Raw genomic sequence first — 112,985 nt, forward strand, 5'->3', positions numbered from 1 at the left:
GATACATCAAGGACACCAATTTCGGCCTGGATCCGGAAGCCGCGCGGCTGGTGCTGAACAGCGGCGCCGCTATCACGCTGGCGCCGCTGGACGTCACCACCCAGACCATGCTGACCCAGGCGGATCTGGCCGCACTGACGCAGCCGGATACGCCGCTGTGCCGCTATTTGCGCGCCACCACGCAGCCGTGGATCGATTATTCGCGCCATACGCGGCGCCTGCCGGGCTGCTGGATCCATGATGCGCTGGTGATCGCCTGGCTGCTGGCACCGCAGCTGGTCACGACCGAGATGTTCCATGTGGATGTGGCGCTGGAAGGGGCGCTGACGCGCGGCAGCTCACGCCGTTGGCGGCCGGACAGCCTGCGCCTGACGGTCGGCATGCCGCCGCCGCAGGGCAAGCCGGTGCGCATCATGCAGCAGGTCGATAACGCCCGTCTGCTGGCGTTGATTGGCGCAACGCTGGCCCGCGGATGAAAAAAGGTGCGCCAAAGCGCACCAATCATCGAGCCAGCATCGGCAGCGTCGGGTGTTACCCCTTGCCTTTTACGCTGCTGATAAACGTTTTACGCGCAGTGGTCGAGCCCAGTTTCTCGGCCTCATTCATCAGTTTCAGCGCCTTGTCGATATCGCCCGCCTTCACCGCCTGCTTGATGCCGTTATTGAAGTAGCTTTCGGTATCGTTGAGCATCGGCTCCGCCGGTTTCTCCGGCGTCGGTGCAGGCGCCGTCACGGCGGCCGGTGCGGTTGATCCCACCACCACCGGCGCCACGGTCGGCGCAGGCTGCAGCATGCCAATCATCACGTTGCCGGTGCCCTGTTCCGCGGTCACCTTGAGCTTCAGCGTGCCGGTCGTCGCGTGGCCGGCGATCGGATCCGGGATATCCGGCACTGCGTTGCCCACGCCCTGCGCGTAGGCCTTGGCCGGGTTAGTCAGCTGCGTGGTTTTCGCCAAATCCTGACGGGTGGTGTACACCAGCAGGTAAATCTGTTTTTGACCGAGCGCCGGCGTCAGTTTCAACGTGCCTTCGAGGCGATCGGAGGACATTGCTCCCGGCGGCTGATACGGGAAATAGCTGCTCGGGTAATACGCCGCCGGGCGCAGATGCTCGTCCAGCACCAGCACGCTCGGCGCGTACAGCGAATTGTTCTTGGCGAGGCTGCTCAGCGTCACCTCCAGCGAACCGCGATCGGCCGGCAGCGTATAGGCGGCGATCGCCCCCTGAATGTCGCCCTGATTGAGCTGCGGGCTAACGGCGTCGAGCTTCACTTCTTGCGACACCGGCGGTTGCAGCGGCTGCCACGGCAGGCTTTGCAGCGTGGCGGCGCTGATGGCCGGGGCGACGGAAACGTTGGCCGGCGTATCGGCGTTGGCCGCCAAAGGCGCGCCGACGGTCAGCGCCAGCGACAGGCAGAGTGACAGCAGATTCTTTTTCATCGTTATATCCTCTTTCAGCACCGCGGCGGATCAGGCAAGAGATCGGGCCGCGGCGAATGCGGTTGGGGGAGAGCCGGCGGCCCTCCCCGTCCTGTCGTTACCACCAAATTTCCATCTGGGCGCCGAAGGTGACTTCGTCATCCTTACCGCGGCTGAAGGTATGCATGCTGGTGTCGTTGTAAGCGGTGCCGGCGTTATACCCGGTGTCATCGCCGGTGGCGTAGCCCCACTTCTCGTCCCACTTGGCGTAGGTGGCGAACAGGCGGATGGCCGGACGTGACCAAATGCTGTTGCCCGCCTGCCATTGCTGCGCCAGGGTCACTTTATACTGGCCGTTGCGATCGCCGGTGCGCTGAGATTTGACATTGTCGTAGCCGGCTTCCAGCAGGGTGCTCATGATCGGCGTCCATTTGTACATCGGGCGCACGCCCACGGTGTACCAGGTGGTGCCGTTGTTGTTGTCGCGGTCGATGTCCTGGAACATGGCGACGTACATCAGCGCCCACTGATCGTTGAAGTCGATGGCGCCGTGATCCAGCACGCGGATCATCTTGCCGTTGTTATCGATGGTGGCGCCTTCGTTACGGCCGTTGTTCTGCGAGGTCATCGAGTCGGTGGCGTACTGCAGCACGAATTTGTTGTAACCGTTCAGGATGCTTTGCGTGTGTTCGGCGGTGAACATCCAGCCGTCTTTGCTGGCGCCGTCGGCCAGGCGGTAGTTATCCTGCGCATTGGCGCGGCCGTAGTCCACGCCCAGCTCCAGGGTGCCGCCCGGGTTCAGCTCCAGCCCGGCCAAGCGCACGTCGAAGGTATCGTTGACGGTCGGACGCTGTTTCCATTCGTTGTCCAGGTAGCCGTAAGAGCCGCCGGATTCCGAGTTGCGGGTCACGGCGGCGGACAGCTTGCCGAAGCCCAGATCGATGTTTTCCAGACCGGCGCCCGGGCCGGAGATATCCCAGTAGTAGAAGTCGATCATATGAACGTCATGACGCTGATAGAAACGCTTACCGGCCCACAGCGTGGAGCCCGGCAGCCACTCGATCAGGTTTTTACCCTGCACGTTCACTTCGCGGAAGCCCGGGGTCACGTCTTCCCAGTCAGAACGCTGCGAGACCGAATAGGCCAGGTTAGTGTCGAAATAGAAGCTCTTGTCGCCTTCTTTCCACACTTCCTGCCCGAGTTTCAGCTCGGCGTAGGTTTCGCACTCGTTGCCGAGACGGTATTTGCTCGCGGCGCCGGTGGCCTTGAAGCACTGTTGCTCACCGCCGCTGCCGGTCCAGCCGATGCCGGAACGGGCGTAACCGTGGAAATCCACGGCCAGCGCCTGAGTAGAGAGAACACCGGCGGCGACAGCCAGTGCCAGAGGAAGTTTGCGCAGAGTAGTCATCATTATTCTCCTGTTATACCGACTTTGATGCTTTAAACGCCCGGCTCCTGGTGCAGCCGTTTACATGCCGTACCGTCTTCACGGAACAGGTGGCAGCGGTGAGGCGGCAGGCCGATGGCGAATGTGGCACCTTCTTCTACCAGCACCACGTCATTCTGGCGGTACACCAGGTTTTGACGGATGGCCGGGATTTGGATATGGATTTGCGTCTCGTTGCCGAGCTGCTCCACCACCTGCACGTCGCCGGTAAGCCGCACTTCAGAGGCTTCGCCGGGCAGCAGATGTTCAGGGCGAATGCCCAATGACAGGTTGGCGCCGGCTTGGACGCCCGCGCCTTCCACCGGCAGCCAGACCAGCTGGCGGTTGGGCAGTTCGACCTGCACCTGTCGCGGCTCCGCCGCGGTGACCTTGACCGGCAGGAAGTTCATCTTCGGTGAGCCGATAAACCCGGCGACGAAGCGGTTGGCCGGGTAGTGGTACAGTTCCAGCGGCTTGCCGACCTGCGCCACGCGACCGGCGTCGAGCACCACGATCTTGTCGGCCAGCGTCATCGCTTCGACCTGATCGTGGGTGACGTAAATCATGGTGCGCTGCAGGCGCTTGTGCAGACGGGAGATCTCGATGCGCATCTGCACCCGCAGCGCGGCGTCGAGGTTGGACAGCGGCTCGTCGAGCAGGAACACGTCCGGCTCGGCCACCAGCGTGCGACCGATCGCCACGCGCTGACGCTGCCCGCCGGACAGCGCCTTCGGCCGCCGATCGAGCAGGTGCGCCAACTGCAGCACCTCGGAGACCTGGTTCACCCGTTGATTGATTTCCGCTTTCTTGGCGCCGGCCAGCTTCAGGCCGAACGACATGTTGTCCGCCACCGACAGGTGCGGATACAGCGCGTAAGACTGGAACACCATGCCGATGCCGCGCTCGGAAGGCGGCACTTCATTCATGCGTTTCTCGCCGATCAGCAGGTCGCCGGAGGTGATGTCCTCCAGCCCGGCGATCATGCGCAGCAGCGTCGATTTGCCGCAGCCCGACGGCCCGACAAACACCACAAACTCGCCGTCTTCGATGGTCAGATTGACGTCTTTGGAAATCACGGCCTCACCGAAGGCCTTATAAACGCTGCGCAGTGTCACGCTAGCCATGCGTTACTCCCCTGCTTTCGCAGTTAACATGTCGTGTGAAAATGGCGGAGGCAAAGCCCGCCAAAACCCATTGATGACCCTCTTGCTGCGCGCCGTGCTGCCATGCCAACGGCAAGGTCGCCTCAGACGGCGCGGCCGCCTGAGTATAAGGCTGCAGGTTTATCAGCGCTTCAAGGCATTGATCCTGATGGGTAATAAGTAAGCGCACCACGCCATCGCGCTGGCTGACCGCGCTCAGCTCGCCGCGCTGGAAAAGCGGCGAACGGCGCAGGGCCAGCAGCGTCTGGCAGTAACGCAAGGTGGAGTGGCTGTCGTGCTGTTGGCGACTGATGGCCAACGCGCGGTGTTCGATCGCCACCTGCTGATACCAGCTGACTTCGCCGGCGGTGACCTGTTCAGGCGCTTCATGCCACGGCATCGGCGTTTGCGCGCCGCGCGGATCCTGCAGGCCGGCGGCGTGCGGCAGCCCCAGCTCCTCGCCCTGGTACAGGCAGATCGGCGCCGGCAACATCGCCAGCAGCGTCAAAAAGGCGGCGGCGGAACGCAGGTCGCCCTGCCCCCAGCGGCTGACCACCCGAGGCTGATCGGCGTCGCCGGTGCTCCACAGGCTGTCCGCCAACGTGGCGCGGCGGGCGTGCAGCACCGCCACCAGCTTTTCCGCGCTGAACGGCATCACGTCGAGCGCCAGCGCGCCGTGGGCGAACCGCTGCACGTCGGCGGCATGACGAACGCGATGGGCTTCGTCGGCGTACCACAGCGTCAGCCCTTCGCCCGTCACCGCCGTTTCGGCCTCCGGCGCCAGCGTCTGCGGCAGCAACAGACCGTCGATCGACAGCGCTTTCAGGTACGGCAGTGCCGCCAGCATGCCGTGCGCGTCGCCCACGCCGTCCCCGTTTCCGTCACGGAAACTGGCCGGATGGATCCGGTACAGGGTGGGCTGAGTGGCGATAGGCATTGGCGACATAAATCCGGTATCCCTGCTGCGCGTGGCGTTGAAAATCGATGGGCCGATAGTGCGGGAGTCGCCGGAAAGGGTAATCATCCGTAACAGGATTTTTCATGGGGGAGGAGACGGGAGGATGAGAGAACGACCGCGGCGATGAGAAGTTCCGCGCTTAAGGCAAATCTGTGATCAAGCCGGCAAAAATCGCCCCCTATTTTGTGCCTGACGCCACAGAATAGAGCGCAACGTTAACTGGATCACACTCCTCATCTCAGGGGCGTAGAGGGGGGAGGATGAGAATATGTCGCGTTGTGACCCACTATGATCGCGAAACGTCTCTCCTTGATTTATGTGCCCACAAAAAGAAGGACTGGATTATGACTCGCAGCATTACCCTCGCCCGTACGCTGGCGCTCTCGGCACTGGCTACTCTGGTGCTCTCTTCTTCCGCCTTCGCCAAGATAGAGGAAGGCAAACTGGTTATCTGGATCAACGGCGACAAGGGCTATAACGGCCTGGCCGAAGTCGGCAAGAAATTCGAAAAAGACACCGGCATCAAAGTCACCGTCGAGCATCCCGACAAGCTGGAAGAGAAATATCCGCAGGTGGCCGCCACCGGCGACGGCCCGGACATCATCCTCTGGGCCCACGATCGCTTCGGCGGCTATGCGCAGTCCGGCCTGCTGGCCGAAGTCCACCCGTCCAAAGCCTTCCAGGATAAGCTGTTCCCGTTCACCTGGGACGCCGTGCGCTATGACGGCAAGCTGATCGGCTACCCGATCGCCGTCGAAGCGCTGTCGCTGATTTACAATAAAGACCTGGTCAAACAGCCGCCGAAGACCTGGGAAGAGATCCCGGCGCTGGACAAACAGCTGCGCGCCAGCGGCAAAAGCGCCATCATGTGGAACCTGCAGGAACCCTACTTCACCTGGCCTATCATCGCCGCCGACGGCGGTTATGCCTTCAAGTATGAGAACGGCAAATACAACATCAAGGATGTCGGCGTCGCCAACGCCGGTTCGCAGGCCGGCCTGCAGTTCATCGTCGATCTGGTGAAAAACAAACACATCAACGCCGATACCGATTACTCGATCGCCGAAGCCGCGTTCAACAAAGGCCAGACCGCGATGACCATCAACGGCCCGTGGGCCTGGAACAACATCGAGCAGAGCAAAATCAACTACGGCGTGACGCTGCTGCCGACCTTCAAAGGCAAACCGTCCAAACCGTTCGTCGGCGTGCTGACCGCCGGCATCAACGCCGCCAGCCCGAATAAAGAACTGGCGACCGAGTTCCTCGAGAACTATCTGCTGACCAACGAAGGGCTGGCGGACGTCAACAAAGACAAACCGCTGGGCGCGGTGGCGCTGAAGTCCTACCAGGAAACGCTGGCCAAAGATCCGAAGATCGCCGCCACCATGCAGAACTCGCAAAACGGGGAGATCATGCCGAACATTCCGCAGATGAGCGCTTTCTGGTACGCCGAACGCAGCGCGGTGCTCAACGCCGTCAGCGGCCGCCAAACGGTGAAAGCCGCGTTGGACGATGTGCAGACCCGTATCACCAAGTAATGTCGTCGTGCGGGGCACCGTGGCGCCCCGCCGTTGCTTCACAGAAAGGAACGCCCTATGCAATTCGCTCACGCCGGGACGCCTGCGCGTAAAAAATCGAAGTGGTGGCAAAGCGACGCGCTGAAATGGCTGGTGGTCGGCCTGTTCAGCCTGGTGACCTGCTACCTGATTGTGTTGATGTATGCACAGGGTGAATACCTGTTCGCCATCCTGACGCTGATCCTGGTCAGCGCCGGGCTTTACGTCTTCGCCAACCGCCGCGCCTACGCCTGGCGCTATGTGTATCCCGGCGTCGCCGGCATGGGATTGTTCGTCCTGTTCCCGCTGATCTGCACCATCGCCATCGCCTTTACCAACTACAGCAGCACCAACCAGCTGACGTTTGAGCGCGCGCAATCGGTATTGATGCAGCGTCAGTTCCAAAGCGGCAAAACGTTCACCTTCGGCCTCTACCCGGCGGAAAACCAGCAGTGGCGCCTGCAGCTGACCTCGCCGGACAGTGAACAGCCGCTGATTTCCGAGCCTTTCCGCCTCGACGCGACGCCGCCGCTCCCCCTGAAATTGACGGCCCAGAGCGCCGCGCCGCAGGGCGAACCCGCCACGCTGCGGGTGATCACCCAGAACCGGCAGGCGCTGAGCCAACTGGTGGCGCAGCTGCCGGACGGCGATGAATTGCGCATGAGCTCCCTGCGCCAGTTCTCCGGCACCCGCCCGCTGTATGCGCTGGACCAAGACGGCAGCACGCTGACCAATAACCAGACTCAGGTGCGCTACCGGCCGAACGGCGACATCGGCTTCTATCAGGCGATCAACGCCGACGGCGGCTGGGCGCAGGAAACCCTGAGCCCAGGCTATACCGTCACCACCGGCTGGAAAAACTTCCTGCGGGTGCTGCAGGACGAGGGCATCAAAAAACCGTTCGTGTCGATCTTCATCTGGACCCTCGTGTTCTCGGTGATGACGGTGATCCTTACCGTGGCGGTCGGCATGGTGCTGGCCTGCGTGGTGCAGTGGGAGGCGCTGAAAGGCAAGGCTATCTACCGCGTGCTGCTGATCCTGCCCTATGCGGTACCGTCGTTCATCTCGATCCTGATCTTCAAAGGCTTGTTCAACCAGAGCTTCGGCGAGATCAACATGATGCTCAGCCACCTGTTCGGCATCAAACCGGCCTGGTTCAGCGATCCGCTCACCGCCAAGAGCATGATCCTGATCGTCAACACCTGGCTCGGCTACCCGTACATGATGATCCTGTGCATGGGGCTGCTGAAGGCAATCCCGGACGACCTGTATGAGGCCTCGGCGATGGACGGCGCCAACCCGTGGCAAAACTTCTTCCGCATCACCTTCCCGCTGCTGATCAAGCCGCTGACGCCGCTGATGATCGCCAGCTTCGCCTTCAACTTTAACAACTTCGTGCTGATCCAGCTGCTGACCAACGGCGGCCCGGACATGATCGGCACCACCACGCCGGCCGGCTATACCGATCTGCTGGTCAGCTACACCTACCGCATCGCCTTCGAAGGCGGCGGCGGGCAAGACTTCGGGCTGGCGGCCGCCATCGCCACGCTGATCTTCCTGTTGGTGGGCGCGCTGGCGATCCTGAATTTGAAAGCCAGCAAGATGAACTTCGATTAGGGAGAATAACGATGGCCATGGTTCAACCCAAATCCCAGCGCCTGCGCCTGTGGATGACCCACATTTTGATGCTGTGCTTTATCGCCCTGATCATGTTCCCGCTGCTGATGGTGGTGGCCATCTCGCTGCGCGCCGGCAACTTCGCCACCGGCAGCCTGATACCGGAAACCCTCTCCTGGGATCACTGGCGGCTGGCGCTCGGCTTCAGCGTCACCCACGCCGACGGCAGCGTGACGCCGCCGCCGTTCCCGGTGCTGCTGTGGCTGTGGAACTCAGTCAAGATCGCGGCGATCACCGCCATCGGCATCGTGACGCTGTCCACCACCTGCGCCTACGCCTTCGCCCGCATGCGTTTTCGCGGCAAGAGCACGCTGCTGAAAAGCATGCTGATCTTCCAGATGTTTCCAGCGGTGCTGTCGCTGGTGGCGCTGTACGCCTTGTTCGATCGCCTGGGCCAGTACATTCCGTTTATCGGCCTCAACACCCACGGCGGCGTAATCTTCGCCTATATGGGCGGCATCGCGCTGCATGTCTGGACCATCAAGGGCTATTTCGAAACCATCGACAATTCGCTGGAAGAGGCGGCGGCGCTGGACGGCGCCACGCCGTGGCAGGCGTTCCGGCTGGTGCTCCTGCCGCTGTCGGTGCCGATTCTGGCGGTGGTGTTCATTCTGTCGTTTATCGCCGCCATCACCGAGGTGCCGGTGGCGTCGCTTCTGCTGCGCGATGTGAACAGTTACACGCTGGCGGTGGGCATGCAGCAATATCTCAACCCGCAGAACTACCTGTGGGGCGATTTCGCCGCCGCCGCGGTGCTGTCGGCGATACCGATTACCGCCGTGTTCCTGCTGGCGCAGCGCTGGTTGGTGGGCGGCCTGACGGCCGGCGGCGTGAAGGGGTAATTTGTGCCACTGCAGTGCGTTTGATGTTTTTCCTTATCTTTTACCCTATGGATTTCAAGTTACAGCCAGGCGACCAGCTCGCTAAGCCCAGGCGCTTACTTCAGTAAGTAACTGGGGTTAGCGAGTGCAGTCAACAACGCTGTCGCTTGAAAGACGACGGGTAATGATATCCTGTGTCTTTGGCGGCCTTTGGCCGCCATTTTTATCGCTACTCCCGTTTCAGCCGATCGGTGTTGGCCAGATAGAGCGTCACCACCAGCACCAATATCGCCGCCGCGTAGATCAGGGTGTCGATGGGATTTTTGTGATCCACGATAATCAAACGAATAATCGCGGTAATGCCGATATAAATAAAATAGCGCAGCGGGAAATGATAACCCGACTCAAAATACTTGACGATCAAGGCGATAAATTCAAAGTACAGAAAATAAATCACGATGCCTTCAATCAACAGGTAAGAGGACGACTCTTCACTGTTGATAAATAACACCTTCGCCAGATGGATGGTTTCCTTAACCAGAAACACCACCAGAATTGCCGCCAGCAGCAACAGGCCCACGTTCAGCACTCGCTGCAGCCCTTTCGCTATCATTATCGAACGCGACGTTTTTGCCATAAAACCTCTCTCTGAATACCGCTTATATGATTCAACCTTGCCAATATAGGCATTGTCCTAAAAATTACGCCCTTCGCGAAAGCACTTTAAACTCCATTTAATTCATAAAGTTATAATAAGATGTTTCTGGCTTATAGATTTGTAGCAAATCGAAATGTCAACTATCATGGGTCACAGAGATCTTTACATAAAACCAATAACCTCGAATTAACAAGGGAATTCTTTATGCGCGCTAAACTTAACGGACTGGTCGCTGCGGGCCTGTTTACCTGTGCATTGTCCGGCCACGCCGCCGGCCTGGTAGCCCCTGACAACGATCTGCGTAACGATCTCGCCTGGTTGTCTGACCGCGGCGTCATCAACGTCAGCCTGTCCACCTGGCCGCTGAGTCAGGAAGAGATCAGTTCCGTTATCGCGCAGGCCAAACCGGTCACCAATACCGAGAAAAACGTCATCGACCGCGTGCAACGCCGCGTTGACGCCCTCAAAGCCAACATCCGCGTCAGCGGTTACGCCTCGACCGATAAACCCGGCACCCCGCAGGGCTTCGGCCAAAACGAGTACGCCGACGATCGCCTGACCATCGGCGCCGGTGCCAACGGCGAGTTCTGGGACGTGCGTCTGCAGGGCTCGGTGGAAGGCGACCAGCGCGTCAGCGACGGCTCCAAATTCAATATGAACGGCTCCTACGGCGCGGTGAAAATCTGGAACCAATGGCTCTCCTTCGGCGAGGTCTCCCAGTGGTGGGGCCCGGGTTACGACGGCAGCCTGATCCGCTCCGACGCCGCGCGCCCGGTCGCCGGCTTTATGCTGCAGCGCGCCGACCAATCGCCGTTTGAAACGCCGTGGCTGTCGTGGATCGGCCGCTGGCAATACCAGTTGTCCGCCGGTCAGCTGTCGCAGTACGCTGCCGTGCCGGATACCAAACTGATCGGCGGTCGCCTGACCATGATGCCGACCGATTTCCTGGAGCTGGGCGCTTCGCGCGTCATGATGTGGGGCGGTGATGGCCGTCCGCACTCCTGGCGTTCCTTCTGGGATGGCGTAACCGGCAACGACAATACCGGCGATCCGAAAAACGATCCGGGCAACCAGTTGGGCGGTTTTGACTTCAAACTCAAACTGCAGCCGCTAGTCGGCATGCCGGTCAGCCTTTATGGCCAAATCACCGGCGAAGATGAAGCCGGCATGTTGCCTTCGCATAATGCCTATATGTTGGGGCTTGAAGGCCATCCGGAATGGGGTCCGACCACCATCAACTGGCATATCGAAGGTTCTGATACCCGTTCTAACGGCAACGCCAACAACGTGATGTACAACCACTACATCTATCGGGGCGGTTACTACCAGCAAGGTTACCCGCTGGGCCATGCGATGGGCGGCGACGGCCAGATGCTGTCCGGTCGCGTCGAGCTGGTGCTGGACGACAGCCAGCGTTGGAGCACCCGCTTGGTATACGCCAAGGTGAATCCGAACAACCAAACCATCAACCGGGCATTCCCGCGTTCCGATACGCTGAAAGGCATTCAGCTCGGCTGGGGTTACACCTTCCCGTCACAGGTTAAGTTCGACACCAGCCTGTGGTACACCGACAGCGATCACAGCACCGCCGATGACGTGGGCGCCGGCGTCAGCTTCGAAGTGCCGATCAACCTGTAACTTTTCGCAGACGTAAAAAAACCCGCCGCGGCGGGTTTTTTTATTGGCTCAGATCAGGCGATTAGCGCCATTCCTTGAAGCGGTTGATCAGCGCATTGGTCGAGCTGTCGTGGCTGCTGATTTTCTCGCTGCCCGCCAGTTCCGGCAGGATGCGGTTGGCCAGCTGTTTGCCCAACTCCACGCCCCACTGATCGAAGGTGAAGATGTTCAGGATTGCGCCCTGGGTGAAGATCTTGTGCTCGTACAACGCAATCAGGCTGCCCAGGCTGAACGGGGTGATTTCACGCAGCAGGATCGAGTTGGTCGGACGGTTGCCTTCAAACACTTTGAACGGCGCCACGTGTTTGACCTGCTCAGGGGTTTTACCCTGCGCCGCGAACTCGGCTTCCACCACTTCCAGCGACTTGCCGAACGCCAACGCTTCGGTCTGGGCAAAGAAGTTGGACAGCAGTTTGGCGTGGTGATCGCCCAGCGGGTTATGGCTGATGGCCGGCGCGATGAAATCGCACGGCACCAGCTTGGTGCCCTGGTGGATCAGTTGGTAGAACGCGTGCTGACCGTTAGTGCCCGGCTCGCCCCAGATGATCGGGCCGGTCTGGTAATCCACCGGATTGCCGTTGCGATCGACGTACTTGCCGTTGGATTCCATGTTGCCCTGCTGGAAGTAAGCGGCAAAACGGTGCATGTACTGATCGTACGGCAGAATGGCTTCGGTTTCGGCGCCGAAGAAGTTGTTGTACCAAATACCGATCAGCGCCAGCAGCACCGGCAGGTTTTTCTCCGCCGGCGTTTCGGCGAAGTGCTTATCCATGGCGTGCGCGCCGCTCAGCAGCTGCTCGAAGTTGTCGTAACCGATGGACAACGCGATCGACAGACCGATCGCCGACCACAGCGAGTAACGGCCGCCGACCCAGTCCCAGAATTCGAACATGTTGTCGGTATCGATGCCGAACTCGGCCACCGCTTTGCCGTTGGTGGACAACGCAGCGAAGTGCTTGGCCACGTGTTGTTGATCGACGGCGCTGCTCAGGAACCAGTCGCGCGCGCTGTGGGCGTTGGTCATGGTTTCCTGAGTGGTGAAGGTTTTGGACGCCACCAGGAACAGCGTGGTTTCCGGGTTCAGCGGCTGCAGCGTTTCGGCGATGTGGGTGCCGTCAACGTTGGAGACGAAGTGCATGTTCAGGTGGTTTTTATAAGGGCGCAGCGCTTCGGTCACCATGTAAGGGCCGAGATCCGAACCGCCGATGCCGATGTTCACCACGTCGGTGATCGGCTTGCCGGTGTAGCCTTTCCACTCGCCGCCGATGACGCGCGCGCAGAACTGTTTGATCTTGGCCAGCACCGCGTTCACTTCCGGCATCACGTCTTTGCCGTCGACCAGGATCGGGCTGTTGCTGCGGTTGCGCAGGGCAATGTGCAGCACCGCGCGATCTTCGGTGCGGTTGATCTTCTCACCGGCGAACATCGATTTGATGGCGCCTTGCAGATCGGTTTCTTTCGCCAACGCCTGCAGCTTCTCCAGGGTTTCCTGCGTGATGCGGTTCTTGGAATAGTCCACCAACATTTGATCGTTGAAGGTCGCGGAGAACCTGGAGAAACGATCGCTGTCCTCGGCGAACAGGTCGGCGATCCGTACGTCTTTCATCTGTGCATAATGTTGCTGCAGGGCTTGCCAAGCAGCGGTTTGACTAGGATTGATATTTTTCATAGCAACACTCTTAGGCTTGAGAATAAAAATGACGCGTTTGTCCGATTGTAGCCTGTTCGACTGTGATTATGATCGCTTTTCTTGCGATAGGCGCTAACTGTCAACGCATTGCCGCCTCGTTTCAGCTTTCACTCTATACTTTTGGCTAACGGCCTGTTATCGGGGTTGCCGAATTGTCATCAGGCTGTGTCATCGTCGCTTATTTCGTCATTTGAAAGGGATCTCGCTTATGGAATTATCCGCCCCACTCATGTTGGTGCTTATCGGCCTGGCGTCGCTGCTGGCGCAGTGGCTGGCCTGGCTGCTGCGCCTGCCGGCCATCTTGCCGCTGCTGCTGTTCGGCATCGTGCTCGGCCCGACGGTGCATCTGGTGCAGCCGGATCTGCTGTTTGGCGATCTGCTGTTTCCGCTGGTGTCGCTGTCGGTGGCGATCATCCTGTTCGAAGGGGCGCTGACGCTGCGTTTCGAGGAAATTCGCGGCCTTGGCGGCGTGGTGCGCAATCTGGTCACCGTCGGCATGCTGGTCACCTTTCTGGTCATCAGCCTCGCCAGCTGGTGGCTGCTGGATTTCCCGCCGGAGCTGGCGGCGTTGATCGGCGCGGTGACGGTGGTGACCGGGCCGACGGTGATCGCCCCGCTGATGCGCGTCGTGCGGCCGAACGCTAATATCAACCAGGTGCTGCGCTGGGAAGGGATCGTCATCGATCCGGTCGGCGCCATCTTCACCCTGCTGGTGTTCGAGTTCATCGTGCTGAAGCAGAATGCGGAATCCTATACCCACCTGTTTTGGACGCTGGGCGTGACCGCCGCCGTCGGCCTGATCGCCGGCGCGCTGTTCGGCTACCTGCTCGGCCTGGCGCTGCGCCGCGTCTGGCTGCCGCGCTACCTGCAGAACCTGGCGGTGCTGGCGATCATGCTGACCGCCTTCGGCGTTTCCAACGCCATCGCCGACGAATCCGGTTTGCTGACCGTCACGGTCATGGGTATCTGGCTGGCCAACATGCGCGACGTGGACACCAGCGATATTCTGGCGTTCAAAGAAGAGCTGTCGGCGATCCTGATCTCGGCGCTGTTTATCATTCTGGCGGCGCGGCTCGACATCCAGGCGCTGTGGAACATGGGCTGGCCGCTGCTGCTGCTGCTGCTGGCGGTGCAGTTCATCGCCAGGCCGCTGTGCATCGCGGTGTCGACCTGGCGCTCTTCCCTGCACTGGCGCGATCGGCTGCTGCTGTGCTGGATCGCCCCGCGCGGCATCGTCGCCGCGGCGGTCAGCTCGCTGTTCGCGCTGACGCTGCAGCGCAGTGGCTATCAGGGTGCCGACCGGCTGGTGACCGTGGTGTTCGCCATCATCATCGGCACCGTGGTGTTGCAAAGCCTGACCAGCGGCATGATGGCGCGCTGGCTGCGGGTGCAGCAGCAGAAACCGCGCGGCGTGCTGATCGTCGGCGCCAACAGCGTGGCGCGCATGCTGGCGCAGGCGCTGATCAAGCTGAACGTGCCGGTGATCGTCACCGACAGCAGCTGGGAATACTACCGTCAGGCGCGCATGGACGGCATTCCGGCCTACTATGGCCACGCCTACTCCGAACACGCCGAGAACTATCTCGATCTGAGCAATATCGCCCAGGTGCTGGCGCTGTCGCCCAATCGTCACCAAAACGCGCTGGCCGTCTATCACTTCGGCCACCTCTTCGGCGAGGATCACGTGTTCGCCATTCGTTCGGGGGCGCCGTTGAAAGGGCGCGGCGCCAGCGCGGAAAGTTCGCGTTTCCGCCGGCACGAAATTTTATTTAATCAGGAAGCCACCTACGGCCGTCTGAGCAGCCTGCTCGCCAGGGGGGCCACCATCAAAGCGACCAAATTGAACGAAAATTTCGGTTGGTTGGAGTATTTGGAAAAACATCAGGGCGTTATCCCGTTATTCAGCCAAAAGGAAGACGGTTCTCTGCAACCGATTGGCGCCGGTTCCACGCCTGCGATGCCCTGTACGCTTATCGCGCTGGTGCAAGATGAAAATCCCTCACCGTCTGTACGTTGACAGAATGACGATAACCGGCTATTCCTAACAGCCTACTTGCGCACCCGGTGCGCAAGCCAGAAGAGGCGCGTCGCCCAGGTAGAGTGTCAGAGGAGCCGTTTCTCCGTTGACGGCACCCGAGGGGGAGCGACGCCGAGGTAGGGTAATGGCCGGCCATTATCGTATCGACTACAGGGGCTGAATCCCCTGGGTTGTCACCAGGGGATCGCCCGCAGGGCGATCGACAAGGTGGGGCGCTTCTGGGTGTATCGTAGCCTGACCTCTACGCCTGCCCCCTGTTTACCGCTCTCCCCTTGTGCCAAGGCTATGGAATTACAGTGCCCCCAAACGGGCATCCCTGACACGAGGTTTCTACATGAACCAAGCAGTACCCCAGAATTCCACCGTGGTAGCCAAGTTCGGCGGCACCAGCGTCGCCGACTTTGAAGCCATGAACCGCAGCGCCGACGTCGTGCTGGCCAACCCGCAGGTCCGCCTGGTGGTGTTGTCCGCCTCGGCGGGCGTCACCAACCTGTTGGTCGCCCTGGCCGAAGGTTGCGAGGCCGAGAAGCGCAACTACCAGCTTGATGAAATTCGTCGCATCCAGTACGCCATCCTCGATCGCCTCGCGGCACCTGCGGTGATCCGCGACGAGATAGACCGCCTGCTGGAAAACATCGCCATGCTGTCGGAGGCCGCGTCGCTGGCCACCTCGACGGCGTTGACCGACGAGCTGGTCAGCCATGGGGAGCTGATGTCCACCCTGCTGTTCGTTGAAATCCTGCGCGCCCGCAACGTGCAGGCCGAATGGTTCGACGTGCGTAAAGTGATGCGCACCGACGATCACTTCGGCCGCGCCGTGCCGGACAGCGCCGCGCTCAGCGAACTGGCGCAGGCGCAGTTGCGGCCGCGTCTGCAGGAGGCGCTGGTGGTCACCCAGGGCTTTATCGGCAGCGAACCGAAAGGCCGCACCACCACGCTCGGCCGCGGCGGCAGCGACTATACCGCCGCGCTGCTCGGCGAGGCGCTCGGCGTCGGCCGGGTGGATATCTGGACCGACGTGCCGGGCATCTACACCACCGATCCGCGCGTGGTGCCGGCAGCCAAGCGCATCGATAAAATCGGTTTCGAAGAGGCGGCGGAAATGGCCACCTTCGGCGCCAAAGTGCTGCATCCGGCCACCCTGCTGCCGGCAGTGCGCAGCGACATTCCGGTGTTCGTCGGCTCCAGCAAGGATCCGGCGGCCGGCGGCACGCTGGTGTGCAACACCACCGAAAACCCGCCGCTGTTCCGCGCGCTGGCGCTGCGCCGCAAGCAAACGCTGCTGACGCTGCACAGCCTGAACATGCTGCACGCGCGCGGCTTCCTGGCCGAGGTGTTCAACATTCTGGCGCGCCACAATATCTCCGTCGATCTGATCACCACCTCGGAAGTCAGCATCGCGCTGACCATGGACACCACCGGCGCCACCTCCGTCGGCGGCAGCCTGCTGACCACCTCGCTGTTGACCGAGCTGTCGTCGCTGTGCCGGGTGGAAGTGGAAGAAAACCTGGCGCTGGTGGCGATCATCGGCAACCAGCTGTCACGGGCCTGCGGCGTGGGCAAAGAGGTGTTCGGCGTGCTCGATCCGTTCAACATCCGCCTGATCTGCTACGGCGCCAGCAGCTATAACCTGTGCTTCCTGGTGCCGGGCGAAGAAGCCGAGCAGGTGGTGCGCACCCTGCACCACAACCTGTTCGAATAAGTCATTATCCCTGATTGCGGGCGCAGCATGCTGCGCCCCTGCGTCTAAAAAATCCGTTCAAAACCGGCAGGGGTTCAGCTTGTTGAACCCGCAAAAAAACACAACCACACCCACCCTTCTCAATCTGGCTAAGGAAAACCTGCATGCTGGCAATACTCACGCGCTTATTCCCCCTCTGGGCGATACTGCTGTCCGTCGCCGCCTATTACACGCCGAGCACCTTTACCGGCATCGGCCCCTACGTCAGCCCGCTGCTGATGCTGATCATGTTCGCCATGGGCGTCACGCTGCGGCTCGACGACTTCAAACGCGTGCTGGCGCGCCCCGGCCCGGTGGCGGCAGGCATCTTCCTGCATTATCTGATCATGCCGCTGGCGGCCTGGATCCTGGCGATGCTGTTCCGCATGCCGCCGGATCTGTCCGCCGGCATGGTGCTGGTGGGCAGCGTGGCCAGCGGTACCGCGTCCAACGTAATGATCTACCTGGCCAAGGGGGACGTGGCGCTGTCGGTGACCATCTCGGCGGTCTCGACGCTGGTGGGGGTGTTCGCCACGCCGCTGTTGACCCGCCTGTACGTCGATGCCGAAATCAGCGTCGATATCATGGGCATGCTGCTCAGCATCCTGCAGATCGTGGTGATCCCGATCGGCCTGGGCCTGATCGTCCACCATACCCTGACCCAAACGGTGAAGCGCATTGAACCGCTGCTGCCGGCGCTGTCGATGGTGTGCATCCTGGCGATTATCAGCGCGGTGGTGGCGGGCAGCCAAAGCCACATCGCCTCGGTCGGCCTGGTGGTGATCGTCGCGGTGATCCTGCACAACGGCATCGGTCTGTTGAGCGGCTACTGGGGCGGCAAGCTGTTCGGCTTCGACGAATCCACCTGCCGCACGCTGGCGATTGAAGTCGGCATGCAGAACTCCGGGCTGGCGGCCACGCTGGGCAAAATCTACTTCTCGCCGCTGGCCGCGCTGCCGGGCGCGCTGTTCTCGGTTTGGCACAATCTCTCCGGTTCTCTGCTGGCGGGTTATTGGTCCGGACGCTCCATCAAGAAAAAATAAACCGCCTGCGGGGACGCAAACATTTGCGTCCCCGATCTTCTCTGCGAAATTTCGTATTTCCCACTGGTCGGATTGTCATAATTCCCCCCATCCTCTATCATCCGTGAAAAATAAAAATTCAGATTCTTCCTATCCATGCCGATAATGTTGGCAAGGGGGAGAGATGCTCCACTTTTTTTAATTAATTAAGTCACCAGGGTTGCCCGCCAAAAAAGAAGCAGCCTAATTATTATTTAGATCTATACCCACCGTCTTATTTGCTGCGGCAAATCGAGATACCTCGCAATGTGCATGTCGCTCATTATTTCGGGCCGGCCGTCGGTCGCCCGTGGTTAACCTCATGGATTGGGCTGGCTGCCCCGGCAGCCTCTCATAATGGATTACAATGATAAAAAAAATCACCGCCTTGATGCTGCTGGTCAGCACGGCCCTTTCCGCTGAAACCCTGCCGGATTCCCACATGATGCGGGATATGTCGATGGGGGAATCACGCCGCGCGCTGCAAGACAGCACGCGTGAAGTCAACCAGCTGATTGAACAGCGCCGCTATCAGCAACTGAAGCAACAGCGCCTGCTGGCGGAACCGGAACCGGCCGCGCCCGCCCTGCCGCAATCCGCGCAGTGCCTGCCGATCGCCGGCGTTTACCTGCAAGGCATTACCCTGCTCTCGCCGGCCGATTTGTCGGCCCTGAGCGCGCTGCCGGAAAACTGCATCAGCAGCAACGATATCAATCGCCTGACCCGCGAATTAACGCGCCTTTATGTGCAAAAAGGCTATATCACCGCGCGCGTGCAAATTGTTCGCCCTAATTCGCAGGGGGAATTGGGGCTGAGCGTGACCGAAGGATTTATCGAGAAAATAGAAGGCGGCGATCGCTGGGTCAACAGCCGATTATTATTTCCTGGGCTGGAAGGCAAGCCGCTGAAATTAACCGAACTCGATCAAGGATTGGATCAGGCCAATCGTTTGCAATCGAATACCACCAAGCTGGATATATTACCCGGCCGCCAGGTTGGCGGTTCGGTCATTCGTTTGCGCAATCAGCACGCCAAGCCCTGGCTGATTACCGCCGGCACGGATAATTACGGCCAGAAAAGCACCGGCCAGTGGCTGGCGCGCGCCACCGCCAAGCTGGACAGCCCGTTCGGCCTGTCGGACTTCGTCAGCCTGAACGCCAACAGCACGTTGGAAAACCCGGCTCACCGCTACAATCGCGCCTACACCCTGCTCTATTCGCTGCCGTACGGCGCGTTCACCTTCAGCGGGTTCGCCAGCTTCTCGTCCTATGAGAACCACCAGCAGCTGCCGCACAACGTGGTCAAACTGCACGGTCAGACTCAACAGTACGGGCTGCGCAGCGACTACGTGTTTTATCGCGACCACGATCAGATAGACAGCCTGAGCGGCCAGTTGACCTACAAGCGCATCGACAACTACTTCGAAAGCGTGCGTCTTGAGGTCAGCAGCCCAACGCTGACCCTGGCCGAGCTGAGCGCCAGCCACCTGCAAATTCTGCCCCATGGGGTATTCAGCGCCAACCTCAGCGTCGAGCAGGGCCTGCCCTGGCTGGGCGCCGATCGCCACCCGAGTTCGGTGCACCTCGACAGTCAATTCACCAAGGGCAAGCTGTTCGCCAACCTGAGCCAGCGCCTCAAGCTGGGTGACGCCACCTATCAGCTCAACAACCTGTTCTACGGCCAATACAGCCGCGACCCACTGCCCGGCGTGGAGTGGCTTAGCCTTACCGATCGCAGCGCCGTGCGCGGCTTCAGCCGCAGCACCCAGTCCGGCGACAACGGCTGGTATCTGCAGAACACGCTGTCGCGCAGCTTCAATTTAGGTGCCGCCACGCTGACGCCGCGCCTTGGCGCCGACGTCGGCCGCATTCTGCCACGTCAGGACAACTCGGGCTGGCGCAGCAGCGCCGGGGTGAGCAGCGGCGCCACGTTACGCTACCGGCAGGCGCTGGTCGATCTGGAGGTCAGCCGCGGCTGGATTTTGTCGAACCACGCCACGCCTGAAGATCCCGTTCAGGTGCTGGCGCGCTTTTCTTACACCTTTTAATCAGCAGTTTTGCAGGACCCCACGGCAATATACGGAGATACATGGATGAAAAATAATAACTTCAGACTTTCGGCGGCAGGCAAACTGGCCGCCGCGCTGGCGATAATTCTCGCCGCTTCCGCCGGCGCCTACGCCGGTGAGATCGTCGCGGCCAACGGCGCCAACGGCCCCGGCGTTTCCACCGCCGCCACCGGCGCCCAGGTGGTCGACATCGTCGCGCCGAACGGCAACGGGCTGTCGCATAACCAATATCAGGACTTCAACGTCAACCAGCCCGGCGCGGTGCTGAACAACTCCCGCGAGGCGGGGCTGTCGCAGTTGGCCGGCCAACTGGGCGCCAACCCCAATCTGGGCGGGCGCGAAGCCAGCGTGATCCTCAATGAAGTGATCGGCCGCAATCCGTCGCTGTTGCACGGCCAGCAAGAGATCTTCGGCATGGCGGCCGACTACGTGCTGGCCAACCCGAACGGCATCAGTTGCCAGGGCTGCGGGTTCATCAACACCAGCCGCTCCTCGCTGGTGGTCGGCAACCCGCTGGTGGAAAACGGCCTGCTGCAGGGTTACAGCACCCTGGGCAACCGCAACACCCTGAGCCTCAACGGCACCCTGAACGCCGGCGGCGTGCTGGATCTGATCGCGCCGAAGATAGACAGCCGCGGCGACGTCATCGTACAAGACTTCACCCACCGCAAAGGCAAAGTGACGCCGGCGGCGATCAACGCCATCAGCGGCCTTAACCGCGTGGCGCGCGACGGCAAGGTGCTGGCCAGCGAGCAACCGACGACCGCGCTGGACAGCTACTACCTCGGCAGCATGCAGGCCGGGCGCATCAACATCATCAACACCGCGCAAGGCAGCGGCGTGAAGCTGGCCGGCAAGCTGGCCGCCGGCGACGAGCTCAAGGTGAAGGCCTACGACATTCGCAGCGAAAGCCGCGTCGACGACGCCGGCAGCAACCGCAACGGCGGCGACAACTACCAGAACTACCGCGGCGGCATCTACGTCAACGATCGCAGCAGCAGCCAGAAGCTGACCCGCACCGAGCTGAAAGGCAAGAACATCAGCCTGGTGGCGGATAATCACGCGCACCTTACCGCCACCGATATTCGCGGCGAAGACATTACCCTGCAGGGCGGCAAGCTGACGCTCGACGGCCAACAGCTGAAGCAAACCCAAGGTCACACCGACAACCGCTGGTTCTACTCCTGGCAATACGACGTCACCCGCGAGCGCGAGCAGCAGCAGCAGGCGGGCAGCACCGTCGCCGCCAGCGGCAACGCCAAACTCGTCAGCACACGGGAGGACGTGACGCTGCTGGGCGCCAACGTCAGCGCCGACCGGGCGCTTAGCGTCAAAGCGGCGCGCGACGTGCACCTCGCCGGGCTGGTGGAGAAGGATAAGTCCAGCGAACGCGGCTACCAGCGCAACCACACCTCCAGCCTGCGCACCGGCAGTTGGAGCAGCAGCGACGAAAGCGAAAGCCTGAAGGCCAGCGAACTGCGCAGCCAGGGCGAACTGACGTTGAAAGCCGGCCGCAATGTCGCAACCCAGGGCGCCAGGGTTCACGCCCAGCGCGATCTGACGATCGACGCAGACAACCAGATCCAGATCGGGGTGCAGAAAACCGCCAACGCCAAAGCGGTGCGCGATGACAAAACCTCCTGGGGCGGCATCGGCGGCGGTGACAACAAGAACAACAGCAACCGCCGCGAAGTCAGCCACGCTTCCGAACTGACCAGCGGCGGCACGCTGCGCCTGAACGGCCAGCAGGGCGTCACCATCACCGGCAGCAAGGCTCGCGGCCAGAAAGGTGGCGAAGTCACCGCCACCCACGGCGGCCTGCGCATCGACAACGCGCTGAGCACTACCGTGGACAAAATCGACGCGCGCACCGGCACCGTGTTCAACATCACCAGCAGCTCGCACAAGGCCGACAACAGCTACCAGAGCAGTACCGCCAGCGAACTGAAGTCCGACACCAACCTGAAGCTGGTCAGCCGTAAGGATACCGACGTGATCGGCAGCCAGGTCGCCAGCGGCGGCGAACTGAACGTCACCTCACAGACCGGCAACATCAACGTCAAGGCCGCCGAGCAGCGGCAGAACATCGACGAGCAGAAGACCGCGCTTACCGTCAACGGCTACGCCAAAGAAGCCGGCGACAAGCAATACCGCGCCGGTGTACGCATCGAACACACCCGCGACAGCGAGAAAACTACCCGCACCGAGAACCGCGGCGCCACCCTCAGCGGCGGCAGCGTGAAGCTCGAAGCGGATAAGGACGTGACCTTCAGCGGCTCCAAATTGGTCGCCGACAAAGGCGACGCCAGCGTCAGCGGCAATAAGGTTTCGTTCCTGGCGGCCGACGACAAAACCACCTCGAACACCGAGCAGACCAAGGTCGGCGGCGGTTTCTACTACACCGGCGGCATCGACAAGCTCGGCAGCGGCGTAGAGGCCGGTTACGAGAACAGCAAAACGCAGGCGCAGAGCAGCAAGGCCGTCACCTCCGGCAGCGACGTCAAAGGCAACCTGACTGTCAACGCCCGTGACAAATTGACCCAGCAAGGCGCGCAACACAGCGTCGGCGGCGCCTATCAAGAAAACGCCGCAGGCGTCGATCATCTGGCCGCCGCCGACACTACCAGCAGCACCACCACTAAAACCGACGTCGGCGTGAACATCGGCGCCAACGTCGATTACAGCGCCGTCACTCGTCCGGTCGAGCGTGCGGTCGGCAAGGCGGCCAAGCTGGACGCCACCGGCGTCATCAACGACATCGGCGGCATCGGCGCGCCTAACGTCGGCCTGGATATCGGCGCACAGGGCGGCAGCAGCGAAAAACGCAGCAGCAGCTCGCAGGCGGTGGTCAGCTCGGTGAAAGCCGGCAGCATCGACATCAACGCCAAAGGCGAAGTGCGCGATCAGGGCACGCAATATCAAGCCAACAAAGGCGCGGTCACGCTGACAGCGGACAGCCACCGCAGCGAAGCCGCGGCGAACCGTCAGGACGAGCAGAGCCGCGACACCCGCGGCAGCGCCGGCGTGCGCGTCTACACCACCACCGGCAGCGATCTGACCGTGGACGCCAAGGGCGAAGGCGGCACTCAGCGCAGCAACAGCAGCGCGAGCCAGGCGGTGACCGGCTCGATCGACGCGGCCAACGGCATCAACGTCAACGTGAAAAAAGACGCGGTCTATCAGGGCACCGCGCTGAACGGGGGCAGCGGTAAAACCGCCGTCAACGCCGGCGGCGATATCCATCTTGATCAGGCCAGCGACAAACAGAGCGAAAGCCACAGCGGCTTTAACGTCAAAGCCTCCGCCAAGGGCGGTTTCACCGCCGACAGTAAAAACTTCGGCGCCGGGTTCGGCGGCGGCACCCACAACAGCGAAAGCAGCAGCAGCACCGCGCAGGTCGGCAACGTCAGCGGCCAACAGGGCGTTGAGCTGAAGGCGGGCCGCGATCTGACGCTGCAGGGCACCGACGTCAAGAGCCGGGGCGACGTCACTCTGAGCGCGGGCAACCAGGTCGCGCTGTGGGCGGCGGAATCGACCCAAACGCGTAAGGAGAGCAAGCTGTCCGGCAATATTGATCTGGGCGCCAGCAGCAGCGACAGCAAGGAAAAAACCGGCGGCAGCCTCTCCGCCGGCGGCGCATTCGACATCGCCAAGGTGAATGAGTCCGCGACAGAACGCCAGGGCGCCACTCTCGCCTCAGACGGCAAGGTCACCCTGTCCGCCAACGGCAAAGGTGATGACGCGCTGCATCTGCAGGGCGCCAAAGTCAGCGGCGGCAGCGCCGCGCTCGAGGCGAAAAACGGCGGCATCCTGCTGGAGTCCGCCAAAAACGAGCAGCATAAGGACAACTGGAATCTGGGCATCAAAGCCAACGCCAGAGGCGGCCAAACCTTCAATAAGGACGCCGGCGGCAAGATCGATCCGAACACCGGCAAAGACACCCATACGCTGGGGGCTGGTCTGAAGGTCGGCGTGGAACAGCAGGATAAAACCACCCACGCCAACGCCGGCATCACTGCGGGCGACGTGGCGATCAACAGCGGCAAGGACACCCGTCTCGCCGGGGCGCGCGTCGATGCCGACAGCGTCCACGGCAAGGTGGGCGGCGATCTGCGCATTGAAAGCCGCAAAGACGTTGAGAAAGGCGTGAAGGTGGATGTGGATGCCGGCCTGAGCCACAGCAACGATCCGGGCAGCAGCGTCACCTCCAAGCTGTCGAAGGTGGGCACGCCGCGCTACGCCGGTAAGGTGAAAGAGAAACTGGAGGCCGGGGTAAACAAAGTGGCCGACGCCACCACCGACAAGTACAACAGCGTGGCACGTCGCCTCGATCCGCAGCAGGACACCACCGGCACGGTCAGCTTCAGCAAGGCCGACGGCAAAGTCACGCTGCCGGCAACGCCGACCGGTGAAAAACCGCAAGGCCCGCTGTGGGATCGCGGCGCACGCACCGTCGGCGGCGCGGTGAAAGACAGCATCACCGGTCCGGCCGGTCGCCAGGGGCACCTCAAGGTCAATGCCGACGTGGTGAACAACAACGCGGTTGGCGAGCAGTCGGCGATTACCGGCAAGAACGGCGTGGCGCTGCAGGTCGGCGGCCAAACCCAACTGACCGGCGGCGAGATCCGCAGCCAGCAGGGCAAGGTGGAACTGGGCGGCGGCAAGGTCAGCCAGCAGGACGTCAGCGGCCAGCGCTATCAGGGCGGCGGCCGCGTCGATGCGGCCGCCACGATCGGCGGGCTGCTAGGCGGCGCGGCGAAGCAAAGCGTTGACGGCAACGTACCGTTCGCCAGCGGCCATGCTTCAACTCAGCAAGCGGACGCCAAAGCCGGGGTGTTCAGCGGCAAATAACACGCCCCCCAACGCAATGCCCCCGGTTAAAACCGGGGGCGTTTTTTTTACAGCGTGCTCGGGGTGTCTTCCCAGTCGCGATCGTCGTCCTTGGCATCCTGATCCAACACGTTGTAAGCCACGGCGCAGAACAGCGAGTTCAGGCGCTTCATGTCCCCCAACAATCCCAAATGCAACGAACTGGTCTCGATGCTCTGCACGTTTTGCTGGTGCAAACGATCGACGTGCGCGTGCGCGTAGCGGCGATCCAGAATGCGGAAACGGTGCTTGGAACGGCGCAGGCGCTTGGCGCTGGTGACGTCGCCGGACAGGAACACCGACAGCCCCAGGCGCAGATTGCCGATCAGCCGTTCGTGCAGCCCGTCCAGCTCCGCCAACCCTTCCGCCGAGAAGGCGCGGCGCGCGGCGTGCGACTTGGCGCCCACGTCGCCGGCCATGCGCTCGATGATGTCGCCCGCCTGTTCCAGGTTGAGCGCCATTTCGATGATCTCCGCCCAGCGGCGCGAGTCTTCCTCGCCCAGATCTTCCTTCTGGATCTGCGCCAGATACAGCTTGATGGCGGTGTACAGCACGTCGACGTCATCGTCGAGGCGCCGCACCTCTTTATCGACCCCCTGCTTACCGTGCAGCACCTCACGTTGCAGGATCATCATGTGTTCCACCACGTCGCCCATGCGCAGCGTTTCGCGCGCCGCGTTGGCCAACGCCAGCGTCGGCGTGTCCAGCGCGCTGGCGTCCAGATGGCGCGGCCGCATGCGCGGATCGTCGGCCGCTTCGTCGACGATCAGCCGTTCGCACAGCGTCGCCATCGGCCCGGCCAGCGGGATCATCACCAGGCAGCGGATCAGGTTGTAGAACACGTGGAAATAGATCACCAGCTCTTCGCTGCCGCCCGGCAGTTGGGCCATCAAATCCGCCAGATAGGAGACGAACGGCAGCACCAGTATGCAGCCCACCAGCTTGAACAGCAGGCTGCCGAGCGCCACGCGCCGCCCCGCGGCGTTCTGGCCGCTGGCGTTGATCATCGCCAGCAGGCCGCTGCCGAGGTTGGCGCCGATCACCAGACAGAGCGCCACCTTCAGCGAAATCACGCCGGATGCGGTCAGAGTGGCGGTCAGCAGTACCGCCGCCAGGCTGGAATAGCTGACGATAGCGAACAGCGCGCCGGTCAGGGCATCCAGCATCACGTCGCCGGTCAGCGACGAGAACAGCACTTTCACCCCGGCCGCCTGGGTGATCGGCGTGGCGGCGGCGACGATCAGCTCCAGCGCCAGCACGATCAGCCCAAGGCCGATCAGGACGCGTCCGATCTGGCCGATCCGCATCTGTTTGCGGCTGAGGAACAGGAAGACGCCGACCAGGATCAGCAGCGGCGACAGCCAGGAAAGATCGAAGGTCAGCACGCGCGCCATCAGCGCGGTGCCGACGTCGGCGCCCAGCATGATCACCAGCGCAGGCGCCAGCCCCACCAGCCCCTGCGCGACGAAAGAGGTCACCAGCAGCGCGGTGGCGTTGCTGCTTTGCACCAGCGCGGTCACGCCGATGCCGGAAACGAACGCCAGCGGTTTTTTCTCAACGCTGTCGCTCAACACGCGCCGCAGATTGGCGCCGTAAACCCGCATGATCCCGGTGCGCACGATGTGGGTGCCCCACACCAACAGCGCCACGGACGAAAGCAGGTGAAGAAGGGTCAGCACGGAAGATACGCTCCATTAACGCCCGGCCAAAGGAGGCTGATACCCGATGCTTGTCACGCGACGCAGAGAGGCGAGCCAAAGGATGACGGATACAGCGCGCGGTCCCGCCTGCCGGGCGTGGGTCTGGCAGGACAGCGGGCGGGCGGCAGACCGCAGAAGAGAAGGGTTAATGCGGCGGCGGGAAGGCCCCGGCGCCGCGCTGCGAAGTCATGCAACTTCCCGCAATACAACAGGTTCCAAGTGTAGCCCAATTTCCGCGCCGTCGGGCCGCAGGTCGGCCACCGAACGGTTGAGCACGTCAACCAGCAATTCTACCTCGCAAACCTGAATCCGATACCGTACCACATTCCCGAGCAAACTGTGACCCAGGATCACCCCGCCGATCCCCTGTCCGGCCGGCAACAGGCCGATCGACTCGGGGCGGATCGCCACCTTGCCGACATAGCTGCGCCCGGTCAAGCGGCCGGCCTGTTCGGCGCTCAGCAGGTTGTAGTTGCCGATAAACCCGGCGGCGAAGGCATCCGCCGGCTGGGTATACAGGGTTTCCGCATCGCCGCTCTGCACGATCTGCCCCTTGTTCATCAGCACGATGCGATCCGACAGGGTCAACGCCTCTTCCTGATCGTGGGTGACGAAGATCGCCGTCAGGTTCAGCTCGCGCTGAATGCGCCGGATCTGCTCGCGCAGGTGTTTGCGAATACGCGCATCCAGCGCCGACAGCGGTTCGTCGAGCAGCAGCAGACGCGGGCGAGTGACCAGCGATCGCGCCAACGCTACGCGCTGACACTGGCCGCCCGACAGCTGATGCGGATAGCGCTTCGCCAAATCGGTCAGCTCCACCAGCGCCAGCGCTTCCTGCACCCGCAGGCCGATCTGCCCGGCCGCCAGCTTCTGCATTTTCAGGCCGAAGGCCACGTTGCCTTCCACCGTCATATTGGGAAACAGCGCATAACTTTGAAACACCATGCCGATGCCGCGCTTTTGCGGCGCCAGCGGCACCAGATCCTGGCCCTGCAGCAAAATTTGCCCGCTGTCGACCGGGGTCAGGCCGGCCAGACAGCGCAGCAGCGTCGATTTGCCGCAGCCGCTAGGCCCCAGCAGGGTGACGAACTCCCCCTCTTCGGCGGTGAAATCGATATCCTGAAACACCTGGGTCTGGCCATAGTGTTTGTTCAGGCGGGTGACGTTGAGATAAGCCATCGGGTTAGCCCTTGTTTTTATTCAGCAGGTTCGCCAGCCAGGTGACGAGCAGCACCACGGCGAAATAGGAGATGACCAGCGCGCTGGTGAAGTGCCCGCTGCCGTTGCGCATATTGAACAGATAGACCTGCAGCGTTTCATACTGGCTGCCTACCAGCAGATTGGCGAACACGAACTCGCCGATCAGGAACGAAAACGACAGCAGCACGGCGATCGTTCCGCCCTTGCGCAGGTTCGGCAGCACCACCCACAGCGCCGCCTGCCAGGTGCTGGCGCCGAGCAGGTGCGCGGCGTCCATCAGATCGCGCAGGTTGATCGCCTGCATGTTGTTGCTGATGGCGCGGTAGATAAACGGCAGCGCGATGGTGAAATAGCAGCCCACCAAAATCCAGGGGGTGCCGAGCAGCGGCAGCGGATCGGCGGCGAACAGCTGCATCAGCCCCACCGCCGACACCACCGGCGGCACGGCAAACGGCAGCAGGATCAGCACGTTCATCACCGCGTCCAGCTTGGGGAAGTAGTAAGCGATCACAAACATCGCCGGCAGGATCACCACCACCGACAGCAGCAACGTGCCAAAGCAGATCAGCAGCGAGTGCCACAGCGCCAGCAAAAAGCGCGAATCGCTCCACAGCGCCGTCAGCCATTTCAGGGTAAAACCGTCCGGCAAAATGGTGGCGCCCCACTGGGTAGCCAGCGCGTAAACCAGCGTCGCCGCCAGCGGCAGCAGCAGAATCAACAGCAGCAGGCCGGTCACCGTGCGGTGGTACAGGCGTTCAACACGCGACATGAGCATTCTCCATCCGATTATGAGCGCGCATTGAGGTAACTCCTGCGCAGCATCCATTGGTGGATCACCGTGATAAACGCCATCATCGCCACCAGCAGCATCGCCAGCGCGCTGGCCAGGTTCGGATCGAGGGAGATGTCCCCCGCCACCAGCGCTGAGATGCGGATCGGGATCACGTTGAAGTTGCCGGTGGTCAGCGCGTACACCGTGGCGTAGGCGCCCAGCGCGTTGGCCAGCAGGATGACGAAGGTGCCCATCAGCGCCGGCGCCAACACCGGCAGGCCGATATGCCGCCAGTAGCGCCAGGGGCCGGCGCCGAGCAGCGCCGCCGACTCGCGCCAATCGGCGCGCAGCGCATCGAACGCCGGATACAGCAACAGCACGCCCAACGGGATCTGGAAGTAGGTATACAGCACGATCAGGCCGCTCTTGGAATAGAGGTTGAAGCTCTCCATCAAACCGTATTTGCGCAGCAGCAGCGTCAGGCAGCCGTTCAACCCCAACAGAATGACGAAGGCGAACGCCAGCGGCACCCCGGCGAAGTTGCTGGTCATGTTGGTGAACGACATCACGAAGTCATGAAAGCGGGTCTGGCCGAGCTGGCGAAGTGAGTAACTGCCCACTAATGCAATCAGCAAGCCGTAGACGCTCGACCACAGCGAGATTTCCAGCGAGAACTGAAAGGCCTGCAGGTAGAACGGCGACGTGAGGATATCGACATAGTTGCCCCATCCCCAGCCGCTGCTCTCGCTGAAAAAGCTGTGAACCGCGATCCACACCAGCGGGGCGATCTGAAACGCGCCGAACAGCACGATAAACGGCAGCAGGCACAGCGCGGCGATCCATTTGGTTTTGCTGTTCATCGCGCATCCTGCGCCAGCAGCGCCCGACAGCGCGGCTTGTCGTGCGGCGCCTGCAACAGATCGCAGATCGTGCCGCACAGCTCGGTTTGCTGCGGATCGGCGTCGTCCAGGCTGAAGCCCGCGCCGAACACGAACAGCGGCACCTGGCGCTCTTCCGGCAACACCCCGCCGTGGCTGCGATCGTCGTTCATGCCGTGGTCGGCGGTAACCAGCACCTGATAACCGGCCGCCAGCCACTCGGGCAGGTAGCGCGACAGCGAGCCGTCGGCGCGGCGCGCCGCGTTGCGGTACTGCGGCGAAGAGAGGCCGAAGCGGTGCCCGGCGTCGTCGATGTTCATCGGGTGGATCAGCAGAAAATCCGGCTGATGACGCTGGCGCAGGCTTTCGGCGTCGTCGAACAGATGGCTGTCGGGATAGCCGTCGTCGTAATAGAAATGGCCGTGCTGAATCGGCAGCTCGGGAGCGTCGGTGTGGCGGTCGCGCGCGGCGTCGAACGGCGTACGGTTATACAATTCGCTGAACCAATGATACGCGGCGGCGGCGGTGGTCAGCCCGGCGGCGCGCGCGTAATGAAACACGCTTTGTTGATGAGAAAGGCGCGAGACGTGGTTGTGCACCACGCCGCTCTCCACCGGCGTGACGCCGGTGAGGATGCATTCATACAGCGGCCGGGAGAGCGAGGGCAACTCGCTCTCCAGCAGGTACAACCGCCCGCGTCCCGCCGCGCATTCGGCCTGCAGATACCCCATGGCGTCGTGCGCCACCCGGTAGTTGAGGCCGTCCAGCAGCACGAGGATCGTTTTCATGGTGCGTTAACTCACTGCTGCATAAACATAATGACGTTTTCCTGCCACAGACGCGGCAGCGCTTTGGCGCTCTGTTCCCAGGCCGCTGGATCGGCGATCGGGTGCGCATTCTTGTACTGCTCGGCCGGCAGCAGCTTGGCCTTGACGTCGTCCGGCAGCGTCAGATGTTCGGCGCGGATCGGGCGGGCATAGCCGCGCGCCAGGTTGATCTGGCCGGCGTCGGAGAAGATGTATTCACGCGCCAGCTTGGCGGCGTTCGGGTGCTTGGCGTATTTATTGATGATGGTGGTGTAGCCGGAGGTGATCGAGCCGTCCGACGGGATCAGCACTTCAAAACGGGTTTTGTCGATCTGATCGCGGTAGTTCAGGCCGTTGAAGTCCCACACCACGCCAACCTGCACTTCCCCTTTCTCCAGTGATGCGATCACCGGGTTACTCAGGCTCAGGCGGCCGGCCTTGGCCAGCTTGCCGAAGAATTCCAGGCCCGGCTTGAGGTTTTTCTCGTTGCCGCCCATGGCGTAGGTGGCCGCCAGCACGCCGCTGGCCGCCTGCGACGCGGTACCGACGTCGCCGATGGTGACCTGATAGCTGCCCTTGAGCAGATCGGCCCAGCTGTGCGGGATGTCTTTCACCTGCTGCTTGTTGATGATGAAGGCGATGGTGCCGGTGTAAGCCAGCGCCCAGTGGCCGTCTTTGTCTTTCGCCCACTCCGGCACCTGATCCCAGGTAGACGGTTTGTACGGCTGCGTTACACCCTTCTGTACCGCCACCGGGCCGAAGGCCGCGCCGACGTCACCGATGTCCGCCGTGGCGTTGTTCTTTTCCGCATCGAATTTGGCGATCTCCTGCGCGGAGCTCATGTCGGTATCGACATGCTTCAGGCCGTACTTGCTCAACAGATCTTGCCAGGTGCCTTTCCAGTTGGCCCAGCTGTCCGGCATGCCGACGCTGTTGACTTCGCCTTCTTTCTTCGCGGCCTGCTCCAGCGCCGCCAGATCGGTATCCGCGGCCCAGCTCATCTGGCTGGATAACACGATGGCACTGGTTAACACAGAAGCGCACAAACGTTTCATAACTGATGCTCCAGGTGGTAGTGTGGGGATGGCTGGACTAGTCCAGCAAGGACCAAACCAATCTAACGGACGAATGTGATAATTATATGTCAGCTTAAAAAAGCGACAGTTTTATCACCCATTGCAACGGCGAAAACGCGACGCTGGTCTACCTTAAGGAAGGCCAAACGCACTGAAACGGGACACCCGCTGTATGAGTGAAGCACCGACGACCGTCGCCACCATCTGCCAAACGCTGAGCGCCCGCATCACCGCCGGCGAGTTCGCCGTGGACGGCAAGCTGCCCTCCGAACGCGCCCTGAGCGAGCAATTCGCCACCACCCGCATTACCTTGCAGGAGGCGCTCGGCCAGCTGGAGGCGCAGGGCGTCATCTACCGCCAGGTGCGGCGCGGCTGGTTCATCTCGCCGCCACGTTTGATCTACAACCCGCTGCAGCGCAGCCATTTTCACGCCATGGCGCAGCAGCAGGGGCGCGCCGCGCATACTGAAGCGATCGACAGCGCGGTCGTCACGCTCGACGCGCCGCTCGCCGGCCGCCTGGCGCTGCCTCCCGGCGCGCAGGCCTATCGCATTCGCCGACTGCGCTACATCGACGGACGCGCGGTGCTGTACTGCGAGCACTATCTCAATCCGGCCTATTTCCCCGGCATTCTGGACGAAGATCTCACCCAGTCGCTGACCGCGCTGTACGCCGCGCGCTACGGCATTCACTACGGCCGGGTGCGTTTCGACATGCTGCCCACCCTGCTGCCGCAGCAGGCCGCCGCCATGCTGAAAGTGACCTACGGCAGCCCGGCGCTGTTCATTACGCGGGTGAATCGCGATCAGCACGACAGGGTGATCGATTGCGACCTGGAGTATTGGCGGTACGACGCGCTACACATCGATGTGGAAGCGCTGTAAATGACAAGGGCGCATCGCTGCGCCCTTAAAGAGGAAAGTCAGTCGGCGTCGTAGCCGAGGTTTGGCGCCAGCCAGCGCTCGACCTCGCTCACGCTCATCCCTTTACGCGCCGCGTAGTCTTCCACCTGATCGCGCTGGATCTGCGCCACCGCGAAGTACTTGCTCTCGGGGTGGCTGAAGTACCAGCCGGATACCGCCGCCCCCGGCCACATGGCGAAGGACTCCGTCAGTTCCATACCGGTGTGGCGGTTGACGTCCAACAGCTGCCAGATGGTCGCTTTTTCGGTGTGCTCCGGGCAGGCCGGGTAGCCCGGCGCCGGCCGGATGCCCTGATAGTTTTCCCGGATCAGCTCCTCGTTGCTCAGGCTCTCGTCGGCGGCATAGCCCCAGTGCAGCTTGCGCACCTGTTCGTGCAGGTATTCGGCAAAAGCCTCCGCCAAACGATCCGCCAGCGCCTTGACCATGATTTTGTTGTAATCGTCGTGCTGCGCGTCGTACGCCGCCGCCAGCGCGTCTTCCTCCAGCCCGCCGGTCACCGCGAAGGCGCCGAAGTAGTCGGCTTTGCCGCTGCTTTTCGGCGCCACAAAGTCCGCCAGGCAGTAGTTCGGGAAGTCGGTTTTTTCCGTCTGTTGCCGCAGGTGGCGACTCACCGCCAGCACCTCGTCACGCCGTTCGTCGCGGTATACCTCCACGTCGTCGCCGACGCGGTTGGCCGGGAACAGGCCGTAAACGCCGCGCGGGTTGAGGCTGCGCTCGGCGGCCAACCGATCCAGCATCTGATTGGCGTCATGGAACAGGCGCTTGGCCTCTTCCCCCACCACCTCATCCTCGAGGATGCGTGGGTATTTGCCCGCCAGCGACCAGGTCATGAAGAACGGCGTCCAGTCGATATAGTGGCGCAGCGTCTCGATGCCGGCCGACACCGGAAACACGCCAAGCTGCCGCGGCGCCGGCGGCTGATAGTCGGCCCAGTTCAGCGCCATGGCGTTGGCGCGCGCCTTGTGCAAATCGACCGGCGGCGTGCGCGGCTTTTTGCGCGCGTGTTGAATGCGCACCGTTTCATACTCTTTGCGGGTGCGCGCCACGAACTCGTCGCGCTGGGTGGCGGACAGCAGCGCCGACACCACGCCCACGGTGCGCGAGGCGTTTTGCACGTAGGTGGTCGGGCCGCTGTAGTTCTGCTCGATTTTCACCGCGGTGTGCGCCTTGGAGGTGGTGGCGCCGCCGATCAGCAGCGGCAGCGTAAAGCCCTGGCGCTCCATCTCTTTGGCCACGTTGACCATCTCGTCGAGCGACGGCGTGATCAGCCCCGACAGGCCGATGATGTCGACATTCTCCTCGCGCGCGGTGCGCAGGATTTTCTCCGTCGGCACCATCACGCCAAGATCGACGATTTCATAGTTGTTGCACTGCAGCACCACGCCGACGATGTTCTTGCCGATGTCGTGCACGTCGCCTTTCACCGTCGCCAACAGGATTTTGCCCGCGGAGGTGCCCTGCTGCTTGCTGGCCTCGATGTACGGTTCCAGGTAGGCCACCGCTTGCTTCATCACGCGGGCGGATTTCACCACCTGCGGCAGGAACATCTTGCCCTCGCCGAACAGATCGCCGACCACGTTCATCCCGGCCATCAGCGGCCCTTCGATCACTTCGATCGGACGTTCGGCCTGCTGCCGCGCTTCTTCGGTGTCCAGTTCGATAAACTCGGTGATGCCCTTCACCAGCGAGTATTCCAGCCGCTTCTCCACCGGCCAGCCGCGCCATTCCGCCTGCTGCACCGCCGCTTCGCCGTCTTTGCTGCCGCGGTACTTTTCCGCCAGTTCCAGCAAGCGTTCGGTGCCGTCCTCGCGACGGTTGAGGATCACGTCTTCTACCGCCTCGCGCAGCTCGCCAGGCAGATCGTCGTAAATCGCCAGCTGCCCGGCGTTGACGATGCCCATGTCCATGCCGTTGCGAATGGCGTGATACAGGAATACCGCGTGGATCGCTTCACGCACCGGATCGTTGCCGCGGAACGAGAACGACACGTTGGACACCCCGCCGGAGATCATCGCGTGCGGCAGGTGGGTTTTGATGTCGGCGCAGGCTTCGATAAAGTCGACGGCGTAGTTGTTGTGCTCGTCGATGCCGGTGGCGACGGCGAAGATGTTCGGGTCGAAAATGATGTCTTCCGGCGGGAAACCGACGCGTTCGGTCAAAATTTTATAGGCGCGGCGACAGATCTCGAACTTGCGCTCGCGGGTGTCCGCCTGGCCCACTTCGTCGAACGCCATCACCACCACCGCGGCGCCATAGCGGCGCACCAGCCTGGCGTGGTGGATAAAGGCCTCTTCGCCCTCCTTCATCGAGATCGAGTTGACGATACCCTTGCCCTGAATGCACTTCAGGCCTTTCTCGATAACGGACCACTTGGAGGAGTCGATCATGATCGGCACCCGGGCGATATCCGGCTCGCCGGCGATCAGGTTGAGGAAGCGCACCATCGCCGCTTCGGCGTCGAGCATCCCCTCATCCATGTTGATGTCGATGATCTGCGCGCCGTTCTCGACCTGCTGACGCGCCACGTCGAGCGCCTCGTTGTATTTCTCTTCTTTGATCAAGCGTTTGAAACGCGCCGAACCGGTGACGTTGGTGCGCTCGCCGACGTTGACGAACAGGGTGTTGGCGTCGATGGTCAACGGCTCCAGACCGGCCAGGCGGCAGGCGACCGGGATATCCGGCAGCCGGCGCGGCGGCACGCCCTCGACCGCCTTGGCCATCGCGGCGATATGTTCCGGCGTGGTGCCGCAGCAGCCGCCGATAATATTGAGAAAGCCGGCCTGCGCCCACTCCCCGACCTGGCGCGCCATCTCGGCCGCATCCAGATCGTACTCGCCGAAGGCGTTCGGCAAACCGGCGTTCGGGTGTGCGGTGACGTAGGTCTCCGAGATGCGCGCCAGCTCCGCGACGTACTGACGCAGCTCATCCGGCCCCAGGGCGCAGTTCAGGCCGAAGGTCAGCGGCTTGACGTGGCGCAGCGAATTGTAAAACGCTTCGGTGGTCTGGCCGGACAGGGTGCGGCCGGAAGCGTCGGTGATGGTGCCGGAAATCATGATCGGCAGTTCCACCCCCAGCGCTTCGAATTCGGTTTCCACCGCAAAAGCGGCGGCCTTGGCGTTGAGGGTGTCGAAGATGGTTTCGATCATGATCAGATCGACGCCGCCTTCCACCAGCGCGCGGGTCGATTCGCGGTAAGCCGCCACCAGTTCATCGAACGAGATGTTGCGGAACGCCGGATCGTTGACGTTCGGCGAGATGGACGCGGTGCGGTTGGTCGGCCCCAACACCCCGGCGACGTAGCGCGGTTTTTCCGGCGTGCGCGCCGTCCATTCGTCGGCGCAGGCGCGCGCCAGGCAGGCGGCCTGATAGTTAATCTCGGCGGACAGCGACTCCATATGGTAGTCGGCCATGGCGATGGAGGTGGAGTTGAAGGTATTGGTCTCAAGGATATCGGCGCCCGCCTCGAGATAGGCGTAATGAATGGCGGTGATCACTTCCGGCTTGGTCAGCACCAGCAGATCGTTGTTGCCTTTCAGATCGCTGCGCCAGTCGGCGAAACGCTCACCGCGGAAATCGCGCTCATCCAGACGGTAGCTCTGGATCATGGTGCCCATGCCGCCGTCCAACACCAAAATGCGCTGCGCTAACTGGCGGCGCAGTTGTTCTACTCGATTCGTCACTGTAACCCCTTCCATTGCCATCCAGCCCATTGCTCAACTGCCGCAAAAACCAACGAGTCATCCTAGCACAGCTTGTAAGGACAAAGGGCCAGGCGACAATTGAGAGTTTTTCAGGTTGTGCGCCAACACCTCCGATGAGCTGACGGCGGCTTGCAATTCATCGACAAAAAACGAAAATGAATTCCATCATACGGAAAAAGGAATCTCACCCATGGCCACCCCTGCTCCCGCCAAGCGCGGCAAGAAGCCCCGCGCAGCAGCCCCCGCCGCCAGTGCGGCGACCGGTCAGGTACAATCGTTGACCCGTGGCCTGAAACTGTTGGAATACATTTCGGAAGCCCAGGGCAACGTGGCGCTGACCGATCTGGCCCAGCAGGCCGGCCTGCCGAACTCCACCACTCACCGCCTGCTCACCACCATGCAGCAGCAGGGATTCGTGCGCCAGGTCGGCGATCTCGGCCTGTGGACCATCGGCTCGCACGCCTTTGTGGTCGGCAGCAGCTTCCTGCAAAGCCGCAACCTGCTGGCGATGGTGCATCCAACGCTGCGCCGCCTGATGGAGGAGTCCGGCGAAACCGTCAACCTGGCGGTGCTGGATACCAGCGAGTACCAGGCGATCATCATCGATCAGGTGCAGTGCACGGCGCTGATGCGCATGTCGGCGCCGATCGGCGGCAAACTGCCGATGCACGCCTCCGGCGCCGGCAAAGCGTTCCTCGCCACCCTGCCGGACGATCAGGTGACCAAACTGCTGCACAAGAAAGGCATGCACACCTACACGCCGCATACCCTGACGCCGCACAACCTGAAAGAGGGGCTGGCGCAGATCCGCAAACAGGGCTTCTCCTTTGACGACGAAGAGCACGCGCTCGGCCTGCGCTGCGTGGCGGCCTGCATCTTCGACGAGCACCGCGAAGCCTTCGCCGCCATTTCCATCTCCGGCCCGGTGTCGCGCATCACCGACGATCGCGTGATCGAGCTGGGCGCGCTGGTGATCCACGCGGCGAAAGAGATCAGCCTGGCCTACGGCGGCGTGCGCTAATCCTGCTCATCCGAGGGGCGCCCCAGTGCGCCCCTGCTCCCCTGCCATGCTCTGTTGTCAGCATGTAACAGGCTGTCGGCATCCTGTTTAGCGCACAGGAAAAAAGCTTGAAGCCGATCACAGTTAACGATCCTCACGGCGAAAGCCCATTGCAACCGCTCAAACTTCCTTCGACAATGTTACCGATAACATGTTACCGGTAACAATCAAACTGAACGAAGGTAACGTCACCCGGTGTTTTGGAGCCAAGCCATGACCAACAATCAAAATCGCATTTACGTCGTTATGGGCGTTTCCGGCAGCGGCAAGTCCGCCGTCGCCGCCGCCGCGGCCCGCCAACTCTCCGCCGGCTTCCTCGACGGCGACTTCCTGCACCCGCGCAGCAACATCCTGAAGATGGCCGCCGGCGAAGCGTTGAACGACGACGATCGCGCGCCGTGGCTAGCCGCGCTCAACGACGCCGCCTTCGCCATGCAGCGCACCAACAACGTGTCGATCATCGTCTGCTCGGCGTTGAAAAAGCAGTATCGCGACCGCCTGCGCGCCGGCAACGGCAACCTGTCATTCATCTATCTGCACGGTGAGTTCCCGGTGATCGAATCCCGCCTGGCGGCGCGCAACGGCCACTTCTTCAAGCCGCAGATGCTGGTCACCCAGTTCGCCGCGCTGGAGCAACCGGGCGCCGACGAGAACGACGTGATGGCGATCGACATCAATCAGCCGCTGGACGCGGTGATCGCCGATACCGTGCGCCATATCCAGAGCTTCCTGCCGCAGGACGTGTGCGCGTGAGTACCGTAACGCTGGTCGGTACCGCAGTCGGCTCGGTTTTACTGCTGTTATTCCTGGTGATGAAGGCGCGCATGCACGCCTTCGTCGCGCTGATGCTGGTGTCCATCGCCGCCGGCATTTTCTCCGGCATGCCGCTGGAACACATCGCCGACACCATGCAAAAAGGCATGGGCGACACGCTGGGCTTCCTGGCGATCGTGGTGGCGCTCGGGGCGATGTTCGGCAAGATCCTGCATGAGGTCGGCGCGCTCGATCAAATTGCGGCGCAATTGCTGAAACGATTCGGACAAAGCAAGGCGCACTACGCGCTCGGCATCGCCGGGCTGATCTGCGCACTGCCGCTGTTCTTCGACGTGGCGGTGGTGCTGCTGATCGGCATCGTGTTCGCCGTGGCGCGCCGCACCGACGGCAATATCGTCAAGCTGGCGATCCCGCTGTTCGCCGGCGTGGCCGCCGCCGCCTCCTTCCTGCTGCCGGGGCCGGTGCCGATGCTGCTGGCGTCGCAGATGAAGGCCGATTTCGGCTGGATGATCGCCATCGGCCTGGTGGCGGCGGTGATCGGCATGCTGATCGCCGGCCCGCTGTACGGCAGCTTTATCAGCCGTTTCGTCAACTGGCCGATGCCGCCGGAAGAGAATGAGCCGACGCTGACCAAGGGCAATCTGCCGTCGTTCGGCTTCAGCCTGGCGCTGGTGCTGTGCCCGCTGGTGCTGGTCGGCATGAAAACCATCGGCGCGCGGCTGGTCCCCCCCGGCTCGCAGCTGCAGCAGTGGCTGGAGTTTATCGGCCACCCGTTCACCGCCATCCTGCTGGCCTGCCTGATCGTGATTTACGGTCTGGCGAAACCGCGCGGCATGAGCAACGAACAGACCCTGGCCATCTGTTCCGCTGCGGTGCAGCCGGCCGGGATCATCCTGCTGATGACCGGCGCCGGCGGGGTGTTCAAGCAGATCCTGGTGGATTCCGGCGTCGGGCCGGCGCTGGGTGACGCCATGATCGGCGCCGGCCTGCCGATCGCCGTGGCCGCCTTCGCGCTGTCCGCCATGGTGCGGGTGATTCAGGGCTCGGCCACCGTCGCCTGCCTGACCACCGTCGGTCTGGTGCTGCCGGTCACCAGTCAGCTCGGTCTGAACGGCGGGCAACTGGCCGCGCTGGCCATCTGCATCGCCGGCGGCTCCATCGTGCTGAGCCACGTCAACGACGCCGGCTTCTGGCTGTTCGGCAAATTCACCGGCGCCAACGAACTGCAAACGCTGAAAACCTGGACGGTGATGGAAACCATTCTGGGCAGCGTCGGCGGCGCCATCGGTATGATTGCATTCACGATGTTTTAAATCCTAAATCGCCCCCGGCCTTGCACACCAGGGCTGCAAATCACCCCCGGGGGCACCGCCACAGGCGGCGACTATAACAACAGCAATGTGAGGAAGGCATGATTAATCCAACCTTGTCCCGTGTCACACAGCGCATCATCGACCGTTCCCAGGCCAGCCGCGCCGCCTATCTGGCGCGTATCGAGGCGGCCCGCTCCCAAACCGTCCACCGCGCGCAGCTCGCCTGCGGCAACCTGGCCCACGGCTTCGCCGCCTGTCAGCCCGATGACAAGGCGTCGCTGAAAAACATGGTGCGCAGCGATATCGCCATCATCACCGCTTACAATGACATGCTGTCGGCCCACCAGCCGTACGAACACTACCCGCAGCGGCTGAAGCAGGCGCTGAAGGCGGTCGGCGCCGTGGGCCAGGTGGCTGGAGGCGTGCCGGCGATGTGCGACGGGGTGACGCAGGGGCAGGACGGCATGGAGCTGTCGCTGATGAGCCGCGACGTGATCGCCATGTCGGCCGCCGTCGGCCTGTCGCACAATATGTTCGACGGCGCGCTGTTCCTCGGCATCTGCGACAAGATCGTGCCGGGGCTGGTGATGGCCGCCCTCTCCTTCGGCCACCTGCCCGCGCTGTTCGTGCCGGCCGGCCCGATGAGCAGCGGCCTGCCGAACAAGGAAAAAGTGCGCGTGCGCCAGCTGTACGCCGAGGGCAAGGCCGACCGCTTGGCGCTGCTGGAGGCCGAGGCGGCCTCTTATCACGGCATCGGCACCTGCACCTTCTACGGCACCGCCAACACCAACCAGATGGTGATGGAGGTGATGGGTCTGCATCTGCCGGGCGCCTCCTTCGTCCATCCGGACACGCCGCTGCGCGACGCGCTGAACGACGCCGCCGCGCGCCAGGTGACCCGACTGACCGATACCGCCGGCAACTACCTGCCGATCGGCCGCCTGGTGGACGAGAAAGTGGTGGTGAACGGCATCGTCTCGCTGCTGGCCACCGGCGGCTCCACCAACCTGACCATGCATCTGGTGGCGATGGCGCGGGCGGCGGGCATCATCATCACCTGGGACGATTTCTCGGAGCTGTCGGAGGCGGTGCCGCTGCTGTGCCGCATCTACCCGAACGGCCCGGCCGACATCAACCAATTCCAGGCCGCCGGCGGCGTGCCGCTGGTGGTGCGCGAACTGCTGCAACACGGCCTGCTGCACGAAGACGTGCACACCGTGGCCGGTTTCGGCCTGCGCCGCTACACCCAGGAACCGTGGCTGGACAACGGCCAATTGGTATGGCGCGAAGGCGTGGCCGGCTCGCTCGACGCCAGCGTGATCGCCAGCGTGGCCCAGCCGTTCGAACATCACGGCGGCACCAAAGTGATGGCCGGCAATCTGGGCCGCGCGGTGATGAAAACCTCGGCGGTGCCCGCCGATAACCAGATCATCGAAGCGCCGGCGGTGGTGTTCGACAGCCAGCACGATATTGTGCCGGCGTTCGAAGCCGGCAAGCTGGATCGCGATTGCGTGGTGGTGGTGCGCTTCCAGGGGCCGCAGGCCAACGGCATGCCGGAGCTGCACAAGCTGATGCCGCCGCTGGGCGTGTTGATGGATCGCGGCTTCAAAGTGGCGCTGGTGACCGACGGCCGCCTGTCCGGCGCCTCCGGCAAGGTGCCTTCCGCCATTCACGTCACCCCGGAAGCCTATACCGGCGGCCTGCTGGCGAAAGTGCGCGACGGCGATCCGATCCGCGTCAACGGCCGCAGCGGCGAGCTGCAGGTGCTGGTCGACGCCGACGAGTTGGCGCGGCGCACGCCTTGCCAACCCGATCTGAGCGCCGAACACATCGGCTGCGGCCGCGAGCTGTTCGGCGCGCTGCGCAGCCAGCTGTCAGGCGCCGAGCAGGGCGCCTGCTGCATCAAATTTTAATCGATAGCCTGGCCGCATCGCCGCCTGGCGGCGGCCACAGAGGAGAACGTCAGCATGAACAAGTGGACAACAAGCGCCGAGCAGATCCTGACGGCGGGGCCGGTAGTGCCGGTCATCGTGATCAACAAGCTGGAACATGCGGTGCCGCTGGCGAAAGCGCTGGTCGCCGGCGGCGTGCGGGTGCTGGAGGTGACGCTGCGCACCGCCTGCGCCATGGACGCCATTCGCGCCATCGCCCAAGAGGTGCCGGAAGCGATCATCGGCGCCGGTACCGTGATCAATCCCAGCAGCTGCGGGAGGTGACCGAGGCCGGGGCGCAGTTCGCCATCAGCCCGGGGCTGACCGACGCTTTGCTGCAGGCGGCGACGGCGGGGTCAATCCCGTTGATCCCGGGCATCAGCACCGTATCTGAACTGATGCAGGGCATGGATTACGGCCTGCGCGAATTCAAATTCTTCCCGGCGGAAGCCAACGGCGGCGTGAAGGCGCTGCAGGCGATCGGTGGCCCGTTCCCGCAGGTGCGCTTTTGCCCGACCGGCGGCATTACGCCGAACAATTACCGCGATTATCTGGCGCTGAAAAGCGTGCTGTGCATCGGCGGCTCCTGGCTGGTGCCGGCGGACGCGCTCGAAAGCGGCGACTACGCGCGCATTACCGAACTGGCGCGCGCCGCCGTCGCGGGCGCCCAGGCCTGATTTACATCGCAGCGGTGGCGGCCGGCAGCGCCGCCCCGCTGCGCTGGCTGAACCGCTGCTTCTTGCGATAAGCGAACACGTCTTCCACATGCCCCTCGCGGATGCGCTGCTGCAACCCGCGCCAATACTCCGCGGTAAACAGATCGCTGTGCAACTCTTCAAACACCTGCCGAATGCGCCGATCGCCGCACAGGAAGTGGCGGAACTCTTCCGGGAACACATCGTTGGGCGCGATGCTGTACCACGGCTCGCTGGCCAGCTCGTCCTCCGGATAACGCGGCGGTGGAATGTCGCGGAAGTTGACCTCGGTCATGTAGCAAATCTCGTCGTAGTCGTAGAACACCACACGCCCGTGGCGCGTCACGCCGAAGTTCTTGAACAGCATATCGCCGGGGAAAATATTGGCGGCGGCCAACTGCTTGATCGCATTGCCGTACTCTTCAATCGCATCGCGCATTTGCTGGTCGTTGGCCTGCTCCAGATACAGGTTCAGCGGCGTCATGCGCCGTTCCATATACAGATGTTTGATCACGATGCGATCGCCGAGATCTTCCAGCTTGCCCGGCACTTCACGCCGCAGCTCCGCCAATAGCTCAGGGCTGAGACGCGCCTTGTCGACGACGAAATTTTCGTACTCCTGGGTATCCGCCATGCGCCCGACGCGATCGTGCTCTTTCACCAGCTGATAGCAAGCCATCACCTGCGCCTGCGTCACCTCTTTCTGCGGGGCGAACTCATCCTTGATCACTTTAAACACCCGATCGAAGGACGGCAGGGTGAACACCAGCATCACCATGCCTTTCACGCCCGGCGCGATGATGAACTGTTCCTGTGAGTGCGCCATAAAGGTCAGGTATTCGCGATAGCATTCGGTTTTGCCGTGTTTTTGGCAGCCGATCGCCATGTACAGCTCGGCGGTGGTCTTGCCCGGCAGGATCTCGCGCAGCCACTCCACCATCGCCGCCGGCAGCGGTGCGTAGACCATGAAATAAGAGCGGGCGAAACCGAAGACGATGCTGGCCTCGGCCTTGCCGGTCAGGCAGGCGTCGATAAACAGCGCGCCCGATTCGCTGTGGTGAATCGGCAACAGGAACGGGTAAACGCCGTCGGCCAAGCGCAACTTGCCGACCAGCCAGGCGGCCTTGTTGCGATAGAACAGCTCGTTGGCGATCTGGAAGGTCGCCCCCGTCAGTTGCTGTGGGCTGAAGGCGCGTTGCAGCGCCTGAGTGATGTAGCGAATGTCGCGTGTCAGATCCTCCCACGGCAACCGCAGCGGCAGATCGCTCAATACGCTGCGCAACATCGCCGGCAGATCGCCATTGGGGGTAAAATCGCGCGCCAGCGGACGTGGAATGTCGCGAAAACGCCGTTCCGGCTGCGAACTGAAGACGAACAGCTTGTCCGGCGTCAGATCGCGATGCTTGAACAACCGGCAATAGACCGAGTTGAAGAAGCTTTCGGCGATCTCAAATCGCGGGTAGTCCGGCAGCAGGTCGATATAGACCGCTTTGACCCGGCTGGGGAAGTCGGCGTCGAAATATTTCTGCCCGGTGATGCATTTAAGCTGCTCCACCACCAGACCAACGTGATGGTCGTACAGATGGATGCGCTTTTTCATCGCCTGCTGCACCGCCGGCCAGTCCGCCTGCTCAAAGCGCTGCTGCGCGCCGGCGGTCACTTCCAGAAAGCGGCCGTACTGCGCATCGAAGCCCTGCAGGATCGTCTGTGCGATCAACAACTCCAGTTTTGCCGCCATCCTTACCCCCGCCAGAAAAAGAAGCCTGCGCATGCAGGCTCCGGGTGAAACGTCTTCAAGCTTGCCGCATCAGAACTGCTGTTCTTCCGTCGAACCGGTCAGCGCAGTGACCGAAGAGGCGCCGCCCTGAATGATGGTGGTGACCTTGTCGAAGTAGCCGGTGCCCACCTCTTGCTGGTGCGACGCGAAGGTGTAACCGCGCTCCACCGCGGCGAACTCCGCCTGCTGCACCTTCTCAACGTAGTGTTTCATCCCTTCGCCCTGCGCATAGGCGTGCGCCAGGTCGAACATGTTGAACCACATGCTGTGGATGCCCGCCAGCGTGATGAACTGATACTTGTAGCCCATGTCCGACAGCGCCTGTTGGAAGCGAGCGATGGTCTGGTCGTCGAGGTTCTTCTTCCAGTTGAACGACGGCGAGCAGTTGTAGGCCAGCAGCTTGCCTGGGTATTTGGCGTGGATGGCGTCGGCGAAGCGCTGGGCGGCATCCAGATCCGGCGTTGAGGTTTCGCACCACACCATATCGGCGTAAGGGGCATAAGCCAGACCGCGGCTGATCGCCTGCTCGACGCCGGCATGGGTACGGAAGAAGCCTTCCGCCGTACGCTCGCCGGTGACGAAGGCGCTGTCATACGGATCGCAGTCAGAGGTCAGCAGGTCGGCCGCATCGGCGTCGGTACGGGCGATCACCAGCGTCGGCACGCCGAGCACGTCGGCCGCCAGGCGCGCGGCGACCAGTTTCTGGATCGCTTCTTGCGTCGGCACCAGCACTTTGCCGCCCATATGGCCGCATTTCTTCACCGCCGCCAGCTGATCTTCGAAGTGCACCCCGGCGGCCCCGGCGGTAATCATCGCTTTCATCAGCTCAAAGGCGTTCAATACGCCGCCGAAGCCGGCTTCCGCATCAGCGACGATCGGCAGGAAATAATCGGTGTACCCTTTGCTGCCCGGCTCAATCTGGTTCGCCCATTGGATCTGATCGGCGCGGCGGAAGGTGTTGTTGATGCGCTCGACCACCTTCGGCACCGAGTCCACCGGATACAGCGATTGGTCAGGGTACATGGCCGCTGCGCTGTTGGCGTCGGCCGCCACCTGCCAACCGGACAAGTAGATAGCCTCGACGCCGGCTTTGGCCTGCTGCAGCGCCTGGCCGCCGGTCAGCGCGCCCAGGCAGTTCACGTAGCCTTTGCGCGCCTTGCCGTTCAGCAACGCCCACAGTTTGGCGGCACCGTTTTGCGCCAGGGTGCATTCCGGGTTGACCGAACCGCGCAGATTGATCACGTCTTCGGCGCTGTAAGGGCGAGTGATGCCTTCCCAACGGGCCGATTTCCATTCCTGTTCCAGCTGCTGGATCTGTTGAGAGCGAGAGGTAGACATAATTTTTATCCTTTCAGTCATGTAGGGTTGATTGGGAAAGTTCAGGCCAGCAGCTCATAGCCGGGCAACGTCAGGAAATCGATTAATTCATCTTGCGTGGTGATGCGCTCCATCAGGCGCGCCGCCTCTTCGAACCGGCCGGCGTTAAAGCGCGCTTCCCCTACTTCTTCACGCACCACCAACATCTCTTCTTGCAACATCTGGCGGAACAGCGCCTTGGTGACCGGGCGCCCGTCGTTCAGGCTCTTCTCGTGGTGGATCCACTGCCAGATAGACGTACGGGAGATCTCCGCCGTCGCCGCATCTTCCATCAAACCGTAAATCGGCACGCAGCCATTGCCGGAGATCCAGGCTTCGATGTACTGCACCGCCACGCGGATATTGGCGCGCATCCCCGCTTCGGTGCGTTCGCCGTCGCACGGCTCCAGCAGTTGGGCGGCGCTGATCGGCGCATCCTGCTCACGCAGCACGTCCAGCTGGTTCTGGCGATCGCCCAATGCGTTGCCGAACACCTCCATCACCGTGTCCGCCAAGCCCGGGTGCGCCACCCAGGTGCCGTCGTGGCCATTGTTGGCCTCCAGCTCTTTGTCCGCTCGCACCTTATTCAGCACCCAGGCGTTTTTCTCGGCGTCTTTGCTCGGGATAAACGCCGCCATGCCGCCCATGGCGAACGCGCCGCGCTTATGACAGGTTTTGATCAACAGGCGCGAATAGGCGCTGAGGAAAGGTTTTTCCATGGTCACCGACTGACGATCCGGCAGCACGCGATCGCCGTGGTTCTTCAGCGTTTTGATGTAGCTGAAGATGTAATCCCAGCGGCCGCAGTTCAGACCGACGATGTGATCGCGCAGGTGATACAGGATCTCGTCCATCTGGAACACCGCCGGCAGAGTTTCGATCAGCACGGTCGCCTTGATGGTGCCGCGCGGCAGATCGAAACGATCCTCGGTAAAGCTGAAGACATCGCTCCACCAGGCCGCTTCCTCCCAGGACTGGGTTTTCGGCAGGTAGAAATACGGGCCGCTGCCCTTGGCCAACAGCTGGCGATAGTTGTGGTAGAAGTACAGCGCGAAATCGAACAGGCCGCCGGGGATGGCTTCATCACGCCACAGTACGTGCTTCTCCGGCAGGTGCAAGCCGCGCACGCGAGCGATCAACACCGCCGGATTCGGTTTCAGCTGGTAGATCTTGCCGGCTTCATTGGTGTAGGAGATGGTGCCGTTAACCGCATCGTGCAGGTTGATTTGACCGTCGATGACTTTGTCCCAGCTTGGCGCCAGCGAGTCTTCGAAGTCCGCCATAAACACTTTTACGTTGGCGTTCAACGCATTGATCACCATCTTGCGCTCGACCGGTCCGGTGATCTCTACCCGGCGATCGCGCAGGTCTTGCGGAATGCCGCGGATCTGCCAATTGCCTTCACGAATGGAATTGGTTTCCGAAATAAACCCAGGCAATTCGCCGCGATCGATATTTTGTTGCCAGCGGGCACGCGCCGCCAACAGCTCATTGCGACGCGGCGTGAATTTCCCCACCAGTTCCGCCAGAAATTCAACCGCTTCATCCGTTAACACCTGGCGCTCCGCAGCGGCGAAACCCTGCGTAAACCTTAACTCCGTGCCTGCTATCTGTTGCGTCATGACCTTGCTCCTTCCCATCGTTGCGCCCGAGCGACCGGCGCATTTTCATCAGAAATCACTGTGGATCAGGGCGGATGGAACGATCCTAAACTGGTCAGATCTCATCCCGATAGCGTTAAGAATACCCAAACAAAAAATAAAAATCAAAAACCATTTCCATTTTATTATTAAATATTTTATTAACACTTTATTATCAATTGGTTAGGATAAATAACACGGTCAACAGGTAAGGAAATCGGTTCCAATAGAATTGCAAAGACGGACTAACGCGTTGTTAGGCAATGGTTTTTTGGGAGAATTGACGAGTAAAAAGAAGATCGTGCAGAGGGTGAGCAGTGCGGCGGCCTCGATTCAGCCGCCGGCAGGCAGAAAATATCAGTCGAGAGTCGGATTCATATGGCGCAGATCGTAAGGCGTGATCTGGTAGACGTAATAATTGAGCCAATTGGAAAACAGCAGGTGGCCATGGCTGCGCCAGGTGGCTTTCGGTGTCAGTGCGGGGTTGTCATCGGGGAAGTAGTTGAGCGGTACGGCAGGATCGAGGCCAGCTTCGTTGTCGCGACAATACTCTCCCGCCAGCGTCATTGTATCGTATTCCGGATGGCCGGTGACGAACGCCAGTCGCTTATCCCTGCTGGCGAACAGGTAGGCGCCGGCCTGCTCGGATTCGGCCAGGATGTCCAGGTCGGTATATTGGCGAATCACCTCGGTCGGGAAATCGGCATAGCGCGAATGCGGCGCCAGGAAGCTTTCGTCGAAGCCGCGCGTCAGCAACGCATGCTGCTGCAGCGTTTGGTGCGGATAAACGCCGGAGAGCTTCACTTCGCGCGTCATCTTGGGAATGCCGTACAGGATATTCAACGCCGCCTGTACCGCCCAGCACACGAACAGCGTGGAGGTAACGTGGTTCTTAGCCCAGTCGATCACACGCTCGATCTGCGGCCAGTAGGCAACATCGCAGAAATCGACCAGCCCCAGCGGCGCGCCGGTGACAATCAGGCCATCGAAGTTCTCATTCTGGATATCCTCGAAGTCGCAGTAGAAGTTGTTCAGATGCTCGGCCGGGGTGTTCTTCGATTCGCGGCTATCGATACGCAGCAGCTGGATATCAATCTGCAGCGGCGAGTTGGAAAGCAGGCGCAGAAACTGGTTTTCCGTTTCGATCTTCTTTGGCATCAGGTTGAGGATCAGCACTTTCAGCGGCCTGATTTCCTGTGTTTTTGCCCGTGAGGATGTCATCACGAAGACATTCTCACCGCGCAAGAAATTGACCGCAGGTAACTCATCAGGAACACGAATCGGCATTGCTTAACCCTCACACATCCATTTATACGTTTAGACTTCTAGATGCCCGAAGATAGCGTTTTTTTCCGTCGATGTCGAGCGTTCAGCGGAAAGGTGAAAATGTTTCATTGCGCGAGCTGCGTCAGGATCTTGGCAGGGAGGATGAGAGGTACTGAAAGCAAAAAGGCCATCCTTTCGGATGGCCTCTTGGCTTATTTGATGCTTGGCAGTGTCCTACAGTATTCGTCTCATCCTGAGACTCTCCCCTGCGGGGCCGCCGCAAGCGGCGTTAAGGCCCGTTCCCGACGGGTCTTTCGCATGCCCATGCTCGAGCAGAACGCCAGATAACAGACAAAACAAAAAGCCCCATGCTTTCGCATGAGGCTTGTTGTTTTATTTGATGCTTGGCAGTGTCCTACTCTCGCATGGGGAGACCCCACACTACCATCGGCGCTACGGCGTTTCACTTCTGAGTTCGGCATGGGGTCAGGTGGGACCACCGCGCTATTGCCGCCAGGGCAAATTCTGTTTCATTCCAACCGCCTCACTTCCATGAAGCCATCAGAACCAATCTTGGAACGTCGCTGAAAATCTCTCTAAAAACACCTTCGGTGTTGTAAGGTTAAGCCTCACGGATCATTAGTACTGGTTAGCTCAATGCATCGCTGCACTTACACACCCAGCCTATCAACGTCTTAGTCTTAAACGTTCCTTCAGGGGCCTTAAAGGCCCAGGGAAGACTCATCTTGAGGCAAGTTTCGCGCTTAGATGCTTTCAGCGCTTATCTTTTCCGCACTTAGCTACCGGGCAATGCCATTGGCATGACAACCCGAACACCAGTGGTGCGTTCACTCCGGTCCTCTCGTACTAGGAGCAACCCCTCTCAATCTTCCAACGCCCACGGCAGATAGGGACCGAACTGTCTCACGACGTTCTAAACCCAGCTCGCGTACCACTTTAAATGGCGAACAGCCATACCCTTGGGACCTACTTCAGCCCCAGGATGTGATGAGCCGACATCGAGGTGCCAAACACCGCCGTCGATATGAACTCTTGGGCGGTATCAGCCTGTTATCCCCGGAGTACCTTTTATCCGTTGAGCGATGGCCCTTCCATTCAGAACCACCGGATCACTAAGACCTACTTTCGTACCTGCTCGAGCCGTCACTCTCGCAGTCAAGCTAGCTTATGCCTTTGCACTAACCTCACGATGTCCGACCGTGATTAGCTAACCTTCGTGCTCCTCCGTTACTCTTTGGGAGGAGACCGCCCCAGTCAAACTACCCACCAGACACTGTCCTCACCCCGGATTACGGGGCCGAGTTAGAACATCAAACATTAAAGGGTGGTATTTCAAGGATGGCTCCACGCAGACTGGCGTCCACGCTTCAAAGCCTCCCACCTATCCTACACATCAAGGCTCAATGTTCAGTGTCAAGCTATAGTAAAGGTTCACGGGGTCTTTCCGTCTTGCCGCGGGTACACTGCATCTTCACAGCGAGTTCAATTTCACTGAGTCTCGGGTGGAGACAGCCTGGCCATCATTACGCCATTCGTGCAGGTCGGAACTTACCCGACAAGGAATTTCGCTACCTTAGGACCGTTATAGTTACGGCCGCCGTTTACTGGGGCTTCGATCAAGAGCTTCGCCTTGCGGCTGACCCCATCAATTAACCTTCCAGCACCGGGCAGGCGTCACACCGTATACGTCCACTTTCGTGTTTGCACAGTGCTGTGTTTTTATTAAACAGTTGCAGCCAGCTGGTATCTTCGACTGGCTTCAGCTCCATCCGCAAGGGACTTCACCTACATGCCAGCGTGCCTTCTCCCGAAGTTACGGCACCATTTTGCCTAGTTCCTTCACCCGAGTTCTCTCAAGCGCCTTGGTATTCTCTACCTGACCACCTGTGTCGGTTTGGGGTACGATTTAATGTTACCTGGAGCTTAGAGGATTTTCCTGGAAGCAGGGCATCAACTACTTCTGCACCGTAGTGCATCGTCATCACGCCTCAGGGTTGATATGCAACCGGATTTACCAGGTCACACCCCCTACACGCTTAAACCGGGACAACCGTCGCCCGGCCAGCCTAGCCTTCTCCGTCCCCCCTTCGCAGTAACACCAAGTACAGGAATATTAACCTGTTTCCCATCGACTACGCTTTTCAGCCTCGCCTTAGGGGTCGACTCACCCTGCCCCGATTAACGTTGGACAGGAACCCTTGGTCTTCCGGCGAGCGGGCTTTTCACCCGCTTTATCGTTACTTATGTCAGCATTCGCACTTCTGATACCTCCAGCAACCCTCACAGGCCACCTTCAACGGCTTACAGAACGCTCCCCTACCCAACAACGCTAAGCGTCGCTGCCGCAGCTTCGGTGCATGGTTTAGCCCCGTTACATCTTCCGCGCAGGCCGACTCGACCAGTGAGCTATTACGCTTTCTTTAAATGATGGCTGCTTCTAAGCCAACATCCTGGCTGTCTATGCCTTCCCACATCGTTTCCCACTTAACCATGACTTTGGGACCTTAGCTGGCGGTCTGGGTTGTTTCCCTCTTCACGACGGACGTTAGCACCCGCCGTGTGTCTCCCGTGATAACATTCTTCGGTATTCGGAGTTTGCATCGGTTTGGTAAGCCGGGATGGCCCCCTAGCCGAAACAGTGCTCTACCCCCGAAGATGAGTTCACGAGGCGCTACCTAAATAGCTTTCGGGGAGAACCAGCTATCTCCCGGTTTGATTGGCCTTTCACCCCCAGCCACAAGTCATCCGCTAATTTTTCAACATTAGTCGGTTCGGTCCTCCAGTTAGTGTTACCCAACCTTCAACCTGCCCATGGCTAGATCACCGGGTTTCGGGTCTATACCTTGCAACTAATCGCCCAGTTAAGACTCGGTTTCCCTACGGCTCCCCTATACGGTTAACCTTGCTACAAAATATAAGTCGCTGACCCATTATACAAAAGGTACGCAGTCACACCACGAAGGTGCTCCCACTGCTTGTACGTACACGGTTTCAGGTTCTATTTCACTCCCCTCGCCGGGGTTCTTTTCGCCTTTCCCTCACGGTACTGGTTCACTATCGGTCAGTCAGGAGTATTTAGCCTTGGAGGATGGTCCCCCCATATTCAGACAGGATGTCACGTGTCCCGCCCTACTCATCGAACTCACGACCTGTGCATTTTAGTGTACGGGGCTATCACCCTTTGCTGCGCGACTTTCCAGACGCTTCCACTAACACACAAGCCGATTCAGGTTCTGGGCTCCTCCCCGTTCGCTCGCCGCTACTGGGGGAATCTCGGTTGATTTCTTTTCCTCGGGGTACTTAGATGTTTCAGTTCCCCCGGTTCGCCTCATGCCACTATGTATTCATGACATGATAGTGTGTCGAAACACACTGGGTTTCCCCATTCGGGTATCGCCGGTTATAACGGTTCATATCACCTTACCGACGCTTTTCGCAGATTAGCACGCCCTTCATCGCCTCTGACTGCCTAGGCATCCACCGTGTACGCTTAGTCACTTAACCTCACAACCCGAAGATGTTTCCATCGTTCGCGCTGCAAACATTTGAGAGACTCTATGACAGGTTACTCTTCATCCCAGTACATCTACGGAGGGATAAATTTCAGCCGTCATGTTTCAATTTTCAGCTTGTTCCAGATTGTTAAAGAGCAAAATACTTCGCAGCATACTGTCGCCAATATACTCTGAAGTATTCAATACCGGACTATATGGTGGAGCTAAGCGGGATCGAACCGCTGACCTCCTGCGTGCAAGGCAGGCGCTCTCCCAGCTGAGCTATAGCCCCATACAGTCACGTGCAGTACCTTTTCCACTTACAAGAAGTGGTAGGCCTGAGTGGACTTGAACCACCGACCTCACCCTTATCAGGGGTGCGCTCTAACCACCTGAGCTACAAGCCTATAAAGGTATTTCTGCTCGTTACTTTCTATCAGACAATCTGTGTGAGCACGCCACTCGAACTAATATCTTTAGGTAAGGAGGTGATCCAACCGCAGGTTCCCCTACGGTTACCTTGTTACGACTTCACCCCAGTCATGAATCACAAAGTGGTAAGCGCCCTCCCGAAGGTTAAGCTACCTACTTCTTTTGCAACCCACTCCCATGGTGTGACGGGCGGTGTGTACAAGGCCCGGGAACGTATTCACCGTAGCATTCTGATCTACGATTACTAGCGATTCCGACTTCATGGAGTCGAGTTGCAGACTCCAATCCGGACTACGACGTACTTTATGAGGTCCGCTTGCTCTCGCGAGGTCGCTTCTCTTTGTATACGCCATTGTAGCACGTGTGTAGCCCTACTCGTAAGGGCCATGATGACTTGACGTCATCCCCACCTTCCTCCAGTTTATCACTGGCAGTCTCCTTTGAGTTCCCGGCCGAACCGCTGGCAACAAAGGATAAGGGTTGCGCTCGTTGCGGGACTTAACCCAACATTTCACAACACGAGCTGACGACAGCCATGCAGCACCTGTCTCAGAGTTCCCGAAGGCACCAAAGCATCTCTGCTAAGTTCTCTGGATGTCAAGAGTAGGTAAGGTTCTTCGCGTTGCATCGAATTAAACCACATGCTCCACCGCTTGTGCGGGCCCCCGTCAATTCATTTGAGTTTTAACCTTGCGGCCGTACTCCCCAGGCGGTCGATTTAACGCGTTAGCTCCGGAAGCCACGCCTCAAGGGCACAACCTCCAAATCGACATCGTTTACAGCGTGGACTACCAGGGTATCTAATCCTGTTTGCTCCCCACGCTTTCGCACCTGAGCGTCAGTCTTCGTCCAGGGGGCCGCCTTCGCCACCGGTATTCCTCCAGATCTCTACGCATTTCACCGCTACACCTGGAATTCTACCCCCTCTACGAGACTCTAGCTTGCCAGTTTCAAATGCAGTTCCCAGGTTGAGCCCGGGGATTTCACATCTGACTTAACAAACCGCCTGCGTGCGCTTTACGCCCAGTAATTCCGATTAACGCTTGCACCCTCCGTATTACCGCGGCTGCTGGCACGGAGTTAGCCGGTGCTTCTTCTGCGAGTAACGTCAATTGATGAACGTATTAAGTTCACCACCTTCCTCCTCGCTGAAAGTGCTTTACAACCCGAAGGCCTTCTTCACACACGCGGCATGGCTGCATCAGGCTTGCGCCCATTGTGCAATATTCCCCACTGCTGCCTCCCGTAGGAGTCTGGACCGTGTCTCAGTTCCAGTGTGGCTGGTCATCCTCTCAGACCAGCTAGGGATCGTCGCCTAGGTGAGCCATTACCCCACCTACTAGCTAATCCCATCTGGGCACATCTGATGGCAAGAGGCCCGAAGGTCCCCCTCTTTGGTCTTGCGACGTTATGCGGTATTAGCTACCGTTTCCAGTAGTTATCCCCCTCCATCAGGCAGTTTCCCAGACATTACTCACCCGTCCGCCGCTCGTCACCCGGGGAGCAAGCTCCCCTGTGCTACCGCTCGACTTGCATGTGTTAAGCCTGCCGCCAGCGTTCAATCTGAGCCATGATCAAACTCTTCAATTAAAAGCTTGATGTGCTTCCACTCGAGAAGCGATGCTCAAAGATTTACTGCATGAATTTTACTTCAGTTAGTCACTCTTCAAGACTTGATATTTTTTGCATCCGAAGATGCTGGATATCGTCTTGTGGAGTGCCCACACAGATTGTCTGATAAATTGTTAAAGAGCAGTGAGTTAGGCGCTTTCACTTGCTAACTCGAGGTGGCGTATATTACGCTTTCCTCTTTCAGAGTCAACCCTAATTTTCAGGATTTTTTCTCTTTCTTCCCGGCCGCTGTGTGAAGTGAATCACTTGCGCCGTGTCGATGGAGGCGCATTATAGGGATCCGAGTTTTTTGCACAACCCCTTTTTTGATCTTTTCTTTCTGTTTGCACACTTTTCAGCCCTTCCGAGTGGATCTTGTGCGATCAGGGCCATTTTCCGCAGGATCCGGCGCTGCGATTGGTTGTAATTCCATCGTCAGAGTCTAGTATTGCCGGTAAATATGATCCCGACGTGAGGCAAGCACCATGTCCGATGCAGTACGTTCTTATCTTCAATACACCCCCAAACTCGGTCAGCGCGTCTTGATCGATCCTTCCAGCGTCGTCATCGGCGACGTCGATCTGGCGGATGACGTCAGCATCTGGCCGCTGGTCGCCATTCGGGGCGACGTCAATGCGGTAAAGATCGGCGCACGCAGCAATATACAGGACGGCAGCGTACTGCATGTGACTCACCGCTCCGAACATAACCCCGACGGTTATCCCCTGTTGATTGGAGAAGACGTGACCGTAGGCCATAAAGCGATGCTGCACGGCTGCGCCATCGGCAACCGGGTGCTGGTCGGTATGGGATCGATCCTGCTGGACGGTGTAGTAGTAGAAGACGACGTGATGATTGGTGCCGGCAGTTTAGTGCCGCCGGGCAAACGCCTGGTCAGCGGCTATCTCTATATGGGCAGCCCGGCACGCCAGGTTAGGCCGTTGACCGCCGCCGAGTTGGAAGGATTGCTTTATTCTTCGAACAACTATGTACGCTGGAAAGATGAATACCTGTCGGAAGACATCTGACGGACGCCCCGTTCCCTATAAAGAGAACGGGGTTGCATTTATGCCGCCAGTTCGCTGCGCAACTGGCGCAATACCGGCTCAATCTCTGGCATCACTCCATGCCAAAGCAGGAAAGCATGCGCCGCCTGCCCCACCAGCATGCCCAACCCATCGGCATATTCCGTTGCCCCCTGCTGCTGCGCCCAGGCCAGGAATGGCGTAGCGCCCTGCTGATAGAACATGTCATAGCAACGAGTGTGCGCATTAACTACGCCCGCCGGCAACGCCGGGATCTCTCCGCTGATGCCGGACGCCGTCGCATTGATCACCAGTTCGAACGCTTGCTGATCCAATTGATCCATCGGCGCCGCCGAGATCTCCCCCAGATGCCGAAAAGCGTCTGCCAACGCCTGGGCTCGGCTGAAGGTGCGGTTGGTGATCGTTAGCCGACAGCCGAAAGACAGCAACGGCAGGATCACGCCGCGCGCTGCGCCGCCGGCGCCCACCAGCAGGATGCGATCCTGCGACCGGATCAATTGCTGACGCTGTAGATCGGTCAGCAACCCGATGCCGTCGGTGTTATCCCCCAACAGCTCGCCATTCGGCAATACCTTCAGGGTGTTGACCGCACCGGCCATCGCTGCGCGCTCGCTCAGCTCAGAAGCGGCCGAATAAGCACGCTCCTTGAAAGGCACCGTGACGTTCGCCCCCAGCCCTCCGGCGCGGATAAACGCCTGCAGGCTGGTTTCAAAACCGTCTAACGGCGCCAACACCGTCCCATAAGGATGCTCAATGCCGGTCTGGGCAGCAAACAGCGCATGAATTCGCGGCGACTTGCTGTGGCCGATAGGGTTGCCAAATACCGCAAACTTCTCCATGCCCATTACCTCTAGCCCTGACGGATCTGTTCGCCGGTCAGAACGTCTCTGATTTCGGAAGGATTAAGACGGCCACCCACCTTGCCGCGCAATACCGGGAAAGCTTCGCCGAACTGCCGCGTGACCTCATCCGCACTGCGGCATGGCTCCAGCCCACTGAGATTGGCGCTGGTCGACACCAGCGGCTTGCCGTACTGCCGACACAGCTGCTGCACCAACGGATGATCGCTGACGCGCACCGCCAGCGAGCTGAAGCGCCCGGTCAGCAAACGCGGCGTCTCCGGCCGAGCGGGCAAAACCCAAGTTACCGGCCCTGGCCAGCTGGCAAACATCGTCGTGCGCTGCTGTTCGCTGAGCGCACTGTCGTCGATATAAGGTTTAAGCTGTGCATAGTCGGCGGCGATCAAAATCAGCCCCTTTTCCCACGGCCGCTGTTTCAGCGCCAGCAATGCATTGACCGCCTGCTCGCTGTCGGGATCGCAACCCAGGCCGAATACGGCTTCGGTGGGATACGCAATCACCTGCTGTTGATGCAAAGCATCGATGATAGATAAAAGGTTCGGGCTTAATTCTGAGTTCATGATGTGATTATTCTGTAGTCGCGACGGGTTTTCCGCACAGCTTGCTGGCACAGCACAGGACGGGGCCTTTTGCCGTGCGCTTTTCCATCAGCAGCGGATAATGGCAATAGGCGCACTCACCGGCGACAGGTTTAACATTGAGGGCAAACTGGCATTCCGGGTAACGATCGCAGGAATGAAAAACTTTGCCGTAACGCGACTTGCGCTGCAGCAGTTTGCCTTGGCCGCACTGCGGACAGGTAATGGCGGTTTCGTCAGGCTTATCGATCACTTCAGTGTGATCACACTGCGGATAATCGCTGCAGCCGATAAACATGCCATAGCGCCCCTGGCGCAGCACCAACGTCGCCTGACATTGCGGGCACTGTTGCCCATCCAAGACCTTAACGATATGTCCATCGGCCTGCGCTTTCAGCGGCCGAATATATTGGCATTCAGGGTACTGGGAACAGCCGAGGAAGGGGCCGTGGCGACCGCTACGGATCACCAGTTCGGCCCCGCATTCCGGACAGGGTTCATTTTGCCTGGCGGCAAAAATCGCGTTTTTTGTCATAACGTCTTCTATGCGCGTTATCGGCTCAATGCAGATAACCTTCGTTCACTTCAAACAACAGTTCTTCCATTTGCTGATAGGCGCTTTCATATCCGGGGATATTAAACAGCACCATCAACACGACCCATTTCAGATCTTCGAGATCGAATTCCGCATTATCCAAAGCCATAACGCGGTCGATAACCATTTCACGGGTTTCGAGGTTCAATACCTGAATCTGTTCCAGGAACAGGAGAAAACCACGGCAGCCGGCGTCCAGACGTGCGCCTTCTTCTTCGGTATAGATCCGCATTGCCAGCGGATCGGCATCCATAAAGTAAGGGGCATTTTGACCCTCTTGCAGGTCAGCCAACTTCTCAAGCCAATTCAACGCGTTGTAGATATCATCCCGATGAAACCCCGCCTGAGCGAGATCATCGGTCAGTTGATCCTGATCGACGCGCATCTCTGGTTCATTGTGGATATAAGTTTCAAACAAGTACATGAGTACGTCGAACATGGCTTGCCCTCCTTATTCGGACATAGCCGCCGGGTACAGCTGCGATCCACCCTGCTAACTCCAGCTCGAGTAACTTGATTACCACCACTGGCACAGGTTGGCCGGCACGTTCAGCGACGACGTCAACAGGTGTCACCTCATCTCCTACGTTAGCCAACACATCGCCAAATGGCAATTCAACTTCAGCCTGCGACGCACAAATAGTTGTATTTTCGTTCAGTGACAGCCATTGAAGGCCGCTTCCCAGCAATTCGGCGATATCTTTCGGCCCGGTGACCAGATGCGCGCCCTGCTGGATTAACCAATGCGTCCCCTCACTCATCGGGTTTCCTAATGGCCCAGGCAAGGCGAACACCTCACGCCCCTGCTCCAACGCGTAGCGAGCCGTCACCAAGGTACCGCTGCGCAGCGAAGCTTCTATGACCAGAACCCCCAGGCTGAGCCCGCTGATAATGCGATTACGGCGTGGGAAATGGTCGGCCAGAGGCAAATCGGTGACTAAATGATCTGAAATCACGGCGCCGCCCTGCTCGACTATCTGCTCCGCGAGCCGGCGGTGCCGGCGCGGATAGATATTGCCCAGCCCGCTGCCCAACACCGCAATCGTGCAGCCATCGGCCGCCAGCGCCGCACGATGGCAAATGCCGTCGATGCCGATCGCCAAACCGCTGGTGATGGTGAAACCGCAACGCGCCAACTCCTCGGCGAAATGGTTCGCCCAACGCTCGCCGTAATGGCTGAACTGCCGGCTGCCGACCATAGCGAGCTGAGGTTGCAACAGCACCCGAGGATCGCCCTCGATCAGCAGAAACAGCGGCGCGTCGTCGATCTGAGCCAGGTTTTCAGGATAGCCGGGCGCCCCATAGTTCAGCATACGGTGCGCCGGCTCCTCCAGCCAACGCAGGGTGGCCGCCAGATAGACGGGATCCACCCGGTTGAACTGTGCCTGCTGCCGTTCGTTCAATCCCAGCTCATGCAACACGCGGCGAGGCTCGCCACTCATTTGCGATAACTGTCGCACGAGCCGACTGGCCACGACGGTCTGTAGCCCCGTGACTCCCCGCATCCGTAAAGCGATCTCTTCCGGCCGCATCGTCTGTTCCCTCAGCAAAAACGGTGGTATTGCCAATCTGAGCAATTGGTGCGCAATGCTGTCAATCAGGTCGGGAAATGTCTAGAATAGAGGTTAAACCTCGTTTATTACTCGGATACAGATCTAAAGATATATGTCAGTCTTGCAGGTATTACATTTCCCAGACGAGCGTCTGCGCAAAGTCGCAGCGCCGGTAAAAGAAGTCAATGCAGATATCCAGCGCATCGTGGATGATATGTTTGAAACCATGTACGCAGAGGAAGGCATTGGCCTGGCTGCGACTCAGGTGGATATCCATCAGCGCATAATCGTGATCGACGTCTCCGAGAATCGCGATCAGCGCTTGGTGCTGATCAACCCGGAGCTGCTGGAAAAAAGCGGCGAAACCGGCATCGAGGAAGGCTGTCTTTCCATTCCCGAGCAGCGTGCGCTGGTGCCGCGCGCCGCGCAGGTGAAGATCCGCGCGCTGGATCGCGAAGGCAAACCTTTCGAGCTGGAAGCGGACGATCTGCTGGCGATCTGCATCCAGCACGAGATGGATCACCTGATGGGTAAACTGTTCGTCGATTACCTGTCGCCGCTCAAGCGTCAGCGTATTCGTCAGAAACTGGAAAAAATGGCCAAGCTTCAAGCCCGCGCCTAACCGATCAGGAAATCAACGTGTCTGACTCTTTACGGATTATTTTCGCCGGAACACCAGACTTCGCAGCGCGTCATCTTGACGCGCTGTTGTCATCTGAGCACCAGATTGTCGGCGTATTCACTCAACCCGATCGTCCGGCAGGCCGCGGCAACAAGCTAACGCCCAGCCCGGTCAAAATGCTGGCCGAACAACACCAATTGCCGGTATTTCAGCCTAAATCGCTGCGCCCCGAAGAGAACCAGCGTCTGGTGGCGGATCTCAACGCCGACGTGATGGTGGTGGTTGCCTACGGGTTGATTCTGCCGCAAGCGGTGCTGGATATGCCGCGTCTTGGCTGCATCAACGTACATGGTTCGCTGCTGCCTCGCTGGCGCGGCGCGGCGCCGATCCAGCGTTCGCTCTGGGCCGGTGACAGCGAAACCGGCGTGACCATCATGCAGATGGATGTCGGTCTCGATACCGGTGACATGATGCACAAGATCGCCTGCCCGATTGAGAGCAGCGATACCAGCGCCAGCCTCTACGACAAGCTGGCGCAGCTCGGCCCGCAGGGCATGCTGACGACGCTGCGCCAAATGGCCGACGGCAGCGCCACCCGCGAAGTGCAGGACGAGTCGCAGGTCACCTACGCCGAGAAGCTGAGCAAAGAAGAAGCTCGCCTGGATTGGACACTGTCCGCCGCACAGCTGGAGCGTTGCATCCGCGCCTTCAACCCTTGGCCGATAAGCTACTTCACCATCGATGAGCAACCGGTGAAAGTGTGGCAGGCCAGCGTAATGGCGGAAAGCGCCAACGCGGAGCCGGGCACCGTTGTCCATGCCGACAAGCACGGCATTCAGGTGGCGACCGCCGACGGTATCCTCAATCTGATCCAACTGCAGCCCGCCGGCAAGAAACCGATGTCGGCGCAAGACCTGTTAAATTCACGTCGTGAATGGTTTACCCCGGGTAACCGGCTGTAAGTCACCCCACTGCCCGGCCGTTCATCGCCGGGCCGTTATTTTCTTAATGCCGATCGTTATCAGCTTCAGCCTATGAAAAATAATTACAATCTCCGCAGCATCGCTGCCAAAGCCATCGGCCAGGTGCTGGATCAAGGGCAGTCACTGAGTACTGTTCTGCCGGCGCTGCAAACCTCCATCAGCGATAAAGACCGCGGGTTGCTGCAAGAACTGTGCTTCGGCACGTTACGCGTACTGCCGCAGCTCGAATGGTGCATTCAGCAATTAATGGCCAAACCGCTGACCGGCAAGCAACGTACACTTCACTATTTGCTGATGGTCGGCTTGTATCAGCTGCTGTATACCCGTATCCCGGCGCACGCCGTACTCGCAGAAACCGTGGAAGGTGCGGTGGCGCTGAAACGCCCACAGTTAAAAGGTTTGATTAACGGCGTCTTGCGGCAATTCCAGCGCCAGCAGGAAGAACTTCTGCAGCGCGCCGCCAACAATGACAGCCGCTACCTGCACCCGAGCTGGTTGCTGAAACGCATCCAACAGGCTTATCCCGCCAACTGGCAACAGATCGTCGACGCCAATAACCAGAAGCCGCCGATGTGGCTGCGCGTCAACCGCCTGCATCACACCCGTGAGGCTTACCTGCAGCTGCTGACCGACGCCGGCATCGCCGCGGAGCCTCATGCAGACTATGCCGACGCCGTGCGGTTGCTGGCACCTTGCGCCGTGACCGATCTGCCAGGGTTCGCCGACGGCTGGGTCACCGTGCAAGATGCCTCAGCCCAAGGCTGTGTTGAGCTGCTGGATCCACAAGACGGTGAACAGATCCTCGATTTGTGTGCCGCGCCCGGCGGCAAAACCACGCATATTCTGGAAGCGGCGCCGAAAGCACAGGTTATGGCCGTCGATATCGACGAACAGCGTCTGGCGCGGGTGAAAGAAAACCTGCAGCGTCTGCGTTTGCACGCAGAGGTTAAACTGGGCGATGGCCGCACACCGCAGCAATGGTGCGGTGACAAGCAGTTCGACCGTATCCTGCTGGACGCGCCTTGTTCGGCCACCGGCGTGATACGCCGTCATCCCGACATCAAATGGCTGCGCCGCGATCGCGACATCGCCGAACTCGCCGCCCTGCAGGCCGATATCCTGGAGGCCGTCTGGCCGCATCTGAAATCAGGCGGCGTGATGGTTTACGCAACCTGCTCTATTCTGCCGGATGAAAACAGTAGTCAGATCGCCGCGTTCTTGCAGCGCCATGCCGATGCCAAGCTGGTTGAAACCGGCGATGCGCAGCGGCCGGGACGGCAGAATATCCCGCATCCCGAGGACGGCGATGGCTTCTTTTACGCTAAGCTGATTAAAATGTAATTCTTCAGGGTGCCCACGCGCCCTAAGTCTTTCAGTGTGAAGCAGAGAACACGATGAAAATAATTATTCTTGGTGCCGGGCAGGTTGGCGGGACGCTGGCGGAAAACCTGGTAGGTGAAAACAACGATATCACCGTCGTCGATACCGACTCCGGCCGGTTGCGTCAGCTGCAGGATAAATTCGATCTGCGAGTGGTTCAGGGACATGGTTCTCACCCCCGGGTGCTGCGCGAAGCCGGCGCAGAAGACGCCGACATGCTGGTCGCCGTCACCAACTCCGACGAAACCAACATGATCGCCTGCCAGATCGCCTATTCTCTGTTTAATACCCCCAACCGTATCGCCCGTATCCGCGCGCCGGAATATATCCGCGAGTCGGAGAAACTGTTCCTGCCGGAAGCGGTGCCGATCGACCATCTGATTTCGCCGGAGCAGCTGGTCATCGACTATATCTACAAGCTGATTGAATACCCCGGCGCGCTGCAGGTGGTCAACTTCGCCGAAGGCAAGGTCAGCATCGCCGCGGTTAAAGCCTATTACGGCGGCCCGCTGGTCGGCAATGCGCTCTCTTCGATGCGCGAACACATGCCGCATATCGACACTCGCGTCGCCGCCATTTTCCGCCAGGATCGGCCGATTCGTCCGCAAGGCTCGACCATTATCGAAGCCGGTGATGAAGTGTTCTTCGTTGCCGCCTCACAGCACATTCGCGCGGTGATGAGCGAACTGCAACGGCTGGAAAAACCTTATAAGCGCATCATGATCGTCGGCGGCGGCAACGTCGGCGCCGGCCTGGCCGCCAAGCTGGAGAAAGACTATAACGTCAAACTCATTGAGCGCAATCAGCAACGTGCCGCCGAACTGGCCGAGCAGTTGCACGATACCATCGTGTTCTATGGCGATGCCTCCGACCAGGAACTGCTGGCCGAAGAGCACGTCGAGCAGGTGGATGTCTTCATCGCCATCACCAACGACGATGAGGCCAACATCATGTCGGCTATGCTTGCCAAGCGCATGGGCGCCAAGAAAGTGATGGTCTTGATCCAGCGGCGCGCCTATGTCGATCTGGTGCAAGGCAGTGTGATCGATATTGCCATTTCGCCGCAGCAGGCAACCATCTCCGCGCTGCTTGGGCATGTGCGCAAAGCGGATATCGTCAGCGTCTCGTCACTGCGCCGCGGCGTAGCGGAGGCGATCGAAGCGATTGCCCACGGCGATGAAAGCACGTCCAAAGTGGTTGGCCGTATCGTTGAAGATATCAAGCTGCCACCGGGTACCACCATCGGCGCTATCGTTCGTGGCGACGACGTCATCATCGCTAACGGCAACAGCAAAATCGAACAGGGCGATCATGTCATCATGTTTATTACCGACAAGAAATTCGTGCCAGACGTTGAACGCCTGTTCCAACCGAGCCCGTTCTTCTTGTAGAACGAATTTATTTGGCGATGGTCTATAATCGCGTAGTTGTTCTCTGCCTTGAGAGGAGATAAAACTTCTCTCCTTTTGTGGCAAAGGGAAATTGCTTTGTTAAACTTGAGTTATTAATTCTGCAAGGGGTGCGTTCTATGAGTATGTTGAAAGAGTTTCGCGAATTTGCCATGCGCGGCAACGTGGTCGATCTGGCCGTCGGTGTGATTATCGGCGCCGCGTTCGGCAAGATTGTTTCATCCTTCGTCGCTGATATCATCATGCCTCCGCTGGGCTTACTGATCGGCGGTGTCGACTTTAAACAGTTCCATCTGGTATTACGTGAAGCTCAGGGCGCCGTACCGGCGGTGGTAATGAACTACGGTTCATTCATCCAAACCGTATTTGACTTCGTGATTGTCGCCTTCGCCATCTTCCTGGCGATTAAATTGATGAACAAAATGCGCCGCAAACAAGAAGAAGCTCCGGCAGCGCCGCCAGAACCTACTGCAGAAGAGAAACTGCTGACGGAAATCCGTGATTTGCTGAGCCATCAACAGCAGCCAAAACTGTAAGACAGCATTTGGTTATGCCAATAAAAAGCCACCGGATGAAGGTGGCTTTTTTAATGCCTTAAAACCAGAAGGCCAGTGGTAAATTATCGTTTGATAGTTTGCCACTGGCCTCCCAGTTACCGCCTTTGTTGTGTTTTTCTTTACGTCGATAGCTGCCTTTGCCTTTCACATTCTTTTCTACCCGCTGACGGAATAGCGGGTCATGCAGCAGCGCCTCAATGGCGTTATCTTGAATCTGGCCTTTGGTGTGACGATATTTCGTCATGATAATGCTCCTGTAAAATATGAGGGATAAAACGGGGCGATAATACTGCCGGCGATATAAAAATTAAAGTGCCGTCAGCAACCTTTTTTGCCTTTGTCATCGCTGGCGCCCTGTTCCAAAGCTTCCAGGATCGAACAGTAGTTGCTGGTATGGGCGGTACCGCAGCAGGCGTCGCTCAGCCGTTTCAACGATTCACGCATCCGGGTCAGCTCCGCCAACTTGCTTTCCACTTCGCTCAGGCGCGCATCAACGATAGACTTCGATTCCTGGCAGGTGTGATGTTCCGGATCGACCCGGATCGACAGCAGCTCGGCGATCGTTTCCAGAGTAAAGCCTAACTGCTTGGCATAGCGGATAAAACGCAGCCGCTGCAGATCCTGCTCGGTGTACAGCCGATAACCGCCTTCAGTACGGACATTGTGATCCATCATGCCCTGCTTTTCATAGTAACGCACGGTATCCGGCGTCACTTCGGCAAGCTTGGCCAACTGACCTATCTTGAACATTACTTCTCCTCTCGGGTGAGTTTACCGTCCAGCGCACGCTGATATTCGCCATGCAAGAAGTCCGTGCTCATTCCAGCGTGACGTAACCGATGTTCCAGCAGCGCCATGCGCTTGCTGAGATCGACATAGTCCGGATGCTCACTGTTGATCCCTTGCAGTAAGTGAGCAACGGTTAATGCCTCTTTGCGATCTTCCAGCGCCGGCGGCAGATAACCGGCATTTTTCAGCAGGCGGTAACCGGCGCGTAGCTCAGCAGGCACCGCGCTGTCATCGTCCAGCACGAGCGGTTGTCCCTGGCCGGGCAGATTGTCGAACTCGCCTTTATCCTGGGCATCAAGGATATGACGTTCCGCCCATTGGTCGAGCAACCCCATAACAGACAGCCTCAGTGAGCTTATTGAATGAGTCTAAGCATAACGGATAAGAGCGGGGATCTTAAGCACGACGGGGGAATTGAGCACATTTGGCTGGATTTGGACGTAAAAAAACCGGGCAAGCCCGGTTTTTTTACGCGTCTACAGATTACTCTGCAGTTGCTACTTCTGCTTGAGACTCAGCACGATCAACCAGCTCGATGTATGCCATCGGCGCGTTGTCGCCTGCGCGGAAGCCACACTTCAGAATGCGAGTGTAACCACCGGCACGGCTCGCGAAACGCGGGCCCAGCTCGTTAAACAGTTTTGCCACGATCTCGTTATCACGAGTACGGGCGAATGCCAGACGACGATTAGCTACGTTGTCGGTCTTGGCAAGAGTAATCAGCGGCTCAACAACGCGACGCAGCTCTTTTGCTTTTGGCAGGGTCGTCTTGATGATCTCATGACGAACCAAAGAGCCGGCCATGTTACGGAACATAGCCTGGCGATGGCTGCTGTTACGGTTCAGTTGACGACCACTCTTACGATGGCGCATGACCTTATCCTTCTCAGTAAAACCTTAACCTGTGATCCGGTTACTCGTCAGCAATGCTTGCCGGCGGCCAGTTTTCCAGGCGCATGCCCAGAGACAGACCACGTGAGGCCAGCACGTCTTTAATCTCGGTAAGAGATTTTTTACCCAGGTTTGGCGTTTTCAGCAACTCAACCTCGGTACGCTGTACCAGATCACCGATGTAGTGGATAGCTTCTGCCTTGAGGCAGTTAGCAGAGCGGACAGTCAATTCCAGATCGTCAACAGGGCGCAGCAAGATCGGATCGAATTCCGGTTTCTCTTCTTTAACTTCCGGCTGACGTACATCACGCAGGTCAACGAAAGCTTCAAGTTGTTCAGCCAGAATGGTGGCCGCACGGCGGATCGCCTCTTCAGGATCGATCGTGCCATTGGTCTCCATCTCGATGACCAGCTTATCCAAGTCAGTACGCTGTTCTACACGCGCAGCTTCAACATTGTAGGCGATACGCTCTACAGGGCTGTAGCAGGCGTCAACCAACAGACGACCGATTGGGCGCTCATCTTCTTCCGAATGAATTCGGGCAGAAGCCGGCACATAACCGCGACCGCGCTGAACTTTGATACGCATGCTGATAGCCGCGTTCTCATCAGTCAGGTGGCAGATCACGTGCTGAGGCTTGACGATTTCGACATCACCATCATGGGTGATGTCGGCAGCGGTCACAGGGCCAATGCCAGATTTATTCAGGGTAAGAATAACTTCGTCTTTGCCTTGAACTCTCACCGCCAGCCCTTTCAGGTTGAGCAGGATCTCCAGGATATCTTCCTGTACGCCTTCTTTGGTGCTGTACTCATGCAGTACACCATCAATCTCAACCTCGGTCACCGCGCAACCCGGCATAGATGAAAGCAGAATACGGCGCAGTGCGTTGCCAAGAGTATGGCCAAAGCCACGCTCTAAAGGCTCAAGGGTCACCTTGGCGTGCGTCGAACTGACTTGCTCGATATCTACCAGGCGCGGTTTTAGAAACTCTGTCACAGAACCCTGCATTGTGTCCTCTCTTTGGTACTAAGCTTTACTTGGAGTAAAGCTCGACGATCAGGTGTTCGTTAATGTCCGCAGACAGATCGGTACGTTCAGGCATACGCTTGAACACGCCTTCCATCTTAGCAGCATCAACTTCCAGCCAAGTCGGCTTTTCACGCTGCTCAGCCAGCTCCAGAGAAGCTTTAACACGAGACTGCTTTTTAGCTTTCTCGCGGATGCTGACTACGTCATTCGGAGATACCTGATAAGAAGCGATGTTAACAACGCGACCGTTTACCATAACTGCTTTGTGGCTAACCAGCTGACGTGACTCTGCACGAGTAGCGCCGAAGCCCATACGGTAAACAACGTTGTCCAGACGACCTTCCAGCAGCTGCAACAGGTTTTCACCGGTGTTGCCCTTCAGGCGGGTTGCTTCTTTGTAATAGTTACGGAATTGACGCTCCAGAATGCCGTACATACGGCGAACTTTCTGCTTCTCACGCAACTGAACACCGTAATCAGACAGACGCGGTTTACGCGCACCGTGCTGACCAGGTGCTTGTTCAATTTTACACTTGGAATCGATCGCGCGAACGCCAGACTTAAGGAACAGGTCTGTGCCCTCACGACGGCTCAGCTTGAGCTTAGGACCCAAATATCTTGCCATTTTCTTTCTCCAACAATCCTAAAAGCTGCGTTACACGCGGCGCTTTTTCGGCGGACGACAACCGTTATGAGGGATCGGAGTCACATCAGTAATATTAGTGATGCGGAAACCAGCCGCGTTCAGAGCGCGGATAGTAGACTCACGACCAGGACCAGGTCCTTTAACCATAACTTCCAGGTTCTTGATACCGTATTCTTTTACTGCGTCAGCACAACGTTCTGCTGCAACCTGTGCTGCGAACGGAGTGGACTTACGAGAACCACGGAAACCGGAACCACCGGCTGTTGCCCAACCCAAAGCATTACCCTGACGATCAGTGATGGTAACGATGGTGTTGTTGAAAGAAGCATGGATATGAGCCACGCCGTCAGAGACTTGCTTTCTTACACGCTTACGTGTACGAACAGGTGCCTTTGCCATTATTCAATAACCCCGATTATTTCTTGATCGGCTTGCGCGGACCCTTACGGGTACGAGCGTTGGTCTTGGTGCGCTGACCGCGTACCGGCAGACCACGACGATGACGCAAACCACGATAGCAACCAAGGTCCATAAGACGCTTGATGCTCAGGGTAATTTCACGACGCAAATCACCCTCAACGGTGTATTTGGCAACTGCATCACGAAGCTTTTCGATTTGCTCTTCAGACAGCTCACTGATCTTAACATTTTCAGCAATACCCGTGGATGCACAGATAGCCTGTGAACGGGTTTTACCGATACCGAAGATCGACGTTAAGGCGATAACGGTATGTTTATGATCAGGAATGTTAATGCCTGCTATACGGGCCACTATGCACTCCTACTATTTTATACAGCAACACCATTCTGAAAAGCCCGTTTTCAGGATACTCAAATAATGTTGCAGTGCGACATACAAAAGATTGGCTGGCTAATCTAGCCAGCTCAACCCAACTTTGCAAGAAAAATATGCGAGATAATCAGCCTTGACGCTGTTTATGCTTCGGCTCGGCGCTGCAAATCACACGAACGACACCGTTACGCTTAACGATTTTGCAGTTACGACATAATTTCTTGACGGAAGCACGAACTTTCATTTTTACTCTCCGTAACTTCTCAAACGAATCTGACTAGCGGTTATAGCCTTTCAGATTTGCTTTCTTCAATGCAGACTCGTACTGACTTGACATCATCAGAGTTTGCACTTGAGCCATAAAGTCCATGATGACGACAACCACGATCAGTAGCGAGGTACCACCAAAGTAGAATGGTACTTTCATTGCATCACGCATGAACTCCGGGATCAGGCAGATGAAAGTAATGTACATCGCGCCCACCAGGGTTAAACGCGTCATTACTTTATCGATATACTTCGCCGTTTGCTCTCCCGGACGAATTCCTGGTACGAAGGCACCGGACTTCTTCAGGTTATCTGCTGTCTCACGCGGGTTGAATACCAACGCCGTGTAGAAGAAACAGAAGAAGATGATTGCAGACGCATAGAGTAACACATAAAGCGGTTGCCCTGGCTGCAAATACAGCGAAATCGTAGTCAGCCAGTTCCAACCGGTACCGCCCCCAAACCATGATGCAATCGTGGCCGGGAACAGAATAATGCTGGAAGCGAAAATCGCCGGGATAACACCCGCCATGTTCACTTTCAACGGTAAGTGTGTACTCTGTGCTGCATAAACACGACGACCTTGTTGACGCTTCGCATAGTTAACGACGATACGACGTTGACCACGCTCGATGAAAACAACGAAGAAGGTTACTGCAAACACCAATACTGCAACCAACAGCAGCAGGAGGAAGTGCAGGTCGCCTTGCCGCGCTTGCTCGATAGTATGGGCCACTGCCGGCGGGAGCCCCGCTACAATACCCGCGAAGATAATGATCGAGATACCGTTGCCGATACCGCGCTCAGTAATCTGCTCACCCAGCCACATCAGGAACATTGTCCCGGTGACCAAGCTCACAACCGCAGTAAAGTAGAATGCAAAGCCTGGGTTTAACACCAGGCCCTGCATACCAGGCATATTCGGCAGACCGGTAGCAATACCGATCGACTGGAATATGGCCAATACCAGCGTACCGTAACGGGTGTACTGACTAATCTTGCGACGGCCAGCCTCCCCTTCTTTCTTGATTTCCGCCAACGCTGGATGAACCACCGTCAGTAGCTGGATAATGATCGACGCCGAAATATACGGCATGATCCCCAGAGCAAAGATAGAAGCACGGCTGAGGGCACCACCAGAGAACATGTTAAACATTTCAATGATAGTGCCTCTCTGCTGCTCAAGCAATTTGGCAAGCACAGTGGCATCGATACCAGGAATCGGAATGAAAGAGCCGATACGGAAGACAATCAGCGCGCCGATTACAAACAAAAGTCTGCGCTTCAGCTCGCCGAGCCCGCCTTTAGCACTTTGAAAATCTAATCCTGGTTGCTTAGCCATCTGCTACTTATTCCTCAATTTTACCGCCAGCAGCCTCGATAGCAGCACGAGCGCCTTTGGTGACACGCAGACCACGCAGGGTTACCGGACGAGCGACTTCGCCAGAAAGTACAACTTTCGCGAATTCGATCTGGACACCAACTACGTTAGCGGCTTTCAGCGCGTTCAGGTCGATAACATCGCCTTCAACCAGAGCCAGTTCAGACAGACGAACTTCTGCCGTGATCATCGCTTTGCGTGAAGTGAAGCCGAATTTCGGCAGACGACGGTACAGAGGCATCTGACCACCTTCGAAACCACGACGTACGCCACCGCCAGAACGAGACTTCTGACCTTTGTGACCACGGCCGCCGGTTTTACCCAGGCCAGAACCAATACCACGACCTACACGCTTAGGCGCATGCTTGGCACCTTCAGCCGGAGACAGAGTATTTAAACGCATCTGTTACTCCTCAACTTTAACCATGTAGGAAACCAGGTTGACCATACCGCGAACAGCAGGAGTATCCTCGCGCTCTACGGTGTGACCAATACGACGCAGACCCAGACCGAGCAGAGTAGCTTTATGCTTCGGCAGACGGCCAATTGAGCTGCGAGTTTGTGTAACTTTAATAGTCTTAGCCATGGTCAATTACCCCAGAATGTCGGCAACGGATTTACCACGCTTAGCAGCGACCATTTCAGGAGACTTCATATTCGCCAGAGCGTCGATAGTTGCACGAACCACGTTGATCGGGTTGGTGGAACCATAAGCTTTAGCCAATACGTTGTGCACCCCAGCAACTTCGAGAACGGCGCGCATTGCACCGCCCGCGATGATACCGGTACCTTCATGAGCAGGCTGCATGAACACGCGAGAACCCGTGTGAGCGCCCTTAACAGGGTGCTGCAGGGTGCCGCTGTTCAGCGCGACGTTCATCATGTTGCGACGGGCTTTTTCCATCGCTTTCTGGATCGCTGCTGGAACTTCGCGTGCTTTGCCGTAGCCAAAACCAACGCGACCGTTACCATCACCAACTACAGTCAGTGCGGTAAAGCTGAAAATACGGCCACCTTTTACGGTTTTAGATACGCGGTTTACCGCGATCAGCTTTTCCTGCAGTTCGCCAGCTTGTTTTTCGATGTGAGCCATCTTAAACCTCTTCCTTAGAACTGAAGGCCAGCTTCACGGGCAGCATCTGCCAGTGCCTGGACTCGACCATGATATTGGAAACCGGAACGGTCAAAGGATACTTTCGCAATCCCTTTTTCCAACGCGCGCTCAGCCAGAGCTTTACCTACGGCTGCTGCTGCGTCTTTGTTACCGGAATACTTCAGTTGCTCCGCGATAGCTTTTTCTAAAGTAGAAGCGGCTACCAGTACTTCAGAACCGTTTGGAGCAATCACCTGTGCGTAAATGTGACGCGGGGTACGATGTACCACCAGGCGGGTTGCACCCAGCTCTTGGAGCTTGCGGCGTGCGCGGGTCGCACGACGGATACGAGCAGATTTCTTATCCATAGTGTTACCTTACTTCTTCTTAGCCTCTTTGGTACGCACGACTTCGTCGGCGTAACGAACACCCTTGCCTTTGTAAGGCTCAGGACGACGGTAAGCGCGCAGATCTGCTGCTACCTGGCCAATTACCTGCTTATCAGCGCCTTTCAGCACGATTTCAGTTTGGCTTGGGCATTCAGCAGTGATACCTGCCGGCAGCTGGTGATCGATAGGGTGAGAGAAGCCCAGGGCCAAATTCACCACGTTGCCTTTAACGGCAGCACGATAACCAACACCTACCAGTTGAAGCTTCTTGGTGAAGCCTTCGGTAACACCAACAACCATTGCGTTCAGCAGAGCGCGCGTGGTACCCGCTTGGGCCCATGCGTTAGCAAAACCTTCGCGCGGAGCGAAAGTCAGTGCGTTAGCTTCTTGCTTCACTTCAACGGCGTCGTGGATAGTACGAGTCAACTCGCCGTTTTTACCCTTAATCGAAATAACCTGACCGTTGAGTTTTACCTCTACGCCGGCAGGAATGACGACGGGTGCTTTTGCAACACGAGACATTCTTTCCTCCCGAATTAAGCTACGTAGCAGATAATCTCGCCACCAAGACCAGCCTGGCGAGCTGCACGATCGGTCATAACACCTTTAGAGGTAGAAACAACAGCGATACCCAAACCGGCCATAACTTTTGGCAGCTCATCTTTTTTCTTGTAGATGCGCAGACCTGGACGGCTGATACGTTGAATGCTTTCTACCACAGCTTTGCCCTGGAAGTACTTCAGTACCAGTTCCAGAACAGGCTTGGCGTCGCCTTCGATTTTGAAATCTTCAATAAAACCTTCTTCCTTCAGCACGTTGGCAATTGCCACTTTCAGCTTGGAGGAAGGCATGGTGACCGCAACTTTGTTCGCGGCTTGACCGTTACGGATACGGGTCAGCATATCCGCGATCGGATCTTGCATGCTCATCTGTCTTTACTCCCGTGATTCAATTGGTAATTACCAGCTAGCCTTTTTCAAGCCTGGTACTTCACCGCGCATAGCGGCTTCACGAAGCTTAATACGGCTCAACCCGAATTTGCCCACATAACCATGTGGACGGCCAGTTTGGCGGCAGCGTTTACGCTGACGAGACGGGCTGGAATCACGCGGCAGAGTTTGCAGCTTGAGAACGGCATTCCAACGATCTTCATCGGATGCGTTCACATCAGAGATAATAGCTTTCAGTTCAGCGCGTTTTGCAAAGAACTTGTCAGCTAATTTCACGCGCTTGACTTCGCGTGCTTTCATTGATTGCTTAGCCATCAGTAACCCTGCCTTACTTGCGGAACGGGAAGTTAAAAGCAGCCAGCAGCGCGCGGCCTTCATCATCAGATTTCGCAGTAGTGGTAATGGTAATATCCAAACCACGAACGCGATCGACTTTGTCGTAGTCGATTTCTGGGAAGATGATTTGCTCACGCACGCCCATGCTGTAGTTGCCACGGCCATCGAATGACTTGGCGGACAGGCCACGGAAGTCACGGATACGTGGAACAGCAATGGAGATCAGACGCTCAAAGAACTCCCACATGCGTTCGCCACGCAGAGTTACTTTACAGCCGATCGGATAGCCCTGACGGATTTTGAAGCCTGCAACGGATTTGCGGGCTTTGGTGATCAACGGTTTTTGACCGGAGATAGCTGCCAGGTCCGCTGCTGCGTTATCCAGCAGTTTCTTGTCAGCAATCGCTTCACCAACACCCATGTTCAGGGTGATCTTCTCGACCCGAGGGACTTGCATGACAGAGTTGTAATCAAACTGAGACATCAGTTGTTTGACTACCTCGTCTTTGTAGTAATCATGCAGTTTCGCCATCGTATTACTCCAAATTACTTGATAGTTTCGCTGTTAGATTTGAAGAAACGGACTTTTTTGCCGTCTTCGAATCTAAAGCCTACACGGTCAGCCTTGCCGGTAGCCGCGTTGAAGATAGCAATGTTAGAAACCTGAATTGCAGCTTCTTTCTCAACAATGCCGCCTGGTTGGTTCAGAGCCGGAACCGGCTTCTGGTGTTTCTTAACCAGGTTGATGCCTTCAACAATGACCTTGCCAGCAGACAGGACATTTTTTACTTTACCGCGCTTACCTTTGTCTTTCCCGGTAATCACGATAACTTCGTCATCACGACGGATCTTCGCTGCCATGTTCGCTCCTTAGAGTACTTCTGGTGCCAGAGAGATAATTTTCATGAACTTCTCATTACGCAGTTCACGAGTTACCGGCCCAAAAATACGCGTACCGATTGGCTGCTCGCTGTTATTGTTCAAAATAACGCATGCATTGCCATCGAAGCGAATGACAGAACCGTCCGGGCGACGTACACCCTTCTTGGTGCGCACCACTACCGCCTTCAGAACATCGCCTTTCTTCACCTTACCGCGAGGAATTGCTTCCTTGATGGTAATTTTGATGATGTCGCCGACGCCTGCGTAGCGACGGTGCGAGCCACCTAGAACCTTGATACACATTACGCGACGTGCACCGGAGTTGTCGGCGACGTTCAGCATAGTCTGTTCTTGGATCATTTTAGTGCTCCGCTAATGTCAACTACTACTTTAAAGACCCAAGTAAAAATTAGGCCGTTGAAAAGCCCCATAACCGAGGGCGCAGCATTATAACACCGCTTACTTGGTATGGGTAGAAAAAATAAACGGCTCATTTTCTGAGCCGTTTATTAAGTGAGAGCCAGCTACTCTATTACAGAATCGCTTTCTCTACAACGCGAACCAACGTCCAGGACTTGGTCTTGGACAGTGGGCGGCATTCGCGGATTTCAACCACGTCGCCGGTACCACATTCGTTGTTCTCGTCATGTACGTGCAGCTTGGTCGTACGTTTGATGAATTTCCCGTAGATTGGGTGCTTCACAGTACGCTCGATAGCAACAACGATGGATTTCTCCATTTTATCGCTAACAACACGACCCTGCAGGGTACGGATAACTTCAGTCATTTACACACCCGCCTTTTGAGTCAGTAAAGTCTTAACGCGTGCGACGTCACGACGCACTTGTTTCAACAGGTGAGTTTGTTGCAGCTGGCCACTGGCCGCCTGCATGCGCAAGTTGAATTGCTCACGCAGCAGGTTGAGCAGCTCGGCATTCAGCTCTTCAACGCTTTTTTCACGCAGCTCTTGTGCTTTCATTACATCACCGTCTTAGTTACAAAGGTGGTTTTGATCGGCAGTTTCGCTGCTGCCAGTTTGAATGCCTCGCGGGCAACCTCTTCTGGCACGCCGTCCATTTCGTACAGGACCTTACCAGGCTGGATCAGGGCAACCCAATACTCCACGTTACCCTTACCTTTACCCATACGCACTTCCAGCGGCTTCTCGGTGATCGGTTTGTCCGGGAATACACGGATCCAGATCTTGCCTTGACGCTTAACTGCACGAGTCATTGCACGACGAGCTGCTTCGATTTGACGAGCAGTCAGACGGCCACGGCCAACAGCTTTCAGACCGAAAGTGCCGAAGCTAACATCCGTACCTTGCGCCAGACCACGGTTGCGGCCCTTGTGCACCTTACGGAATTTTGTACGCTTTGGTTGTAACATCAGCGACTCTCCTTACTTGCGGCCTTTACGCTGCTGCTTTTTAGGTTGAGCAGCCGGTTCCGGTTGTTCAACTGCAGCCATACCACCCAGGATCTCACCTTTGAAGATCCATACCTTAACGCCGATTACACCATAAGTGGTGTGCGCTTCAGATGTGTTGTAGTCGATGTCCGCACGCAGAGTGTGCAATGGAACACGACCTTCGCGGTACCATTCGGTACGTGCGATTTCAGCGCCGCCAAGACGGCCGCTTACTTCAACTTTGATACCTTTAGCGCCAAGACGCATTGCGTTCTGTACTGCACGCTTCATAGCACGACGGAACATAACGCGACGTTCCAGCTGAGAAGTGATGCTGTCAGCAACCAATTTAGCGTCGAGTTCCGGTTTACGGACTTCGGCGATGTTGATCTGTGCAGGAACGCCAGCGATGTCCGCTACGACCTTGCGCAGTTTTTCGACGTCTTCACCTTTCTTGCCGATAACGATGCCTGGGCGAGCAGTGTGAATGGTCACACGGATGCTCTTCGCAGGACGCTCGATAACGATGCGAGAAACGGAAGCTTTCGACAGTTCCTTAGTCAGGAATTGACGAACTTTAAAGTCGCTGTCCAGGTTGTCAGCGAATTCTTTGGTATTCGCATACCAAGTAGAGTTCCAAGGTTTGACAATACCCAGGCGAATACCATTAGGATGTACTTTCTGACCCATTGCTAGTCTCCAGAGTCTCAGCGATCGGACACAACCACAGTAATGTGGCTGGTGCGCTTCAGGATGCGATCTGCACGACCTTTTGCACGCGGCATAATGCGCTTCATGCTTGGGCCTTCGTCTACGAAGATTTTCGTAACTTTCAGATCATCGATGTCAGCGCCATCGTTGTGTTCTGCGTTAGCAATGGCAGACTCCAGCACTTTCTTAACCAGACCAGCAGCTTTCTTGTTGGTGTAGGTCAGAGTTTCCAGAGCTTGCGACACTTTCTTACCGCGAATCAGGTCAGCAACAAGGCGAACCTTCTGAGCAGAAGAACGAGCGTGGCGATGTTTAGCGATAGTTTCCATCTCTTCCTCCTACCTTAGCGCTTTTTAGCTTTTTTATCAGCCGCATGGCCGCGATAAGTACGAGTCGGCGCGAATTCACCCAGTTTGTGACCGACCATTTCATCGGAAACGAACACTGGTACGTGCTGACGACCATTATGGACAGCGATGGTCAAACCGATCATGTTAGGAAAGATCGTTGAACGACGGGACCAAGTGCGCAAAGGCTTCTTGTCACCGCTTTCCACCGCTTTCTCTACCTTCTTCAGCAAGTGCAGGTCAATAAAAGGACCTTTCTTGAGAGAACGTGGCATGGCTTATCCTCTAATTATTTTTTGCTACGGCGACGTACGATGAACTTATCAGTACGCTTGTTGCTACGGGTCTTCTTACCTTTGGTCTGAACGCCCCACGGAGTTACCGGGTGCTTACCAAAGTTACGACCTTCACCACCACCGTGCGGGTGATCTACCGGGTTCATCGCCGTACCGCGAACGGTAGGACGAACACCACGCCAACGTGCAGCACCTGCTTTACCCAGAACGCGAAGCATGTGTTCAGCGTTACCGACTTCACCCAGGGTGGCGCGGCAATCAGCTGGAACTTTACGCATTTCGCCGGAGCGCAGACGCAGAGTTACGTAGGAACCATCACGAGCAACGATCTGAACGTAGGCACCAGCGGAGCGAGCCATCTGGCCGCCTTTGCCTGGTTTCATTTCTACGTTGTGAACCGTTGAACCAACTGGAATGTTGCGCATCGGCAGGGTGTTACCCGCTTTGATTGCAGCATCAACGCCAGATTGAATCTGGTCACCAGCTTTCAGGCCTTTCGGCGCCAGGATGTAACGGCGTTCGCCGTCTTTGTACAGAACCAGCGCGATGTTCGCGGAACGGTTCGGATCGTACTCCAGACGCTCAACCACAGCAGGGATACCGTCTTTGTTGCGCTTGAAGTCAACCAGACGATAATGTTGCTTGTGGCCACCACCGATATGACGGGTGGTGATACGGCCATTGTTGTTACGACCACCGCTTTTGCTCAGTTTTTCCAGCAGCGGGGCATAAGGTTTACCCTTGTGCAGCTCAGGGTTAACCACTTTAACAACGTGGCGACGACCCGGAGATGTAGGTTTACATTTAACAATTGCCATTGTTCTTACTCCTCCGACTTACTCTGCGCCGCCGATGAAGTCCAGATTCTGGCCTTCTTTCAGGGTGACGTAAGCTTTTTTCCAGTCGCTACGACGACCAACACGCTGACCGTGACGTTTCACTTTCCCTTTAACAACCAGGGTGTTCACGTCTTCGACTTCGACTTCAAACAGTTTCTGCACTGCAGCTTTGATTTCTGCTTTGGTCGCGTCTTTGGCAACTTTGAGAACGATGGTGTTGCTTTTTTCCATCGCAGCGGATGCTTTTTCAGATACGTGCGGTGCACGCAGCACTTTCAGCAAACGTTCTTCACGGATCATGCCAGCATCTCCTCAACTTGCTTCACAGCATCAGCAGTCATAACCACTTTGTCGAAGGCGATCAGGCTAACCGGATCGATACCTGCTACATCGCGCACGTCAACCTTGTACAGGTTGCGAGCTGCCAGGAACAGATTCTCATCCAGTTCACCGGTCACGATCAGCACGTCTTCCAGAGCCATATCTTTCAGTTTCTGTGCCAGCAGCTTAGTTTTAGGCGCTTCTACAGAGAACTTCTCGACAACGATCAGACGATCTTGACGTACCAATTCGGACAGGATGCTTTTCAGCGCGCCGCGGTACATCTTTTTGTTTACTTTCTGACTGTGGTCCTGCGGCTTAGCAGCAAAGGTCACGCCGCCTGAACGCCAGATCGGGCTCTTTACAGAACCTGAACGCGCACGGCCGGTGCCTTTCTGACGCCATGGCTTTTTGCCGGAACCAGTTACTTCAGCACGGGTCTTCTGAGCACGGGTACCTTGACGGGCACCTGCTGCATAAGCAACAACAACCTGGTGTACCAGCGCTTCGTTGAAATCACGACCGAAGGTAGTTTCGGAAACAGTCAGCGCGCTTTGCGCGTCTTTCAATACTAATTCCATTGCTATCCCCTTACGCCTTCACAGCTGGTTTAACGATCAGGTTGCCACCGGTTGCGCCCGGTACAGCACCCTTAACCAGCAGCAGGTTGCGCTCAGCGTCAACACGTACTACGTCCAGGCTCTGAACGGTTACGCGCTCATCACCCAGGTGGCCAGCCATTTTCTTGCCTTTGAACACTTTGCCCGGAGTCTGGTTCTGACCGATAGAACCCGGAACGCGGTGAGACAAGGAGTTACCGTGGGTAGCGTCTTGGGTACGGAAGTTCCAGCGCTTAACAGTGCCAGCAAAACCTTTACCTTTAGAAGTACCGGTAACATCGACTTTTTTAACGTCAGCGAAGATTTCTACGCTAATTTCCTGACCTGCAGCGAATTCTTGACCTTCTTCCAGGCGGAATTCCCACAGACCACGGCCAGCTTCAACGCCAGCTTTAGCGAAATGGCCCGCTTCCGGCTTGGTTACACGGTTAGCTTTTTTGCTACCAGTGGTAACCTGAACGGCACGGTAACCGTCGGTGTCCAGGCTTTTAACCTGAGTCACGCGGTTCGCTTCAATTTCAATTACGGTTACTGGGATAGAAACGCCATCTTCAGTGAAGATACGGGTCATACCCACTTTTTTACCGACTAAACCAATCATTGTTTCAACCTCTCAATCGCTCAATGACCTGATTAACCCAGGCTGATCTGCACGTCTACACCGGCAGCCAGATCCAGACGCATCAGAGCATCAACGGTTTTCTCGGTTGGCTCAACGATGTCAACCAGACGCTTGTGAGTGCGAATCTCGTACTGATCGCGCGCGTCTTTGTTGACGTGCGGAGAGATCAGAACGGTAAAGCGCTCTTTGCGAGTTGGCAGCGGGATCGGACCACGGACTTGCGCACCAGTGCGCTTTGCAGTCTCGACGATTTCCGCGGTTGATTGATCGATCAGACGATGATCAAACGCTTTCAGGCGGATACGGATTCTTTGGTTCTGCATGAGACCAGAGCTCCAATTATTTATAAACGTAAATAATTACTCCTCACACCCATTTCGATTGATGGGGGAGTGTAATCGTCAACATATAACCCCCATATCGGGAGTATTGTTCGAAAGGCAAAAAAAGGCCTGCCAATCGACTGATTCGCTAAAATCAGGCTTACCAAGATTAGGTAAGCCCGCGCATTATACGCAAAATGGCCCAGGAAGCAAGCCGCAGTTGGAAATATGCTCAGGAAATCGTCATTTTTGCGCGTTCAGTGGCAGTTGGCGTGTTAACACGGTAAACAGGGAATGAATTAGGCTTGGCGGGAACACTCTCCCCTGCCCCGCCGAGAAAACGGCCGCCGGCAGGAGAGACGATGACGAATGGACGGAAGGTTTACTCTTTGCGCTCTAAAATCTGGGCCTGGGCATAGTTCTGAATACCGAGACGGGCAATCAGATCCAGCTCCGTTTCCAGCCAGTCGATATGCTCTTCTTCATCGGCCAGGATATCAATCATCAAATCGCGGCTAACGTAATCGTGGATCGAATCGGCATAGGCGATGCCTTCGCGCAGGTTCTTGGCGCCCGCCAGCTCCAGCGCCAGATCGGAACGCAGCATCTCTTCAATGTCTTCACCGATGTTCAACTTGCCGAGATCTTGCAGATTCGGTATCCCTTCCAGGAACAGGATACGCTCGATGTAGCGATCGGCATGTTTCATTTCGTCGATCGACTCGTGATATTCCTTGTCGTTGAGGCGCATTAAGCCCCAATTCTTGAACATGCGGGCGTGCAGGAAATATTGATTGATGGCAACCAGCTCGTTGCCGAGCAGTTTATTGAGGTGAGCAATGATCTTTTTATCGCCTTTCATAGGTAACTCCTCCTGGCCAGTTCTAAAAGTGTAGAACCTGTAAGCCAAGAGTCAAAAATAACCTTACCCTTTGTTAGGCAACTTCATGCATTGGGATGATAGTTCCGCGTTCCTCCACCATAATCTGTCTTGCCTGACGAATGCACTTTCCACAATCGGTACCAATCGGCACAAGTTCACGCAGTTGCTTCATGGTATGGGGATTGTGCTGACGCACCGCATTACGGATCGCTTTGTCAGTCACCGCATTACACAGACATACATACATAGAGAGACTCACTTCTTAACCAATGCATTGAGTCTAAATAGGAATGGTTTTTATTTCAATTAAGATTTGTACAAATTGCATAAAAAAAGGGCACCGAAGTGCCCTTTTTTGTGTCGAAAAATTATTCTGATCGCTGCAGTCAGGGTAGTTTTACCGTGGTCAACGTGGCCGATAGTACCAACGTTAACGTGCGGTTTTGTACGTTCAAATTTTTCTTTAGACACGGCTATATTCCTTACTATAGCGCTCTCCCCTTCTGGAGAGAGCACGGGACTTTGGTTTTAACCCTGCGGCTTATTTGCCACGGGCTTCGATTACGGCCTGAGCGACGTTGTTCGGTGCATCATCATACTTCAGGAATTCCATGGTGTATGATGCGCGACCTTTAGTCAGAGAACGCAGCTGAGTTGCGTAGCCGAACATTTCGGACAACGGTACTTCAGCGTGGATCTTAACGCCAGTCACTTCAGATTCCTGACCGCGCAGCATGCCGCGACGACGGCTCAAGTCACCGATAACGTCACCGGTGTTCTCTTCTGGAGTCTCAACTTCAACCTTCATGATAGGCTCAAGCAGAACTGGTTTCGCTTTCTTAAAGCCTTCTTTAAAGGCGATAGATGCGGCCAGTTTAAACGCCAGTTCAGAGGAGTCAACGTCGTGGTAAGAACCGAAGTGCAGACGAATACCCATATCTACTACCGGGTAACCAGCCAACGGACCAGACTTCAGCTGCTCCTGGATGCCTTTATCAACGGCAGGGATGTATTCGCCAGGAATTACGCCGCCTTTGATGTCGTTGATGAACTCGTAACCTTTCGGGTTAGAGCCCGGCTCCAGTGGGTACATGTCGATCACAACGTGACCGTACTGACCGCGACCACCAGACTGCTTGGCGTGCTTACCTTCAACATCGGTAATCTTCGCGCGAATCGCTTCGCGGTAAGCTACCTGAGGTTTGCCCACGTTAGCTTCAACGTTGAATTCACGCTTCATGCGGTCAACGATGATGTCGAGGTGCAGTTCACCCATACCGGCGATGATGGTCTGGTTAGACTCTTCGTCAGTCCATACGCGGAATGACGGGTCTTCTTTAGCCAGACGGCCCAGAGCCAGACCCATTTTCTCTTGGTCAGCTTTGGTTTTTGGTTCAACGGCGATAGAGATTACCGGCTCAGGGAATTCCATACGCTCCAGGATGATTGGAGAGTCTGGATCACACAGGGTGTCCCCGGTGGTCACGTCTTTCAGACCGATCGCAGCGGCGATGTCGCCTGCGCGAACTTCTTTGATCTCTTCACGCTTGTTGGCGTGCATCTGAACGATACGGCCGAAACGCTCGCGCGCAGCCTTAACGGAGTTCAGCACGGTGTCGCCGGAGTTAACAACGCCGGAGTACACGCGGAAGAAGGTCAGGTTACCTACGAACGGATCGGTAGCGATTTTGAACGCCAGAGCAGAGAACGGCTCGTCATCACTTGCGTGACGCTCAGCCGGGGTGTCTTTACCGTCGTCCAGGATACCGTTGATCGCAGGAACGTCAGTTGGCGCCGGCAGGTATTCGATTACCGCATCCAGCATCGCCTGTACGCCCTTGTTCTTGAACGCAGAACCACAGGTAACCAGGATGATTTCGTTGTTCAGCACGCGCTGACGCAGAGCGGATTTGATTTCTGCCTCGGTCAGCTCTTCGCCGCCCAGGTATTTTTCCATCAGCTCTTCGGAAGCTTCCGCTGCGGATTCGATCAGGTTCTGGCGCCATTCTTCAGCCAGTTCCATCATGTCAGCCGGGACGTCTTCGTATTCGAAGGTAACGCCTGCGTCTTCTTCGTTCCAGTTGATCGCCTTCATCTTCACCAGGTCGATAACGCCGGTGAATTTGTCTTCTGCGCCGATAGCCAGCTGCAGAGGAACAGGGTTAGCGCCCAGACGAGTTTTGATCTGGCCAACAACTTTCAGGAAGTTAGCGCCCATACGGTCCATTTTGTTAACGAACGCGATACGTGGCACTTTGTATTTGTTAGCCTGACGCCATACGGTTTCAGACTGTGGCTGAACACCACCAACAGCACAGTAAACCATTACCGCGCCATCCAGCACACGCATGGAACGTTCTACTTCGATGGTGAAGTCAACGTGCCCTGGGGTGTCGATGATGTTTACGCGATGCGGTTCGAACTGCTTGGCCATACCAGACCAGAAGGCAGTCGTCGCTGCAGAAGTGATGGTAATACCACGCTCCTGCTCCTGTTCCATCCAGTCCATGGTGGCAGCGCCGTCATGAACTTCACCGATTTTGTGGTTTACACCGGTGTAGAACAGAATACGTTCGGTAGTGGTGGTTTTACCGGCGTCGATGTGAGCACTGATACCGATGTTACGGTAGCGTGCAATGGGTGTTGTACGAGCCATTTGATTCCTCTATTCCTAGGGCGTTCAAGTTCAGTTAACCCAAGCGGGCCGATTTGACGCGCCCGCTTGGTTAGCATGACTACAGCCAGATGATTACCAGCGGTAGTGGGCGAACGCCTTGTTGGCTTCGGCCATACGGTGAACGTCTTCACGCTTCTTAACAGCAGAACCTTTGTTCTCTGCTGCGTCAGACAGCTCGTTCGCCAGGCGCAGAGCCATGGATTTATCACCGCGTTTACGTGCAGCATCAACGATCCAACGCATTGCCAGAGCATTACGACGAACCGGGCGGACTTCAACTGGTACCTGATAAGTAGAACCGCCAACGCGACGCGACTTAACTTCTACAGTCGGGCGAACGTTGTCGAGAGCGACTTCGAAAGCTTCCAGGTGATCTTTACCAGAACGCTGAGCCAGGGTCTCCAGCGCGGTATAGACGATTGCTTCTGCAGTAGATTTTTTACCGTCTACCATCAGGATATTTACAAATTTGGCCAGCAGCTCAGATCCGAACTTAGGATCTGGCAGGATTTTACGTTGGCCGATTACGCGACGACGTGGCATGGAAATACTCCGTTGTTAATTCAGGATTGTCCAAAACTCTACGAGTTTATTTTGACATTAAAGTTAAAACGTTTGGCCTTACTTAACGGAGAACCATTAAGCCTTTGGCTTCTTCACGCCGTACTTGGAACGAGCTTGCTTACGGTCTTTAACACCGGAGCAGTCAAGTGCACCACGGACGGTGTGGTAACGCACACCTGGCAGGTCTTTTACACGACCGCCACGGATCAGGATTACGGAGTGTTCCTGCAGGTTGTGGCCTTCGCCACCGATGTAGGAAGTCACTTCGAAACCGTTGGTCAAACGCACACGGCAAACTTTACGCAGTGCGGAGTTTGGTTTTTTCGGGGTAGTGGTATATACGCGGGTGCATACGCCACGTTTCTGCGGGCAGGCTTCCAGCGCTGGAACGTTGCTTTTAGCAGCCTTCACAGAGCGTGGTTTGCGAACCAGCTGGTTAATTGTTGCCATTAAAAAAGCTCCTGGTTTTTGCTTCGTACTAGCTTCGTAAACATGTGATAAATCCCCTCGTATGCACTACTGGCAAAGTACGAGGACGCAGAATTTTAGGGCTGACCAGTATGGGTGTCAAGAAATATACAACATCACTCTCATTACCAAGCCATTTGGCTGCGGTGTTGTTCGGTTAATTCAACGAAGTGATTATAGCCGACGACAGTGATTTTGTGCGAAAAATGACCAATCAACCCCCTGGCTTCCAGGTCGTCCTGCAGCGCATAAAGGGATATGGGGGCGGCGAGCAGCGATTCAAGATGGGCGCTGCCAACAAGGCCTGCGAGCACGCCATCCTGCAGCAGCAGCAGCGCGTCGCCCTCCGCGGTCAGGCGCAACAGCGCGGGCAGGTCACATTGGTTTGGCGAATGGCTCAGGGTATACAACATCAGAAGTTCCTAAAACGTCATTACGGCGTCGTAGCCGGCCAATTCACGGCGCAGTTCGTCCGGCGCCAGCACCTCGGCATCCAGCACCCAATCGGTCACCTGACTCAGCCCGCGTTCCTGCAGCGAAGCCTGGCACAGATAACACCGCTCCACGTCATACAGCGGCAGTACGCCGAAAGTGGCGATATAATTGCGCGCCAAAATCTTTTCCGGTTGCTGGCCCGGCAATAGCTGCAACACGCCATCACCGATAAAAAACACCCCCAAATCTTCACTGAGCGCCGACGTGGCGAGCAGCGCATCCAGCCCTTCCCTGCCGCCGGCGCCGCCATGCGGCCCGTGGGTGAAAACAAAAGCGACTCGTTTCATCATTTCCTCAGAACTGCACCAGACGGTCGCAACTCAGCGACGCTTCGGCCAGGGAACCCAGCCCGCTCAGGGTAAAACCGGGCTGCAGGTTGGCACCGGCCAGCCCCTGCTGCTGCGCCTCCTGTTCGTCGGTGACGCCCCGACGCAGCGCGGCGGCCACGCAGACGTTGAGCGCTACGCCGTGTTGCTTCGCGAGCTGCGTCCAGCCGCGCACCAGATCGAATTCGTCGCTGGCGGGCGCGGTTAACTGGTTGGCGTTCAACACCCCTTCACGGTAGAAAAAGACGCTGGAAAGACGGTGCCCTTTCGCCAGTAAAGCCTGAGCGAATTGATAGGCGCTGCTGGCCTGCTGCGTGCCATAAGCCGGGCCGGTAACCAACAGACAATAGTCGAGCATCAACGGTCACTTCCTACCAGGTCGCCGCTTTTAAACTGGCGAATGTACAGATAGACGGTGTGTTTGGAGATATTCAGACGATCCGCCACCTGATTGATCGCATCCTTGATGTCGAAGATGCCTTTCTCATAGAGATTGAGCACCACCTGTCGATTCTTGGCGTTATTGGACACCGAGCGGTCGGCGTTCACCTCTTCGATGGTGAACTCCAGCGTCTGAGCCACCAGATCGTCGACGGAAGAGGCGAAGTTCACCGACGACGGCACGTCCTGCGCTGTCGGTGGCATAAAGGTTTGCATGATCTGCGAGAACGGCACGTCGAGGTTCATGTTGATGCACAACAAACCAATCACCCGCTGCTCGCGATTGCGAATGGCGATAGTCACCGATTTCATCAATACGCCGCTCTTGGCGCGGGTAAAGTAGGCTTTCGACACGCTGCTGTCGTCGCCGGCCATGTCGTGCAGCATGCGCAGCGCCAGGTCGGTGATCGGCGAGCCGATTTTGCGCCCGGTGTGTTCCCCGTTGGCGATGCGCACCGCCGAGCTGTTCAGGTCTTCCAGCGCGTGCAATACGATTTCGCAGTGGCCGCCGATCAACATCGCCAGCCCGTCGACCACCGCTTCATAGGATTTCAGGATTTCATGATCCGTTTGAGTAAACGGACGTTCATTCAGCAAATCAAGTTCGCTGGCTTCGCTGGATAAAAGCGAATTCGACATCGAAGATACCACCCTCATAGATCGCCTGTGCCAGGGGGCGCAGCTAAAACCGCTCGGGCCGGATCACTGCCGTCGTCGGCGCGCTGCAGCGCGGCTGGCTGAGAGCGGCATAAAACGGCGCGATGACATCCGCGGGCGAGGCGGCCGGGAACAATTTTAGGTACACGCCCTAAGGGGCAGACGCATGACTGATAAGTCAGAATTATTAGTCTAGCAAAGCGGCCGGAGCAAAGTCCTTGCGTTTGCGCGTGGTATTGACGTTAAGCCCGATGCCCGGCAGGCGTCAAGCGTTCAATGGAGAGAGCGGTAGCGGCTGCCGAAATGAAAACCGCCGCGGAGGGCATCCGCGGCGGTGGCAAACAGAGCGACGAGATTATTTCGCTTTGGCGTCGGCTTTGGCGTCGGCCGGTTTTTCGGCTTTAGCGTCGGCTTTCGGCGCCGCTTTCACATCCAGCAGCTCGACGTCGAAGACCAGCGTGGAGTTAGCCGGGATGCCCGGAACGCCGGTTTTACCGTAGGCCAGCGCCGGTGGGATCACCAGCTTGATTTTTCCGCCTTTCTTGATGTGCTTCAGGCCTTCGGTCCAGCCAGGGATCACACCATCCAGACGGAATGACAGCGGCTCACCGCGGGTGTAGGAGTTATCGAACTCGGTACCGTCGGTCAGGGTGCCTTTGTAGTTCACCACCACGGTGTCGCTGTCTTTCGGCGCTTCACCCGCGCCCGGTTTCTCTACCTGATACAGCAGGCCGGATTCGGTTTTCTTCACGCCTTTTTCTTTAGCGAAGCTGTCGCGATACTTGGCGCCTTTGGTTTCGTTGTCCTTGGCGTCCTGCTCCATCTTCGCCTGAGCGGAAGCCTTCACGCGCGCTTCAAAGCCCTGCAGGGTCTTTTCGATATCGGCGTCGTTCAGCTTGCTCTTGTTAGCGAAAGCGTCCTGAACGCCGGCGATCAGCTGATCTTTGTCCAGCTTGATGCCCAGCTTCTCTTGCTCTTTCAGAGAGTTGTCCATGTAACGGCCAAGAGAGGCGCCCAGTGCGTAAGCCGCTTGCTCGTCGTCGTTTTTGAACTTGCCGGTGCTTGGCGCTGCTGCCGCGTCTGCCGCCGGTTTAGCGGCATCGGCTGCCATGACCTGGGTCGCATTCAGAGCAAAAGCCATGGTGGTTGCCAGAAGCGTGACTTTAAACAAAGATTTCATCCATTTCTCCAGTGTCTGAAGCAATGCCCCAAACAATCATTAGGTAAGATAACCGGGCTACTATAGCTGCCTGAAACAAAACAAAACAGTCGCACAGGTAACCAATCGAGTCAAAGTGTGACTCCCGCTTTGCCAAGAAGTTTCCCGCTGCGTGCTACTCACATGATAAATCAGATTTTTCTTGCAGAATATTCGGCGAGGTTAGCAAAAAACGGCGAATCAGGCGTGCAGCTTTTCAGCACTTTACACTGCCGATCGCAACGTTGCGCGCCGCCCAAAGAAATAGCGCGGGCAAACCCGACGCCAGCTGTTACCATAGCGCCAAATCAGGATTTTATCGCGTCAGAGGTAGCCTCATGCACAACGCCGACATTCAAAGCCTGCTACAGCGGCTTGAAGAACTGGAAAGCCGTCAGGCTTTTCAAGAGCTCACTATCGAAGAGCTCAACCAGACCGTCACCCAGCATCAGATGGAAATGCTGAAGATGCGCGAGCACCTGCGCATGTTGACCGACAAACTGCGCTCGACCCAAACCTCGATGATCGCCTCGCAATCGGAAGAAACCCCTCCGCCGCACTATTGAGGGGCGCCGCGCATAAAAAAGGGCAGCCAATGGCTGCCCTCTCGTCTCGGGATTGCGTTCTGCTTAGTGGCAGCCGCAACCGCCGTTGCCGCAACCGCCTTTACCGTGGTCGTGACCATGGTCGTGATCGTGGCTATGGCCGTGACCGCCGCAGCAGCCTTCACCGTGCTCGTGGTGATGATCGTGCTCGCCGTGTACGTGACCGTGCGCCAGTTCTTCTGCGGTCGCTTCGCGGATCGCGACAACTTCCACGTTGAAGTTCAGGTTTTGGCCGGCCAGCATGTGGTTGCCGTCAACCACAACGTGGTCGCCGTCAACTTCAGTGATTTCAACCGGTACCGGGCCCTGATCGGTGTCAGCCAGGAAACGCATGCCGACCTGCAGTTCGTCAACGCCCATGAAGACGTCTTTCGGTACGCGCTGCACCAGGTTTTCGTCGTAGTTGCCGTACGCGTCGTTCGCGCCGACGTGAACGTCAAAACGATCGCCAACGTCGTGGCCTTCGAGCGCTTTTTCCAGACCTGCGATCAGAGAACCATGCCCGTGCAGATAGTCCAGCGGTGCGCTCACCGGAGACTCATCAACCAAAACACCGTCTTCTGTACGTACTTGGTAAGCCAGGCTGACCACCAAGTCTTTTGCTACTTTCATGATATCTCCTACCGTTGGCTACTAGGACGCGCACCGTTATCGGGATGCGCGCCTTTTCCGGACAGATTGTAACGGAAATCTGCCTCGCTGTACCCTCCGGGATAAAAAAACGCTACTTCGGCTGAAAAATGCCGATCACCTGCTCTTGCGGTCGAACGTGTTTTTCCACCTGTTGTTCGGTCTGGCGCTGGTGATGGCCGCACTTGACGCACTCCACCACTTCCACCTGATCCTCCCGCCATACCGCCAGCGTATCCATGGCGCTACAGCTCGGGCACACCGCTCCGGCGATAAATCTCTTACGTGTTGCAGACATCGTTATGCTCCCGCTTATTCGTATTCATCCCAGCCGTCAAACTGGCGACTTTCTTTTTGCATTTCGCGATGGAAGAGCTCTTCCAGCTCGCGCCGCGCCTCTTTCACGCGAGAAATTTGCGCCACGTCGCCCTGATGCGGCGGCATCAGCTCACGCAGCATGCGCATATCCAGACGACGGAAATGCTGCTGGGCGCGAAAGGCCTGATGCGGGTGCATGCCCAATTCCATCAGCGCCTTGCGCCCCAGTTCCAGCGCGCTGGAGAAGGTCTCGCGGCTGAACTGTTTTACGCCCGCCTGCAGCAGCTCATGCGCCTCCACGCGGCCGCGCGCGCGCGCCAGGATGCTCAGGTTCGGGAAGTGCTGCTGGCACAGCCGCACGATCGCCATGGTGTCTTCCGGCTCATTGCTGGTGATCACGATCGACTTGGCCTTCTCTGCGCCTGCCGCGCGCAGCAGCTCCAGCTCGGTGGCGTCGCCGTAATAGACCTTGTAACCGTAACGCCGCAGCACGCCGACGGCGCTGACGTCGCGTTCCAGTACGGTAATGCGCATTTTGTTGGCCATCAGCAGGCGGCCGATCACCTGGCCAAAACGCCCGAAGCCGACGATGATCACCTGCGGATCGTCATCTTCCACGTACGGCGTCTCCTCGTCTTCGTCTTTGGCGTTATAGCGGCGCGCCAAAATGCGATCGATGGCCTGCATCAACAGCGGCGTGGTCATCATCGACAGCGTCACCACCACCAGCAGCAAAGAGAGTTGATCCGGCTGCAGCACCTTTTGGGCGCCCGCCGCCGAAAACAGCACGAAGGCGAACTCACCGCCCTGGCTGAGCACGCCGGCGAACTGCAGGCGTACCGAACTGCGCAGGCCGAACAGGCGCGACACGCCGTAGAGCACGCCGGATTTCACCGCCACCAACGCCAACACGCCGATCAACACCTCGGCCAGATGGGTGTAGAGCACGCCGATATTCAACACCATGCCCACCGAGATAAAGAACAGCCCCAGCAGCAGCCCTTTAAACGGCTCGATGGAGATCTCCAGTTCGTGGCGGTATTCGCTCTCCGCCAGCAGCACGCCGGCGATGAAGGTGCCGAGCGCCATCGACAGGCCGAGCGTCTCCATAAACAGCGCCGAGCCGAGCACCAGCAGCAGCGCCGCGGCGGTAAAGATCTCGCGCACGCCGGAAGCGGCGATATAGCGGAACAGCGGCCGCAGCAGGAAGCGGCCGCCGATCAGCATGCCGCCGAACGCCGCCACCTTGAGCGCGATCTTCGCCCAGTCGTCGCTGGTGCCGCCGGCGCCGGCCAGAATGGGGATCAACGCCAGCGCCGGGATCACCGCCATATCCTGGAACAGCAGCACCGAGAAACCCAGCTGCCCGCCTTCGTTGCGGTTCATGCCCTTTTCGCGCATCAGCTGCAGCGCCATGGCGGTGGAAGACATCGCCAGGCCAACGCCGCCGATCACCGCCGCCTGCCAGGCGAAGTGCGTCAGGTACAGCAATGCGCCCAGCACCGCCGCGGTGATCAGCACCTGGCCGGCGCCGGCGCCGAAAATCGAGCGCCGCAGCTCCCACAGCTTGCTGGGGTTCAGCTCCAGGCCGATGATGAACATCAGGAACACCACGCCCAGCTCGGAGAAGTGCAGGATCTCGTCAACGTCGCGAATAAAACCCAATCCCCACGGGCCGATGGCGATGCCGGCGATCAGATAACCCAGCACCGCGCCGATCCCCAGGCGACGGGCGATCGGCACCGTCACCACCGCGGCAAACAGGAACAGTAAAATGGCGGTCAGTAAGGTCGATCCTTCCATGATCACCGCCCCCCGTGCGGCAGCGGGTGGCTCAGCCACTCCCCGTAGGCGTCTGCGTGGCTGCGCAGCACCTCCGGCTTTTGCCGCCGCGCCCAATAGACCACGAACGGCGTCAACCAGTGCATATGGCACATCCCGGCGGTCAACTCGAACGGCCGCAGGATATCTTCCATCGGATAATGGTTATAACCGCCGGTGCGGTAGGCGCCTTCCGGCTCGCCGGTGGTGATCACCGAACGCCAGTATTTGCCCGCCAACGCATTGCCGCCCACGCCGCTGGCGAAGCCGCGCGCCAGCACGCGATCCAGCCATTCCTTCAGCAGCGCCGGGCAGCTGTAGGTATACAGCGGGTGCTGAAACACGATGACCTGATGCTCACGCAGCAGCTGTTGTTCGTGATGAATATCGATAAAAAAATCAGGGTAGTGCGCGTAGAGATCGTGCACGGTGACATGTTCCAACTGCTGCGCCGGTCGAAGCAAAACCCGGTTCGCCACCGAGTCATGGGATTCCGGATGGGCATACAGCAGCAAGACCTTGGGCGGCTGCGACATCATTCCCCTCCAAAGCGTCGTCAGGGTAGCGGTTTTCCGTTACCATGCATCGCAAAGACAAAAACAGCGCGCGGTGCGCGTTCTGTTACCTTAATGATAATTTAACATACTCTGAACATACGGCGCTTTATGATTGTATTCTCCTCGCTACAAATCCGACGCGGCATCCGCGTCCTGCTGGACAACGCCACGGCGACGGTTAATCCTGGTCAGAAGGTCGGCCTGGTCGGCAAAAACGGCTGCGGCAAATCCACGCTGTTGTCGCTGCTGAAGGGCGAGATCGCGGCGGACGGCGGCAGCTTCACCTTCCCCGGCAACTGGGCGCTGGCCTGGGTCAACCAGGAGACGCCGGCGCTGGACGTGCCGGCGATCGAGTATGTTATCGACGGCGACCGCGAGTTTCGCCAGCTCGAAGCCGAACTGCAGGCCGCCAACGACCGCAACGACGGCCACGCCATCGCCACCCTGCACGGCAAGCTGGACGCCATCGACGCCTGGACCATTCGTTCCCGCGCCGCCAGCCTGCTGCACGGTCTCGGCTTCTCCAACGAACAACTGCAAAGCCCGGTGCGCGACTTTTCCGGCGGCTGGCGCATGCGTCTTAACCTGGCGCAGGCGTTGGTGTGCCGTTCCGATCTGCTGTTGCTCGACGAACCGACCAACCACCTGGATCTTGATGCGGTGATCTGGCTGGAGCGCTGGCTGAAAAGCTATCCCGGCACGCTGGTGCTTATCTCGCACGACCGCGACTTCCTCGATCCGATCGTCGACAAGATCCTGCATATCGAACAGCAGACGATGAACGAGTACACCGGCAACTACTCGTCGTTCGAACGCCAACGCGCCACCAAACTGGCGCAGCAGCAGTCGCTGTATCAGCACCAGCAAGAAAAAGTGGCGCACCTGCAAAGCTATATCGACCGCTTCCGCGCGCAGGCGACCAAGGCCAAGCAGGCGCAGAGCCGCATCAAGATGCTGGAGCGCATGGAGCTGATCGCCCCGGCGCACGTCGACAACCCGTTCACCTTCAGCTTCCGGCCGCCGGAAAGCCTGCCGAACCCGCTGCTGCGCATGGAAAAAGTCAGCGCCGGGTACGGCGACAAGGTGATCCTGAAGTCCATCAAACTGAACCTGGTGCCCGGCTCACGCATTGGCCTGCTCGGCCGCAACGGCGCCGGTAAATCGACGCTGATCAAACTGCTGGCCGGCACCCTGGAGCCGCTGAGCGGCGAGATCGGCCTGGCGAAAGGCATCAAGCTGGGTTACTTCGCTCAGCACCAGCTGGAATTCCTGCGCGCCGACGAATCGCCGCTGCAGCACCTGAGCCGCATCGCGCCACGGGTGCTGGAGCAGCAGCTGCGCGATTATCTGGGCGGTTTCGGCTTCCAGGGCGACAAGGTCAGTGAAATCACCGAACGCTTCTCCGGCGGCGAGAAGGCGCGGCTGGTGCTGGCGCTGATCGTCTGGCAGCGCCCGAACCTGCTGCTGCTCGATGAACCGACCAACCACCTGGATCTCGACATGCGCCAGGCGCTGACCGAGGCGCTGATCGATTTCGAAGGCGCATTGGTGGTGGTCTCGCACGACCGTCACCTGCTGCGCTCCACCACCGACGATCTGTACCTGGTGCACGATGGCCAGGTCGAGCCTTTCGAAGGCGATCTCGACGATTATCAGCAGTGGCTGATCGATCTGCAGCGCCAGGAAAGCCAACAGGACGCGCCGGAAAAAGAGAGCGGCGGCAACAGCGCGCAGGCGCGCAAGGATCAAAAACGCCGCGAGGCGGAGTTCCGTACGCAAACCCAACCGCTGCGCAAGCAGATCGCCAAGCTGGAACAGCAGATGGAAAAACTGGGCGCCGAACTGGCGGCGGTGGAAGAGCAGTTGGCGGATTCCGCACTGTACGACATCAGCCGCAAGGCCGAACTGACCGACTGCCTGCAAAAGCAAAGCCAGGCCAAATCCGCGCTCGAAGAGACGGAAATGACCTGGCTGGATGCGCAGGAACAGCTGGAGCAGTTAACGCAGGCGTTCGACGCCTAACCGTTGTTACGCCTTGTAAAAGGGCTTGTCCCCCAGAATGGTCGCGCGGTGCATGATGCGCCGCTGCGGCAGATAATCCGCGTTGGCGTAGTGCTGCGTCACGCGGTTATCCCAGATCGCCACGTCATTCTCCTGCCAACGCCAGCGCACCTGAAACTCCGGTTTGGTGATGTGAGCAAACAGGAAATTCAGTAAAGCGTCGCTCTCCTTCGGCGCCAGATCGACGATCCGCGTGGTGAACCCTTCATTGACGAACAGCGCCTGCCGGCCGCTGACCGGATGGGTACGCACCACCGGATGCAACAGCGGCGGGTTTTTCTGCACCGCCAGTTGCCAGCGCTGATGCTCTTCTTCACTGCTGCGATGCTTGTGCTCCGGGAACGACTTGGTGAAGTCATGTTCCGCGCGCAGCCCCGCGAGCAGCGTTCTGAACGGCGCCGACAGCGCCTCATAGGCGGCGATGCCGCTGGCCCACAGCGTATCGCCGCCGGTGGCAGGCAGCGTCTTGGCCGCCAGGATCGCCCCCAGCGGCGGGTTCTCGATAAAGGTCACGTCGGTGTGCCAGTTGTCGTTGTCCGGCGGGTTGTCGTCGTGGGTATCGAGCACGATGATCTCTTCCACGTCGGTGGCGTGCGGATAGACCGGGTGGATGTGCAGATCGCCGAAGCGGCCGGCCAGATCGCGCTGCTGCAGCGGCGTGATCGGCTGGTTGCGGAAGAACAGCACCTGATGCTTGAGCAGCGCATGATAAAGCTGTTCAAACTGGCCGTCGCCCAGCGGCCGGGCCAACTCGACGTTTTCCACCAGCGCCCCGATGTAAGGCCCCAGTGGGGTGATATTCAGACGTTCGTTCATTGCTGTACTCCATGCCACGGGGTCAATCGGCGCTGCAGGGCGCGCAGCCCCAGCTCCAACCCAAATGCAATCACCGCAATCACGCCGATGCCGGCCAGCACCACGTCGGTCGCCAGAAACTCACCGGCGGATTGCACCATAAATCCCAGGCCGCGCGTGGCGGCGATCAGTTCGGCGGCTACCAGCGTCGACCAGCCGACGCCCAGCCCGATGCGAATGCCGGTCAGGATCTCCGGCAGCGCGCTCGGCAGCACCACGAAACGCAGCACCTGCCAACGCGTGGCGCCCAACGCGCGGGCGGCGCGCACCCGTACCTGCGCCACGCTGCGCACGCCGGCCACGGCGGAGAGCGTCACCGGCGCGAAAATCGCCAGATAAATCAGCAAGATCTTCGAGGTTTCGCCGATGCCGAACCAAATCACCATCAGCGGTAAATACGCCAACGGCGGCACCGGACGATAGATCTCAATCAGCGGATCGAGGATACCGCGCACCGTGTCGTTCAGCCCCATGGCGATGCCCACCGGAATGCCGACGATCACCGCCGCCAGCAGCGCCACCAAAATGCGCCCCAGGCTGGCCGCCAGATGCTGCCACAGCGTGGCGTCCATAAAGCCTTGCGGGCTGGCGATGGTGATCAGCTGATGCAATACCTGCTGCGGCGCCGGCAGGAACAGCGGGCTGATCAGCTGCAGCGCCGTCACGCCCCACCAGACGATCAACACCGTCAACAGCGTGGCGCCGCTCAGCCAAACGTTGCGCGGCACGCTGAAACGGCGCGTCGCTTTGCCCTGCGGCTGCGCCGCGGCCTTTAACGTGGAATGCAGGCTCATAACAAGGCCTCGCGCTGTTGGAAAACTTTGCCCAGCACGTATTCGCGCTGCGCGATAAATTCAGGATCGGACTTAATCGAGCGGCAGGCTTCGCCGTCGGCATAGCGTTGGCCGAAGTTCAGCGACAGCCGCTCCACCACCTGCCCCGGCCCCGGCGACAGCAGCAACAGCTCGCTGGCGAGGAACACCGCCTCTTCAATATCGTGAGTGATCAGCAGCACCTGCTTGCCGGTATCGCGCCAGATGGTCAGCAGCAGCTCCTGCATCTGCTCGCGAGTGAACGCGTCCAGCGCGCCGAACGGTTCATCCAACAACAGCAGACGCGGATCGGCGGCCAGAGCGCGGGCGATGCCGACGCGTTGGCGCATGCCGCCGGAAAGCTGCCAGATGAAATGCCGCTCGTAACCGGCCAGACCGACGCGCTGCAACATCTGCTCCGCCACTTGGCGGCGCTGCGCCTTGCCGACGCCGGCCAGCTGCAGGCCGAACTCGACGTTGTCCACCACGTTACGCCACGGCAGTAAACCCTCATGCTGGAACACTACGCCCCGTTCGGCGCTTGGGCCATGAACGGACGTTCCATCCAGCGTGATGCTGCCAGCTGAAGGCTCGATAAACCCGGCGATTAAATTCAGCAGCGTGGTTTTGCCGCAGCCCGACGGGCCGAGCACCACCACCAGTTGCCCGGCGGCGATCTGGAACGACACGTCACGCAGCGCGGGCCGCCCCTGATACTCTGCTGAAAGATGGCTGACGTTTAGCATCCTGCTTCCTTACGACTGCGGCGCAGCCTGCACCTGTTTCACAAAACGGTCGGTCACATAAGCGCTGTAATCGCTGTCGACCTGCGGGATCTTGCCCTGCTGCTTGAGGAATTCGGCGGTATCGCGAATCGCCTTGTCCACCGGCTGGCCGAGTTGGGCGACCTGATCCGCCACCGGCAGATAACGGTTCCCCTTCACCAGCTCCGGCACCTGCGCTTCCGGCACGCCGCTCAAGCGCGCCAAGGTGCTGAGATGGCTCGGATCTTTCAGCCACTGTTCCGGCGCTGCCAGGTAGGCCTTCTGCGCCTGCAGAGCGCTGGCGGCAAAGGCGGTCACCACGTCGGGATGTTTCTCGGCGAAGTCTTTGCGCACCACCCACACATCCAGGGTTGGCGAACCCCATTCGCCCACCTGCGCGGAGTCGGTCAACACCTTGCCCTGTTTGGCCAGTTCGTTGACCACCGGCGCCCAGACGTAGGCGCCGTCGATGTCGCCGCGCTGCCAGGCGGCGGCGATGGCCGGCGGCTGCAGATTGAGGATCTTCACCTGTTCAGGCTTGATGCCCCAATGTTTGAGCGAGGCCAGCAGGCTGTAATGGGTGGTGGAGATAAACGGCACCGCGATGCGCTTGCCGATCAGATCCTGCGGGCTTTTGATGTCATTCTTCACCACCAGCGCTTCGGAACTGCCGAGCTGCGAGGCGATGAGGAACACTTCGATGGGGAGTTTTTGGCTGGCGGCCACCGCCAGCGGGCTGGAGCCGATATTGCCGATCTGCACGTCGCCGGAGGCCAGCGCGCGCAACACGCTGGAGCCGCTGTCGAACTTACGCCAGTCGACGGTCGCGCCGGACTGTTTGGCGAAGCTGTTTTCCGCCTGCGCCACCTTGGCCGGCTCCGCCGACGTCTGGTACGCCACGGTGACGTCCACCGCATAGGCGCTGGCCGCGCTGAGCGACAGCGCCAGCAGCGCCGCGTTGCGTAAAGAAAAGAGTTTGCCCGCCATGTTCCGCTCCGTTGATAAAAATCTGTTCAATTGCTGACAGTTTTATCTGAGCGATGACGGACGATAAAAGAATAAAAAAGTCTTCTTTATTACCTTAGGTAATATTAAAGCGAATCACAGCACGATCGTCCCGCGCAAGAACACGTGAGCGTAGCCGCCGAGCAACGTGCGGTCCCCTTGCAGTTCGCAGAACAGCTCGCCGCCGCGCACCGAAATCTGCCGGGCGTGCAGCCGATGGCGGCCGAGACGCGCCGTCCAGTAGGGCATCAACGTACAATGCGCGGAACCGGTCACCGGATCCTCGCCGCCGTCGAGCGTGAAATAGCGCGAAATGAAGTCCACGGTGTCACCTGGCGCGGTGACGATCACCGCACGGCCGGCCAATGCGATCAGCGCCGGGATGTCCGGGCGCAGCGCGCGCACCTGCGCCTCATTTTCCACCACCGCCAGCAGCGCTTTCGCCTGCCACACTTCCTGCGGCTGCACGCCCAGCAGCGCCGCGAGGCCCGCCGGTTCGGCGACTTTCTGCGGCGGCCTGGCGGGGAAATCAAGCACCAGCCGCTCCCCATCCCGCTCATCGCGCTTGACGAACAGCTCGCCGCCGGCCGATCTGAAGCGAATATCCTTCAGCGCCGGGTTAACCGCGCTGAACATCACATGCGCCGCCGCCAGCGTGCCATGGCCGCAAAGATCGACCTCACGCTCCGGGGTAAACCAACGAATGGCGGTCATGTCGCCGTCATCCCAGACAAAGCTGGTCTCCGGCAGGCCGATCTCGTTGGCGATCGCCTGCAGCCGCTCCGTCGGCAGTGGCTGCGTCAGCAGGCAGACCCCGGCCGGGTTGCCGCGCAGCCCCTCACCGGTAAAGGCGACCACGTGATAATAGTTTTCCGCCATCGTTCCGCTCCTTAATGCCAAATCAGTAATACACAGGCTGCAGTCAGCAGCCCCATGGAAACGTTGAAGATAATCCAGGCCTTTTTGCTGCGCAGCAGGCGGCCGATCACCGTGCCGAACGCCAGCCAGATAACGCCGGCGACGATGTTTACCGCCAAAATGCCCAGCGCGATCGCCGCAATGGAACCGTTGTACTTATCGCCCGCCAGACTGAAGCTCGCCACCGCGCCCAGCGCCATCAGCCAGGCTTTCGGGTTGAGGAACTGCAACAGCCAGCCCTGATACAACCGCACCGGCTGCGGCGGCGCCACGCCGGTTTCCAGCTTTTCATAGGCGGCGGTGGCGACTTTCCACGCCAGCCACAGCAGGTACAAACTGCCGAGGATTTTCAGGATCAGGTGCAGCGACGGGTAAACCAGGATCAGGCTGCCGACGCCGAAGGCCACCAACAGCAAAATGCTTTGCATGCCGAGCATGATGCCGATCATCAGCCACAGCGAACGCATAAAGCCGAAATGAGCGCCGGAGGTGGTCAGCAGCAGGTTATTGGGGCCAGGCGTGATGGCGGCGACCCACAGGAAGCCCAGCATCGAAAGGAATAAACTCGGTTCCATGGCACGGGTGCTCCTCACCCAAGGCGCTTTTTTGCAGTATCATTGTCAGTTATTGGTATTGAAGCTAACAGTGCGCCTGGGATCTCACAATAGTCGCCAACAACATTTTTACTCCGCCTATGCATGACGTCTTTCGCCCCCTGACCGGGGCCAGTAACCCGCACCTGCAAACGCTGTTGCCGCGGCTGGTGCGCCGCCGCGTGTTATTGAAACCGCATTGGCAACGGCTGGAATTGCCCGACGGCGATTTCGTCGATCTCGCCTGGAGCGAGGATCCGGCGCAGGCGCGCGACAAACCGCGCGCGGTGCTGTTCCACGGTCTGGAGGGCAGCTTCTACAGCCCCTACGCGCATGGCCTGCTCAACGCCTGGCGCGAGCGCGGCTGGCTCGGGGTGGTGATGCACTTTCGCGGCTGCAGCGGCGTGCCCAACCGCAAACAGCGCATCTACCACTCCGGCGAAACCGAAGACGCGCGTTTCTTCCTGCGCTGGCTGCGCGACAGCTACGGCGAGGTGCCAACCGCGGCGGTAGGCGTTTCGCTCGGCGGCAACATGCTGGCCTGTTATCTGGCGCAGCAAGGCGCCGACAGCCTGCTGCAGGCGGCGGTGGTGGTCTCGGCGCCGCTGATGCTGGAGCCCTGCGCCTATCGCATGGAGCAAGGTTTCTCCCGCGTCTATCAGCGCTACCTGTTGGGGCAGCTGAAACAAAACGCCACCCGCAAGCTGTTGCACTACCCGGACACCCTGCCGCTCAAGCTGTCACAGCTGAACGGGTTGCGGCGCATCCGCGAATTCGACGACGCCATCACCTCGCGCATTCACGGCTTCAGTGACGCCACCGATTATTATCGCCGCTGCAGCGCCCTGCCGCTGTTGCCGGCGATCCAAACGCCGCTGCTGATCATCCATGCGAAGGACGATCCCTTCATGACCCATGAGGTGATCCCCGACGTCGCCGGCCTGCCGCGCAATATCGAATATCAGCTGACCGAGTTCGGCGGCCACGTCGGCTTTGTCGGCGGCACGCTGAAAAAACCGCACATGTGGCTGGAGCATCGCATTCCGGCCTGGCTTTCCCCTTATCTGGACATCCCGACGTGATCATTCCCTGGCAAGAACTGGCAACCGACACCCTGAACAGCCTGATCGAATCCTTTGTGCTGCGTGAAGGCACCGATTACGGCGAGCACGAACGATCGCTGGAGCAGAAGGTGGAGGACGTGCGCCGCCAGCTGAAAAACGGCGAAGTGGTGCTGGTGTGGTCGGAACTGCATGAGAGCGTCAACATCATGCCGCGCGGTCAGTTCCGCGCCGGGCAGGAAGAAATTTAGTGGCGCCCGGTTCTATGACTGACGGAAAAAATCAGGTAACAATGGGACATTGCAAACCAGCGCGCGCCATTTTTTCCTGACATAGAGAGCGTCAACAAGAGCCACAATAATCCCCTGACGCCGGCGCATTCAACACGGAGTGACAACCACCATGTCTGCCAAACATCCCGTTATCGCGGTGACCGGTTCCAGCGGCGCCGGCACCACCACCACCAGCGTGGCGTTCCGCAAAATCTTCCAACAGCTCAACATTCGCGCCGCCGAGCTGGAGGGCGACAGCTTCCACCGCTACACCCGGCCGGAAATGGACGCGGCGATCCGCAAGGCGCGCGATCTGGGCAGACACATCAGCTATTTCGGCCCCGAGGCCAACGACTTCGGCCTGCTGCAGCAGAGCTTTATCGAGTACGGCAAAAACGGCACCGGCCGTTCGCGCAAGTACCTGCACACCTACGACGAAGCGGTGCCCTACAATCAGGTGCCGGGCACCTTCACCCCGTGGGAGCCGCTGCCGGCGCCGACCGACGTGCTGTTCTACGAGGGGCTGCACGGCGGTGTGGTCACCGAGCACCATGACGTGGCCAACCACGTCGATCTGCTGGTCGGCGTGGTGCCGATCGTCAACCTGGAGTGGATACAGAAGCTGATCCGCGATACCGGCGAACGCGGCCACTCCCGCGAGGCGGTGATGGATTCGGTGGTGCGTTCGATGGAAGACTACATCAACTACATCACGCCGCAGTTCTCGCGCACCCACATCAACTTCCAGCGCGTACCGACGGTGGATACTTCCAACCCGTTCGCCGCCAAAGCCATTCCCTCACTGGATGAAAGCTTCGTGGTGATCCACTTCCGCGGGCTGGATCAGATTGACTTCCCCTATTTGCTGGCGATGCTGCAGGGCTCGTTTATCTCGCACATCAATACGTTAGTGGTGCCGGGCGGCAAGATGGGGCTGGCGATGGAGCTGATCATGGCGCCGCTGGTGCAGCGGCTGCTGGAAGGCAAGAAGATCGAATAAACGCGTTGAGCGCGGCGGCGGGCCGCGCTCCGTCTCGATTACGCCGGCTGGCGGATCTCGAAGCTGTGGGTCACCGTGGCGGCCTTGTTGAGCATCAGCGCCACCGAGCAGTACTTCTCCGCCGACAGGTTCACCGCTCGCTCTACGATTTTGTCGGTCAGATCCTGGCCGGTGACGATGAAGTGCAGGTTGATATGGGTGAACAACCGCGGGGCTTCTGCACGGCGCTCGGAGGTCAGCTTCACCTCGCAGTCGCGCACGTCGTTGCGCCCTTTTTGCAGGATGGACACCACGTCGATCGCGCTGCAGCCACCCACCGACATCAGCACCATCTCCATCGGGCTGGGCGCTTTATCGCCGGCGTTGCCGTCCATCAGCACCTGGTGGCCGGAGGCCGATTCACCCAAAAACGTTAACCCTTCCACCCACTTAACTCTTGCCTGCATTCTGGTCACTCCGGTTGATTTCTTAAAATCAGAGTACGCTTTCGCATAGAAACAGGCAACGTAACCTGATGCTAATCATGCTGAAGCGAGACAACACGAGACACCCGCCTTACTCTGTGCTACAAACAGAGCCGCAATAAATCTTTCCGGGACACTGAATTTCAGGGAAACGCCCAGAGAAAGGCTCCTTTACCGGTATGTTAACAGAATGTAGCTTGCAGCGCTTACGGCAAGTTAATATGCTAGAGCGACAGCGTATTTTTATGACACGCCTCAAAACTTGCCGGTAGCCCTCGCTCATAACTGCGGCTACAGGCAGGTTTTACAGGGAACTCTGACCCCTGTGACACAAGGCAGCGATAACAACAGAGGATAACAGCGAATGGTTCTCGGCAAACCGCAAACAGACCCTACTCTCGAATGGTTCCTGTCTCATTGCCATATCCACAAATATCCATCGAAGAGTACGCTGATTCACCAAGGTGAAAAGGCCGAAACGCTTTACTACATCGTGAAAGGCTCCGTCGCGGTGCTGATCAAGGATGAAGAAGGTAAAGAGATGATCCTGTCCTACCTCAACCAGGGGGATTTCATCGGCGAGCTCGGATTGTTCGAAGAAGGCCAGGAGCGCAGCGCCTGGGTTCGCGCCAAAACCGCCTGTGAAGTGGCCGAAATTTCCTACAAGAAATTCCGCCAGCTGATCCAGGTGAACCCGGACATCCTGATGCGTCTGTCCGCCCAAATGGCGAGCCGCCTGCAGGTTACCTCCGAAAAAGTGGGCAACCTCGCCTTCCTGGACGTCACCGGCCGCATCGCGCAAACCCTGCTGAATCTGGCGAAGCAACCCGACGCCATGACTCACCCGGACGGCATGCAGATCAAGATCACCCGCCAGGAAATCGGCCAGATCGTCGGCTGCTCGCGTGAAACCGTTGGCCGTATTCTGAAAATGCTGGAAGACCAAAACCTGATTTCCGCCCACGGCAAGACCATTGTCGTCTACGGCACCCGTTAATCCCTGAAGAAACGGCGCAATCTGCGCCGTTTTTTTGTCTGCTCTCTGCCATGTGGCGCCGCCTGATTTACCACCCGGAAGTCAACTACGCACTGCGACAAACGCTGGTGTTGTGCCTGCCGGTGCTGTTTGGCCTGCTGATTGGCCAGCTGCAGCTCGGCCTGATGTTCTCTCTGGTGCCCGCCTGCTGCAATATCGCCGGTCTGGACACGCCGCATAGGCGCTTCTTTAAACGGCTGATCGTCGGCGGTGCGCTGTTTGCCCTCAGCAGCCTGCTGCTGCAGCAAGCCCTGCTGTGGCACGTGCCGCTGCCGGCGCTGATGCTGGGCCTGGCGCTGCTGCTCGGCGTCACCGGCGAAATCAGCCCGCTGCACGCCCGGCTGTTGCCGGCGGCGTTGGTGGCCGCCATCTTCTCCCTCAGCATGGCCGGCACCGTGCCTCTCTGGCAGGCGCCGCTGCTGTACGCGATCGGCACCGCCTGGTACGGCTTATTCACCTGGTTCTGGTTCAGGCTGTGGAAAGAGCAGCCGATGCGCGAGACGCTGAGCCAGCTCTATCTGGAACTGGCGGACTACTTCGAAGCCAAATACTCGCTGCTGACTCAGCACACCGATCCGCAAACCGCGCTGCCGCCGCTGCTGGTGCGCCAGCAAAAGGTGATGGATCTGATCAGCCTGCTGTACCAACAGCTTAATTTCCTGCCGCACGCCAACAACCTCGATCAAAAGCGTCTGCAACGCGCCTTTCAGGTGGCGATGGATCTGCAGGAGCACATCACCGTCAGCCTGCACTTGCCGGAGGAAGTACAAAAACTGATGGAGCAGAGCCAGGCCGAAGCGATCATTCGCCGCAACGCTCAGGTGATCGCCGGGCGGCTGCGCGTGGTGGCGCACGATATTCTCTACCATCAACATTCGAAGCGCTTTTCCATGACGCACGAACTGGGGGCGCTGGAAAAAATGGCGGCGCAGCATCCCGACAACCCGGTCGGCCAGTTTTGTTACTACCATTTCAGCCGCATTGCCCGCCTGCTGCGCACCCAGCATCCGCTGTACCGCCGCGATTTGATGCCCAGCCAGCATCGCCTGCCGTTTTGGCCGGCGTTGGCCAGCTACCTGTCGTTCAAATCCACGGCGCTGCGCAACGCCGCGCGGCTGGGGGTGACGCTGGCGGTCGGCAGCAGCCTGGGGGCGGTATTCAATCTGCCGAAGCCGTACTGGATACTGCTCACCATCATGCTGGTGAGCCAAAACGGGTATAACGCCACCCGGGTGCGTATTCAGCACCGTGCGCTGGGCACGATCGCCGGTCTGTTGCTGGCGGCCGGGCTGCTGCAGCTGCAGTTGCCGGAGGGAGAAACGCTGAGCATCATGCTGGTGATCACGCTGCTGGCCTACCTGGTTTCGCGCAAGAACTACGGGCTGTCGGTGATTGGCTTTACGGTCACGGCGGTTTACACCCTGCAACTGCTGGCGCTGAACGGCTCGCATTTTTTGGTGCCGCGTCTGATCGATACGCTGATCGGCTGCGTGCTGGCGTTCGGCGGCACCATTTGGCTGTGGCCGCAGTGGCAAAGCGGGCTGCTGCGCAAGAATGCCCATCAGGCGCTGGAAAACGATCAAGCCGCGCTGCGGCTGATGCTGAAGCAACCGGAGCCGGACGCCACCGCGTTGGCCTATGCCCGCATGCAGGTCAACCAGGCGCACAATGCGCTGTTCACTTCGCTCAATCAGGCGATGCAGGAACCGGGGTTCGCCTCGAACTATCTGGCGGACATGCGGCTGTGGGTCACTCACAGCCAGTTCATCGTCGAACACCTGAACGCCATGACCATCCTGGCGCGTGAGCACTACATGCTGACGCCAAAGCTGGCGGAAGCGTATCTGCAAACCTGTGAAATCGCGCTGCAAAGCTGCCAGCAGCGGTTGGAATACGACGGCCCGAGCAGTGACAACAGCGGCATCATGCAGCCGCCGGATCTGCATCCGGAGATGCCCGTCACCGAGATGGAACGTCATTTGCGGCGCATTCTGTCGCACCTGAGCGTGATGCACACCATTTCGTCGCTGGCCTGGCGCCAGCGCCCGCACCACGGCATCTGGCTCAAGCGTAAACTGCGCGATCAATAAGGGCGCGGCATGCCGCGCCCCGTTATTCGCCGCAGGTGCTTCAGGCGTTGATCACATCCTGCACCGCCAGCTCGAACAGCGCCATGCCGGCCTCGATGTCCTGCAGCTCCACCACCAGCGACGGCGCAAAGCGGATCACGTTCGGCCCGGCGTTGAGGATCATCAGCCCACGCGCGGCGGCGGCGGTGAGGAAATCGCGCGCTCTGCCATGATAATGCGGCGTCAGCTCGGCGCCGATCAGCAACCCCATGCCGCGAATGGCGGTGAAAATACCGTATTTATCGCCGATATTCTGCAAAGCCTGCACATACAGCGCATGGCGCTGCTCGATGCCGCTCAGCACTTCCGGCGTATTGATCACATCCAGCGCCGCCTCCGCCACCGCGCAGGCCAGCGGGTTGCCGCCGTAGGTGGTGCCGTGAGTGCCCACCTGCATCACCGACGCAATCTCTTCGGTAGTCAGCATGGCGCTCACCGGGAAACCGCCGCCCAGCGCCTTGGCGGTGGTGAGAATGTCCGGCGTCACGCCATAATGCATATAGGCGAACAGCTTGCCGCTGCGCCCCATGCCGCTTTGCACTTCATCGAACACCAGCAGCGCCTGATGTTGGTCGCACAGTTTGCGCACGCCTTTAAGGAAGTCGGCGTCGACCGGCGTAATGCCGCCCTCGCCCTGAATCGGCTCCATCACCACCGCGCAGGTGTGGTCGTCCATCACCGCTTTCACCGCCGCCAGATCGTTGAACGGCACGTGCACGATGTCGGCCGGCTTCGGCCCGAACCCGTCGGAATATTTGGCCTGCCCGCCCACCGATACGGTGAACAGCGTGCGGCCGTGAAACGCGTTATAGAAGGCGATGATTTTAGTTTTGTACGGGCTGTGACGGGTAATGGCGTAATGGCGCGCCAATTTGAACGCCGCCTCGTTGGCCTCTGCGCCGGAGTTGGCGAAGAACACCCGATCGGCGAAGGTGGCGTCGATCAGTTTGCTCGCCAGGCGCAGCGCGGGCTCATTGGTGAAGACGTTGCTGGTATGCCACAGGGTTTCCCCCTGGCGTTTGAGCGCCTCGACCAGCGCCGGATGGCAGTGCCCCAGCGCCGTCACCGCGATGCCGCCGGAAAAATCGATGTACTCTTTTCCCTGCTGATCCCAGACCCGGCTGCCTTGGCCGCGCACCGGCACAAACTGGGCGGGTGCATAAACAGGCAGGATCACCTGGTCAAAGGTGCTGCGGCTCACTGCGGATTTGTCAGTCATTTTCGGCTCCACCCTGAAGGTTTTTCAGCGCTATCGCGATGTTATAATGAAAATATAATCACGAAATATGCATAAAAAAACACTAAAGCGCAAATGCAAAACGCCTGACGGGCGAAAAAAATGCGAAGGGATTAACGCCTGAGAAAATTGTCCAACAGCTGATGACCCTGCTCGCTGAGCACGCTTTCCGGGTGGAACTGCACCCCTTCCAGCGCCAGCGTGCGGTGGCGGATGCCCATGATCTCGTCGCGCACGCCGTCGCGTTCGCTCCAGGCGGTCACTTCAAAGCAATCCGGCAGCGTATCGGCTTTCAGCACCAGCGAATGGTAACGCGTCACGGTCAGGGGATCGCTCAGGCCACGGAACACGCCGACGCCCAGATGGCGAATCGCCGAGGTTTTGCCGTGCATCACCGCGCGGGCGCGCACCACCTCGGCGCCGAACGCCTGCCCCAGCGCCTGGTGCCCCAGGCACACGCCGAGGATCGGCAGCTTGCCGGCGAAATGACGAATGGCGGCCAGCGAGATGCCCGCTTCGTTCGGGGTACAAGGGCCGGGGGAAATCACCAGATGCTGCGGCGCCAGCCGCTCGATATCGGCCAGCTGCAGCTCATCATTGCGCTTCACCACCACCTCGGCGCCCAACTCGCAGAAGTACTGGTAAAGGTTATAGGTAAAGGAGTCGTAGTTATCGATCAGCAGCAGCATGTTAGGTCCGGCAGAGAAAAACGCCGCCATAGTTTACTGATTTAACCCGCCGCTGCCGACGATAATTTCCGCTTACTTTTTACGGCCGCCGGTGATCGAGCCCAGTACGCCGCGCAGGATCTGCCGGCCGAGATCGCGCGCCATGCTCTTGGCGGCGGTCTGGACGATGCCGTCGCGTTTGCCGCCGCGCGGGCCGGTGGAACCGAACAGCAGCTCGTTCAATCCGTCCATCAGGCCGCCGCCCGTCTGTTGCTGCGCTTGCGCCTGCGGTTGCTGCCCCTGCTGCGCAGTGCCGACGGTGGCGAAGCCGCCCGACGACAGCTTCTCGTAGGCGGACTCGCGGTCAATCATGTCTTCATAGCGGCCATACAGCGGCGACTTGTTGATCGCGCTGTTCAGCCCTTCCGCGCCGAGCATGCCCATTTTGGATTCCGGCGCGATGACCATCGCCCGCTCCACCACGTTCGGCCGGCCCTTCTCGTCGAGGAATGACACTAGCGCTTCGCCCACGCCCAGCTCGGTGATCGCCGTTTCGGCATCGAAGGCCGGATTGGCGCGCAGGGTTTGCGCCGCCGTTTTCACCGCCTTCTGATCGCGCGGCGTGAAGGCGCGCAGCGCATGCTGTACGCGGTTGCCCAACTGGCCCAGCACGCTGTCCGGGATATCCAGCGGGTTCTGGGTGACGAAGTAAATGCCGACGCCTTTGGAGCGGATCAGGCGCACCACCTGTTCGATCTTGGTCAACAGCGCCGCCGGCGCGTCGTTGAACAGCAGGTGCGCTTCATCGAAGAAGAACACCAGCTTCGGCTGTTCAGGGTCGCCCACTTCCGGCAGATGTTCAAACAGCTCGGCCAGCAGCCACAGCAGGAACACTGAATACAGCTTCGGCTGATTGATCAGCTTGTCCGCCGCCAGCAGGTTGATCACGCCATGACCGTTGGCGTCGGTTTTCATCAGATCGTTGATGTCCAGCATCGGCTCGCCGAAGAACTGGTTGGCGCCCTGCTCTTCCAGCGTCAGCAACCCGCGCTGGATGGCGCCGATCGACGCGGCAGAGATGTTGCCGTACTGAGTCTGGAATTGTTTGGCGTTATCGCCGACGAACTGCACCATGGCGCGCAGGTCTTTCATGTCCAACAGCAGCAGCGCATTATCATCGGCGATTTTGAACACCAGCTGCAGCACGCCGCTTTGCACCTCGTTCAGATCCAACAGGCGCCCCAGCAGCAGCGGCCCGAGATCGGAAATCGTGGCGCGGATCGGATGCCCCTTTTCGCCGTAAATATCCCACGGGATAATGGTGCAGGCCTGCGGCTGCCAGTCGGTGACGCCGATCGCCGCCAGGCGCGCCTGCAGCTTCTCGGAAGGCACGCCCTCGGCGCCGATGCCGGACAGATCGCCCTTCACGTCCGACAGGAACACCGGCACGCCGATGCGCGAGAACTGTTCGGCCATTTTTTGCAGCGTCACCGTCTTGCCGGTGCCGGTTGCCCCGGTAATCAACCCGTGGCGGTTGGCCAACGCCGGCAAAATCACCAGATCCTGTTCCGGTTTTCCGTCTTTCATCGCCTTGGCGATAATCCGTGGTTCACTCATTTTCTGTTCCTTTGACGCTGACGCGGCGCGAAACGCGCCTGTTGATGCAATAAAGCTATAAGCGCCGCGTAACCCCGTCAAGGACAAACAAAAAGGGCGCCGTCGGAGCCTGATGAATTCAGATTGCGCTTAACGCCAGAGCCTCCGACCGTCCTTGCTTGAACAATAAAGCGGCGGTGTTATAGTGAATATTACGCTGTATATACGAGGTAAATACCATGCCTGAATCTACCGTGGTAATCCGCGTGGATGAAGAGTTAAAAACCGCTTTTGCCAGCGCAGCAAAGGCCGCCGACCGCACGGCTTCACAACTGCTGCGCGATTTCATGCGCGAGTTTGTCAGCCGCCAGGCTCAGCAGGAAGAATACGACCAGTGGCTGAGGGAAAAAGTCGAGGTGAGCCGCAAGGCGTTGCGTGAAGGCAAGTTCGCCGACGATGAAGAGGTCGCCGCTTATTTCGCCGAACGCAGAGCTAAATCAACGCGATAAACCACAAAAGGACTTTTGTGAAACTGATATGGACGGAACTCGCCATCGCCGATCGTCTGGCGATTTATGAATGGTTGGAACTTAAAAACCCGGCCGCCGCCGCAGAAAATGATGTAAAAATCGCTGACGCGGCGGCACGCCTCGTACATCATCCCGCCAGCGGAAAAACGGGTCGGATAGCCGGCACGCGCGAGTTGGTCATCTCTTCGTCCTATCTGCTGGTCTATGAATGGGCGGCTCAGCGCGTCATCATCTTGGCCATCGTGCATACCCGCCGCCGGTGGCCACCCGTATAGTCACCCCCGCAGCCCCAGTTGCTCCTTCAGCGCTTTCAAATAGCGCCGGCTGACCGGCACCGGATCGCCGGCGGACATGATCATCTCCGCCGCGCCGCCTTCTTCGAAGCGGATCTCGCGCACCTGCTCCAGGTTGACCAAATACTGCCGATGGCAGCGCACCAGCGGCGTACGGCTTTCCAGCGTGCGCAGCGTCAATTCGGTGAAACACTCCATGCCGTCGCTGCGCACCACGAATACCCCGCTCAGTTTGGAACGGATCGCCAACACCTCGTCGAACCGCAGCAGATAGATGCGGCTGTGGCCGGTGCAGGGAATGTATTTCAGGTAGCCGGCGCTCTCATCCAGCGCCGTCACGTCCTGCGGCGCACTGCGCTGCCGCAGGCGTTGCAGCGTCTTGCTCAGCCGCTTCGGCTCCGCCGGCTTCAGCAGATAGTCGAAGGCGTGCTCCTCGAACGCCTGCACCGCGTATTCGTCGTAGGCGGTCAGAAACACGATGTGCGGCATCCGATTGGGATCCAGCATGCCGACCATTTCCAGCCCGCTGATGCGCGGCATTTGAATATCGAGAAACACCACATCCGGCTGCAGCCGGTGGATCTGGCTGATGGCTTCGATGGCGTTGGCGCATTCGCCGATGATCGCGATCCCCGCTTCGGCCTCCAGCAGATGGCGCAGGTTGTCGCGCGCGGAAGGCTCATCGTCAACAATCAGTACGTTTAACATCAGGCGGCCCTCTCCATGGGAACATTGAGCGTAATGCGGGTATAGGCGTCCGGCCGGCAATCCACCTGCACACCATAGCCTTCGCCGTAGCGCACGCGAATGCGTTTATCCACCAGATTCATACCCAGCCCGCTGCAGTTCGGTTTCGGCTGGAACAGCCCGGCGTTGTCCGTCACCTGCAGCAGCAGATGATCGCCTTCGCAACAGGCGCCGATTTCGATGCGGCCCACGCCCAACAGATGCGAGGTGCCGTGCTTGATGGCGTTCTCGACGATCGGCTGCAGCGAAAACGCCGGCAGCCGCGCCGCCAGCAGCGCCTCGGGCAGCGATACCGCAATCTCCAGCCGATCGGCGAAACGCGCTTTCTCGATCTGCAGGTAGGCGTTCACATGTTCTATCTCGTCCGCCAGGCTGACTTCATCATCCGAGCGCTTGAGGTTTTTGCGAAAGAAGGTCGAAAGGGACTGCACCAACTCGCAGGCGCGCTCGCCATCACGGCGGATCACCGCCACCAGCGTATTCAACGCATTGAACAGGAAATGCGGGTTGACCTGCGCATGCAACAGCTTGATCTCCGACTGCGCCAACAACTGCTTGTGGCGCTCGTACTGTCCGGCCATGATCTGCGCCGAGAGCAGGCTGGCGATGCCTTCGCCCAGCGTGCGGTTGATGGTGCTGAACAGCTGGCTTTTCGGTTCGTACAGCTTGATGGTGCCGATGACCCGCTGGTTTTCGCCGCGCAGCGGGATCACCAGCGTCGATCCCAGCTTGCAGGCCGGATTGATCGAGCAGCAGTAAGAGAGCTGGTTGCCGTCGGCGTACACCACCTCGTTGTTGTCGATGGCGCGATGCGAATGCACCGAGGCGATCGGCGTCCCCGGCAGGTGGTGATCGTCGCCGATGCCGATAAACGCCAACAGCTTGTCGCGATCGGTGATCGCCACCGCGCCGATGCCCAGTTCCTGATAAATCACCCGGGCGACCTTCATGCTGTTTTCCTGATCGAAGCCCTGCCGCAGGATGCCCTCGGTGCGCTCGGCGATTTTCAGCGCCTTGGAAGAGAAAGCGCTGGTGTATTTCTCGAACATCGCGCGCCGATCCAGCAGGATTTGCATAAACATCGCCGCGCCGACGGTATTGGCGATCATCATCGGCAGCGCGATGTGTTCCACCAGCTGCAACGCCTCGTTGTAAGGGCGCGCCACCGCCAGAATGATCGCCATCTGCAACACTTCCGCCACCAGCGCCACGCCGCCGACGAACAGCGGATTGAACAGCAGCTCGATGCGCCCGCGGCGCATGGCGATGCTGTGTACGATGCCGCCGACCAGGCCTTCCGACACCGTGGAGATCGCGCAGGCCACGTCGGTCATGCCGCCGAGCGTATACCGGTGCAGGCCGCCGGTCAGCCCGACCAGAAAGCCTACCGACGGCCCGCCCAGCAAGCCGCCCAGGACCGCGCCTATCGCGCGGGTATTGGCGATCGAATCCTGAATGTGCAACCCGAAATAGGTGCCCATGATGCAGAACACCGAGAAGATCACGTAACACAGCAGCTTGTGCGGCAGGCGAATGGTCACCTGCATCAGCGGGATAAACAGCGGGGTTTTGCTCAGCAGATAGGCGATGACGAGATAGACGCACATCTGCTGCAACAGCAACAGCACCTGGTTAAATTCATACATGGCAGCAACTCATCCAGAGACAACAAAGGGCGAACGCCGGATTTCCGGTCTGATTATTGTCTGCCGATTAGAGCATGGGGCGCGGGAGAAAACAGTGATGAAGGCAAGGCTTCGTGAGGAAGGACGGCCGACCCCGGCGGGATCGGCCAAAAAACTTACGGCAGCACCTTGGCCGACAGAATCACCACCGGTTTGGTCGGCACATTCTGGTAAGGGCCGACGTTGCCGGTCGGCACCTGAGCGATCTTGTCCACGACGTCCATGCCTTTCACCACTTTGCCGAACACGGCGTAGCCGAAGTCACGCTGGCCGTGATCCAGGAAGGCGTTATCGGCCACGTTCAGGAAGAACTGGCTGGTGGCGCTGTCCTTGTCGGCGGTGCGCGCCATCGAAATGGTGCCGCGCAGGTTGCGCAAGCCGTTGTCGGCTTCGTTCTTGATTGGCGCCTTGGTGGATTTCTGCTGCATGTCAGCGGTGAAACCGCCGCCCTGAATCATAAAGCCAGGGATCACACGGTGGAAAATGGTGTTGTTGTAGTACCCGCTGTTCACGTAATCGACGAAATTCTGGGTGGAAACCGGTGCCTTCTGACTGTCGAGCGCCAACTCGATATTCCCTGCCGAGGTGGTCAGCATGACATGGGTTTCACCGGCGGCGAGCGCCGCTGGCGCCATCGCTGTCAGGGAACACAGCGCGACGAAGGTCACTAAAGTACGTTTGAACATTAACGGGTCCTTTCTCTGAGAGACAAACAACGGAAAAGCGCTTTGATTCTAAAGAGCTGTATCGGCAAGTGCCAGCCATTTACCTATATTTACCCAATTACGGGACATATCCTAGGTGGCCCTGAATTTTGCTGCGGAAAGTATGGGCGCAGAAGGCTTTTTTGCCAACCGCGTCACGCATTTTTTGCCCAGCGCCGCCCCGGGGCGTTTTTTGCGATCTACCTCCCAGTTTGCACACCCGTTGCCGTTACCCTATATAAATGAGAGCGCTCTCATTATAAAAAGAACGGATACTGAGGTATCCCACGGCGGCGTTGCCGCGCAACCCCTGGAGAAATGACGTGAGTGAATTGATGACTGAAGTCAGCCCCGAGTTTGAAAGCACCATCATGGAACTGCTGGTGTTCTCCGGCAGCGCGCGCAGTAATGCGTTGATGGCGTTGCGGCAAGCGCGCGCCGGTGACTTCGCCGCCGCGGCCAAACACATGGTCGAATCCAAAGAGTGGGTGAAGAAGGCGCACCTGATCCAGACCGAGCTGATCGGCCTGGACGAAGGCTGCGGCAAGCTGGCGATCAACCTGATCACGGTACATGCGCAGGATCATCTGATGAACGCCATGGTGATCCAGGATCTGGCCGACGACATGATCGAGCTCTATCGCCGTCAGTCGCAAACGGAGGGCCGCTCATGAGCACGCTCAAAATCGCGGTGATTGGCGGTGGCAGCAGCTACACTCCCGAACTGGTCGATGGGCTGATCCAACGCATCGATGAGCTGCCGGTCACCGAACTGGCGCTGGTGGACGTCGAGCCAGGCCGCCAAAAAGTGGAAACCATCGCCGCCCTGACCCGCCGCATGCTGGCGCGCCACGGGCTGGAACAGGTGAAGGTCAGCGTGCACTTCGCGCTGGACGAAGCGATTCGCGGCGCCGCTTTCGTGCTGACCCAGTTCCGCGTCGGGCAACTGCCGGCGCGCGCCGCCGACGAACGGCTGGGCCTCAAATATCAGCTGCTCGGCCAGGAGACCACCGGCGTCGGCGGCTTCGCCAAAGCGCTGCGCACCATTCCGGTAATGCTGGATATCGCCCGTCGGGTGGAAAAGCTGGCGCCGGACGCCTGGATCATCAACTTCACCAACCCGGCCGGCATCGTCACCGAGGCGGTGTCCCGCTTTACCAAAGCGAAGATCATCGGCCTGTGCAACGTACCGATCAGCATGCATCACATGATCGCCAACATGCTGCAGGCGCCTTACGCCGACGTGCAGCTGCGGTTCGCCGGTTTGAACCACATGGTCTGGGTGCATCAGGTCACGCAGCAGGGGCGCGACGTCACCGGCAACGTGATCGACATGCTGTGCGACGGCGCGGCGCTGACCATGAACAACATCAAGGAAGAGCCCTGGCAGCCGGACTTCCTGCGCGCGCTCGGCGCCATCCCCTGCCCGTATCACCGCTATTTTTACCAGACCCGCGAGATGCTGGCGGAAGAGATGGCCGCCGCCGGCGAGCGCGGCACCCGCGCCGAGCAGGTGATGCAGGTAGAAAAAGAGCTGTTCGAGCTGTATGCCGATCCGCAGTTGAACAGTAAGCCGGAGCAGCTCAGCTTCCGCGGCGGTTCTTTCTATTCCGAAGTTGCGCTGGAGCTGATCCGTGCTATCCATAATAATCTCGGCACGCAATTAGTGGTCAACACCGCAAACCGTGGCGCAATCCATGGCCTGCCGGACGATGCTGTGATAGAAATCAACTGTATCGTCGATGCTCAGGGCGCGCATCCGCTGACCTTCGGCCCGCTGTCGGAACCGATGCAGGCGCTGACGCAGCAGGTGAAAGCCTACGAACGCCTGACCATCGAGGCCGCGGTGCACGGCGATCGCCGCAGCGGCTTGCTGGCGCTGATCGCCAACCCGCTGGTGGGCAACGCCAATCTGGCGCAGCCGTTGCTGGACGAGGTGTTGACGATAAACGCGCCGTATTTGCCGCAGTTCAGGTAAGCGCCTGCGCGCGGTATGACAGGGGTTCGGCGCGCCGAACCCATTTTTTTAGCCGTAATCAGGAGTTGGACGATGGTGACACTGGAAGATGTCGCGGCGCTGGCGGGCGTATCGCGCGCCACCGTATCGCGGGTAGTGAACGGCGACAGCAACGTCAAAGCGCCGACCCGCGAGAAGGTTGAGCGCGCCGTCGCCCAGCTCGGTTACACCCCCAACCCGGCGGCCCGCGCGCTCGCCTCCAGCCACAGCAATACCCTCGGGTTGGTCACCACGTCGTATCGCGGCGGCTTCTTCGGCGCGCTGATGGACTTCGTGCAAACCGAGGCCGAATCCCACGGCAAGCAGCTGCTGGTGACCCAGGGCCGCAACAGCGCCGAAAACGAATGGCAGGCGGTGCAGCGGCTGTTCAGCCTGCGCTGCGACGGCGTGATCCTGCACGTGCGTTTTCTCAGTGACGATCGGCTGCGCCAGCTGGCGGCGGAGCAACGTCATTTCGTGTTGCTCGATCGTCTGGTGCCGGGGCTGGAAGACCGCTGCGTCACCTTCGATCATCCGCTCGCCAGCCGCATGGCGACCCAGCAACTGCTCGACGCCGGACACCGGCGCATCGCCTGCATCAGCGGGCCGCGCGAGCGGCCGTCGAGCCGCCTGCGACTGCAAGGGTTTGAAGAGGCGATGCAGGCGGCGAATATCGAGCCGGTGGCCTGTCTGGAGGGCGTTTACGATCTGGAAAGCGGTTACCGCTGCGCCGATCGCCTGTTGCGGCAGGCCGCGCCGCCCAGCGCCATCTACTGCTGCAACGAAGAGATGGCGATCGGCGCCCTGCTGGCGATCAACGAGCACCGCCTGCGGGTGCCGCAGGATATCTCCTTGATCTGCTACGACAGCGGCGAACGCGCGCCCTTCGTCCGCCCGGCGTTGAGCAGCGTACACTTTCCCATCAGCGAGATGGCGCAATACGCGGCGCGCAGGTTGATCGATCCCGCCACCCCGACGCACCGTTTTGAGCCGACGATCATCAACCGTGATTCCATTGTGACGGTACGCAAATAGATCACAATAATGCGTATCATCCCTTCATGGGTTGCATCAAAAAATCGACAGCCATCACAAAAAATCCCGTTGTCTGTGCTAGGATCCGCCCCCTGGTGGCCTGAACGGGACTTTTTTCTGCGTTTGCCAGGAAAAGCCAGCGGCCTTATGCCAGTTTTAA

Annotated in this window: 113 protein-coding genes, 2 tRNA genes, 3 rRNA genes, 2 pseudogenes and 1 riboswitch (1 of these 121 only partly in view); of the genes and pseudogenes, 34 read left to right on the plus strand and 86 right to left on the minus strand. The window is 58.9% G+C overall.

Annotation, left to right across the window (positions count from 1 at the left end; genetic code table 11):
- Positions 1–476: the 3' end of a nucleoside hydrolase gene (locus SERRSCBI_RS21385; RefSeq protein WP_042785468.1), read on the plus strand. 508 nt of this gene lie to the left of the window's left edge; only the last 476 of its 984 coding nucleotides appear in the window; the start codon falls outside the window, past its left edge; the stop codon is at positions 474–476.
- A gap of 55 nt (positions 477–531) precedes the next feature.
- Here SERRSCBI_RS21385 and malM read toward each other — a convergent pair whose 3' ends face one another.
- The 4 genes from malM to SERRSCBI_RS25395 all read right to left on the minus strand — a co-directional run bounded on the left by malM (position 532) and on the right by SERRSCBI_RS25395 (position 4,930).
- On the minus strand, positions 532–1,437 hold the full coding sequence (gene malM / locus SERRSCBI_RS21390) for a maltose operon protein MalM (RefSeq protein ID WP_033651211.1): 906 nt from the start codon (positions 1,435–1,437) through the stop codon (positions 532–534).
- A 97-nt stretch (positions 1,438–1,534) separates the two neighbouring features.
- A complete protein-coding gene (locus SERRSCBI_RS21395; RefSeq protein WP_025304461.1) occupies positions 1,535–2,824 on the minus strand; it encodes a maltoporin in 1,290 nt (429 codons plus the stop codon).
- Positions 2,825–2,856: 32 nt separating this feature from the next.
- Positions 2,857–3,966: a maltose/maltodextrin ABC transporter ATP-binding protein MalK gene (malK, locus tag SERRSCBI_RS21400; RefSeq protein ID WP_033651210.1), complete on the minus strand. Its 1,110-nt coding sequence runs from the start codon at positions 3,964–3,966 to the stop codon at positions 2,857–2,859.
- Positions 3,959–4,930 carry an alpha-amylase family glycosyl hydrolase gene (locus tag SERRSCBI_RS25395; RefSeq protein WP_042785804.1) on the minus strand — a complete coding sequence of 324 codons (972 nt, stop codon included), beginning with the start codon at positions 4,928–4,930 and terminating at the stop codon, positions 3,959–3,961. The genes malK and SERRSCBI_RS25395 overlap by 8 nt, the downstream gene beginning before the upstream one ends.
- Before the next feature lie 356 nt (positions 4,931–5,286).
- Between SERRSCBI_RS25395 and malE the strand changes: the two genes are divergently transcribed.
- From malE to malG, 3 genes are read left to right on the plus strand one after another with little or no spacing between them, the layout of a single operon-like run.
- Positions 5,287–6,480: a maltose/maltodextrin ABC transporter substrate-binding protein MalE gene (gene malE, locus SERRSCBI_RS21410; protein WP_033651209.1), complete on the plus strand. Its 1,194-nt coding sequence runs from the start codon at positions 5,287–5,289 to the stop codon at positions 6,478–6,480.
- 57 nt (positions 6,481–6,537) lie between these two features.
- Entirely contained in the window at positions 6,538–8,115 is a 1,578-nt protein-coding gene (malF, locus tag SERRSCBI_RS21415) for a maltose ABC transporter permease MalF (RefSeq protein ID WP_042785469.1), read from the plus strand.
- An 11-nt stretch (positions 8,116–8,126) separates the two neighbouring features.
- Complete coding sequence (malG, locus tag SERRSCBI_RS21420) at positions 8,127–9,017, plus strand: maltose ABC transporter permease MalG (RefSeq protein WP_033651207.1); 891 nt, start codon at positions 8,127–8,129, stop codon at positions 9,015–9,017.
- Between the two features lie 208 nt (positions 9,018–9,225).
- Here malG and psiE read toward each other — a convergent pair whose 3' ends face one another.
- Positions 9,226–9,633, minus strand: a complete 408-nt coding sequence (gene psiE / locus SERRSCBI_RS21425; protein WP_015379238.1) for a phosphate-starvation-inducible protein PsiE — start codon at positions 9,631–9,633, stop codon at positions 9,226–9,228.
- A 225-nt stretch (positions 9,634–9,858) separates the two neighbouring features.
- On the opposite strand from psiE, the gene SERRSCBI_RS21430 reads away from it, so the two are divergent.
- The gene (locus tag SERRSCBI_RS21430; RefSeq protein ID WP_042785470.1) at positions 9,859–11,292 is read left to right on the plus strand and encodes a capsule assembly Wzi family protein; all 1,434 of its coding nucleotides are present in this window, start codon (positions 9,859–9,861) and stop codon (positions 11,290–11,292) included.
- Between the two features lie 61 nt (positions 11,293–11,353).
- On the opposite strand, the gene pgi is transcribed toward SERRSCBI_RS21430, so the two are convergent.
- Positions 11,354–13,000, minus strand: a complete 1,647-nt coding sequence (pgi, locus tag SERRSCBI_RS21435) for a glucose-6-phosphate isomerase (RefSeq protein ID WP_033651205.1) — start codon at positions 12,998–13,000, stop codon at positions 11,354–11,356.
- A 229-nt stretch (positions 13,001–13,229) separates the two neighbouring features.
- On the opposite strand from pgi, the gene SERRSCBI_RS21440 reads away from it, so the two are divergent.
- From SERRSCBI_RS21440 to SERRSCBI_RS21460, 5 genes are all read left to right on the plus strand, one after another.
- Positions 13,230–15,038, plus strand: coding sequence for a sodium:proton antiporter (locus SERRSCBI_RS21440; protein WP_004936687.1), 1,809 nt, complete (start codon positions 13,230–13,232; stop codon positions 15,036–15,038).
- Positions 15,039–15,090: 52 nt separating this feature from the next.
- A riboswitch (Lysine riboswitch) is annotated at positions 15,091–15,285 on the plus strand.
- 108 nt (positions 15,286–15,393) lie between these two features.
- A complete protein-coding gene (lysC, locus tag SERRSCBI_RS21445; protein WP_042785471.1) occupies positions 15,394–16,761 on the plus strand; it encodes a lysine-sensitive aspartokinase 3 in 1,368 nt (455 codons plus the stop codon).
- A 143-nt stretch (positions 16,762–16,904) separates the two neighbouring features.
- Positions 16,905–17,822, plus strand: a complete 918-nt coding sequence (gene panS / locus SERRSCBI_RS21450) for a ketopantoate/pantoate/pantothenate transporter PanS (RefSeq protein ID WP_042785472.1) — start codon at positions 16,905–16,907, stop codon at positions 17,820–17,822.
- Between the two features lie 385 nt (positions 17,823–18,207).
- Positions 18,208–19,887 carry a ShlB/FhaC/HecB family hemolysin secretion/activation protein gene (locus SERRSCBI_RS21455; RefSeq protein WP_042785473.1) on the plus strand — a complete coding sequence of 560 codons (1,680 nt, stop codon included), beginning with the start codon at positions 18,208–18,210 and terminating at the stop codon, positions 19,885–19,887.
- 45 nt (positions 19,888–19,932) lie between these two features.
- On the plus strand, positions 19,933–24,759 hold the full coding sequence (locus tag SERRSCBI_RS21460; RefSeq protein WP_042785474.1) for a hemagglutinin repeat-containing protein: 4,827 nt from the start codon (positions 19,933–19,935) through the stop codon (positions 24,757–24,759).
- Between the two features lie 47 nt (positions 24,760–24,806).
- Here the strand turns inward: SERRSCBI_RS21460 and SERRSCBI_RS21465 are convergent, their stop codons facing one another.
- The 6 genes from SERRSCBI_RS21465 to SERRSCBI_RS21490 form a co-directional block, all read right to left on the minus strand.
- Complete coding sequence (locus tag SERRSCBI_RS21465) at positions 24,807–26,456, minus strand: Na/Pi cotransporter family protein (protein ID WP_033644385.1); 1,650 nt, start codon at positions 26,454–26,456, stop codon at positions 24,807–24,809.
- A 207-nt stretch (positions 26,457–26,663) separates the two neighbouring features.
- On the minus strand, positions 26,664–27,656 hold the full coding sequence (locus SERRSCBI_RS21470; RefSeq protein ID WP_042785475.1) for an ABC transporter ATP-binding protein: 993 nt from the start codon (positions 27,654–27,656) through the stop codon (positions 26,664–26,666).
- 4 nt (positions 27,657–27,660) lie between these two features.
- The gene (locus SERRSCBI_RS21475) at positions 27,661–28,446 is read right to left on the minus strand and encodes an ABC transporter permease (RefSeq protein WP_033644383.1); all 786 of its coding nucleotides are present in this window, start codon (positions 28,444–28,446) and stop codon (positions 27,661–27,663) included.
- Positions 28,447–28,463: 17 nt separating this feature from the next.
- Positions 28,464–29,309, minus strand: a complete 846-nt coding sequence (locus tag SERRSCBI_RS21480) for an ABC transporter permease subunit (RefSeq protein WP_033651199.1) — start codon at positions 29,307–29,309, stop codon at positions 28,464–28,466.
- Positions 29,306–30,115: an alkaline phosphatase family protein gene (locus SERRSCBI_RS21485; protein ID WP_016930299.1), complete on the minus strand. Its 810-nt coding sequence runs from the start codon at positions 30,113–30,115 to the stop codon at positions 29,306–29,308. Before SERRSCBI_RS21485 ends, SERRSCBI_RS21480 begins: the two co-directional genes overlap by 4 nt.
- 11 nt (positions 30,116–30,126) lie before the next feature.
- The gene (locus SERRSCBI_RS21490; protein WP_033631954.1) at positions 30,127–31,188 is read right to left on the minus strand and encodes an ABC transporter substrate-binding protein; all 1,062 of its coding nucleotides are present in this window, start codon (positions 31,186–31,188) and stop codon (positions 30,127–30,129) included.
- Positions 31,189–31,381: 193 nt separating this feature from the next.
- Here SERRSCBI_RS21490 and SERRSCBI_RS21495 point away from each other — a divergent pair, with 193 nt between their 5' ends.
- Positions 31,382–32,092 carry a UTRA domain-containing protein gene (locus SERRSCBI_RS21495; protein WP_042785476.1) on the plus strand — a complete coding sequence of 237 codons (711 nt, stop codon included), beginning with the start codon at positions 31,382–31,384 and terminating at the stop codon, positions 32,090–32,092.
- Between the two features lie 38 nt (positions 32,093–32,130).
- Here the strand turns inward: SERRSCBI_RS21495 and metH are convergent, their stop codons facing one another.
- The gene (metH, locus tag SERRSCBI_RS21500) at positions 32,131–35,826 is read right to left on the minus strand and encodes a methionine synthase (protein ID WP_156965115.1); all 3,696 of its coding nucleotides are present in this window, start codon (positions 35,824–35,826) and stop codon (positions 32,131–32,133) included.
- Positions 35,827–36,022: 196 nt separating this feature from the next.
- Between metH and iclR the strand changes: the two genes are divergently transcribed.
- From iclR to SERRSCBI_RS21525, 5 genes and pseudogenes are all read left to right on the plus strand, one after another.
- A complete protein-coding gene (gene iclR, locus SERRSCBI_RS21505; protein WP_004936648.1) occupies positions 36,023–36,853 on the plus strand; it encodes a glyoxylate bypass operon transcriptional repressor IclR in 831 nt (276 codons plus the stop codon).
- Between the two features lie 252 nt (positions 36,854–37,105).
- On the plus strand, positions 37,106–37,645 hold the full coding sequence (gene gntK, locus SERRSCBI_RS21510; RefSeq protein WP_004936645.1) for a gluconokinase: 540 nt from the start codon (positions 37,106–37,108) through the stop codon (positions 37,643–37,645).
- Positions 37,642–38,979, plus strand: a complete 1,338-nt coding sequence (gene gntU / locus SERRSCBI_RS21515; protein ID WP_042785806.1) for a gluconate transporter — start codon at positions 37,642–37,644, stop codon at positions 38,977–38,979. The genes gntK and gntU overlap by 4 nt, the downstream gene beginning before the upstream one ends.
- 98 nt (positions 38,980–39,077) lie before the next feature.
- The gene (gene edd / locus SERRSCBI_RS21520; RefSeq protein WP_015379254.1) at positions 39,078–40,892 is read left to right on the plus strand and encodes a phosphogluconate dehydratase; all 1,815 of its coding nucleotides are present in this window, start codon (positions 39,078–39,080) and stop codon (positions 40,890–40,892) included.
- 54 nt (positions 40,893–40,946) lie between these two features.
- A pseudogene (locus tag SERRSCBI_RS21525) lies at positions 40,947–41,587 on the plus strand (bifunctional 4-hydroxy-2-oxoglutarate aldolase/2-dehydro-3-deoxy-phosphogluconate aldolase).
- Position 41,588: 1 nt separating this feature from the next.
- On the opposite strand, the gene aceK reads toward SERRSCBI_RS21525, so the two are convergent.
- From aceK to SERRSCBI_RS21575, 9 genes are all read right to left on the minus strand, one after another.
- Positions 41,589–43,343 (minus strand): bifunctional isocitrate dehydrogenase kinase/phosphatase, encoded by a 1,755-nt coding sequence (aceK, locus tag SERRSCBI_RS21530; protein WP_033651196.1) that lies wholly within the window; start codon positions 43,341–43,343, stop codon positions 41,589–41,591.
- A 69-nt stretch (positions 43,344–43,412) separates the two neighbouring features.
- A complete protein-coding gene (aceA, locus tag SERRSCBI_RS21535; RefSeq protein ID WP_033639246.1) occupies positions 43,413–44,720 on the minus strand; it encodes an isocitrate lyase in 1,308 nt (435 codons plus the stop codon).
- Positions 44,721–44,761: 41 nt separating this feature from the next.
- Positions 44,762–46,360, minus strand: a complete 1,599-nt coding sequence (aceB, locus tag SERRSCBI_RS21540) for a malate synthase A (protein ID WP_042785479.1) — start codon at positions 46,358–46,360, stop codon at positions 44,762–44,764.
- 375 nt (positions 46,361–46,735) lie between these two features.
- Positions 46,736–47,665 (minus strand): homoserine O-succinyltransferase, encoded by a 930-nt coding sequence (gene metA / locus SERRSCBI_RS21545; protein ID WP_033644374.1) that lies wholly within the window; start codon positions 47,663–47,665, stop codon positions 46,736–46,738.
- Positions 47,666–48,046: 381 nt separating this feature from the next.
- A 5S ribosomal RNA gene (gene rrf / locus SERRSCBI_RS21555) occupies positions 48,047–48,162 on the minus strand.
- A 100-nt stretch (positions 48,163–48,262) separates the two neighbouring features.
- Positions 48,263–51,169, minus strand: a 23S ribosomal RNA gene (locus SERRSCBI_RS21560).
- Positions 51,170–51,375: 206 nt separating this feature from the next.
- A tRNA-Ala gene (locus SERRSCBI_RS21565) sits at positions 51,376–51,451 on the minus strand.
- Between the two features lie 38 nt (positions 51,452–51,489).
- Positions 51,490–51,566, minus strand: a tRNA-Ile gene (locus SERRSCBI_RS21570).
- Positions 51,567–51,640: 74 nt separating this feature from the next.
- Positions 51,641–53,181: ribosomal RNA gene (locus tag SERRSCBI_RS21575) — 16S ribosomal RNA — on the minus strand.
- The 16S, 23S and 5S rRNA genes sit together here with 2 tRNA genes alongside, the layout of an rRNA operon.
- 506 nt (positions 53,182–53,687) lie before the next feature.
- Here SERRSCBI_RS21575 and SERRSCBI_RS21580 point away from each other — a divergent pair.
- Entirely contained in the window at positions 53,688–54,230 is a 543-nt protein-coding gene (locus SERRSCBI_RS21580) for a gamma carbonic anhydrase family protein (RefSeq protein WP_033645236.1), read from the plus strand.
- Between the two features lie 38 nt (positions 54,231–54,268).
- Here the strand turns inward: SERRSCBI_RS21580 and aroE are convergent, their stop codons facing one another.
- From aroE to dprA, 5 genes are read right to left on the minus strand one after another with little or no spacing between them, the layout of a single operon-like run.
- Positions 54,269–55,087, minus strand: coding sequence for a shikimate dehydrogenase (gene aroE / locus SERRSCBI_RS21585; protein ID WP_042785807.1), 819 nt, complete (start codon positions 55,085–55,087; stop codon positions 54,269–54,271).
- Positions 55,088–55,098: 11 nt separating this feature from the next.
- Positions 55,099–55,668 carry an L-threonylcarbamoyladenylate synthase type 1 TsaC gene (gene tsaC, locus SERRSCBI_RS21590; protein ID WP_033645237.1) on the minus strand — a complete coding sequence of 190 codons (570 nt, stop codon included), beginning with the start codon at positions 55,666–55,668 and terminating at the stop codon, positions 55,099–55,101.
- 7 nt (positions 55,669–55,675) lie between these two features.
- Positions 55,676–56,221 (minus strand): type I DNA topoisomerase, encoded by a 546-nt coding sequence (locus SERRSCBI_RS21595; RefSeq protein ID WP_042785481.1) that lies wholly within the window; start codon positions 56,219–56,221, stop codon positions 55,676–55,678.
- A 25-nt stretch (positions 56,222–56,246) separates the two neighbouring features.
- Positions 56,247–56,720 (minus strand): DUF494 family protein Smg, encoded by a 474-nt coding sequence (smg, locus tag SERRSCBI_RS21600; RefSeq protein ID WP_025160381.1) that lies wholly within the window; start codon positions 56,718–56,720, stop codon positions 56,247–56,249.
- Positions 56,692–57,813 (minus strand): DNA-protecting protein DprA, encoded by a 1,122-nt coding sequence (gene dprA, locus SERRSCBI_RS21605; RefSeq protein ID WP_033652727.1) that lies wholly within the window; start codon positions 57,811–57,813, stop codon positions 56,692–56,694. Before dprA ends, smg begins: the two co-directional genes overlap by 29 nt.
- 133 nt (positions 57,814–57,946) lie before the next feature.
- Between dprA and def the strand changes: the two genes are divergently transcribed.
- The 5 genes from def (at position 57,947) to mscL (ending at position 62,764) form a co-directional block, all read left to right on the plus strand.
- Positions 57,947–58,456 (plus strand): peptide deformylase, encoded by a 510-nt coding sequence (def, locus tag SERRSCBI_RS21610; RefSeq protein ID WP_015379260.1) that lies wholly within the window; start codon positions 57,947–57,949, stop codon positions 58,454–58,456.
- 17 nt (positions 58,457–58,473) lie between these two features.
- Positions 58,474–59,418, plus strand: a complete 945-nt coding sequence (fmt, locus tag SERRSCBI_RS21615) for a methionyl-tRNA formyltransferase (RefSeq protein WP_033645239.1) — start codon at positions 58,474–58,476, stop codon at positions 59,416–59,418.
- Positions 59,419–59,490: 72 nt separating this feature from the next.
- Positions 59,491–60,780: a 16S rRNA (cytosine(967)-C(5))-methyltransferase RsmB gene (gene rsmB / locus SERRSCBI_RS21620; RefSeq protein WP_042785482.1), complete on the plus strand. Its 1,290-nt coding sequence runs from the start codon at positions 59,491–59,493 to the stop codon at positions 60,778–60,780.
- A 53-nt stretch (positions 60,781–60,833) separates the two neighbouring features.
- The gene (gene trkA / locus SERRSCBI_RS21625; RefSeq protein WP_004929716.1) at positions 60,834–62,210 is read left to right on the plus strand and encodes a Trk system potassium transporter TrkA; all 1,377 of its coding nucleotides are present in this window, start codon (positions 60,834–60,836) and stop codon (positions 62,208–62,210) included.
- A gap of 137 nt (positions 62,211–62,347) precedes the next feature.
- Positions 62,348–62,764: a large-conductance mechanosensitive channel protein MscL gene (mscL, locus tag SERRSCBI_RS21630; RefSeq protein WP_033645241.1), complete on the plus strand. Its 417-nt coding sequence runs from the start codon at positions 62,348–62,350 to the stop codon at positions 62,762–62,764.
- 58 nt (positions 62,765–62,822) lie between these two features.
- Here the strand turns inward: mscL and SERRSCBI_RS21635 are convergent, their stop codons facing one another.
- The 42 genes and pseudogenes from SERRSCBI_RS21635 to fkpA form a co-directional block, all read right to left on the minus strand.
- Positions 62,823–63,029 (minus strand): alternative ribosome-rescue factor A, encoded by a 207-nt coding sequence (locus SERRSCBI_RS21635; protein WP_004929720.1) that lies wholly within the window; start codon positions 63,027–63,029, stop codon positions 62,823–62,825.
- Between the two features lie 74 nt (positions 63,030–63,103).
- Positions 63,104–63,535 carry a Zn(2+)-responsive transcriptional regulator gene (gene zntR, locus SERRSCBI_RS21640; protein WP_016930321.1) on the minus strand — a complete coding sequence of 144 codons (432 nt, stop codon included), beginning with the start codon at positions 63,533–63,535 and terminating at the stop codon, positions 63,104–63,106.
- Positions 63,535–63,909, minus strand: a complete 375-nt coding sequence (locus SERRSCBI_RS21645; protein ID WP_033645242.1) for a DUF1992 domain-containing protein — start codon at positions 63,907–63,909, stop codon at positions 63,535–63,537. Before SERRSCBI_RS21645 ends, zntR begins: the two co-directional genes overlap by 1 nt.
- 148 nt (positions 63,910–64,057) lie before the next feature.
- A complete protein-coding gene (rplQ, locus tag SERRSCBI_RS21650) occupies positions 64,058–64,447 on the minus strand; it encodes a 50S ribosomal protein L17 (RefSeq protein ID WP_034793661.1) in 390 nt (129 codons plus the stop codon).
- A 40-nt stretch (positions 64,448–64,487) separates the two neighbouring features.
- Positions 64,488–65,477 (minus strand): DNA-directed RNA polymerase subunit alpha, encoded by a 990-nt coding sequence (rpoA, locus tag SERRSCBI_RS21655; protein WP_002919219.1) that lies wholly within the window; start codon positions 65,475–65,477, stop codon positions 64,488–64,490.
- A 25-nt stretch (positions 65,478–65,502) separates the two neighbouring features.
- A complete protein-coding gene (rpsD, locus tag SERRSCBI_RS21660; protein WP_004929729.1) occupies positions 65,503–66,123 on the minus strand; it encodes a 30S ribosomal protein S4 in 621 nt (206 codons plus the stop codon).
- Positions 66,124–66,153: 30 nt separating this feature from the next.
- On the minus strand, positions 66,154–66,543 hold the full coding sequence (gene rpsK, locus SERRSCBI_RS21665) for a 30S ribosomal protein S11 (protein WP_004929731.1): 390 nt from the start codon (positions 66,541–66,543) through the stop codon (positions 66,154–66,156).
- 16 nt (positions 66,544–66,559) lie between these two features.
- Positions 66,560–66,916 carry a 30S ribosomal protein S13 gene (gene rpsM / locus SERRSCBI_RS21670; RefSeq protein WP_004929734.1) on the minus strand — a complete coding sequence of 119 codons (357 nt, stop codon included), beginning with the start codon at positions 66,914–66,916 and terminating at the stop codon, positions 66,560–66,562.
- A 148-nt stretch (positions 66,917–67,064) separates the two neighbouring features.
- On the minus strand, positions 67,065–67,181 hold the full coding sequence (gene rpmJ / locus SERRSCBI_RS24380) for a 50S ribosomal protein L36 (RefSeq protein ID WP_002227352.1): 117 nt from the start codon (positions 67,179–67,181) through the stop codon (positions 67,065–67,067).
- Between the two features lie 33 nt (positions 67,182–67,214).
- Positions 67,215–68,546, minus strand: coding sequence for a preprotein translocase subunit SecY (secY, locus tag SERRSCBI_RS21675; protein ID WP_004929740.1), 1,332 nt, complete (start codon positions 68,544–68,546; stop codon positions 67,215–67,217).
- Positions 68,547–68,553: 7 nt separating this feature from the next.
- Complete coding sequence (rplO, locus tag SERRSCBI_RS21680; RefSeq protein WP_004929742.1) at positions 68,554–68,988, minus strand: 50S ribosomal protein L15; 435 nt, start codon at positions 68,986–68,988, stop codon at positions 68,554–68,556.
- 3 nt (positions 68,989–68,991) lie between these two features.
- Positions 68,992–69,171, minus strand: a complete 180-nt coding sequence (rpmD, locus tag SERRSCBI_RS24385; RefSeq protein WP_048232028.1) for a 50S ribosomal protein L30 — start codon at positions 69,169–69,171, stop codon at positions 68,992–68,994.
- A gap of 6 nt (positions 69,172–69,177) precedes the next feature.
- Complete coding sequence (gene rpsE / locus SERRSCBI_RS21685) at positions 69,178–69,678, minus strand: 30S ribosomal protein S5 (protein WP_004929747.1); 501 nt, start codon at positions 69,676–69,678, stop codon at positions 69,178–69,180.
- 14 nt (positions 69,679–69,692) lie between these two features.
- A complete protein-coding gene (gene rplR / locus SERRSCBI_RS21690) occupies positions 69,693–70,046 on the minus strand; it encodes a 50S ribosomal protein L18 (protein ID WP_004929748.1) in 354 nt (117 codons plus the stop codon).
- 9 nt (positions 70,047–70,055) lie between these two features.
- The gene (rplF, locus tag SERRSCBI_RS21695) at positions 70,056–70,589 is read right to left on the minus strand and encodes a 50S ribosomal protein L6 (protein WP_004929751.1); all 534 of its coding nucleotides are present in this window, start codon (positions 70,587–70,589) and stop codon (positions 70,056–70,058) included.
- Between the two features lie 14 nt (positions 70,590–70,603).
- Positions 70,604–70,996 (minus strand): 30S ribosomal protein S8, encoded by a 393-nt coding sequence (gene rpsH, locus SERRSCBI_RS21700; RefSeq protein ID WP_004929753.1) that lies wholly within the window; start codon positions 70,994–70,996, stop codon positions 70,604–70,606.
- A gap of 30 nt (positions 70,997–71,026) precedes the next feature.
- A complete protein-coding gene (gene rpsN, locus SERRSCBI_RS24390) occupies positions 71,027–71,332 on the minus strand; it encodes a 30S ribosomal protein S14 (RefSeq protein ID WP_004929754.1) in 306 nt (101 codons plus the stop codon).
- 13 nt (positions 71,333–71,345) lie between these two features.
- A complete protein-coding gene (gene rplE, locus SERRSCBI_RS21705) occupies positions 71,346–71,885 on the minus strand; it encodes a 50S ribosomal protein L5 (RefSeq protein WP_004929756.1) in 540 nt (179 codons plus the stop codon).
- A gap of 14 nt (positions 71,886–71,899) precedes the next feature.
- A complete protein-coding gene (gene rplX, locus SERRSCBI_RS21710; RefSeq protein ID WP_004929758.1) occupies positions 71,900–72,214 on the minus strand; it encodes a 50S ribosomal protein L24 in 315 nt (104 codons plus the stop codon).
- Between the two features lie 9 nt (positions 72,215–72,223).
- Complete coding sequence (gene rplN, locus SERRSCBI_RS21715; protein ID WP_000613954.1) at positions 72,224–72,595, minus strand: 50S ribosomal protein L14; 372 nt, start codon at positions 72,593–72,595, stop codon at positions 72,224–72,226.
- A 172-nt stretch (positions 72,596–72,767) separates the two neighbouring features.
- Positions 72,768–73,022 carry a 30S ribosomal protein S17 gene (gene rpsQ, locus SERRSCBI_RS21720; RefSeq protein WP_004929760.1) on the minus strand — a complete coding sequence of 85 codons (255 nt, stop codon included), beginning with the start codon at positions 73,020–73,022 and terminating at the stop codon, positions 72,768–72,770.
- Positions 73,023–73,214: a 50S ribosomal protein L29 gene (gene rpmC, locus SERRSCBI_RS21725; RefSeq protein ID WP_004929762.1), complete on the minus strand. Its 192-nt coding sequence runs from the start codon at positions 73,212–73,214 to the stop codon at positions 73,023–73,025.
- On the minus strand, positions 73,214–73,624 hold the full coding sequence (rplP, locus tag SERRSCBI_RS21730; RefSeq protein ID WP_004929764.1) for a 50S ribosomal protein L16: 411 nt from the start codon (positions 73,622–73,624) through the stop codon (positions 73,214–73,216). Before rplP ends, rpmC begins: the two co-directional genes overlap by 1 nt.
- Before the next feature lie 12 nt (positions 73,625–73,636).
- Complete coding sequence (gene rpsC, locus SERRSCBI_RS21735) at positions 73,637–74,335, minus strand: 30S ribosomal protein S3 (RefSeq protein WP_004929766.1); 699 nt, start codon at positions 74,333–74,335, stop codon at positions 73,637–73,639.
- A gap of 17 nt (positions 74,336–74,352) precedes the next feature.
- Complete coding sequence (rplV, locus tag SERRSCBI_RS21740) at positions 74,353–74,685, minus strand: 50S ribosomal protein L22 (protein ID WP_002223844.1); 333 nt, start codon at positions 74,683–74,685, stop codon at positions 74,353–74,355.
- Positions 74,686–74,699: 14 nt separating this feature from the next.
- Positions 74,700–74,978 (minus strand): 30S ribosomal protein S19, encoded by a 279-nt coding sequence (gene rpsS / locus SERRSCBI_RS21745; protein WP_004929772.1) that lies wholly within the window; start codon positions 74,976–74,978, stop codon positions 74,700–74,702.
- A gap of 14 nt (positions 74,979–74,992) precedes the next feature.
- Entirely contained in the window at positions 74,993–75,817 is an 825-nt protein-coding gene (gene rplB / locus SERRSCBI_RS24395; RefSeq protein ID WP_004929775.1) for a 50S ribosomal protein L2, read from the minus strand.
- Between the two features lie 18 nt (positions 75,818–75,835).
- On the minus strand, positions 75,836–76,138 hold the full coding sequence (gene rplW / locus SERRSCBI_RS21755; RefSeq protein ID WP_004951179.1) for a 50S ribosomal protein L23: 303 nt from the start codon (positions 76,136–76,138) through the stop codon (positions 75,836–75,838).
- Positions 76,135–76,740, minus strand: coding sequence for a 50S ribosomal protein L4 (gene rplD, locus SERRSCBI_RS21760; RefSeq protein WP_004929779.1), 606 nt, complete (start codon positions 76,738–76,740; stop codon positions 76,135–76,137). The genes rplW and rplD overlap by 4 nt, the downstream gene beginning before the upstream one ends.
- Positions 76,741–76,750: 10 nt before the next feature.
- Entirely contained in the window at positions 76,751–77,380 is a 630-nt protein-coding gene (gene rplC, locus SERRSCBI_RS21765) for a 50S ribosomal protein L3 (protein WP_015379265.1), read from the minus strand.
- Between the two features lie 32 nt (positions 77,381–77,412).
- Entirely contained in the window at positions 77,413–77,724 is a 312-nt protein-coding gene (gene rpsJ / locus SERRSCBI_RS21770) for a 30S ribosomal protein S10 (RefSeq protein WP_001181005.1), read from the minus strand.
- Positions 77,725–78,106: 382 nt separating this feature from the next.
- Positions 78,107–78,586: a bacterioferritin gene (gene bfr, locus SERRSCBI_RS21775; RefSeq protein ID WP_004929784.1), complete on the minus strand. Its 480-nt coding sequence runs from the start codon at positions 78,584–78,586 to the stop codon at positions 78,107–78,109.
- Between the two features lie 73 nt (positions 78,587–78,659).
- The gene (gene bfd, locus SERRSCBI_RS24400; protein WP_015379266.1) at positions 78,660–78,854 is read right to left on the minus strand and encodes a bacterioferritin-associated ferredoxin; all 195 of its coding nucleotides are present in this window, start codon (positions 78,852–78,854) and stop codon (positions 78,660–78,662) included.
- Between the two features lie 101 nt (positions 78,855–78,955).
- Positions 78,956–79,078, minus strand: a pseudogene (locus SERRSCBI_RS24405) (GTP-binding protein); the annotation flags it as partial.
- 70 nt (positions 79,079–79,148) lie between these two features.
- The gene (gene fusA / locus SERRSCBI_RS21780; RefSeq protein WP_033645245.1) at positions 79,149–81,263 is read right to left on the minus strand and encodes an elongation factor G; all 2,115 of its coding nucleotides are present in this window, start codon (positions 81,261–81,263) and stop codon (positions 79,149–79,151) included.
- Positions 81,264–81,356: 93 nt separating this feature from the next.
- Positions 81,357–81,827: a 30S ribosomal protein S7 gene (rpsG, locus tag SERRSCBI_RS21785; protein ID WP_004956203.1), complete on the minus strand. Its 471-nt coding sequence runs from the start codon at positions 81,825–81,827 to the stop codon at positions 81,357–81,359.
- 96 nt (positions 81,828–81,923) lie between these two features.
- Positions 81,924–82,298 carry a 30S ribosomal protein S12 gene (gene rpsL / locus SERRSCBI_RS24410; protein ID WP_004930426.1) on the minus strand — a complete coding sequence of 125 codons (375 nt, stop codon included), beginning with the start codon at positions 82,296–82,298 and terminating at the stop codon, positions 81,924–81,926.
- Between the two features lie 143 nt (positions 82,299–82,441).
- Positions 82,442–82,729 carry a sulfurtransferase complex subunit TusB gene (gene tusB, locus SERRSCBI_RS21795; RefSeq protein WP_033645246.1) on the minus strand — a complete coding sequence of 96 codons (288 nt, stop codon included), beginning with the start codon at positions 82,727–82,729 and terminating at the stop codon, positions 82,442–82,444.
- A 9-nt stretch (positions 82,730–82,738) separates the two neighbouring features.
- Positions 82,739–83,098 (minus strand): sulfurtransferase complex subunit TusC, encoded by a 360-nt coding sequence (tusC, locus tag SERRSCBI_RS21800; protein WP_033645384.1) that lies wholly within the window; start codon positions 83,096–83,098, stop codon positions 82,739–82,741.
- Positions 83,099–83,105: 7 nt separating this feature from the next.
- Entirely contained in the window at positions 83,106–83,495 is a 390-nt protein-coding gene (gene tusD / locus SERRSCBI_RS21805; protein WP_042785483.1) for a sulfurtransferase complex subunit TusD, read from the minus strand.
- A complete protein-coding gene (locus SERRSCBI_RS21810) occupies positions 83,495–84,217 on the minus strand; it encodes a transcriptional regulator (protein WP_033645248.1) in 723 nt (240 codons plus the stop codon). Before SERRSCBI_RS21810 ends, tusD begins: the two co-directional genes overlap by 1 nt.
- Before the next feature lie 373 nt (positions 84,218–84,590).
- Positions 84,591–85,415 (minus strand): FKBP-type peptidyl-prolyl cis-trans isomerase, encoded by an 825-nt coding sequence (gene fkpA, locus SERRSCBI_RS21815; RefSeq protein ID WP_033645249.1) that lies wholly within the window; start codon positions 85,413–85,415, stop codon positions 84,591–84,593.
- A gap of 356 nt (positions 85,416–85,771) precedes the next feature.
- Between fkpA and SERRSCBI_RS21820 the strand changes: the two genes are divergently transcribed.
- A complete protein-coding gene (locus tag SERRSCBI_RS21820; RefSeq protein WP_033645250.1) occupies positions 85,772–85,999 on the plus strand; it encodes a SlyX family protein in 228 nt (75 codons plus the stop codon).
- Positions 86,000–86,062: 63 nt separating this feature from the next.
- Here SERRSCBI_RS21820 and slyD read toward each other — a convergent pair whose 3' ends face one another.
- The 4 genes from slyD to kefG all read right to left on the minus strand — a co-directional run bounded on the left by slyD (position 86,063) and on the right by kefG (position 89,343).
- On the minus strand, positions 86,063–86,650 hold the full coding sequence (gene slyD, locus SERRSCBI_RS21825; protein ID WP_004930407.1) for a peptidylprolyl isomerase: 588 nt from the start codon (positions 86,648–86,650) through the stop codon (positions 86,063–86,065).
- Positions 86,651–86,762: 112 nt separating this feature from the next.
- The gene (locus SERRSCBI_RS21830; RefSeq protein ID WP_015379274.1) at positions 86,763–86,966 is read right to left on the minus strand and encodes a YheV family putative zinc ribbon protein; all 204 of its coding nucleotides are present in this window, start codon (positions 86,964–86,966) and stop codon (positions 86,763–86,765) included.
- Positions 86,967–86,980: 14 nt separating this feature from the next.
- Positions 86,981–88,789, minus strand: a complete 1,809-nt coding sequence (gene kefB, locus SERRSCBI_RS21835) for a glutathione-regulated potassium-efflux system protein KefB (protein WP_033651722.1) — start codon at positions 88,787–88,789, stop codon at positions 86,981–86,983.
- Between the two features lie 2 nt (positions 88,790–88,791).
- A complete protein-coding gene (kefG, locus tag SERRSCBI_RS21840) occupies positions 88,792–89,343 on the minus strand; it encodes a glutathione-regulated potassium-efflux system ancillary protein KefG (protein ID WP_028127618.1) in 552 nt (183 codons plus the stop codon).
- Positions 89,344–89,472: 129 nt separating this feature from the next.
- Here kefG and SERRSCBI_RS21845 point away from each other — a divergent pair, with 129 nt between their 5' ends.
- A complete protein-coding gene (locus tag SERRSCBI_RS21845; RefSeq protein ID WP_042785484.1) occupies positions 89,473–91,386 on the plus strand; it encodes an ABC transporter ATP-binding protein in 1,914 nt (637 codons plus the stop codon).
- A 6-nt stretch (positions 91,387–91,392) separates the two neighbouring features.
- Here SERRSCBI_RS21845 and tauD read toward each other — a convergent pair whose 3' ends face one another.
- From tauD to SERRSCBI_RS21875, 6 genes are all read right to left on the minus strand, one after another.
- Entirely contained in the window at positions 91,393–92,241 is an 849-nt protein-coding gene (gene tauD, locus SERRSCBI_RS21850; protein ID WP_042785485.1) for a taurine dioxygenase, read from the minus strand.
- The gene (tauC, locus tag SERRSCBI_RS21855; RefSeq protein WP_033645254.1) at positions 92,238–93,074 is read right to left on the minus strand and encodes a taurine ABC transporter permease TauC; all 837 of its coding nucleotides are present in this window, start codon (positions 93,072–93,074) and stop codon (positions 92,238–92,240) included. Before tauC ends, tauD begins: the two co-directional genes overlap by 4 nt.
- On the minus strand, positions 93,071–93,838 hold the full coding sequence (tauB, locus tag SERRSCBI_RS21860) for a taurine ABC transporter ATP-binding subunit (RefSeq protein ID WP_033645255.1): 768 nt from the start codon (positions 93,836–93,838) through the stop codon (positions 93,071–93,073). The genes tauC and tauB overlap by 4 nt, the downstream gene beginning before the upstream one ends.
- A 9-nt stretch (positions 93,839–93,847) precedes the next feature.
- Positions 93,848–94,843, minus strand: coding sequence for a taurine ABC transporter substrate-binding protein (gene tauA / locus SERRSCBI_RS21865; protein ID WP_004930383.1), 996 nt, complete (start codon positions 94,841–94,843; stop codon positions 93,848–93,850).
- Between the two features lie 114 nt (positions 94,844–94,957).
- Positions 94,958–95,740 carry a PhzF family phenazine biosynthesis protein gene (locus SERRSCBI_RS21870; protein ID WP_042785486.1) on the minus strand — a complete coding sequence of 261 codons (783 nt, stop codon included), beginning with the start codon at positions 95,738–95,740 and terminating at the stop codon, positions 94,958–94,960.
- A gap of 11 nt (positions 95,741–95,751) precedes the next feature.
- Positions 95,752–96,354, minus strand: a complete 603-nt coding sequence (locus tag SERRSCBI_RS21875) for a LysE family translocator (RefSeq protein WP_042785487.1) — start codon at positions 96,352–96,354, stop codon at positions 95,752–95,754.
- Positions 96,355–96,473: 119 nt separating this feature from the next.
- Here SERRSCBI_RS21875 and SERRSCBI_RS21880 point away from each other — a divergent pair, with 119 nt between their 5' ends.
- From SERRSCBI_RS21880 to SERRSCBI_RS21890, 3 genes are all read left to right on the plus strand, one after another.
- Positions 96,474–97,454, plus strand: coding sequence for a hydrolase (locus SERRSCBI_RS21880; RefSeq protein ID WP_033645258.1), 981 nt, complete (start codon positions 96,474–96,476; stop codon positions 97,452–97,454).
- Positions 97,451–97,684: a YheU family protein gene (locus SERRSCBI_RS21885; RefSeq protein WP_004930376.1), complete on the plus strand. Its 234-nt coding sequence runs from the start codon at positions 97,451–97,453 to the stop codon at positions 97,682–97,684. The genes SERRSCBI_RS21880 and SERRSCBI_RS21885 overlap by 4 nt, the downstream gene beginning before the upstream one ends.
- A 151-nt stretch (positions 97,685–97,835) precedes the next feature.
- On the plus strand, positions 97,836–98,705 hold the full coding sequence (locus tag SERRSCBI_RS21890; RefSeq protein WP_042785488.1) for a phosphoribulokinase: 870 nt from the start codon (positions 97,836–97,838) through the stop codon (positions 98,703–98,705).
- A 38-nt stretch (positions 98,706–98,743) separates the two neighbouring features.
- Here SERRSCBI_RS21890 and SERRSCBI_RS21895 read toward each other — a convergent pair whose 3' ends face one another.
- Positions 98,744–99,151, minus strand: coding sequence for an OsmC family protein (locus SERRSCBI_RS21895; RefSeq protein WP_025304517.1), 408 nt, complete (start codon positions 99,149–99,151; stop codon positions 98,744–98,746).
- A 382-nt stretch (positions 99,152–99,533) separates the two neighbouring features.
- Here SERRSCBI_RS21895 and crp point away from each other — a divergent pair, with 382 nt between their 5' ends.
- Together crp and SERRSCBI_RS21905 are read left to right on the plus strand one after the other, a co-directional pair.
- Positions 99,534–100,166: a cAMP-activated global transcriptional regulator CRP gene (gene crp / locus SERRSCBI_RS21900; RefSeq protein ID WP_004090925.1), complete on the plus strand. Its 633-nt coding sequence runs from the start codon at positions 99,534–99,536 to the stop codon at positions 100,164–100,166.
- A 50-nt stretch (positions 100,167–100,216) separates the two neighbouring features.
- A complete protein-coding gene (locus SERRSCBI_RS21905) occupies positions 100,217–102,295 on the plus strand; it encodes a YccS/YhfK family putative transporter (protein ID WP_042785489.1) in 2,079 nt (692 codons plus the stop codon).
- A gap of 40 nt (positions 102,296–102,335) precedes the next feature.
- Here the strand turns inward: SERRSCBI_RS21905 and SERRSCBI_RS21910 are convergent, their stop codons facing one another.
- From SERRSCBI_RS21910 to SERRSCBI_RS21920, 3 genes are all read right to left on the minus strand, one after another.
- Positions 102,336–103,553, minus strand: coding sequence for an aspartate aminotransferase family protein (locus SERRSCBI_RS21910; protein WP_042785490.1), 1,218 nt, complete (start codon positions 103,551–103,553; stop codon positions 102,336–102,338).
- A 131-nt stretch (positions 103,554–103,684) separates the two neighbouring features.
- A complete protein-coding gene (locus tag SERRSCBI_RS21915; RefSeq protein WP_033645386.1) occupies positions 103,685–104,260 on the minus strand; it encodes an aminodeoxychorismate synthase component II in 576 nt (191 codons plus the stop codon).
- Between the two features lie 72 nt (positions 104,261–104,332).
- Positions 104,333–105,856 carry a helicase HerA-like domain-containing protein gene (locus tag SERRSCBI_RS21920; protein WP_033645261.1) on the minus strand — a complete coding sequence of 508 codons (1,524 nt, stop codon included), beginning with the start codon at positions 105,854–105,856 and terminating at the stop codon, positions 104,333–104,335.
- A 218-nt stretch (positions 105,857–106,074) separates the two neighbouring features.
- On the opposite strand from SERRSCBI_RS21920, the gene SERRSCBI_RS21925 reads away from it, so the two are divergent.
- Complete coding sequence (locus SERRSCBI_RS21925) at positions 106,075–106,344, plus strand: hypothetical protein (RefSeq protein ID WP_042785491.1); 270 nt, start codon at positions 106,075–106,077, stop codon at positions 106,342–106,344.
- Between the two features lie 17 nt (positions 106,345–106,361).
- Positions 106,362–106,640, plus strand: coding sequence for a type II toxin-antitoxin system RelE/ParE family toxin (locus SERRSCBI_RS21930; RefSeq protein ID WP_042785492.1), 279 nt, complete (start codon positions 106,362–106,364; stop codon positions 106,638–106,640).
- Here SERRSCBI_RS21930 and btsR read toward each other — a convergent pair whose 3' ends face one another.
- The 3 genes from btsR to ppiA form a co-directional block, all read right to left on the minus strand.
- A complete protein-coding gene (gene btsR, locus SERRSCBI_RS21935; protein WP_042785493.1) occupies positions 106,641–107,366 on the minus strand; it encodes a two-component system response regulator BtsR in 726 nt (241 codons plus the stop codon).
- Positions 107,366–109,051 (minus strand): sensor histidine kinase, encoded by a 1,686-nt coding sequence (locus tag SERRSCBI_RS21940; protein ID WP_033651731.1) that lies wholly within the window; start codon positions 109,049–109,051, stop codon positions 107,366–107,368. The genes btsR and SERRSCBI_RS21940 overlap by 1 nt, the downstream gene beginning before the upstream one ends.
- A gap of 155 nt (positions 109,052–109,206) precedes the next feature.
- A complete protein-coding gene (gene ppiA, locus SERRSCBI_RS21945; RefSeq protein WP_033636286.1) occupies positions 109,207–109,776 on the minus strand; it encodes a peptidylprolyl isomerase A in 570 nt (189 codons plus the stop codon).
- A 353-nt stretch (positions 109,777–110,129) separates the two neighbouring features.
- Between ppiA and SERRSCBI_RS21950 the strand changes: the two genes are divergently transcribed.
- From SERRSCBI_RS21950 to SERRSCBI_RS21960, 3 genes are all read left to right on the plus strand, one after another.
- Positions 110,130–110,468, plus strand: coding sequence for a PTS lactose/cellobiose transporter subunit IIA (locus tag SERRSCBI_RS21950; protein ID WP_025304525.1), 339 nt, complete (start codon positions 110,130–110,132; stop codon positions 110,466–110,468).
- Positions 110,465–111,772 (plus strand): 6-phospho-beta-glucosidase, encoded by a 1,308-nt coding sequence (locus SERRSCBI_RS21955; protein ID WP_033645265.1) that lies wholly within the window; start codon positions 110,465–110,467, stop codon positions 111,770–111,772. The genes SERRSCBI_RS21950 and SERRSCBI_RS21955 overlap by 4 nt, the downstream gene beginning before the upstream one ends.
- A gap of 72 nt (positions 111,773–111,844) precedes the next feature.
- Complete coding sequence (locus SERRSCBI_RS21960) at positions 111,845–112,825, plus strand: LacI family DNA-binding transcriptional regulator (protein WP_033645266.1); 981 nt, start codon at positions 111,845–111,847, stop codon at positions 112,823–112,825.
- Positions 112,826–112,985 lie beyond the last annotated feature (160 nt).

Source organism: Serratia sp. SCBI, assembly GCF_000747565.1.
Classification (GTDB): domain Bacteria; phylum Pseudomonadota; class Gammaproteobacteria; order Enterobacterales; family Enterobacteriaceae; genus Serratia; species Serratia ureilytica.

Coding starts and splice junctions, on each gene's coding strand:
- rpsG (WP_004956203.1), bottom strand. CDS start 81,827: ATGCCACGTCGTCGCGTAATCGGCCAACGTAAAATCCTGCCAGATCCT.
- dprA (WP_033652727.1), bottom strand. CDS start 57,813: ATGCGGCCGGAAGAGATCGCTTTACGGATGCGGGGAGTCACGGGGCTA.
- SERRSCBI_RS21845 (WP_042785484.1), top strand. CDS start 89,473: ATGATTGTATTCTCCTCGCTACAAATCCGACGCGGCATCCGCGTCCTG.
- rsmB (WP_042785482.1), top strand. CDS start 59,491: ATGAAAAATAATTACAATCTCCGCAGCATCGCTGCCAAAGCCATCGGC.
- SERRSCBI_RS21645 (WP_033645242.1), bottom strand. CDS start 63,909: ATGGGGTTGCTCGACCAATGGGCGGAACGTCATATCCTTGATGCCCAG.
- SERRSCBI_RS21430 (WP_042785470.1), top strand. CDS start 9,859: ATGCGCGCTAAACTTAACGGACTGGTCGCTGCGGGCCTGTTTACCTGT.
- aceA (WP_033639246.1), bottom strand. CDS start 44,720: ATGTCTACCTCTCGCTCTCAACAGATCCAGCAGCTGGAACAGGAATGG.
- SERRSCBI_RS21910 (WP_042785490.1), bottom strand. CDS start 103,553: ATGACTGACAAATCCGCAGTGAGCCGCAGCACCTTTGACCAGGTGATC.
- SERRSCBI_RS21470 (WP_042785475.1), bottom strand. CDS start 27,656: ATGGCTTATCTCAACGTCACCCGCCTGAACAAACACTATGGCCAGACC.
- bfr (WP_004929784.1), bottom strand. CDS start 78,586: ATGAAAGGCGATAAAAAGATCATTGCTCACCTCAATAAACTGCTCGGC.
- SERRSCBI_RS21870 (WP_042785486.1), bottom strand. CDS start 95,740: ATGGCGGAAAACTATTATCACGTGGTCGCCTTTACCGGTGAGGGGCTG.
- smg (WP_025160381.1), bottom strand. CDS start 56,720: ATGTTCGACGTACTCATGTACTTGTTTGAAACTTATATCCACAATGAA.
- gntK (WP_004936645.1), top strand. CDS start 37,106: ATGACCAACAATCAAAATCGCATTTACGTCGTTATGGGCGTTTCCGGC.
- SERRSCBI_RS21810 (WP_033645248.1), bottom strand. CDS start 84,217: ATGTCGAATTCGCTTTTATCCAGCGAAGCCAGCGAACTTGATTTGCTG.
- metA (WP_033644374.1), bottom strand. CDS start 47,665: ATGCCGATTCGTGTTCCTGATGAGTTACCTGCGGTCAATTTCTTGCGC.
- iclR (WP_004936648.1), top strand. CDS start 36,023: ATGGCCACCCCTGCTCCCGCCAAGCGCGGCAAGAAGCCCCGCGCAGCA.
- rplW (WP_004951179.1), bottom strand. CDS start 76,138: ATGATCCGTGAAGAACGTTTGCTGAAAGTGCTGCGTGCACCGCACGTA.
- SERRSCBI_RS21490 (WP_033631954.1), bottom strand. CDS start 31,188: ATGAAACGTTTGTGCGCTTCTGTGTTAACCAGTGCCATCGTGTTATCC.
- rplB (WP_004929775.1), bottom strand. CDS start 75,817: ATGGCAATTGTTAAATGTAAACCTACATCTCCGGGTCGTCGCCACGTT.
- rpsD (WP_004929729.1), bottom strand. CDS start 66,123: ATGGCAAGATATTTGGGTCCTAAGCTCAAGCTGAGCCGTCGTGAGGGC.
- malK (WP_033651210.1), bottom strand. CDS start 3,966: ATGGCTAGCGTGACACTGCGCAGCGTTTATAAGGCCTTCGGTGAGGCC.
- rpsQ (WP_004929760.1), bottom strand. CDS start 73,022: ATGACTGAAGTTATCCGTACCCTGCAGGGTCGTGTTGTTAGCGATAAA.
- tsaC (WP_033645237.1), bottom strand. CDS start 55,668: ATGAACTCAGAATTAAGCCCGAACCTTTTATCTATCATCGATGCTTTG.
- rpmJ (WP_002227352.1), bottom strand. CDS start 67,181: ATGAAAGTTCGTGCTTCCGTCAAGAAATTATGTCGTAACTGCAAAATC.
- crp (WP_004090925.1), top strand. CDS start 99,534: ATGGTTCTCGGCAAACCGCAAACAGACCCTACTCTCGAATGGTTCCTG.
- rpsK (WP_004929731.1), bottom strand. CDS start 66,543: ATGGCAAAGGCACCTGTTCGTACACGTAAGCGTGTAAGAAAGCAAGTC.
- tusB (WP_033645246.1), bottom strand. CDS start 82,729: ATGTTGTATACCCTGAGCCATTCGCCAAACCAATGTGACCTGCCCGCG.
- SERRSCBI_RS21440 (WP_004936687.1), top strand. CDS start 13,230: ATGGAATTATCCGCCCCACTCATGTTGGTGCTTATCGGCCTGGCGTCG.
- SERRSCBI_RS21455 (WP_042785473.1), top strand. CDS start 18,208: ATGATAAAAAAAATCACCGCCTTGATGCTGCTGGTCAGCACGGCCCTT.
- tauB (WP_033645255.1), bottom strand. CDS start 93,838: ATGCTAAACGTCAGCCATCTTTCAGCAGAGTATCAGGGGCGGCCCGCG.
- rpmC (WP_004929762.1), bottom strand. CDS start 73,214: ATGAAAGCACAAGAGCTGCGTGAAAAAAGCGTTGAAGAGCTGAATGCC.
- rpmD (WP_048232028.1), bottom strand. CDS start 69,171: ATGGCTAAGACTATTAAAGTTACACAAACTCGCAGCTCAATTGGCCGT.
- lysC (WP_042785471.1), top strand. CDS start 15,394: ATGAACCAAGCAGTACCCCAGAATTCCACCGTGGTAGCCAAGTTCGGC.
- aceK (WP_033651196.1), bottom strand. CDS start 43,343: ATGGCGGCAAAACTGGAGTTGTTGATCGCACAGACGATCCTGCAGGGC.
- SERRSCBI_RS21955 (WP_033645265.1), top strand. CDS start 110,465: ATGAGCACGCTCAAAATCGCGGTGATTGGCGGTGGCAGCAGCTACACT.
- malF (WP_042785469.1), top strand. CDS start 6,538: ATGCAATTCGCTCACGCCGGGACGCCTGCGCGTAAAAAATCGAAGTGG.
- mscL (WP_033645241.1), top strand. CDS start 62,348: ATGAGTATGTTGAAAGAGTTTCGCGAATTTGCCATGCGCGGCAACGTG.
- aroE (WP_042785807.1), bottom strand. CDS start 55,087: ATGGAGAAGTTTGCGGTATTTGGCAACCCTATCGGCCACAGCAAGTCG.
- bfd (WP_015379266.1), bottom strand. CDS start 78,854: ATGTATGTATGTCTGTGTAATGCGGTGACTGACAAAGCGATCCGTAAT.
- kefG (WP_028127618.1), bottom strand. CDS start 89,343: ATGTCGCAGCCGCCCAAGGTCTTGCTGCTGTATGCCCATCCGGAATCC.
- rpsN (WP_004929754.1), bottom strand. CDS start 71,332: ATGGCTAAGCAATCAATGAAAGCACGCGAAGTCAAGCGCGTGAAATTA.
- fkpA (WP_033645249.1), bottom strand. CDS start 85,415: ATGAAATCTTTGTTTAAAGTCACGCTTCTGGCAACCACCATGGCTTTT.
- slyD (WP_004930407.1), bottom strand. CDS start 86,650: ATGAAAGTAGCAAAAGACTTGGTGGTCAGCCTGGCTTACCAAGTACGT.
- SERRSCBI_RS21820 (WP_033645250.1), top strand. CDS start 85,772: ATGCACAACGCCGACATTCAAAGCCTGCTACAGCGGCTTGAAGAACTG.
- SERRSCBI_RS21960 (WP_033645266.1), top strand. CDS start 111,845: ATGGTGACACTGGAAGATGTCGCGGCGCTGGCGGGCGTATCGCGCGCC.
- SERRSCBI_RS21830 (WP_015379274.1), bottom strand. CDS start 86,966: ATGTCTGCAACACGTAAGAGATTTATCGCCGGAGCGGTGTGCCCGAGC.
- tusD (WP_042785483.1), bottom strand. CDS start 83,495: ATGCTCGACTATTGTCTGTTGGTTACCGGCCCGGCTTATGGCACGCAG.
- SERRSCBI_RS21940 (WP_033651731.1), bottom strand. CDS start 109,051: ATGTATGAATTTAACCAGGTGCTGTTGCTGTTGCAGCAGATGTGCGTC.
- pgi (WP_033651205.1), bottom strand. CDS start 13,000: ATGAAAAATATCAATCCTAGTCAAACCGCTGCTTGGCAAGCCCTGCAG.
- SERRSCBI_RS21890 (WP_042785488.1), top strand. CDS start 97,836: ATGTCTGCCAAACATCCCGTTATCGCGGTGACCGGTTCCAGCGGCGCC.
- rpoA (WP_002919219.1), bottom strand. CDS start 65,477: ATGCAGGGTTCTGTGACAGAGTTTCTAAAACCGCGCCTGGTAGATATC.
- rpsJ (WP_001181005.1), bottom strand. CDS start 77,724: ATGCAGAACCAAAGAATCCGTATCCGCCTGAAAGCGTTTGATCATCGT.
- malM (WP_033651211.1), bottom strand. CDS start 1,437: ATGAAAAAGAATCTGCTGTCACTCTGCCTGTCGCTGGCGCTGACCGTC.
- rplQ (WP_034793661.1), bottom strand. CDS start 64,447: ATGCGCCATCGTAAGAGTGGTCGTCAACTGAACCGTAACAGCAGCCAT.
- SERRSCBI_RS21475 (WP_033644383.1), bottom strand. CDS start 28,446: ATGTCGCGTGTTGAACGCCTGTACCACCGCACGGTGACCGGCCTGCTG.
- SERRSCBI_RS21950 (WP_025304525.1), top strand. CDS start 110,130: ATGACTGAAGTCAGCCCCGAGTTTGAAAGCACCATCATGGAACTGCTG.
- rpsS (WP_004929772.1), bottom strand. CDS start 74,978: ATGCCACGTTCTCTCAAGAAAGGTCCTTTTATTGACCTGCACTTGCTG.
- SERRSCBI_RS21915 (WP_033645386.1), bottom strand. CDS start 104,260: ATGCTGCTGCTGATCGATAACTACGACTCCTTTACCTATAACCTTTAC.
- SERRSCBI_RS25395 (WP_042785804.1), bottom strand. CDS start 4,930: ATGTCGCCAATGCCTATCGCCACTCAGCCCACCCTGTACCGGATCCAT.
- SERRSCBI_RS21395 (WP_025304461.1), bottom strand. CDS start 2,824: ATGACTACTCTGCGCAAACTTCCTCTGGCACTGGCTGTCGCCGCCGGT.
- trkA (WP_004929716.1), top strand. CDS start 60,834: ATGAAAATAATTATTCTTGGTGCCGGGCAGGTTGGCGGGACGCTGGCG.
- SERRSCBI_RS21925 (WP_042785491.1), top strand. CDS start 106,075: ATGCCTGAATCTACCGTGGTAATCCGCGTGGATGAAGAGTTAAAAACC.
- SERRSCBI_RS21595 (WP_042785481.1), bottom strand. CDS start 56,221: ATGACAAAAAACGCGATTTTTGCCGCCAGGCAAAATGAACCCTGTCCG.
- SERRSCBI_RS21920 (WP_033645261.1), bottom strand. CDS start 105,856: ATGAGTGAACCACGGATTATCGCCAAGGCGATGAAAGACGGAAAACCG.
- rplF (WP_004929751.1), bottom strand. CDS start 70,589: ATGTCTCGTGTTGCAAAAGCACCCGTCGTCATTCCTGCCGGCGTAGAG.
- psiE (WP_015379238.1), bottom strand. CDS start 9,633: ATGGCAAAAACGTCGCGTTCGATAATGATAGCGAAAGGGCTGCAGCGA.
- rplN (WP_000613954.1), bottom strand. CDS start 72,595: ATGATCCAAGAACAGACTATGCTGAACGTCGCCGACAACTCCGGTGCA.
- kefB (WP_033651722.1), bottom strand. CDS start 88,789: ATGGAAGGATCGACCTTACTGACCGCCATTTTACTGTTCCTGTTTGCC.
- zntR (WP_016930321.1), bottom strand. CDS start 63,535: ATGTTCAAGATAGGTCAGTTGGCCAAGCTTGCCGAAGTGACGCCGGAT.
- SERRSCBI_RS21880 (WP_033645258.1), top strand. CDS start 96,474: ATGCATGACGTCTTTCGCCCCCTGACCGGGGCCAGTAACCCGCACCTG.
- tauC (WP_033645254.1), bottom strand. CDS start 93,074: ATGAGCCTGCATTCCACGTTAAAGGCCGCGGCGCAGCCGCAGGGCAAA.
- SERRSCBI_RS21460 (WP_042785474.1), top strand. CDS start 19,933: ATGAAAAATAATAACTTCAGACTTTCGGCGGCAGGCAAACTGGCCGCC.
- rplE (WP_004929756.1), bottom strand. CDS start 71,885: ATGGCGAAACTGCATGATTACTACAAAGACGAGGTAGTCAAACAACTG.
- malG (WP_033651207.1), top strand. CDS start 8,127: ATGGCCATGGTTCAACCCAAATCCCAGCGCCTGCGCCTGTGGATGACC.
- btsR (WP_042785493.1), bottom strand. CDS start 107,366: ATGTTAAACGTACTGATTGTTGACGATGAGCCTTCCGCGCGCGACAAC.
- aceB (WP_042785479.1), bottom strand. CDS start 46,360: ATGACGCAACAGATAGCAGGCACGGAGTTAAGGTTTACGCAGGGTTTC.
- tusC (WP_033645384.1), bottom strand. CDS start 83,098: ATGAAACGAGTCGCTTTTGTTTTCACCCACGGGCCGCATGGCGGCGCC.
- secY (WP_004929740.1), bottom strand. CDS start 68,546: ATGGCTAAGCAACCAGGATTAGATTTTCAAAGTGCTAAAGGCGGGCTC.
- rpsC (WP_004929766.1), bottom strand. CDS start 74,335: ATGGGTCAGAAAGTACATCCTAATGGTATTCGCCTGGGTATTGTCAAA.
- rpsE (WP_004929747.1), bottom strand. CDS start 69,678: ATGGCTCACATCGAAAAACAAGCTGGCGAACTGCAGGAAAAGCTGATC.
- rplV (WP_002223844.1), bottom strand. CDS start 74,685: ATGGAAACTATCGCTAAACATCGCCACGCTCGTTCTTCTGCTCAGAAG.
- SERRSCBI_RS21875 (WP_042785487.1), bottom strand. CDS start 96,354: ATGGAACCGAGTTTATTCCTTTCGATGCTGGGCTTCCTGTGGGTCGCC.
- rpsH (WP_004929753.1), bottom strand. CDS start 70,996: ATGAGCATGCAAGATCCGATCGCGGATATGCTGACCCGTATCCGTAAC.
- rplP (WP_004929764.1), bottom strand. CDS start 73,624: ATGTTACAACCAAAGCGTACAAAATTCCGTAAGGTGCACAAGGGCCGC.
- rplD (WP_004929779.1), bottom strand. CDS start 76,740: ATGGAATTAGTATTGAAAGACGCGCAAAGCGCGCTGACTGTTTCCGAA.
- rpsL (WP_004930426.1), bottom strand. CDS start 82,298: ATGGCAACAATTAACCAGCTGGTTCGCAAACCACGCTCTGTGAAGGCT.
- SERRSCBI_RS21495 (WP_042785476.1), top strand. CDS start 31,382: ATGAGTGAAGCACCGACGACCGTCGCCACCATCTGCCAAACGCTGAGC.
- rplR (WP_004929748.1), bottom strand. CDS start 70,046: ATGGATAAGAAATCTGCTCGTATCCGTCGTGCGACCCGCGCACGCCGC.
- metH (WP_156965115.1), bottom strand. CDS start 35,826: ATGGAAGGGGTTACAGTGACGAATCGAGTAGAACAACTGCGCCGCCAG.
- SERRSCBI_RS21480 (WP_033651199.1), bottom strand. CDS start 29,309: ATGAACAGCAAAACCAAATGGATCGCCGCGCTGTGCCTGCTGCCGTTT.
- SERRSCBI_RS21580 (WP_033645236.1), top strand. CDS start 53,688: ATGTCCGATGCAGTACGTTCTTATCTTCAATACACCCCCAAACTCGGT.
- def (WP_015379260.1), top strand. CDS start 57,947: ATGTCAGTCTTGCAGGTATTACATTTCCCAGACGAGCGTCTGCGCAAA.
- rplX (WP_004929758.1), bottom strand. CDS start 72,214: ATGGCAGCGAAGATCCGTCGTGATGACGAAGTTATCGTGATTACCGGG.
- SERRSCBI_RS21485 (WP_016930299.1), bottom strand. CDS start 30,115: ATGAAAACGATCCTCGTGCTGCTGGACGGCCTCAACTACCGGGTGGCG.
- rplO (WP_004929742.1), bottom strand. CDS start 68,988: ATGCGTTTAAATACTCTGTCTCCGGCTGAAGGTGCCAAGCATGCGCCT.
- panS (WP_042785472.1), top strand. CDS start 16,905: ATGCTGGCAATACTCACGCGCTTATTCCCCCTCTGGGCGATACTGCTG.
- tauD (WP_042785485.1), bottom strand. CDS start 92,241: ATGAACGAACGTCTGAATATCACCCCACTGGGGCCTTACATCGGGGCG.
- SERRSCBI_RS21895 (WP_025304517.1), bottom strand. CDS start 99,151: ATGCAGGCAAGAGTTAAGTGGGTGGAAGGGTTAACGTTTTTGGGTGAA.
- SERRSCBI_RS21635 (WP_004929720.1), bottom strand. CDS start 63,029: ATGACGAAATATCGTCACACCAAAGGCCAGATTCAAGATAACGCCATT.
- ppiA (WP_033636286.1), bottom strand. CDS start 109,776: ATGTTCAAACGTACTTTAGTGACCTTCGTCGCGCTGTGTTCCCTGACA.
- malE (WP_033651209.1), top strand. CDS start 5,287: ATGACTCGCAGCATTACCCTCGCCCGTACGCTGGCGCTCTCGGCACTG.
- edd (WP_015379254.1), top strand. CDS start 39,078: ATGATTAATCCAACCTTGTCCCGTGTCACACAGCGCATCATCGACCGT.
- rplC (WP_015379265.1), bottom strand. CDS start 77,380: ATGATTGGTTTAGTCGGTAAAAAAGTGGGTATGACCCGTATCTTCACT.
- tauA (WP_004930383.1), bottom strand. CDS start 94,843: ATGGCGGGCAAACTCTTTTCTTTACGCAACGCGGCGCTGCTGGCGCTG.
- fusA (WP_033645245.1), bottom strand. CDS start 81,263: ATGGCTCGTACAACACCCATTGCACGCTACCGTAACATCGGTATCAGT.
- SERRSCBI_RS21905 (WP_042785489.1), top strand. CDS start 100,217: ATGTGGCGCCGCCTGATTTACCACCCGGAAGTCAACTACGCACTGCGA.